97 protein-coding genes (2 of these 97 only partly in view) are annotated in these 115,343 nt (G+C 60.2%); 41 read left to right on the top strand and 56 right to left on the bottom strand.

Features of this window, described 5'->3' with window-relative positions; genetic code table 11:
- Positions 1-963, top strand: the end of a protein-coding gene (locus IEX36_RS08370) for a sensor histidine kinase (protein ID WP_188758895.1). It extends 978 nt beyond the left edge of the window; the window shows 963 of its 1,941 coding nt (coding positions 979-1,941); its start codon lies off the left edge, out of view; its stop codon occupies positions 961-963.
- Positions 964-977: 14 nt separating this feature from the next.
- Positions 978-1,517: a hypothetical protein gene (locus IEX36_RS08365; RefSeq protein WP_188758894.1), complete on the top strand. Its 540-nt coding sequence runs from the start codon at positions 978-980 to the stop codon at positions 1,515-1,517.
- Between the two features lie 104 nt (positions 1,518-1,621).
- Here the strand turns inward: IEX36_RS08365 and secA are convergent, their stop codons facing one another.
- The 5 genes from secA to IEX36_RS08340 all read right to left on the bottom strand — a co-directional run bounded on the left by secA (position 1,622) and on the right by IEX36_RS08340 (position 7,383).
- Complete coding sequence (gene secA / locus IEX36_RS08360; protein WP_229668971.1) at positions 1,622-4,564, bottom strand: preprotein translocase subunit SecA; 2,943 nt, start codon at positions 4,562-4,564, stop codon at positions 1,622-1,624.
- Between the two features lie 218 nt (positions 4,565-4,782).
- Positions 4,783-5,616, bottom strand: coding sequence for a rhamnogalacturonan acetylesterase (locus IEX36_RS08355; protein WP_188758892.1), 834 nt, complete (start codon positions 5,614-5,616; stop codon positions 4,783-4,785).
- Positions 5,617-5,693: 77 nt separating this feature from the next.
- Entirely contained in the window at positions 5,694-6,455 is a 762-nt protein-coding gene (locus IEX36_RS08350) for a hypothetical protein (RefSeq protein ID WP_229668804.1), read from the bottom strand.
- An 80-nt stretch (positions 6,456-6,535) separates the two neighbouring features.
- A complete protein-coding gene (locus IEX36_RS08345; RefSeq protein ID WP_188758891.1) occupies positions 6,536-6,904 on the bottom strand; it encodes a DUF488 domain-containing protein in 369 nt (122 codons plus the stop codon).
- A gap of 71 nt (positions 6,905-6,975) precedes the next feature.
- Entirely contained in the window at positions 6,976-7,383 is a 408-nt protein-coding gene (locus tag IEX36_RS08340) for a cupin domain-containing protein (RefSeq protein WP_188758890.1), read from the bottom strand.
- A gap of 180 nt (positions 7,384-7,563) precedes the next feature.
- On the opposite strand from IEX36_RS08340, the gene IEX36_RS08335 reads away from it, so the two are divergent.
- From IEX36_RS08335 to IEX36_RS08300, 8 genes are all read left to right on the top strand, one after another.
- On the top strand, positions 7,564-8,973 hold the full coding sequence (locus IEX36_RS08335; protein WP_188759899.1) for a dipeptidase: 1,410 nt from the start codon (positions 7,564-7,566) through the stop codon (positions 8,971-8,973).
- The gene (gene mobA / locus IEX36_RS08330; protein ID WP_188758889.1) at positions 8,973-9,575 is read left to right on the top strand and encodes a molybdenum cofactor guanylyltransferase; all 603 of its coding nucleotides are present in this window, start codon (positions 8,973-8,975) and stop codon (positions 9,573-9,575) included. The genes IEX36_RS08335 and mobA overlap by 1 nt, the downstream gene beginning before the upstream one ends.
- A 19-nt stretch (positions 9,576-9,594) precedes the next feature.
- On the top strand, positions 9,595-10,509 hold the full coding sequence (locus IEX36_RS08325) for an ABC transporter ATP-binding protein (RefSeq protein ID WP_188758888.1): 915 nt from the start codon (positions 9,595-9,597) through the stop codon (positions 10,507-10,509).
- A gap of 309 nt (positions 10,510-10,818) precedes the next feature.
- On the top strand, positions 10,819-12,333 hold the full coding sequence (locus IEX36_RS08320) for a sugar transferase (RefSeq protein ID WP_188758887.1): 1,515 nt from the start codon (positions 10,819-10,821) through the stop codon (positions 12,331-12,333).
- Between the two features lie 16 nt (positions 12,334-12,349).
- Positions 12,350-14,029 carry an NAD+ synthase gene (locus IEX36_RS08315; RefSeq protein WP_188758886.1) on the top strand — a complete coding sequence of 560 codons (1,680 nt, stop codon included), beginning with the start codon at positions 12,350-12,352 and terminating at the stop codon, positions 14,027-14,029.
- Between the two features lie 61 nt (positions 14,030-14,090).
- Positions 14,091-15,119, top strand: coding sequence for a thioredoxin domain-containing protein (locus IEX36_RS08310; protein WP_229668803.1), 1,029 nt, complete (start codon positions 14,091-14,093; stop codon positions 15,117-15,119).
- 6 nt (positions 15,120-15,125) lie between these two features.
- Positions 15,126-16,409 carry an SH3 domain-containing protein gene (locus IEX36_RS08305; protein WP_229668802.1) on the top strand — a complete coding sequence of 428 codons (1,284 nt, stop codon included), beginning with the start codon at positions 15,126-15,128 and terminating at the stop codon, positions 16,407-16,409.
- Between the two features lie 23 nt (positions 16,410-16,432).
- Positions 16,433-17,107 (top strand): MgtC/SapB family protein, encoded by a 675-nt coding sequence (locus IEX36_RS08300; RefSeq protein ID WP_188758884.1) that lies wholly within the window; start codon positions 16,433-16,435, stop codon positions 17,105-17,107.
- A 274-nt stretch (positions 17,108-17,381) separates the two neighbouring features.
- Here IEX36_RS08300 and IEX36_RS08295 read toward each other — a convergent pair whose 3' ends face one another.
- Together IEX36_RS08295 and pgeF are read right to left on the bottom strand one after the other, a co-directional pair.
- Positions 17,382-18,578 (bottom strand): glycoside hydrolase family 27 protein, encoded by a 1,197-nt coding sequence (locus IEX36_RS08295; RefSeq protein WP_188758883.1) that lies wholly within the window; start codon positions 18,576-18,578, stop codon positions 17,382-17,384.
- A 138-nt stretch (positions 18,579-18,716) separates the two neighbouring features.
- Positions 18,717-19,526 carry a peptidoglycan editing factor PgeF gene (pgeF, locus tag IEX36_RS08290; protein ID WP_188758882.1) on the bottom strand — a complete coding sequence of 270 codons (810 nt, stop codon included), beginning with the start codon at positions 19,524-19,526 and terminating at the stop codon, positions 18,717-18,719.
- A gap of 199 nt (positions 19,527-19,725) precedes the next feature.
- Here pgeF and aroE point away from each other — a divergent pair, with 199 nt between their 5' ends.
- Positions 19,726-21,483: a shikimate dehydrogenase gene (gene aroE / locus IEX36_RS08285; RefSeq protein WP_229668801.1), complete on the top strand. Its 1,758-nt coding sequence runs from the start codon at positions 19,726-19,728 to the stop codon at positions 21,481-21,483.
- A gap of 312 nt (positions 21,484-21,795) precedes the next feature.
- Here the strand turns inward: aroE and IEX36_RS08280 are convergent, their stop codons facing one another.
- Complete coding sequence (locus IEX36_RS08280; protein WP_188758880.1) at positions 21,796-22,686, bottom strand: hypothetical protein; 891 nt, start codon at positions 22,684-22,686, stop codon at positions 21,796-21,798.
- Between the two features lie 284 nt (positions 22,687-22,970).
- Here IEX36_RS08280 and IEX36_RS08275 point away from each other — a divergent pair, with 284 nt between their 5' ends.
- Both IEX36_RS08275 and IEX36_RS08270 read left to right on the top strand, forming a co-directional pair.
- Positions 22,971-23,792, top strand: coding sequence for a 3-keto-disaccharide hydrolase (locus tag IEX36_RS08275; protein ID WP_188758879.1), 822 nt, complete (start codon positions 22,971-22,973; stop codon positions 23,790-23,792).
- Positions 23,793-23,978: 186 nt separating this feature from the next.
- Positions 23,979-24,401, top strand: a complete 423-nt coding sequence (locus IEX36_RS08270; protein WP_229668800.1) for a VOC family protein — start codon at positions 23,979-23,981, stop codon at positions 24,399-24,401.
- A 389-nt stretch (positions 24,402-24,790) separates the two neighbouring features.
- On the opposite strand, the gene atpC is transcribed toward IEX36_RS08270, so the two are convergent.
- From atpC to hfq, 9 genes are all read right to left on the bottom strand, one after another.
- Entirely contained in the window at positions 24,791-25,225 is a 435-nt protein-coding gene (gene atpC / locus IEX36_RS08265; protein ID WP_188758878.1) for an ATP synthase F1 subunit epsilon, read from the bottom strand.
- Positions 25,226-25,227: 2 nt separating this feature from the next.
- On the bottom strand, positions 25,228-26,670 hold the full coding sequence (atpD, locus tag IEX36_RS08260) for a F0F1 ATP synthase subunit beta (protein WP_188758877.1): 1,443 nt from the start codon (positions 26,668-26,670) through the stop codon (positions 25,228-25,230).
- A gap of 15 nt (positions 26,671-26,685) precedes the next feature.
- Entirely contained in the window at positions 26,686-27,777 is a 1,092-nt protein-coding gene (locus IEX36_RS08255) for a F0F1 ATP synthase subunit gamma (RefSeq protein ID WP_188758876.1), read from the bottom strand.
- Positions 27,778-27,780: 3 nt separating this feature from the next.
- Positions 27,781-29,325: a F0F1 ATP synthase subunit alpha gene (atpA, locus tag IEX36_RS08250; RefSeq protein WP_188758875.1), complete on the bottom strand. Its 1,545-nt coding sequence runs from the start codon at positions 29,323-29,325 to the stop codon at positions 27,781-27,783.
- Between the two features lie 59 nt (positions 29,326-29,384).
- On the bottom strand, positions 29,385-29,924 hold the full coding sequence (atpH, locus tag IEX36_RS08245; protein ID WP_188758874.1) for an ATP synthase F1 subunit delta: 540 nt from the start codon (positions 29,922-29,924) through the stop codon (positions 29,385-29,387).
- Entirely contained in the window at positions 29,924-30,646 is a 723-nt protein-coding gene (locus IEX36_RS08240) for a F0F1 ATP synthase subunit B (RefSeq protein WP_188758873.1), read from the bottom strand. Before IEX36_RS08240 ends, atpH begins: the two co-directional genes overlap by 1 nt.
- On the bottom strand, positions 30,643-31,110 hold the full coding sequence (locus IEX36_RS08235; protein ID WP_188758872.1) for a F0F1 ATP synthase subunit B: 468 nt from the start codon (positions 31,108-31,110) through the stop codon (positions 30,643-30,645). Before IEX36_RS08235 ends, IEX36_RS08240 begins: the two co-directional genes overlap by 4 nt.
- A gap of 339 nt (positions 31,111-31,449) precedes the next feature.
- The gene (gene hflX, locus IEX36_RS08230; protein ID WP_229668799.1) at positions 31,450-32,829 is read right to left on the bottom strand and encodes a GTPase HflX; all 1,380 of its coding nucleotides are present in this window, start codon (positions 32,827-32,829) and stop codon (positions 31,450-31,452) included.
- An 88-nt stretch (positions 32,830-32,917) separates the two neighbouring features.
- Positions 32,918-33,238 (bottom strand): RNA chaperone Hfq, encoded by a 321-nt coding sequence (gene hfq / locus IEX36_RS08225; RefSeq protein ID WP_188758869.1) that lies wholly within the window; start codon positions 33,236-33,238, stop codon positions 32,918-32,920.
- Between the two features lie 266 nt (positions 33,239-33,504).
- Between hfq and IEX36_RS08220 the strand changes: the two genes are divergently transcribed.
- The 14 genes from IEX36_RS08220 (at position 33,505) to murG (ending at position 51,163) form a co-directional block, all read left to right on the top strand.
- Entirely contained in the window at positions 33,505-34,674 is a 1,170-nt protein-coding gene (locus IEX36_RS08220; protein WP_229668798.1) for a DegT/DnrJ/EryC1/StrS family aminotransferase, read from the top strand.
- A 159-nt stretch (positions 34,675-34,833) separates the two neighbouring features.
- The gene (dxs, locus tag IEX36_RS08215; RefSeq protein ID WP_188758867.1) at positions 34,834-36,726 is read left to right on the top strand and encodes a 1-deoxy-D-xylulose-5-phosphate synthase; all 1,893 of its coding nucleotides are present in this window, start codon (positions 34,834-34,836) and stop codon (positions 36,724-36,726) included.
- A 92-nt stretch (positions 36,727-36,818) separates the two neighbouring features.
- Entirely contained in the window at positions 36,819-37,346 is a 528-nt protein-coding gene (locus tag IEX36_RS08210) for a DUF2127 domain-containing protein (protein WP_188758865.1), read from the top strand.
- A 635-nt stretch (positions 37,347-37,981) separates the two neighbouring features.
- Positions 37,982-38,461 (top strand): PEP-CTERM sorting domain-containing protein, encoded by a 480-nt coding sequence (locus IEX36_RS08205; protein WP_188758863.1) that lies wholly within the window; start codon positions 37,982-37,984, stop codon positions 38,459-38,461.
- A 436-nt stretch (positions 38,462-38,897) separates the two neighbouring features.
- The gene (locus IEX36_RS08200) at positions 38,898-39,353 is read left to right on the top strand and encodes a division/cell wall cluster transcriptional repressor MraZ (RefSeq protein WP_188758861.1); all 456 of its coding nucleotides are present in this window, start codon (positions 38,898-38,900) and stop codon (positions 39,351-39,353) included.
- A 46-nt stretch (positions 39,354-39,399) separates the two neighbouring features.
- A complete protein-coding gene (rsmH, locus tag IEX36_RS08195; protein WP_188758859.1) occupies positions 39,400-40,293 on the top strand; it encodes a 16S rRNA (cytosine(1402)-N(4))-methyltransferase RsmH in 894 nt (297 codons plus the stop codon).
- A gap of 204 nt (positions 40,294-40,497) precedes the next feature.
- Positions 40,498-41,019 (top strand): septum formation initiator family protein, encoded by a 522-nt coding sequence (locus IEX36_RS08190; protein ID WP_188759895.1) that lies wholly within the window; start codon positions 40,498-40,500, stop codon positions 41,017-41,019.
- Positions 41,020-41,067: 48 nt separating this feature from the next.
- Positions 41,068-43,383 (top strand): penicillin-binding transpeptidase domain-containing protein, encoded by a 2,316-nt coding sequence (locus IEX36_RS08185; RefSeq protein ID WP_188758856.1) that lies wholly within the window; start codon positions 41,068-41,070, stop codon positions 43,381-43,383.
- Between the two features lie 47 nt (positions 43,384-43,430).
- Positions 43,431-44,933, top strand: coding sequence for a UDP-N-acetylmuramoyl-L-alanyl-D-glutamate--2,6-diaminopimelate ligase (locus IEX36_RS08180; protein WP_188758854.1), 1,503 nt, complete (start codon positions 43,431-43,433; stop codon positions 44,931-44,933).
- Positions 44,924-46,303: a UDP-N-acetylmuramoyl-tripeptide--D-alanyl-D-alanine ligase gene (locus IEX36_RS08175; protein WP_188758852.1), complete on the top strand. Its 1,380-nt coding sequence runs from the start codon at positions 44,924-44,926 to the stop codon at positions 46,301-46,303. The genes IEX36_RS08180 and IEX36_RS08175 overlap by 10 nt, the downstream gene beginning before the upstream one ends.
- Positions 46,304-46,468: 165 nt before the next feature.
- The gene (gene mraY / locus IEX36_RS08170) at positions 46,469-47,605 is read left to right on the top strand and encodes a phospho-N-acetylmuramoyl-pentapeptide-transferase (RefSeq protein WP_188758851.1); all 1,137 of its coding nucleotides are present in this window, start codon (positions 46,469-46,471) and stop codon (positions 47,603-47,605) included.
- 25 nt (positions 47,606-47,630) lie between these two features.
- Positions 47,631-48,992, top strand: a complete 1,362-nt coding sequence (gene murD, locus IEX36_RS08165; RefSeq protein ID WP_188759894.1) for a UDP-N-acetylmuramoyl-L-alanine--D-glutamate ligase — start codon at positions 47,631-47,633, stop codon at positions 48,990-48,992.
- Positions 48,993-49,001: 9 nt separating this feature from the next.
- Positions 49,002-50,093, top strand: coding sequence for a putative lipid II flippase FtsW (gene ftsW / locus IEX36_RS08160; RefSeq protein WP_188758849.1), 1,092 nt, complete (start codon positions 49,002-49,004; stop codon positions 50,091-50,093).
- Positions 50,093-51,163, top strand: coding sequence for an undecaprenyldiphospho-muramoylpentapeptide beta-N-acetylglucosaminyltransferase (gene murG, locus IEX36_RS08155; RefSeq protein WP_188758847.1), 1,071 nt, complete (start codon positions 50,093-50,095; stop codon positions 51,161-51,163). The genes ftsW and murG overlap by 1 nt, the downstream gene beginning before the upstream one ends.
- A 348-nt stretch (positions 51,164-51,511) precedes the next feature.
- Here the strand turns inward: murG and IEX36_RS08150 are convergent, their stop codons facing one another.
- From IEX36_RS08150 to IEX36_RS08130, 5 genes are all read right to left on the bottom strand, one after another.
- Complete coding sequence (locus IEX36_RS08150; RefSeq protein ID WP_188758845.1) at positions 51,512-52,099, bottom strand: PEP-CTERM sorting domain-containing protein; 588 nt, start codon at positions 52,097-52,099, stop codon at positions 51,512-51,514.
- A 734-nt stretch (positions 52,100-52,833) separates the two neighbouring features.
- The gene (locus tag IEX36_RS08145; protein ID WP_188758843.1) at positions 52,834-53,460 is read right to left on the bottom strand and encodes an SPOR domain-containing protein; all 627 of its coding nucleotides are present in this window, start codon (positions 53,458-53,460) and stop codon (positions 52,834-52,836) included.
- A gap of 41 nt (positions 53,461-53,501) precedes the next feature.
- Positions 53,502-54,290, bottom strand: a complete 789-nt coding sequence (locus IEX36_RS08140) for a slipin family protein (protein ID WP_188758842.1) — start codon at positions 54,288-54,290, stop codon at positions 53,502-53,504.
- A 352-nt stretch (positions 54,291-54,642) separates the two neighbouring features.
- Entirely contained in the window at positions 54,643-55,323 is a 681-nt protein-coding gene (phoU, locus tag IEX36_RS08135) for a phosphate signaling complex protein PhoU (protein ID WP_188758840.1), read from the bottom strand.
- A 278-nt stretch (positions 55,324-55,601) separates the two neighbouring features.
- A complete protein-coding gene (locus tag IEX36_RS08130) occupies positions 55,602-59,888 on the bottom strand; it encodes a sodium:solute symporter family transporter (RefSeq protein ID WP_188758839.1) in 4,287 nt (1,428 codons plus the stop codon).
- Between the two features lie 66 nt (positions 59,889-59,954).
- Between IEX36_RS08130 and IEX36_RS08125 the strand changes: the two genes are divergently transcribed.
- On the top strand, positions 59,955-60,875 hold the full coding sequence (locus IEX36_RS08125) for an N-acetylglucosamine kinase (protein WP_188758837.1): 921 nt from the start codon (positions 59,955-59,957) through the stop codon (positions 60,873-60,875).
- A gap of 126 nt (positions 60,876-61,001) precedes the next feature.
- Here IEX36_RS08125 and IEX36_RS08120 read toward each other — a convergent pair whose 3' ends face one another.
- Positions 61,002-64,712: a carboxypeptidase-like regulatory domain-containing protein gene (locus IEX36_RS08120; protein ID WP_188758836.1), complete on the bottom strand. Its 3,711-nt coding sequence runs from the start codon at positions 64,710-64,712 to the stop codon at positions 61,002-61,004.
- A 438-nt stretch (positions 64,713-65,150) separates the two neighbouring features.
- Between IEX36_RS08120 and IEX36_RS08115 the strand changes: the two genes are divergently transcribed.
- From IEX36_RS08115 to IEX36_RS08105, 3 genes are all read left to right on the top strand, one after another.
- Positions 65,151-66,203 carry a LacI family DNA-binding transcriptional regulator gene (locus IEX36_RS08115; RefSeq protein ID WP_188758835.1) on the top strand — a complete coding sequence of 351 codons (1,053 nt, stop codon included), beginning with the start codon at positions 65,151-65,153 and terminating at the stop codon, positions 66,201-66,203.
- 270 nt (positions 66,204-66,473) lie between these two features.
- Entirely contained in the window at positions 66,474-68,252 is a 1,779-nt protein-coding gene (locus IEX36_RS08110; RefSeq protein WP_188758834.1) for a 2-oxoacid:acceptor oxidoreductase subunit alpha, read from the top strand.
- 18 nt (positions 68,253-68,270) lie between these two features.
- Positions 68,271-69,167 (top strand): 2-oxoacid:ferredoxin oxidoreductase subunit beta, encoded by an 897-nt coding sequence (locus tag IEX36_RS08105; protein WP_188758833.1) that lies wholly within the window; start codon positions 68,271-68,273, stop codon positions 69,165-69,167.
- Between the two features lie 110 nt (positions 69,168-69,277).
- On the opposite strand, the gene IEX36_RS08100 is transcribed toward IEX36_RS08105, so the two are convergent.
- The 12 genes from IEX36_RS08100 to IEX36_RS08045 form a co-directional block, all read right to left on the bottom strand.
- Complete coding sequence (locus tag IEX36_RS08100; protein ID WP_188758832.1) at positions 69,278-70,747, bottom strand: NADH-quinone oxidoreductase subunit N; 1,470 nt, start codon at positions 70,745-70,747, stop codon at positions 69,278-69,280.
- A complete protein-coding gene (locus IEX36_RS08095; protein ID WP_188758831.1) occupies positions 70,744-72,255 on the bottom strand; it encodes a complex I subunit 4 family protein in 1,512 nt (503 codons plus the stop codon). The genes IEX36_RS08100 and IEX36_RS08095 overlap by 4 nt, the downstream gene beginning before the upstream one ends.
- 15 nt (positions 72,256-72,270) lie before the next feature.
- A complete protein-coding gene (locus IEX36_RS08090) occupies positions 72,271-73,821 on the bottom strand; it encodes a complex I subunit 4 family protein (RefSeq protein WP_188758830.1) in 1,551 nt (516 codons plus the stop codon).
- Positions 73,818-75,896, bottom strand: coding sequence for an NADH-quinone oxidoreductase subunit L (gene nuoL / locus IEX36_RS08085; RefSeq protein WP_188758828.1), 2,079 nt, complete (start codon positions 75,894-75,896; stop codon positions 73,818-73,820). Before nuoL ends, IEX36_RS08090 begins: the two co-directional genes overlap by 4 nt.
- A gap of 64 nt (positions 75,897-75,960) precedes the next feature.
- Positions 75,961-76,272: an NADH-quinone oxidoreductase subunit NuoK gene (nuoK, locus tag IEX36_RS08080; RefSeq protein ID WP_188758827.1), complete on the bottom strand. Its 312-nt coding sequence runs from the start codon at positions 76,270-76,272 to the stop codon at positions 75,961-75,963.
- Positions 76,269-76,763 (bottom strand): NADH-quinone oxidoreductase subunit J family protein, encoded by a 495-nt coding sequence (locus IEX36_RS08075; protein WP_188758825.1) that lies wholly within the window; start codon positions 76,761-76,763, stop codon positions 76,269-76,271. The genes nuoK and IEX36_RS08075 overlap by 4 nt, the downstream gene beginning before the upstream one ends.
- 47 nt (positions 76,764-76,810) lie before the next feature.
- Positions 76,811-78,010, bottom strand: coding sequence for an NADH-quinone oxidoreductase subunit NuoH (gene nuoH / locus IEX36_RS08070; protein ID WP_188758823.1), 1,200 nt, complete (start codon positions 78,008-78,010; stop codon positions 76,811-76,813).
- Positions 78,007-78,624 carry a 4Fe-4S dicluster domain-containing protein gene (locus IEX36_RS08065; protein ID WP_188759893.1) on the bottom strand — a complete coding sequence of 206 codons (618 nt, stop codon included), beginning with the start codon at positions 78,622-78,624 and terminating at the stop codon, positions 78,007-78,009. The genes nuoH and IEX36_RS08065 overlap by 4 nt, the downstream gene beginning before the upstream one ends.
- Before the next feature lie 81 nt (positions 78,625-78,705).
- Positions 78,706-79,866, bottom strand: coding sequence for an NADH-quinone oxidoreductase subunit D (locus IEX36_RS08060; RefSeq protein ID WP_188758821.1), 1,161 nt, complete (start codon positions 79,864-79,866; stop codon positions 78,706-78,708).
- A gap of 2 nt (positions 79,867-79,868) precedes the next feature.
- Entirely contained in the window at positions 79,869-80,498 is a 630-nt protein-coding gene (locus tag IEX36_RS08055; RefSeq protein ID WP_188758820.1) for an NADH-quinone oxidoreductase subunit C, read from the bottom strand.
- Entirely contained in the window at positions 80,479-81,132 is a 654-nt protein-coding gene (locus IEX36_RS08050; protein WP_229668797.1) for an NADH-quinone oxidoreductase subunit B, read from the bottom strand. The genes IEX36_RS08055 and IEX36_RS08050 overlap by 20 nt, the downstream gene beginning before the upstream one ends.
- A 69-nt stretch (positions 81,133-81,201) precedes the next feature.
- On the bottom strand, positions 81,202-81,582 hold the full coding sequence (locus IEX36_RS08045; RefSeq protein ID WP_188758818.1) for an NADH-quinone oxidoreductase subunit A: 381 nt from the start codon (positions 81,580-81,582) through the stop codon (positions 81,202-81,204).
- Between the two features lie 142 nt (positions 81,583-81,724).
- On the opposite strand from IEX36_RS08045, the gene IEX36_RS08040 reads away from it, so the two are divergent.
- The 5 genes from IEX36_RS08040 (at position 81,725) to IEX36_RS08020 (ending at position 90,128) form a co-directional block, all read left to right on the top strand.
- A complete protein-coding gene (locus IEX36_RS08040; protein ID WP_188758817.1) occupies positions 81,725-81,934 on the top strand; it encodes a hypothetical protein in 210 nt (69 codons plus the stop codon).
- Between the two features lie 245 nt (positions 81,935-82,179).
- A complete protein-coding gene (locus tag IEX36_RS08035; RefSeq protein WP_188758815.1) occupies positions 82,180-85,635 on the top strand; it encodes a CRTAC1 family protein in 3,456 nt (1,151 codons plus the stop codon).
- Positions 85,632-87,425: a CRTAC1 family protein gene (locus IEX36_RS08030; protein WP_188758813.1), complete on the top strand. Its 1,794-nt coding sequence runs from the start codon at positions 85,632-85,634 to the stop codon at positions 87,423-87,425. Before IEX36_RS08035 ends, IEX36_RS08030 begins: the two co-directional genes overlap by 4 nt.
- Positions 87,422-88,291 carry a hypothetical protein gene (locus IEX36_RS08025; protein WP_229668796.1) on the top strand — a complete coding sequence of 290 codons (870 nt, stop codon included), beginning with the start codon at positions 87,422-87,424 and terminating at the stop codon, positions 88,289-88,291. The genes IEX36_RS08030 and IEX36_RS08025 overlap by 4 nt, the downstream gene beginning before the upstream one ends.
- A 28-nt stretch (positions 88,292-88,319) precedes the next feature.
- Complete coding sequence (locus tag IEX36_RS08020) at positions 88,320-90,128, top strand: CRTAC1 family protein (RefSeq protein ID WP_229668795.1); 1,809 nt, start codon at positions 88,320-88,322, stop codon at positions 90,126-90,128.
- Between the two features lie 71 nt (positions 90,129-90,199).
- Here the strand turns inward: IEX36_RS08020 and IEX36_RS08015 are convergent, their stop codons facing one another.
- The 3 genes from IEX36_RS08015 to IEX36_RS08005 are packed head-to-tail and all read right to left on the bottom strand — an operon-like array spanning position 90,200 to position 91,905.
- Positions 90,200-90,487, bottom strand: a complete 288-nt coding sequence (locus IEX36_RS08015; protein ID WP_188758811.1) for a MoaD/ThiS family protein — start codon at positions 90,485-90,487, stop codon at positions 90,200-90,202.
- 3 nt (positions 90,488-90,490) lie between these two features.
- Complete coding sequence (locus IEX36_RS08010; RefSeq protein ID WP_188758809.1) at positions 90,491-90,964, bottom strand: M67 family metallopeptidase; 474 nt, start codon at positions 90,962-90,964, stop codon at positions 90,491-90,493.
- A complete protein-coding gene (locus IEX36_RS08005; RefSeq protein ID WP_188758807.1) occupies positions 90,964-91,905 on the bottom strand; it encodes a PLP-dependent cysteine synthase family protein in 942 nt (313 codons plus the stop codon). The genes IEX36_RS08010 and IEX36_RS08005 overlap by 1 nt, the downstream gene beginning before the upstream one ends.
- A gap of 89 nt (positions 91,906-91,994) precedes the next feature.
- Between IEX36_RS08005 and IEX36_RS08000 the strand changes: the two genes are divergently transcribed.
- Positions 91,995-92,417 (top strand): hypothetical protein, encoded by a 423-nt coding sequence (locus IEX36_RS08000; protein WP_308422287.1) that lies wholly within the window; start codon positions 91,995-91,997, stop codon positions 92,415-92,417.
- Positions 92,418-92,421: 4 nt separating this feature from the next.
- On the opposite strand, the gene IEX36_RS07995 is transcribed toward IEX36_RS08000, so the two are convergent.
- The 3 genes from IEX36_RS07995 to IEX36_RS07985 all read right to left on the bottom strand — a co-directional run bounded on the left by IEX36_RS07995 (position 92,422) and on the right by IEX36_RS07985 (position 95,035).
- Complete coding sequence (locus IEX36_RS07995; protein ID WP_188758805.1) at positions 92,422-92,982, bottom strand: TlpA family protein disulfide reductase; 561 nt, start codon at positions 92,980-92,982, stop codon at positions 92,422-92,424.
- A gap of 62 nt (positions 92,983-93,044) precedes the next feature.
- Entirely contained in the window at positions 93,045-93,932 is an 888-nt protein-coding gene (gene rsmI, locus IEX36_RS07990) for a 16S rRNA (cytidine(1402)-2'-O)-methyltransferase (protein ID WP_188758803.1), read from the bottom strand.
- Entirely contained in the window at positions 93,932-95,035 is a 1,104-nt protein-coding gene (locus tag IEX36_RS07985) for a CBS domain-containing protein (RefSeq protein WP_188758802.1), read from the bottom strand. Before IEX36_RS07985 ends, rsmI begins: the two co-directional genes overlap by 1 nt.
- A gap of 104 nt (positions 95,036-95,139) precedes the next feature.
- Here IEX36_RS07985 and rsmD point away from each other — a divergent pair, with 104 nt between their 5' ends.
- Positions 95,140-95,634, top strand: a complete 495-nt coding sequence (gene rsmD / locus IEX36_RS07980; protein ID WP_229668794.1) for a 16S rRNA (guanine(966)-N(2))-methyltransferase RsmD — start codon at positions 95,140-95,142, stop codon at positions 95,632-95,634.
- Here the strand turns inward: rsmD and IEX36_RS07975 are convergent.
- The 10 genes from IEX36_RS07975 to IEX36_RS07930 all read right to left on the bottom strand — a co-directional run bounded on the left by IEX36_RS07975 (position 95,609) and on the right by IEX36_RS07930 (position 105,363).
- On the bottom strand, positions 95,609-96,196 hold the full coding sequence (locus IEX36_RS07975) for a hypothetical protein (protein WP_188758794.1): 588 nt from the start codon (positions 96,194-96,196) through the stop codon (positions 95,609-95,611). The genes rsmD and IEX36_RS07975 overlap by 26 nt on opposite strands.
- Complete coding sequence (locus IEX36_RS07970) at positions 96,193-97,299, bottom strand: cystathionine gamma-lyase (RefSeq protein WP_188758791.1); 1,107 nt, start codon at positions 97,297-97,299, stop codon at positions 96,193-96,195. Before IEX36_RS07970 ends, IEX36_RS07975 begins: the two co-directional genes overlap by 4 nt.
- Positions 97,300-97,874: 575 nt before the next feature.
- Positions 97,875-98,591, bottom strand: a complete 717-nt coding sequence (locus IEX36_RS07965; RefSeq protein WP_188758789.1) for a cysteine hydrolase family protein — start codon at positions 98,589-98,591, stop codon at positions 97,875-97,877.
- A gap of 575 nt (positions 98,592-99,166) precedes the next feature.
- Positions 99,167-99,634 carry a single-stranded DNA-binding protein gene (locus IEX36_RS07960; RefSeq protein ID WP_188758787.1) on the bottom strand — a complete coding sequence of 156 codons (468 nt, stop codon included), beginning with the start codon at positions 99,632-99,634 and terminating at the stop codon, positions 99,167-99,169.
- Between the two features lie 742 nt (positions 99,635-100,376).
- Positions 100,377-100,601 carry a hypothetical protein gene (locus tag IEX36_RS07955; RefSeq protein WP_188758785.1) on the bottom strand — a complete coding sequence of 75 codons (225 nt, stop codon included), beginning with the start codon at positions 100,599-100,601 and terminating at the stop codon, positions 100,377-100,379.
- Positions 100,602-100,648: 47 nt separating this feature from the next.
- A complete protein-coding gene (locus tag IEX36_RS07950; protein WP_188758783.1) occupies positions 100,649-101,206 on the bottom strand; it encodes a DUF420 domain-containing protein in 558 nt (185 codons plus the stop codon).
- Entirely contained in the window at positions 101,206-102,189 is a 984-nt protein-coding gene (gene cyoE, locus IEX36_RS07945) for a heme o synthase (protein ID WP_188758781.1), read from the bottom strand. Before cyoE ends, IEX36_RS07950 begins: the two co-directional genes overlap by 1 nt.
- A gap of 180 nt (positions 102,190-102,369) precedes the next feature.
- Positions 102,370-104,127, bottom strand: a complete 1,758-nt coding sequence (gene polX, locus IEX36_RS07940; RefSeq protein WP_188758779.1) for a DNA polymerase/3'-5' exonuclease PolX — start codon at positions 104,125-104,127, stop codon at positions 102,370-102,372.
- A gap of 102 nt (positions 104,128-104,229) precedes the next feature.
- Positions 104,230-104,448, bottom strand: coding sequence for a cold shock domain-containing protein (locus IEX36_RS07935; protein WP_188758777.1), 219 nt, complete (start codon positions 104,446-104,448; stop codon positions 104,230-104,232).
- A gap of 291 nt (positions 104,449-104,739) precedes the next feature.
- Positions 104,740-105,363, bottom strand: a complete 624-nt coding sequence (locus tag IEX36_RS07930) for an NUDIX hydrolase (protein ID WP_188758776.1) — start codon at positions 105,361-105,363, stop codon at positions 104,740-104,742.
- 230 nt (positions 105,364-105,593) lie between these two features.
- On the opposite strand from IEX36_RS07930, the gene bshC reads away from it, so the two are divergent.
- Together bshC and IEX36_RS07920 are read left to right on the top strand one after the other, a co-directional pair.
- Positions 105,594-107,216, top strand: a complete 1,623-nt coding sequence (gene bshC, locus IEX36_RS07925) for a bacillithiol biosynthesis cysteine-adding enzyme BshC (RefSeq protein WP_188758774.1) — start codon at positions 105,594-105,596, stop codon at positions 107,214-107,216.
- A gap of 234 nt (positions 107,217-107,450) precedes the next feature.
- Entirely contained in the window at positions 107,451-107,759 is a 309-nt protein-coding gene (locus tag IEX36_RS07920; protein ID WP_188758772.1) for a hypothetical protein, read from the top strand.
- A 314-nt stretch (positions 107,760-108,073) separates the two neighbouring features.
- Here IEX36_RS07920 and IEX36_RS07915 read toward each other — a convergent pair whose 3' ends face one another.
- Positions 108,074-109,456: a glycoside hydrolase family 28 protein gene (locus IEX36_RS07915; protein WP_188758770.1), complete on the bottom strand. Its 1,383-nt coding sequence runs from the start codon at positions 109,454-109,456 to the stop codon at positions 108,074-108,076.
- A 67-nt stretch (positions 109,457-109,523) separates the two neighbouring features.
- Positions 109,524-110,639 (bottom strand): glycoside hydrolase family 130 protein, encoded by a 1,116-nt coding sequence (locus IEX36_RS07910; RefSeq protein ID WP_188758769.1) that lies wholly within the window; start codon positions 110,637-110,639, stop codon positions 109,524-109,526.
- Between the two features lie 77 nt (positions 110,640-110,716).
- Here IEX36_RS07910 and IEX36_RS07905 point away from each other — a divergent pair, with 77 nt between their 5' ends.
- Positions 110,717-111,769, top strand: a complete 1,053-nt coding sequence (locus IEX36_RS07905; RefSeq protein ID WP_188758767.1) for a T6SS phospholipase effector Tle1-like catalytic domain-containing protein — start codon at positions 110,717-110,719, stop codon at positions 111,767-111,769.
- A 27-nt stretch (positions 111,770-111,796) separates the two neighbouring features.
- Here IEX36_RS07905 and holA read toward each other — a convergent pair whose 3' ends face one another.
- The 3 genes from holA to ftsH all read right to left on the bottom strand — a co-directional run.
- Positions 111,797-112,939 carry a DNA polymerase III subunit delta gene (gene holA / locus IEX36_RS07900; RefSeq protein WP_188758765.1) on the bottom strand — a complete coding sequence of 381 codons (1,143 nt, stop codon included), beginning with the start codon at positions 112,937-112,939 and terminating at the stop codon, positions 111,797-111,799.
- The gene (lptE, locus tag IEX36_RS07895; RefSeq protein ID WP_188758764.1) at positions 112,939-113,454 is read right to left on the bottom strand and encodes an LPS assembly lipoprotein LptE; all 516 of its coding nucleotides are present in this window, start codon (positions 113,452-113,454) and stop codon (positions 112,939-112,941) included. The genes holA and lptE overlap by 1 nt, the downstream gene beginning before the upstream one ends.
- Before the next feature lie 369 nt (positions 113,455-113,823).
- On the bottom strand, positions 113,824-115,343 hold the 3' portion of the coding sequence (ftsH, locus tag IEX36_RS07890; RefSeq protein ID WP_188758762.1) for an ATP-dependent zinc metalloprotease FtsH. It continues 391 nt past the right edge of the window; 1,520 of the gene's 1,911 nt are visible here — the last part of the coding sequence; its start codon lies off the right edge, out of view — the gene reads right to left on this strand; it ends in the stop codon at positions 113,824-113,826.

Here is a 115,343-nt window from a genome sequence, read left to right as displayed (position 1 = left end):
GAGATATTTCTGCCGGGCAGCGCGCTGGGCGAGGCCGTGCTGGCGGTTTTCGACAGCGGCGAGCAGGCGAGTGTCTCGGAGGTGACGCTTGAAGACGGACGGCAGGTGCAGGTTTCGGTCGACCGTATCGAAGACGAGCGCGGCGGCGGAAGCATGGGCACGCTGCTGACGCTGCGCGATACCGAGTCCGCTGCGCAGCTTGGGCAGGAGCTGGAAATCTCACGGAGACTGGCTGCGATTGGCCGTCTGACAGCAGGCGTTGGCCACGAGGTGAAGAACCCGATCAACGCGATGGTGGTACATCTGGAGCTGCTGCGCGGCAAACTGGCAGGCGTTCACGGCGAGGCTGCCGTGGGAGCGCAGAGGCACGTGGAAATTCTTGCCGGAGAGATGCAGCGGCTGGACCGCGTCGTGCAGACGCTCGCCGACTTCTCGCGTCCGATGGAGCTGCATCTGCGCGACCGCGACCTGCGGCATGTGGTCGGCGTGGTGGTCGAGCTGACGGCAGCGGAGATGCAGGAGAATGGCGTCCGCGTACAGGTGGATGAGCCTCGGGACCCGCTCATGGTGCGGGTGGACGGCGAGCTGATTCAGCAGGCGCTGCTGAACCTGGTGCTCAACGCGATGCAGGCGATGAAGCACGGCGGCAACATTGAAGTGAGAGTCCGGCGCGATCATCAGTTTGCCGTTGTGGAAGTCGCTGACGATGGCGAGGGTATACCGCCTGAGGTGTTGCCGCGTATCTTCGAGTTGTACTTCACCACCAAGCCGAAGGGCAGCGGGATTGGACTGGCAATGACGTACCGGATTCTGCAGATGCATGGCGGGACGCTCGATGTGCGCTCGAATACGGATGCAGCGGCGGGTGAGCGAGGCACGGTGTTTACATTCCGGTTGCCTGTGGCGGGCGGCACGGTGGCGGGGACAGCGGCGAATCGTAAAGTAATGGGAGAGCGGGTTTGAGCTTTGAGAATTCCATGACGCGATGGGGATCGGCGCTGGCATGCGCCGGCCTGATGCTGGGCGCGAGCGGATGCAGGCACAAGGTGCGGGCGGCGCCGCCCTTGCCTCCTGTGCTGGTGCCGATGGCGCTGGTGGATGTGCCGCGTCCGGCGGACACTCCGATGCTGACTCCTCAGCCGGTGAAGATGCCTCCTATGCCGGTGGCGTCGAAGATGGCCAAGCTTCCTCGCGAGCATCGCAGAACGATCGTCAAGGCGGAAGAGCCCGCAGTTGTCACGCCCTCGCCACAAGCAGAGGCTGCGGCGATTGGCTCGCTGACAGCAGGCGGGGCCTCGAACCCGCAGGCCAGGCAGGAGGCGACGAATCTGATCGCATCGAATGAGCGACGGCTGGCCGCTCTGCCAACCCAGCGCGCTGAAGAGCAGAAGGGCGAGATCGGCACAGTACGCAACTTTCAGAAGCAGGCGCAGGACGCGTTGAACTCAGGCGATGCCGAGGGTGCGATGACTCTGGCAACCAAGGCGAAGCTGCTGCTCGACGATCTGGAGAAATAGTTCTCTTGATTCCATCACGCACGATTCTGCACGGAAAGCAAAGAAAGAGGCGCAGACTCCTGCGCCTCTTCACTTATATAAAAATCAATAAAGAGCAGTGACGCCTAAGCTTCAGCGCCGTGGCACTGCTTGTATTTTTTGCCTGAGCCGCAGGGGCACTTGTCGTTGCGGCCGACTTTTTCTCCGGCACGGCGAGGAGTGTTGGCTTTGGGCTCGGCGTTGGTACTGGCGGCGCGGGCAAGTTCCAGCTCGCGCTCCTTTTTACGATGGAACTCGCGCTCAAGAGCATCAATGGTGGTTGAGGGAGCACGGTTCGATACAGGCGGAGCTTGCGTGGCAACTGCGGAGCTTGCATGGCCCGATGCTGCGGCCTCCTGCAGCGCGCGCTGCGCCTGCGAGTGCGCCTGGGCAACGGCAAGCTGCTCGGCAGACTCGATAGGCTGGCCGTCGGGGCCGATGATCTGCATCCGGAAGAGGTGGCGCACGGTGTCTTCCTGGAAGCGCATCATCATGTCCTCGAACATGTCGAAGGACTCCCTCTTGTAGGCGACGAGTGGGTCCTGCTGCGCATAGCCGCGCAGGCCGATGCCTTCCTTGAGGTGGTCCATGTTGAGGAGATGGTCTTTCCAGAGGCCGTCGAGGACTGAGAGCATCACGACGCGCTCGTGGTAGCGCATCGTAGTTGCGCCGAGGATTTGCTCCTTGATCTCGTAACGCGCCCGAAGTTTCTCGAAGATCTCTTCGCCGAGCTCGTGGCGGCTGATCTTCGAGGTGTCGATCTCCTTTTCAAGATGCACGCCGGTGAGGTCAAAGACGTCGGAGAAGAGCTTTTCGAGCTTCCACTCGTCTGGGTGGGCCTTTTCAGGCACGCTCTCGTCGATGGGGTTGGAGATGACGGTGGAGAGATAGTCGTCGGTGATGAGCTGCTTCTGGTCGACGCCCTCCATGAGCTGGTTGCGCAGGCTATACACAGCTTCGCGCTGCTTGTTCATCACGTCGTCGTACTCGAGGACGTGTTTGCGCGACTCGAAGTTCTGCATTTCGACGGCCTTTTGCGCGCCCTCGATGCGCTTCGAGATCATCTTGCTCTCGATCGGCACGCCCTCTTCCATGCCGAGGCGCTGGAGCAGCGTCGAAACCCACTCGCGCGCGAAGATACGCATCAGGTCGTCTTCGAGCGAGAGGAAGAAGCGCGAGCTTCCGGGGTCGCCCTGACGGCCCGCGCGTCCGCGAAGCTGGTTATCGACGCGCCGCGACTCGTGGCGCTCGGTGCCGAGGATGTGCAGGCCGCCTGCCTCGATCACCTCGTCGCGCTCTCTCTTTGCGGCGGTCTCATGCGCGTTGATGGTGGTGTCCCACTGTGCCTGCGAGGTCTCAAACTCCTGGCCGGTGTAGTAGAAACGCACCATGCCGGGCCCGGCGACGGGCGAGATCGCGCCTTCAGCGGCAGAGACCGCACGGGCCTGCGCCTTCTTCACCAGCTCCTGGCGGGCCATGAACTCCGAGTTGCCGCCGAGCAGAATGTCGGTACCGCGGCCTGCCATGTTGGTCGCAATGGTGACCATGCCGAGACGCCCTGCCTGCGCGACGATCTCGGCTTCTTTCTCGTGGAACTTCGCGTTCAGCACAACGTGGCGGACGCCCTTGCGCTTGAGAATCTCCGAGAGCAGCTCGGATTTTTCGATACTCGTGGTACCGACCAGTACCGGCTGCTTCTGGGCATGGTACTTTGCGATCTCGTCGGCCACCGCGAAGTACTTTTCCTTGGAGGTGCGGTAGACGACATCGGCGTTTTCGATACGCAGCAGCTTGCGGTTGGTCGGGATGACGACGATGTCGAGCCTGTAGATGCTTCCAAACTCGGCGGCTTCAGTCTCGGCTGTACCGGTCATGCCGCTGAGTTTTTTGTACATGCGGAAGTAGTTCTGGAAGGTGATCGTCGCCAGCGTCTGGTCTTCCTTGCGGATCGTGACGCCTTCCTTGGCTTCAACGGCCTGGTGAAGGCCATCAGACCAGCGGCGGCCCGGCATCAGGCGGCCCGTGAACTCGTCGACGATGATGACCTCGCCGTCTTTGACCACGTACTCGACGTCGCGCTTGTAGAGTGCATGCGCCTTGACGGCGACTTCGACGTGGTGCTTCAGGTCCCAGTTCTCGGGGTCGGCGACGTTGCCGATGCCGAGCAGCTTTTCGACCTTCTCCCATCCCTCGTCGGTGATGGTAATGGCGCGGGCCTTCTCGTCGACGACATAGTCGCCGGACCAGGTCTTGGTGTCGATGGTCTCGATCAGTTCGCCGGCTTCGAGGTTCGGAATGATGACGTTGACGCGCGAGTATTTGTCGGTCGTCTGGTCTGTCGGGCCGGAGATGATGAGCGGTGTGCGGGCTTCGTCGATGAGGATGGAGTCGACTTCGTCAACGATGCAGAAGTAGTGTCCGCGCTGGACTTGGTCCTTGATCTCGAACTTCATGTTGTCGCGCAGATAATCGAAGCCGAACTCGTTGTTCGTGCCGTAGGTGATGTCGGAGCCGTAGGCCTCGCGGCGCTGCTCGTCGGAGAGGTCGTGCACGATGACGCCGACGGTAAGGCCGAGGAAGCCGTGGATCTTGCCCATCCACTCAGCGTCGCGCTTGGCCAGATAGTCGTTGACCGTGACGACGTGGACGCCGCGCCCGGCGAGCGCGTTGAGGTAGCAGGGAAGCGTGGCGACGAGCGTTTTGCCTTCGCCGGTCTTCATCTCGGCGATGCGGCCGCCGTGCAGGACGATGCCGCCGATCATCTGCACGTCGAAGTGCCTCATGCCGACGGTGCGCCGTCCTGCCTCGCGCACGACCGCGAAGGCCTCGGGCAGGATGGCATCGAGCGCGGCCTTTTCCGCGTCGATACGGATCTGCGCGGCATTCTCTTCTTCGGGATTGATGTTCTCGCGGGCGACGGCGTCGGCAATGCGCTGGCGGAACTCGGCCGTCTTGGCGCGGAGCTCGTCGTCAGAAAGCGCCTGCATCGCAGGCTCAAGATCGTTGATCTTCTTGACGGTCGGCAGCATCCGCTTGACGAGGCGGTCGTTGGGGGTGCCGAAGATTTTGTGGAAGGGGTTCTTTATCAAAACTGGTTTCCTTGACGCCAGGCGCGATGAATTCCGCTTTCAGCAATAAAGCCCTCGGCTCGGCCTCCACCGCTGGATGTGGACGGCGTACTGCCGGGGCTCAATATCACGATTATATCGCAAGCGAACGCAGCCTTATGCGGCTCAGAGCGAAGAGCTTACGGGCGCTTCAGATACGCCGCAAGTGGAGAGTGGGCGTTGCGCAGGGCAATGGCTACGGACTCCGCGTTCAGCTCCGCGCCCTCGGCGCTGGTGTGGGTGTGGTCGATCGGGAAGAGCAGCGCGGTCTTCTCTGGACCTGCCGCTTCAAGGCGGTCTGCCTCAACCGTGGCCATGTCGACGAAGGCGACGTGCTCGTCTGTGGCGAGTTGTTTGAGGTCCGCGTCGTAGCCCATGTCGCGCTCGATGTGCTGCTTGCCGTCTGCGCCGGTCTTCCAGATATTGCGGATAGTCAGCGAGAGCAGGATCGGCGTAGCTCCCTTTGCGCGCGTGTCGGCGATGTACTTGCGGATGTACCAGCCATAGGTGTGGACGGTTTCGGTGCGGCCGTCGGGCAGAGTGACGTCTTTGGTCTCGTCGCCGAGACCTTTGAGCGAGCCGCGTGCCTTCGGGCCATCGAGCGCGCCGCCGTCGTTGTGGCCCATCTGGATCAGAACGTAGTCGCCGCGCTTCATCTCGGCCAGCACGCGGTCCCACGAGCCTTCGGTGATGAAGGTGCGGCTGGAGCGGCCGGCGCGTGCGCGGTTGGCGACGTTGATGCGTGTGGTGTCGAAGTAGTGGCTGAAGTGGTCGCCCCAACCAAGGTCAGCCTGGTTGCGCGCCGTAGAGTCGCCGACGACAAAGACGGTGGGCAGCGCAGGGTTGAGCGGCACAGATGGTGCAACCGAGGTCTGGCGCGGAGTAGGCGGCGGCGCAAGAGAGCTTTGCGCAAGCGCGGAGGCAGCAAGAGAAGCGGCGATCAGGATGAAGAGTGAGAGATGCAGGCGGCGCATGGCGGTAGGGTAGCACCGTATGTTTCTGTTGGGAAACTATTTTCTGATTGGCGAGTTCTCTCGCTGCCCAACAACTCCTAATATTTCTGGTGGAAGAATTTGCGATTAATGTCGGGCCAGAACTCTTTAAACATGAAGGTCCCCGCATCGATGCCGACGCTGGTGCCCCACAGGGTGGCGGTGTTGCCGAAGCTGCGCTCTTTCGATGGATAGTACAGGCTCGACAGGCCCGCGGCAGCCCCGGCGCCGATGACTTCGCTCGCGTTGAACGTGGAGCCGCCCGAGTCTGTTCTGGTGATGACGGCGCGGCTGAGCGAGTAGCCCGCCCGCTTCAGAAAGCCGCCGCGGCCAAGCGTGTAATAGCGCGAATCTTGATGGGTCAGCGCGGGGCCAATGAATTCTACGAAGTAGTTTTCGCTGGTCTGATCAACGAAGGAGTGCCAGTAGTAGCGGCCATAACCCGCGGCCCCCTGGTGAAACTCCGGCGTCGAATTTCTGGCCTGCCCGTAAGCTGACAGCACAGCAGGAAGAAAGAGCGAGGAGTAGTCGAAGCTGTCTTGTGAAGCGGTGACGAACTTGTCTTTCACCGATTGCGGCGGAAGCTTCTCATCCGTGCTGACTGCGCGAAAGTTCGGGACGATACCCAGAATGCGTTTCGTCTGCTTCATCTGATCGGCAGGCGCAGTTGAGTCGGTATTCGCAGCCGCGTTCTGGCCTCTCGACGCAGCCGATTGCGGCGCATCGGGCAACGAGGAACTTTGCGCGTGCAACAGTCCACAGAAGATAAAGGACAAGAGCGATAAAGATGCGGAGTAAAGAGCTGCAGCTCTTAAGTTCATAGGGGTCTCTGGTGCTTGCTATGGGACGTAGAAATAGATGCTTCGATAGCGCGGCGGATTCGATTCCTTGAACGATCAGTTCAATCGGCTGCGTTTGGCAGGCCATTGCGGGTCAGGAATTCATACAGGACAACAGCCTGATTATGTTGTTCATCCTTCGCGCCATAAACGAGCGTGGCCGGGCCTTTGCCAATTGCCTGGCGCAGCAGCGCGATCTGTGCAGGGTTCTTTTTGATCTCGGCGCGGTAGCGGGCGCGGAACTCAGGCCAGCGAGCGGGCTCGTGCCCGAACCATTTGCGAAGCTCGTCGCTCGGGGCCACGTCTTTGAGCCAGAGATCGACGTGCGCGTTCTCTTTACTGAGTCCGCGCGGCCAGAGCCGGTCGACAAGGATACGTGTACCGTCAGACTTCGCGGGCTCATCGTAGACGCGCTTGATGTGTAGAGACATGTCCATTCCTCTTCGGCAAACATTAGATGCATTTGCGCGAAGAGATGGAGATAACTTCAGTCAGGCCATCATTAGCTGCCGTAGCCCCGGTGCTTCATGACAGCGAGCTCCTGGTCACTCGGCCATGAGATTGTCAGCAAAAATGACGAATCGCCAATGGCGTCCACATTGTGTCGGATGGACGAGCCGAGCGTGAAGAGGCTGCCAACAGGAAGCTCATGCGGCTTACCGTTCACCGAGACGCGCAGCTTGCCTTTAAGTACCTGGATGGAGATGGTGCCGTCGGCGTGGTGCTCCTTCATGTGCGCCGAGTTCTGCATGGAGATAAGCACGACGCGAAAGTCATGCTTTTTAAACAGCGTCTTGGAATAAAGTCCGGCAGGCCACGGTTGATGGCGTTCCGCTTCGGCCATTTCATCGTTCAGGTCGAATTGCGCCAGCTTGTCGACCATGGTGCCGTCCTGGAGAAAGGTGCTCATCGGCTTGCCCTCCGTGCGGCAGAAGTGTACTCCTTATACGTTTTAGATGCGACTTCCAAATGATAGAAGCGAATGATTTTTCTCAGGGCAAATTTCCCATTGTGGGCTTCGCCAGAGAGGTTGCTTATACTTGTGGTTTCCTCGCATGAGGAGAGCGAATGGGGGTAGGCGGTGGCAGATGTGGTCCAGGCGGCGGTTGGGTTTGCTCAGAAGAACCGGGCGAGGTTTGTCGACGAACTGAAGTCGCTGCTGCGGATACCCTCCGTCTCGACCCTGCCCGAGCATGCTGGCGATGTGCGCCGCGCGGCGGAGTTTGTCGCGGCGGAGCTGCGCCGTATCGGGATGGAGAACGTCCGTCTCATAGAGACCGAGACGAAGGAGCATCCCGACGGACATCCGCTGGTCTATGCGGACTGGCTTCACGCAGCGCCCGCGGCTGATGGAAAGCCAAAGCCGACGGTGCTCTGCTACGGCCACTACGATGTGCAGCCGCCCGATCCGCTCGACGAGTGGAAGTCGCCGCCATTCGAGCCCGAGGAGCGCGACGGCAATCTCTACGCGCGCGGCGCAGTCGACGACAAAGGCCAGATGTGGATGCACGTGAAGGCGCTGGAGTCGTTGATGTCCGCTGGCGGCGGAAAGCTGCCGGTCAACGTCAGGGTAATCGTCGAAGGCGAGGAAGAGGTTGGCGGCGAGGGCATCGCCCAATTCGTGCGCGAGCACGGCGACCAGTTGAAGGCCGACGTGGCGCTGGTCTCAGACACGGAGATGTTCGCGCCAGAGCTGCCGACACTCTGCGTAGGCCTGCGCGGCATGATCTACACGGAGATCGAAGCTCGCGGAGCGCGCACCGATCTGCACTCCGGCATGTACGGCGGCGCCGCGCCGAACCCATTCGTCGCGCTGGCGCAGATCATTGCGAAGCTCAAAGACGCCGACGGAAAAATCTTGATCCCAGGCTTCTACGACAAGGTGCAGAAGCCCACCGACGCCGAGCTGAAGGCGTGGAAGGCGCTGCCGTTTGACGAGGAGCACTACCGCGAGACAGAGGTAGGCTCGTCCTCACTGACAGGCGAGCCGGGCTACAGCGTGCTCGAACGCACCTGGGCGCGGCCCACGCTCGACGTGCACGGAATGCCCGGCGGCTTCACCGGCGCGGGCGCAAAGACGGTGATTCCTGCGCGCGCTTTGGCCAAGGCAAGCATGAGACTGGTGCCCGACATGACGCCCGCTGAAGCCTTCGCGCAGTTCAAGGCATACGTGGAGTCGATCTGCCCGAAGGGAATCGTGCTCGACGTGCGGCTGATCCACTCGGGCGACCCGATTGTCGTAAGCACTGATAACGCCTTCATTCGCGCGGCGACCGAGGCCATGCGCGAGGTCTTCGGCAAAGAGACCGTCTTCGTGCGCGGCGGCGGATCAATCCCGATCGTCGGCGACTTCGAGCGCGAGCTGAAGGTGCCGACCGTGATGATGGGCTTTGGTCTGCCGGACGACAACCTCCACGCCCCCAACGAAAAATTCCATCTGGCGAACTTCCACCGCGGCATCGAGTCAATCGTGCGGTTCTTCGGCGCCGTGGGGGCCTGATGACTGTGGAAGCCAACCCTCCGGTGAAGGCCGCGGGCTTTGTCCTGGCAGGCGGCCGCAGCACGCGCATGGGACAGGACAAGGCCATCTTGCAGCTCGGCGGACTGACCCTGGTGGAGCGGTGTCTTGGCAAGCTGCGCACAGTCTGTGACGAGGTCGCCATCGCTGGCGGCAAGCCCGAACTTGAGCGCTATGGACGCGTCATCCCCGATGAAGCGCCGGGGTGCGGGCCACTTGGCGGGATCGTCGCTGCATTGGAGCAGAGCGCGCACGAGTGGAACCTGTTCCTGCCAGTGGACGCGCCGTTCGTACCGGATAAGTGTCTGCGCGAGCTACTTCAAGTCGCAGCGGTAGGCGATTGGGCCGCAGTGATTGCGCGCGCCGACGGGCGGCTGCAGCCGCTGTGTGGAGTCTACTCGCGCACAATGCTTCCGGCACTGCGGCGCGAATTGGCCGAGGGGCGGTGGAAGGTAGCGCCCGCACTCGAGCTTGCCGGAAGAGTGCATGTGATGGATTTTGCAAATGTGAAGTGGTTTGCGAATCTAAACACACCGGCAGAGTTTGCCGAGGCAGCGGAGCACGCCGACGCACTCGACGCATAAGTTGGTTTAGGCTGTGGCTATGGCTGAGTCGCAGAACAACGGCGAAGGCGCGCTCCCCGACGAGAACGAACCTCTGATGGAAGAGGTCTCTCCCGACGTCGCGCCGGTTGTTGAAGAGTTCATGGAGCAAGCCGCGCAGCAGAATGAAGCTGCTGTCGAGGCTGTGCCGGACGTTCGTAACAAGCCTGGTTCTTATATCTCCTTCGACCACGTCTCGAAGTCGTTTGGCGGCTTCGTGGTTCTCGAAGATGTCAGCTTCTGCGTCAACCCCGGCGAGACGCTCTGCATCCTGGGCCGCAGCGGCGTGGGCAAGTCCGTTTCGTTGCAGATGATCATGGGCTTTCTGAAGCCGGATAGCGGCGTAATCCGCGTCGCAGGTGAAAACATTTGCGGCTACACCGAGAAAGAGCTGCAAGAGGTGCGCCGCAAGGTCACAATGGTCTTCCAGAACGGCGCGCTGTTCGACTCGATCACGGTGGGCGAGAACGTAGCCTTTCCCATGCGCGAGCGGGGCGATATGGAGGAAGACCAGATCCTCAAGGTAGTCAAGGGTTTGCTGGAGATGGTTGGCGTGGCGGGCATGGATCACCTGCTGCCATCGGACCTTTCCACCGGCATGAAGCGCTCAGTCGCCATCGCGCGAGCATTGGCGGCCCAGCCCGAAGCCGTGCTCTACGACGAGCCGACGACGATGGTCGATCCACTGATGGCGCATCTGCTGGGCAACCTGATTGAGCGGCTGAAGCAGCAGCTTCACCTGACCAGCATCGTCGTCACCCACGATATGCGGCTGGCGAAGAAGCTGGCCGATCGCGTCGTCTTCTTGAGCGGAGGCAAGGCAGTCTTTTTCGGCACCATGGAGGAGATGGAGCGGTCGGACGACCCGACCGTCCAGGAGTTTCTCACGCTCGACGAGCTGGTCATGCCTGCCTGACCCGCATCACCCAAAAGTGGAACGAGTCTTGCAGCCGGGATTAGTAGTTTGGTACGCCGTTTGCCTCATCGTGAACGCGCAGTTGTCATGGTAAAGTTGTGATGCGTATTCTTTCTTGCAGTTAATAGAAACGGTTTCTGAAGACACCGCCTCCCCGAGTCAAAAGAGAACTTCGGAAACTAAATTCCCCAAAGCGTGTCCAGTAATTGCAGCAATGTAAATTTTGAATGGATAGGGTCAGCTTTGCAGACTTCCTGCATCCTACCGTCTGTGATGCCAATGGAATTTGTGTAGAGAGGCCGTTCGCTCATGGCGACACCAGATTACTTGCAACAAGTAATCGTTTCAGGACGAGCGCATACCGCTGCCGGAAGGCGTACAGCCAGCCGTAGCGATGGGCTGTTTCGTCGGCCCTCGGTTACCAGCCTGGTATGGGCGTCGCTGGATATTCTCACTGTCGTTGTTGCCGCCATCCTGGCCCTGCGGCTTCGCACGGTCCTTCCTGCTGAAGTCCCCACGATCTACGTCGTCCCCCATCTGATCCAGTCAACGCCGCACCTGCTCTTTTTCTACGTAGCCTGGTTTGCGGTGTGCCTCATCTTCTTTACTCGTTCCTATGGCCTCTACGGGCCTATTCAGAATCGCAGCGGTCTGCACGAGCAGCGCATGACCATTCAGGCGGCGCTTACCTCGGGCTTGCTGCTATGTGGGACTCTTTATCTTTCAAGCGGCGAGTTTGTCTCGCGCGTGGTCGTCATTCTGGTCGTCGTGCTTTCGACGCTTCTGCTCTGCATGCGTCGCGCACTGTGGCGGTCGTTGGCGTACCGTCGCTTCCGCGCAGGCATGGAGACGCGCAATGTGCTCATCGTCGGCGCGGGCCGCGTGGGCTACGCTCTCAGGAACCACCTTGAGTCGCTCCAGCATCTCGGGTTCCGCTTCAAGGGCTTTGTCGCGCTGACGGAGCGCGAGGCGGAGTCGGGCGATGCCGACGTCGTCGGTGATGTGCGCAACTGCCTCTCGCTGGCCCGCTCACTCTTCGTCGATGAGATCTTTTTCTCCGTCCCGGCAGAAAAGAAGCTGGTGATCAAGATGGTGGAGGAGGCGCGCACCGCTGGAATTGACGTGCGTGTGGTGCCGGACATGTACGACGGTCTGGCCTGGAACGCGCCCGTCGAATACATCGGCCAGTTCCCGACGATTCCGCTCCACCGCAAGGATTTTCCGATAGGTGCATTCCTGCTGAAGCGCACGCTGGATACCACGCTCTCGGCGCTTGCGCTTGCGGTGCTCTCACCGGTGATGGTGGCCATTGCGATTGCCGTGAAGTTCGACTCCGACGGGCCGATCTTCTACAGGGCGCAACGCATCGGCCGCAAAGGACGTAACTTCACCTGCTATAAATTCCGCACGATGGTGCAGGACGCGGACCGGCGCAAGGCCGAACTCGAGCACATGAACGAGCGTGACGGCATTCTCTTCAAGATCGCCAACGACCCCCGTATCACGCGGTTGGGCCGCTTTCTGCGCAAGTACTCGCTCGATGAATTGCCGCAGTTCTACAACGTCCTGCGCGGCGACATGAGCCTTGTCGGACCGCGGCCTCCCATGGCCAACGAGGTGGAACAGTACGACTTGGCGCATCTGCGGCGGCTCGATGTGCTACCCGGCATCACCGGCTTGTGGCAGGTGGAAGCGCGGCAGGACCCATCGTTCGACAGCTACATCTCACTCGACACAGCGTACGTCGAGAACTGGAGCCTGCTCATGGACCTCCGGATTCTGGCGCGCACGGTGAGCGTGGTGGTAAGCGGCACCGGCTCCTAGGCGGTAAACTGAAAGCGTGAAGATCGCGCTCGCCCAGATTAATCCAACCGTTGGAGACTTCTCCGGCAATACAAAGAAGATTCTGGAATATGCATCGCGCGCAGCAGCGCTGGGCGTCAATCTGGTCGTGTTTCCAGAGCTCGCCGCGTGCGGGTATCCGCCTGCCGACCTGCTTGAAAGAGACGCATTCGTGGTGCGTGCAGGGCAGGTGGTCGACGAGATCGCCTGCTGGACAGCAGAGCCCGGGCGGCCAGCCGTCCTATGCGGCACCGTGATGCCAGCCAACTCGCACGTAGGCAAGCGCGTACGCAACGCGGCTGTGATGCTCTCCGCAGGCAAGGTCATCTTCACGCAGCAGAAGATGCTGCTTCCGTTCTACGACGTCTTCGACGAGCAGCGATACTTCGAGCCGGCAGAGCACCAGACACTGACCTGCGTTGCCGGGGAGCCGCTCGCCATCACAATCTGCGAGGACGCCTGGAACGACAAGGGCTTCTGGCCGCGCCAGATGTACCAGATCGATCCCGTCGATGTGTTGATGAAGCAGTGGAGCGAGCAGCCCGAGAGGCTCGCCTCGCGCCGGCGCATCATCCTGAACATCTCGGCCTCGCCCTATTGGCAAGGCAAGCAGCAGGTGCGCGAGCGCATGCTGTCTGCGCTGGCCGTACGTCACGGTGCGATCGTCGCGATGCTCAACCAGGTCGGCGGCAACGACAGTCTCGTCTTCGACGGCGCATCGCTCGTGCTCAGGCCCGATGGGCGCGTCATGGCGCGCGGCGCGGCCTTCGCCGAAGATCTCGTGGTCTTCGACACGGAAGACGGCGCCGAGGTCGTGGCAGACGCGCCTGTCGACGAGGTCGAGGCGACCTGGAAGGCGCTCGTGCTCGGCACCCGCGACTACGTGCGCAAATGCGGATTCACCAAGGCGCTGATCGGTTTGAGCGGCGGCATCGACTCCGCGCTGGTCGCGGCGATTGCGGTCGAGGCGCTGGGCGCAGAGAACGTCGTCGGCGTCGGCATGCCCAGCGAGTACTCCTCGCTCGGCTCCATCGACGACGCGCGCGATCTCGCGAAGAACCTCGGCATCCGCTTCGAGATGCTGCCCATCCACGATGTCTTCGCGCAGTACCGCAAGGTGCTGGACACGCTGTTCGCTGGAACGCCATTCGGTCTGGCCGAAGAAAATCTGCAATCGAGAATCCGCGGCGCGCTGCTGATGGCGCTCTCGAACAAGTTTGGCGCGCTGGTCCTGACGACAGGCAACAAGAGCGAGATGTCCACCGGCTACTGCACGCTCTACGGCGACATGGTCGGCGCACTGGCCGTCATCGGCGATGTCATGAAGACGCGCGTCTACGCGCTCAGCCGCTACGTCAACCGCTCCGGCGAAGTCATCCCATGGGCGACCATCGAGAAGCCCCCTTCGGCAGAGCTGCGGCCCGAGCAGCGCGACACCGACTCGCTGCCCCCCTACGAGGTCCTTGACCCGATTCTGGAGGCGTACGTCGAGCGGTACATGTCCGCCGAGCAGATCGCCGAAGAGCAGGGAGTTGACGTTACGCTGGTCCGATCGGTCATACAGTTGGTTGAGCGCAGCGAGTACAAGCGCCAGCAAGCCGCCCTGGTGTTGAAGGTCACGGCAAAGTCGTTCGGGATGGGACGTCGGTTTCCCATTGCTGTCAAAGTTCAGGTTTAATGGATGATGCAGGTTTATTAATAGAGAAGGCGGCCCGAACAAGGGCTCGGAGGCGTATTCGTTGAAGAATTCTAAGTGGATGATGGCAAGCCTAGCAGTAGTGCTGGGTGTGGCAACAGTGGCCGGGGCGCAGACCCAGGCGGGTACAGGCGCAGCGGCAAAGCAGGCGACGCCACCTTTGCAGTTGCAGAACCTTGAGCCGAGTACCGTGCCGAAGGACCCGTTTCCTCCCGTAAACCAGAAGTACTTCACGGCCACGTCTCCCACGGTGGACACCGTCAACACCTTCCTCAAATCTCTGTGGGGCTACGACCAGAACCGCATCTGGCGCGTGGAGGCGATCCAGAAGACGCAGGCCCCCGACGTAGCCAAGGTGATCGTGTTCGTCTCCGACAAGTCCGCCAACGCGAAGGTGCAGTCGACGGCGTTCTTCGTCACTCCTGACGGCAAGCACGCGATTGCGGGCGACACCGTGATCCCGTTTGGCGCGACTCCGTTCGCCGATGCCCGTCAGACGCTGGAGCAGCATGCCGACGGCGCATGGCGCGGCGCTCCGGGCAAGAGCCTCCTGCTCGTCGAGTTCGCCGATCTCGAGTGCCCGCACTGCAAGGACGCGCAGGGCACCATGAACCAGTTGGCGAAGGACTTCCCGAACGCGCACATCGTCTTCCAGCCCTTCCCGCTGACGGAGATCCATCCCTACGCCTTCAAGGCGGCGGCCTACGGCTACTGCGTCGAGAAGCAGAACAACGACGCGTTCTTCTCCTACGCCGACGGCGTCTTCAACACGCAGAGCGGCCTCGCAGAAGGCACCGCCGACGACACACTCAACAACGCCGTCAAGCAGGCTGGCCTCGATCCAACAGCGATCGGCGCATGCGCGAACTCGCAGGCAACCAAGGACCAGGTGAACGCCTCGATCAAGCTGGCGCAGGACCTCGGCGTAGACCAGACGCCGATGCTGGCGGTCAACGGACACCTCCTGCCCATCTCGGCCGTCCCATACGAGACGCTGAAGACCATCATCACCTATCAGGCGCAGCAGGACGGCGTAAGCACCGGAGCAACCGCGCCGACGCTGGGCAAGTAGCGAACCATGGGCCTGCCTGCGAAGCCGCCGGATGCTTCGCAGACAGGCCACGGTTGCAGGATTCAAACGCATCGCCGTTACTCCGGTTGCGTGACGCGCGATGCAGAGTGGAGTTTTCGGGCCATCATCTCTTCTTCAGCAAAAACCGCTCCCCACAATCCAGCGCGTAGCCCTCTTCTGCTGCGCGGTGCCACAGCGCTCCTCTTCTCGATGGCGCTCTCCGGCTGCTCCCGCCTCCACAAGCCCCCCACCGAATACGTCTACGTCACCGCAAAGGAGACCTTCCTCCGCGACCGCGTCGCCGCCGTCTCCAACCGCACCGCGACCGTCGAAAACGGTGAGAAGCTGACGGTGCTCGAGCACGGACGCCGCTTCATCCGCGTCCAGACGCCCACCGGCGAGCAGGGCTGGATCGACGAAAAGATCGTCGCCACGCAGGACGCCTACGAAAAATTCCTCGTCCTCGGCGAGAAACACAAAGACGACCCCGCCGTCGCCACCGGCGTCGTCAGCGACGACGTCTACCTCCACATCACACCGGGCCGCGAAGCCGAACACTTCTACCTGCTCCAGGAAAACGACAAGCTCCAACTCCTCCAGAGAGCCACGCTACCCAAGCCCATCCCCTCGTGGATGCAAGCCACCGAAGCCGCGAAAACCGCCTCCAAAACCGCTGAGCCGCCCAAGTCCGTCATGGAAGACTGGTGGCTCGTGCGCGACCAGAAGGGCGACACCGGCTGGATGCTCAGCCGCATGATGAACGTCGACACGCCCGACGCCATCGTCCGCTACTCCGAAGGCCAGCGCATCGTCGGCGCCTACGTCCTCACCACGGTCAACGACCCCGACGCGCCCACCGACAACAAAAATATCCCCGAGTACCTCACCGTCACCTCGCCCTACACCGCCGGCCTCACCTACGACTTCGACCAGGCGCGCGTCTTCATCTGGAACATCAAGAAGCATCGCTACGAGACCTCATACCGCGACCGCAACATCGAAGGCTACCTTCCCGTCACGGTCAAGATGGCCTCCGACCCCAACGGCAAAACGCCCGACCAGAGCGGCCCCGCGCCCACCTACAGCTATCGCGTCCTCTCCGCCGACTCCGCGCCCGTCGTCCCCGATCCCACCACCGGCTACATCGTCCCCGGCAAGACCATCGTGAAGATCTACCGCCTCGAAGGCAATCTCGTCCGCCGCGTCCTCCCGCCAGGCACGACTGCACCCGATGAAGCGCATCCTGTACCGCCCGTGAAAAAAGCGGTCAAAGCACGCAGAAGGCGTTAAGCTGTCACAGGAGATTCTGCCTCTTGCTGCCTCTGCATGAAATCATCCAGCGTCTTGTCGTAGCCACGGTCCTTACCGGCCTGATCGGCCTCGACCGCGAGCGCCACGAAAGCTCCGCTGGCCTGCGCACGCACGCGCTCGTCGGCATGGCGTCCTGCCTGTTCATGCTCGCCTCGGCCTTCGGCTTCCACGACATCCTCGGCACGCCCAACGTCTCGCTCGACCCCTCGCGTATCGCCGCGCAGATCGTCACCGGCATCGGCTTTCTCGGCGCAGGCACCATCATCGCCACCGGCAGCACCGTCCGTGGCCTGACAACCGCCGCCAGCATCTGGACCGTCGCCGCCATCGGTCTCGCCGTCGGCGGAGGCATGTACTGGCCCGCCGTCGTCGCCACTGCAATCTCACTCATCCTGCTCGTCGTGCTGCGCCCGTGGGAACGCCGCCTCGATCAGCATTGGCGCAAGCAGACGGTCAACGCGGTCTTCGACCCGGAAATTTGCTCGCTCGAACAGATGCTGACCTGTCTCCGCGACGCCAACCTGCATGTCTGTCGAGTCACCGTCGATAAGAACGAGCAGGGAAGCGGCCAGGTCGCGCAGTTCGCCGTCGATGAGCACGGCGAAGCCGCCCTCCAGACCGCAATCCAGGCAATCACCCGCGTCCAGGGCGTCACCAGCGCCTCCGCCGCCGAGTGACAGCAACCGACGCAACTGGGTGGGGACGCAATCCACTCCTTGTTCCAACAAAGCGGCTGCCCACGTCTCGCTTTTGAGACGTGGGTTCATTTGCCGAAGCCTTCAGGGCCAAAGGCCCGTTTCATACCAGCCTAGGGCGAAGCCCTAGGGATCCTGGGCGATGGTGAGTGAGCGCTGAAAGCGCGACTTATAGATGCAACCAAACCAAATAAAGAAAATGCTCTAAGCGGGTGCCCCACGTCTCGCAGTTGAGACGTGGGTTTACCGGCCGAGACTACTGCGCCCTGCTCAACCGCAGCATCACCACTCCATGTCGCGGAACCGCAACCGTGTAACTCCCGCGCAGCACGCCAATATCTTTATGCGTCCACAGATCACGCGCCGCCGCCGCTCCCTTCCATCCAACATCCGGCAAACGCAGCGTAATCCTCACCGTCCCATTCAGCCGGTTGAACATCGCCACCGCCATATCGCCGCCTGCTAAAGGCCGCGCCCACACCTCCAGCGGACCTTCGGCATAGGCGCGATCTCCCGCCTTGCCCAGCGGGTCCTGGTCCACCGCAATCACTTCCTTGTTCAGCAGAATGCTCCGCGTCTCCTCGCTCATCTGGGTCAGATCATTGCCCGCAATCAACGGCGCAGCCAGCATCGCCCACAAACTGAAGTGCGTGCGCTCCTCATCCGGACTCATCCCGCCATTGCCCACCTCTAGAAAGTCTGGATCGTTCCAATGGTTCGGCCCGGCGTACTTCGACAACCCCGCCTCACGAAATCCAATCGACGTCATCCGCCCATACGAATCGCTGATGTCGCCGCTCGTCCTCCACAGATTGCCGCCCACCCCGGGCCCCCACTCCCACACCGACCCCAGCCCGTACTGGCACATGCTGAAGACGATCGGCCGCCCCGTCGCCAACAGTGCCCGATGCATCTTCTCGTAGGCCGCCTTCATCAGATCATCCGACTTCGCAATATCCCCGCCCGACTGCGCCTTCATGATCTCGCGATAGCTGCACAGGTCGTACTTCAGAAAATCCACGCCCCACGACGCGAACATCTTCGCATCCTGCTCCTCGTGCCCATAGCTGGCTACAGCACCCGCGCACGTCCGCGGCCCCGGCCCCGTGTACAAGCCAAACTTCAGCCCCTTCGAGTGGATGTAGTCTCCCAGCGCCTTCATGTCCGGAAACGCGCTCGTCGGATGCAGCACGCCATTCGCATCGCGCTCACCCTCCCACCCGCCATCGATGTTCACATACACATATCCGGCATCCTTCATGCCGCTCGACACCATCGCATCCGTCTGCGCCCGCACCAGCGCATCCGAGATCGCATGATGAAAGTGGTTCCACGTGCTCCATCCCATCGGCGGAGTCGGCGCCAGCATCTTCTCCTGCCCAAAGCCCGACACTCCAGAGACAGTGAGATACAACGCAAGCAACAGCGTGAGAGCCGCAGACAGCCTCTTCATCACCCACATTCCTCCCAATTGAATTCGCAGAACGTCGTGCGCCCGAACCGACAGACAGAGCCATCCATCAGGGTCATTCACAAGTAAGCCAACAATCTATTTCAATCGGTTGCTCTTTGCCAAGCGTCGCGCAGCAAGCTACGACACCACCCCAACCAGACTCAGCATCCGCCCCGCAACTCCACGTTCCCCACGATGCGAAAAGTATCTGAGCCCCTCAGCATCCCGCGCACAAGCCGTACACTCGCCCACCACGCTGATCTGCGCATCCGTCAACCCAGCTCCCAGCAACTGCCGTCGGTTCGCCTCCCACAGGTTCACGTAAAGCTGCGAATCCCTCACCTCGAACAACTCCTCCGCATACGCAAACCGAGCCCGAAACTTCTCCCGCACCTCCTCACCCACCGCATAGCAACAAGCCCCAATCGAGGGCCCCACCGCAGCCACCATATCCTCGACCCGCGAGCCGTACTCCTCGCGCATCTGCGCCACACCGGCTTCCGTGATCCCCGCCGCCGTCCCGCGCCATCCCGCATGAAGCGCAGCCACCACCCGCAGCCGCGTATCCACCACCAGCACCGGAACACAGTCCGCCGTCCCCACCGCCAGCATCAAACCCGGGACAGCAGTCATCAACCCGTCACCCTCCAGCACAGCCTTCCCCTCAGGCGTCTCAAGCGGCGACTCGTCCCCCCGCAACACCCGCACCGTAGCCGAGTGCACCTGCCGCACCGTCACCATCTGCCCGGCAGCATTCGTGCCGCAAACCGACTCAAAGAACCTTCGCCGATTCTCCGCCACCAGCGCCGGATCATCCTCCTTCGTCCAGCCCAGGTTCAAGTCGCCCGGCCGCTCATAAATCGTTGAAACGCCACCCCTTCGCGTCGAAAACCCATGCCGCAGCCACGGCCACTGCTTCCAACCCTCAATCTGCACCAGCTCCACCATAATCTCCTCATTCTAAAGCCCGAACCGATAACATTTCCTCGTCCCAACCGTCTACAATCAGGCTGTAAGTGAAGCACAAGGCAGGCAGAAAATCAGATTTGGCGGCACACGTCTCCGCAGAAATCTTTTATTTTCAACAAAATTTGCATCATACTCCATACGCCTGTAAGATACCCCGATTGTAGACATGAGAGAGAACGTGCCCGCTATTACTCAACAACTTCTCCGCTCCCGCATCGGCAAGATCTGCGTCGCCATCACCGGCTCGACCCCCGCCGAAATGCTTGAAAAAGCAGCACTTGCCGTCAAAGAGAACCCGTTTATCGAGTTCCGCCTCGACTACCTCGAAAACCCGCTCGCGGCGCTGTCCAAAATCAAGCACTTCTTCGAGGAAAACACCGCCGCCACCGGCATCGCAACCTGTCGACGCAAAGCCAACGGAGGCAAGTTCGCCGGCTCGATCCCCGCCGAGCTCGAAATTCTCATCAAGGCGGCCACCTCCGGCTTCCATCTCGTCGACCTCGAGCTCGAGTCCGCCGAGTCTCTCAAGAAAGCCGACATCCAGAAGCTCCGCGACACCGGCATCGCCATCATCATCAGCCACCACGACTTCAACGCGACCAAAGACCTCGACGGCATCTACAAGCGCATGGCCGTCTACCAGCCCGACTTCTACAAGATCGTTCCCACGGCCAAGTCACTCTCCGACAACGTCACCCTCATGCGCTTCATCGAGCGCATGGAAGACCACTCGAAGATCGTCGGCATCTGCATGGGCGACATGGGCATCATCTCGCGCGTACTCGGCCTGCGCGCCGGCAGCGCCTTCACCTTCGCCGCCGCCACCGCCGGCGAAGAGACCGGCCCCGGCCAGATCGCCGCCCGCACCCTCATCGAAACCTACCGCATCGACCAGGTTGACGCGGCCACCAAGGTCTACGGCGTCGTCGGCAACCCCATCCGCAGCTCGCTCTCGCCCGTCATGATGAACACAGCCTTCCGCCGCGAGACCGTCAACGCCGTCTACCTCGCGCTCCAGGCCACCAAGGTCTCCGACCTCATCAAGCTCGTCCATGAGATCCCCATCCAGGGCCTCAGCGTCACCATGCCCTTCAAGCAGGAGATCATGGAGCACCTCGAGCGCACCGACCCGCTCTCGGCCAAGATCGGCGCCTGCAACACCGTCCTCCGCGCGCAGGACGGCAACCTCTACGGCTTCAACACGGACGTCGCCGGCATCATCGGCCCGCTCGAAAAGCGCATGTCCCTGCGCGACGCGAAGGTGCTCGTCCTCGGCGCCGGTGGAGCAGGCCGCGCCGCCGTCTTCGGCCTGCGCGACAAAGGCGCGGACGTCTTCATCTACAACCGCACGCCCGAGACCGCGCACAAGCTCGCCCGCCAGTCCGGCTCGCATTCCATCAAAAAAGACGCCATCGCCAAGACCAACTTCGACGTCATCATCAACTCGACCCCAGTCGGCATGGCAGGCCAGAAGCACGCGCCGATCCTCGAAGCCAAGGACCTCAACACCCGCCTGGTCTTCGACCTCGTCTACAACCCGCTGGACACCCCACTCATCCGCATGGCCCGCCAGATGAACATCCCCATCATCACCGGTGTCGAGATGTTCGTGCAGCAGGGCGCCCGCCAATTCGAAATCTGGACCGGCAAGCCCGCACCAGAAGAGGAGATGCTGCGCGTAGTCATCCACTCTCTCCGCCAGGCCGCCGAAGCCGCCGCCCAGGAACAGCACGAAGCCCCACCAGCAAAAGCCGCAACAAAATCCACCCCGGCAAAGCCAGCGCCGAAAGCACCACCAGCAAAGCCCGCAGCGAAAGCTCCAGCTGCGAAACCCGCACCAAAGCCAGCAGCAAAGACTCCCGCGAAAACTGTCGCTAAACCCGCAGCCAAACCCGCCGCGAAAAAATCCGCAGCCAAGCCAAAGAAGAAATCCTAACCAGTCTGGAACAAATCCGGGTGCTCTGTCACTGACACGAAACTTCACAAAGCCGCTGCTTTTGCATTTCCATTCCGTAGCGAAGCGAAGGAATCTGCTGTTTGTCCATGTACCCACAGACTTGTCATTTCGACCGGAGCAATGGACAGCTTCACCGTCCATTGCGCAGCGGAGAAACCCGCTTCTCTACCAATTCTCAACGCTCGCTGAAAACTCCATCTTGCTTAAGGGCAGGGGCTTTGCCCTGATTGGACCAATTTCACGTGGGATCATTCGCGGATTTCTGCTGTCGAAGAAGTGTCGGGGTGAAAGTCAATTGCAGCTTCGCTTCTTGCCGTTCAGATCTGTGTACGTCGCGCCAGAAGGTGCGAGAGTGCAATATTTCACTCTCCAGTATTCCCAATTTGCACTTAGCTGATCGCTAGTAAGAGCCGCAGCAATCACATCTTTATTGTGCTGATGCATGTAGTCCCATCTCCACTGCTTCAGTGCCCAAGTCGCCCACTTTAGGTTTGGAGAACTTGGGGGCGTAACACAGTTAACCATGTGCTTTCCAAATCCGATACCTTTACCGGGATTATCAGCACAAAACGCATCGATCTGCTCCTGTTCCCAACTGTTGAAGGTGGATTTCGGACAATCTATATGTATGCCGTCAGAGGTGAGATAGGTTGCAGTTGGATTTGCCTTGCAAAACGAATTGATCCGATGATTCGCGACAGCACCGGCGATATCATTGCCGATAGCTTGCCCAACTGTAGCACCAGCCTCGTAGTTTTGCTGTCGTCTTAGTTGCTGTTGTTCGAGATTTTGCTGTTGTTCCTGGGCGGAAGGGCTTGTCGATGTGAGGACGTTGCCATTCTTATCATAAGAACCAGTTGTGATGCTTCCATCACTATTGTTTAGAAAGATATTTCCATTCTGGATTGTGCCAGTGGTGATCCCTTTTGGGTCTGTCAAAAACACATTCCCGTCCCTGATTGTGCCAAATGTGATTTCACCTTTGTCAGTGCTTAGAAAGACTCTTTCGCCCCTGATTGTTCCGTACGCGCTGTTGCCCTTGCTGTCGTGGAAGTACAAATTCCCATTGCTGATCGTTCCGGTTGTTTGGTTGCCGTTGGTGTCGTGGATGAGCACAGTCGCATTTTGGGCAAGCAGCGAGCCACAAAACAAAAATAGGACGGACAATAGCTTTGCTGCCATGGGCTTCCTTTCGACTCGCTGGTGTCTTACCGCACTTCTTCTCTGCCTGCCACTTCACTGCCTACCAATGGTACTCGATGGTGGATGGCGCACCGTGAATCCTTTTCTTCCCTAGGCCAACCCTTTGGGTGGGGAAGGCGGGTGGCCGACCCCATGAATCCTTTTCACTTCCCCAACCCAAAACCTTCGGGTGCCCCATCCGTACGGGCACTTTGCGGACGGGTGGGGGAAGTAGGATATCCACCCGCCACGAACCAAAATCACCATCCATGTATGCTAATCGGATGAATCGGGCACTGTCTCTCATAGCGCTTCTGGCAGTTGCATCCATCACGGGCGCACAGTCCCTCGCTCAAGCTCCCGGAGCCACCAAACCGAAGCCCGAAGCCACCGAGTTCTACCAACCAGTCCCTCCCGTAGTCACTCCAGCAGCAACCGTCGGCAACCCACCCTCCGACGCAATCATCCTCTTCGACGGCACAGACACGCATCAATGGGTCGCCGCCAAAGACGGCACGACTCCCGCCGACTGGGAGGTCCACGACGGCGTCATGACCGTAAAGAAGGGCGGCGTCGGCAACATCGAGACCCGACAGAAATTCAAGGACTACCAGCTTCATCTGGAGTGGAAGATTCCCGCCAGCATCGAAGGCAAAGGCCAGGCCCGCGGCAACAGCGGCGTCTTCCTCGCCTCCACCGGCCCCGGCGACGCAGGATACGAGCTACAGATCCTGGACAGCTACAACAACGAGACCTACACCAACGGCATGTTAGGCAGCCTCTACAAGCAGTCCACCCCGCTGGCCAACGCCGCCCGCAAGCCCGGCGAGTGGTCGAGCTACGACATCATCTGGACCGCGCCCCGCTTCAACCCCGACGGCACCCTGAAGACTCCCGCCTACGCCACCGTCTTCGAAAACGGCGTATTGGTCGACGACCACTTCCAACTCAAAGGCCAGACACTCTACATCGGCCAACCGTTCTACAAAGCCTACGACACCGCGCCCATCAAACTACAAGCCCACGGCGACAAGAGCGAACCCATCAGCTTCCGCAACATCTGGGTCCGCGAAGTAAACCACTGGAACGCCGAACCCCACAACTGATTCCGTGCATTGAACAAACTACGCTGGGTGCCCCACTCATGCCGCGGTTTCATCGCGGCATGAGTGGGCTATTCGAGCGAAGCTCGAACCGGGCCCCTGAGGTACGGCTTTCGCTTCGCCATTGCCAAGCGTCCGTTGTTGCATCCAGGCGCCATCTTGTACAGTCAACGCATGGCGCTCAAACGGATGGATAACGTAGGAATCGTCGTCGATAACCTCGAAGAGACGATTGATTTCTTCCGCGAGCTCGGCCTTGATCTCGAAGGCCGAACCACAATCGAAGGAGAATGGGCAGGCCGTGTCACCGGACTTGCCGGCCAGCGCGTCGAGATCGCAATGATGCGCACACCCGACGGCCACAGCCGCCTCGAACTCTCCCGCTTCCTCACCCCGCCTATCGTCGCGGACCACCGCAACGCCCCAGTAAATGCCCTGGGCTACCTCCGCGTCATGTTCGCCGTGGACGACATCGACGAGACGCTTGGCAGGCTGTGCAAGCGCGGCGCACAGCTCGTAGGCGAAGTCGTCCGGTATCAGGACTCCTATCGGCTTTGCTACATCCGCGGACCCGAAGGGCTTCTCATCGGACTCGCCCAGGAACTCAACTGAGCGAGATGTGACGGATATTTCGAAAGTTGAAGGATCGGCTTGGATAAATGGGTCTCTCTGGTTCCGTACACGCTCAACCGCCAGAGGGGGGACATCTCAGGCCGGGTCAAAATCTTGTCAAGTCTCCAAATCCCATAAACTATTCCAATCAAACAACTTCCTCGTGGCGGTTTAGTTTTCCCAAACTGCTACAATTAAATCAGCATAGAAAAAGACCAAAGCCCCAAAGAGACCATCTTTGGGGCTTTACTCATTTGAAATGAAGACTTTCCCAGCATTACCTACGAGGAGACAAATAAAATCAACAACTTACGCCAATCCGACAGGTCAAAGTCCAAGCCTAAACCAAATCGAATGAAGACTTTGCGCAAAAAAAACGGGGGGATGCCCTACGTACTCTTCCCCGTAGCCGAGGCGATCTTCTCCTCCGCCTGCCGCGTCACCGCGTTCGCCTCGTCGTACTTGTCCCCGTCGTCCCCAGCCTCCCGCCAGAGCCGCTCGCCCTCCTGCAACTCCCCCTGCGCCTCCCCGAGGTCGATCTCCTCCGGATGGAGGGCCGTCTCCGCCAGGATCGTCACCCGCTCTGGCAGCACCTCGACGAACCCCCACGCAACGAAGAACTTCTGGTCGCCCGAGGTCCCGCCGTGCAGCCGCACCTCACCCGCGCCGAGTTCCGCGAGCAGGGGCGCGTGCCCGTAGAGCGCCTCGATGTACCCCGACATCGCCGGCAACTCCACCGCCGTCGCCGTCGCATCCAGCAGCACCCGGTCCGGCGTCACCAGCCGCACCGCCAACACCTCCGAGCCTGTCGCCGTCTCTGCCATCGTCACACCGTCTGCTTCATCTTCTCTGCCGCGGCCAGCACGTCCTCGATGCCGCCCTTCAGGTAGAAGGCCTGCTCAGGGATGTCGTCGTGCTTACCCTCGATGATCTCCTTGAAGCTCCGCACGGTGTCCTCTACCTTCACGTAAGCCCCCTTGATTCCGGTGAAGATCTCAGCCACGTGGAACGGCTGCGAGAGGAACCGCTGCACCTTACGGGCACGCGCCACGGTCACCTTGTCCTCTTCCGAGAGCTCGTCGATACCGAGGATCGCGATGATGTCCTGCAGGTCCTTGTACCGCTGCAAGATCTTCTTCACTCCCTGCGCGACATCGTAATGCTCCTGCCCAACGACGCGCGGAGTCAGGATGCGTGAGGTTGAAGCCAGAGGATCGACCGCCGGGTAGATTCCGAGCTCCGACAGCGGACGCGAGAGCACAGTCGTTGCGTCCAGGTGAGCGAAGGTCGTCGCCGGCGCTGGGTCTGTCAGGTCGTCGGCCGGAACGTACACGGCCTGTACCGAGGTGATCGAGCCCTTCTTGGTCGAGGTGATGCGCTCCTGCAACTCACCCATCTCGGTTGCCAGGTTCGGCTGGTAGCCGACAGCCGAAGGCATACGCCCGAGCAGCGTCGAGACCTCGGAACCCGCCTGCGTGAAGCGGAAGATGTTGTCGATGAACAGCAGCGTGTCGGCGCCTTCCTCGTCGCGGAAGTACTCAGCGACGGTCAGGCCGGTCAGGGCCACGCGCAGGCGCGCTCCTGGCGGCTCGGTCATCTGACCGTAGATCAGCGCGGCCTTCGATTTCTTATAGTCGTGCGGATCGATGACGCCCGACTCCTGGAACTCGTGCCACAGGTCGTTGCCCTCGCGAGTACGCTCGCCGACGCCGGCGAACACCGAGAAGCCGCCGTGCTTCGAGGCAACGTTGTTGATCAGCTCCTGAATGACGACGGTCTTGCCGACGCCTGCTCCGCCGAACAGACCGATTTTTCCGCCTTTCAAAAAGGGCTGGATCAGGTCGATGACCTTGATGCCCGTCTCGAACATCTCTTCGGAGGTGGACTGCTCGTCGAACGCGGGAGCCTGGCGGTGAATAGGCATCCGCACTTTGGCTTCCACCGGGCCGAGCTCGTCGACCGGATTGCCGAGCACGTTGAGCACACGGCCCAGCGTCTCGCGGCCCACAGGGACTGAGATACCTGCTCCGGTATCAATGGCCTTCATGCCCCGTACAAGACCTTCGGTGGCGACCATTGCGATGCAGCGCACGCGGCCCTCGCCCAGGTGTTGCTGCACTTCGACGACCACGTCCATAGGCTCTGGCGTATCGAAGCCGTCGCTGACGATTCGCAGCGCCTGGTAAATCGGAGGCATCTTCGCCTCTTCAAATTGCACGTCAACGGCCGGCCCGCTGATCGAAATTACTTTTCCAATGTTCTCTGCCATAGGTCTCTTTCGTAATTACAGTGCGGCTGCGCCGCTCACAATTTCGATAATTTCCTTCGTAATCGCAGCCTGTCTCACACGGTTCATCGTGAGCGAGAGCGCGTCGATCATTTCTCCAGCATTGTTCGTGGCCGAATCCATTGCTGTCATACGCGCTGCGTGCTCTGCGGCCACGCTCTCCAGCAGCGCATGGAAGATCTGCGTCGTAACGTAGCGCGGCATCAGGTGACGGAACAGCCGCTCCGGTTGCGCGCCGAAGATGTAGTCAACCTCAGCCGTGCCGAACTTTCGTGCTTCGGCATCGAGTGCGGACTCTTCTGGCGCCGTGACGCTTACGCCAGAGGTCTGCGCCGCACGGGCTGCAGCTTCTTTCTGCTCCTCAGTCATTTCTTCGGCTGCAGTAATTTCATGCGAGCCGAGCTTGCGGATGGGAAGTAGCTTTTCGACTACGACGCGCTGCGATATGACGGATTTGAATTCGTTATAGACCAAGTAAACAGCGTCGATCTCCGAGTCTGTGTAGCGCTCAACAATAGAGCGGCTGACCTCAGCGACCTCGTCGAACTCGATCTTCTGGAGCAGTCCTGGGTGGTCGCCTGTCACTTCAATCGGTTCAGCGCGGTGGCGAATGTGCTCAATGTGCGTTGCCAGATCGTTGTCGTAGTGCTCTTCCTTGCGCTCGTAGACGGCAGCAGGATAGCGCTTGCGGAAGGTTTCGCGCGCCTTGCGCCCAATGGGTTCGATGTCGATGCTCTGGCCAAGTTTTCGCCGTTCATCTATGAAACCCTGAGCCGCCTTCACGATGTTTGAGTTGAACGCGCCTGCAAAGCCTTTATCGCCAGCGATCACTACGACGAGCACGTTCTTCTCTTCTCGTTCGACCAGTAGAGGATGCATCACGTCGCCGGTAGCATCGTTGAAGAGATCAGTCCGGCGCACAAGTGACTCAAGTACACTGGTCAGCATCTGCGCGTATGGACGCGCCTGCATGGCGCGCTCCTGAGCGCGGCGCAGCTTGGCCGCCGATACCATCTTCATGGCCTTCGTGATCTGCCGCGTGTTTTTCACGCTGCGGATGCGTCGCCGTAGATCGAGTACGTTTGCCATGGTTTACTTTGCAGCCGCCTCTTTCTTGTCCTTGCGCTCAGCCAGGAAGCCAGCCTTGTAGTCCTTGATCGCAGTCGTCAGACGGGCCTTGATGTCGTCGTCCAGGGCTTTCTTTGTAGCGATGTCCGTGAGCACAGTGGGCGCAGCCGATTCGAGATAGGGATAGAAGCCATCCTCGAAAGCGCGGAGATCTGAAACTTCAACATCATCGAGGAGACCTTGCGTACCGGCGAAGATGATTGCCACTTGCTTTTCGGCTGTCAGCGGCTGGAACTGTGGCTGCTTGAGCAACTCAGTGAGGCGCTTGCCGCGATTCAACTGCCGCTGTGTTACTGGGTCGAGGTCTGAACCGAACTGCGCGAATGCAGCCAACTCGCGATATTGTGCAAGGTCGAGCTTCAGGGTCGAGCCGACCTGTTTGGTCGCCTTGATTGCAGCGGAGAAACCGACGCGAGACACTGAGAGGCCGACGTTTACAGCCGGACGTACGCCTGAGTTGAACAGGTCAGTTTCGAGGAATATCTGGCCGTCTGTGATCGAGATCACATTCGTCGGAATGTATGCCGAGACGTCGCCCGCCTGGGTCTCGATGATCGGGAGTGCAGTCAGAGAACCGCCGCCGAGATTATCGGAGAGTTTTGAGGAGCGTTCCAGCAGGCGCGAGTGCAGATAGAAAACGTCGCCTGGATAAGCCTCGCGTCCTGGGGGACGGCGGAGCAGCAGCGAGATCTCGCGGTAGCTGGCTGCGTGCTTCGACAGATCGTCGTAGATCACGAGCGCGTGCTTGCCGTTGTCGCGGAAATACTCGCCCATTGCCGTTGCGGCAAAGGGTGCGAGGTACTGCATTGGCGCGGGCTCGGAGGCCGTCGCGGCGACGACGATGGTATAAGCCAGTGCGCCGTGCTCTTCAAGGGTCTGAACGACTTGTGCAACCGATGACCGCTTCTGGCCGACGGCGCAGTAGATGCAGATCAGGTTGTTTTTGGCCGAGTTGATGATAGTGTCGAGCGCAATTGCGGTCTTGCCGGTTTGACGATCTCCGATGAGCAACTCGCGCTGACCTCGGCCGATTGGAATCATTGTGTCGATGGCCTTGATGCCGGTCGCCATCGGCTCACGTACCGACTGACGGTCAATGACGCCGGGAGCGAGTCGCTCAACTGGCAGGTAGGTGTCCGTATTGATCGGACCCTTGTCGTCGATGGGCTGACCGAGCGCGTTGACCACGCGGCCAATCAGGGCTTCGCCGACAGGGACAGACATGATGCGGCCCGTACGCTTTACCTGGTCGCCCTCGCGGATCTCGGTGTAGTCACCGAGGAGCACGGCGCCAACCTGCTCTTCTTCAAGGTTCATTGCAAGTCCGGCGACGCCGTGAGGAAACTCGATGAGTTCGCCGGCCATGACCTTGTCCAAACCGTGCACGCGTGCGATGCCGTCGCCAAGCGAGATGACTGTGCCGACTTCATCCACCTGAATCCGCTGCTCGTAGTTCTCAATCTCTTCGCGTAGCAGCGCTGTTATCTCATCTGCCTTGATCTGTGCCATGTCTTCCTTCTACCTAATTCTCTTTATCTCGAAATTTGCCGCGACGTTCCGGGGGAACTTTACGCGCTCACAAGCCTTTGTTTCAACTGCTGCAACTGTGCGCGGATTGAGCCGTCGTACACCGTCGATCCGATGCGCACTACCGCGCCACCCAGCAGTGCTGCGTCCTGGCGGTAGGTCGTACGAACGCGACCGCCAGCCAATCTCTCCACCTGGGACTCCAACTCCGCTTTATCAGCGGGGCTCAGATTGCGGGCACTTGTAATTTCTGCCTCGACTGTGCCGGACTGCTCATCGGCAATCCTGTGATATTCGGTGAGAATGTCGCCAAGGTCTGACAGTCGCTGGTGATCGATAATGACCGCAAGGAAGTTCCGTGTCTCGGAGGCCATTCCTAGCCGCTTGGCAATAGCATCCAGCACCTTCAGTTTCTGCGTCCTCGCAATGGATGGATCCATCAGGACTTCACGCAGATCCTGGCTTCCGGCTAGCGTGTCCTTGAAATCATTCAGTTGCTGCTCGATCGCCGGGATATCCAACTGGCGCGATTTGGTTACGTCAGCAAACGCATGGGCATACCGCAAAGCAACGACAGACATTAGTTTTGCCCTTCCTTTGCGTTACCTGTCAGGCGCCGGGCGAAGTTTTGCACCAGCAGGCGGTCTGTTTCCGCTGTGACGACGAGCTTTTTCGCTGCCTGATCGATAGCGAGGTCGGCTGCATACTGCTGAAGTTCGCGCCTAGCCTGCGATGTTGCCGAGGTGATCTCCTGCTCGGCGGCTTCAAGAATCTTCTTCTTCTCGTCCTCGACTGCCGCCTTGATGCGTTGCTCGTCAAGTGCGGAGTCTTTTTCGGCCTGCGTGCGCATTTCTGCAATTTGACTGTCAAGTTTAGCGAGCCGCGCCTCGACACTCGTCAGTCTTGCGCTTGCTTCAGCTGTTGCCGTGCGCGCGTCAGTCAGGTGCTTCTGGATTGCCTTGCTGCGGTCGCGGAAGAGCTTGGGCAAGGTCTTCAGTAGCACCCAGCCTACGCCGATTACCAGCAGTGCGAAGTTTATCAGCGTAAAGGCAGTCGCGGCCTGTTCTGCGTTCAAGCCGAGTTTCGCGCCGAGAGCGCGTACTGCAGCTGAGTGCCGGTACGCCTCATTCTCATTTTCTTCCTGCTGGTTCTTGTCCGGAGATTGAGCCTCTGGAGAACTTTGGTCGCTACTGGTCACGCTAGAGAGCTGCGCCGACTGCGCCCATGTTACTCGTACCGGCGCGAATAAAACCGTGACCACTACCAGCACCGGGAAGATGCGCTTGATCGTCTTTAGGGTCACTGCGCCACCTCCGTCGCTACGGGCTCAACCGGAAGCACGGCATTCAACACAAGCGTGCTTAGCTCGCCAGTGGCGCTTTCAATTCTGGAGCGTGCGTCGGCGGTTGAGCGTTCGATATCCTGTCGGGCAGTCTGGATACGCTGCTGCGCCTGTGTGCGCACCTCGGCGAGCGCGGCCTCTCGCTCATCACTCCACTGCTTCCTGCGCCGCTCACGCGACTCGAATATCTCGCGCTTGGCGTTGCGGAGTTTCTCCTCGTAGGCTGAAGTTTCAGCCTCGGCGGTTGCCATGGCTCCACGAGCCTGTTCGACTGCACCAAGCGTCCGTGCGCGCCGTTCGGCAAGCACACGATCGAGAGGCCGTCGAACTAGCACGCTATACGCTGCTGTCAGCAGCACAAAAAGAACTATTGTCGGCACGGAGCCGAGCACAAGTTCGCCGAGTTGATGCAGTATCTCGTCCATGAATGGGGTGGCCGAAGCCGTTCAGATAGTCCTGTCGCCAGCGTCTCACACCATCTTAATGCTTCGTGAAACGTCCGCGCGTGCGATCTGGCTTGAAGTCTGCGGTACGTCTAGTTCTAGCAAAGCGTTTGCGGGAGTGTCAAACAAAGGCGCTTCGATAATCGGACGATGGTGGCCGATCTCCGAACACATCGCAGGAGGCTCTTCTAAGCCGTTTTTCTTTGACTTTTCGGGGATTTTCGCTATAATCCAACTACCACCCGGACCCTAATTTCTGGGTCACATAGGTCGCGTGAATGGGGACACCACCTCCGCTCCCCTTCAGGCGGCCTATGCTAGTTAAGAGCTGGTTTGTTCCGTCTGTCCCCGGTCCCGGAACCGCCGATAGCGGCCCAGTAGCGATGCAGGTCCCCGTACCTGCACAAATGCCAGGTTGCCTTCAAACCGTTTCTCTTCAATGACTGCTCCGGCTTCGAGGGCAGCCATCACGCGTCCTTCAGACTGCGGCAGTCGAAAGGTTTCCTCGACTAATGGATCGGCGACTAGGGCATGGTCAATGACTGCGAGTAATTCTCCGAGTCCAGTCTGCTTCAGTGCCGAAACTGCAGCGCCTCCTTCGGGCACAACCACCTCTCCTTGCACCAGATCAATCTTGTTTAGCACCTCGATCGCGGGTTTGGTTGCAACATCCAATTCGCTCAACACGCGCTCGACCTGGGCCTTCTGCTCGGCCAGCATCAGACTCGATGCGTCGCGCACGTGCAACAGCAATTCGGCGCGTTCGACTTCTTCAAGGGTCGCGCGAAAGCTCGTCACGAGAGTGTGCGGCAGGTTGCGAATGAAGCCTACGGTATCGGAGAGCAGCACTTTGCGGCGCGAAGGCAGATGAAGCAGACGAAGCTTCGGGTCGAGCGTAGCGAACATCCGGGATGATTCGAGTACTCCAGCCGCAGTGAGCGCGTTAAATAGCGTGCTTTTACCTGCATTGGTGTAACCGACGAGGGCAATGACAGGTACCGGGACGGCTTCTCGCCTCTGACGTTGCTGTCGCCGGATACGCCGAACAGACTCCAATTGCCGCTTCACGTGATCGATACGCAGATGTATCTTTCTACGGTCGGTTTCGAGTTTGGTTTCCCCAGGACCACGCGTGCCGATACCGCCGCCCAATTGGCTCATCGCCTTTCCTCGGCCCGCGAGTCGCGGCAACTGATACTCCAGTTGTGCCAGTTCGACCTGCAAGTGACCTTCGCGGGTACGAGCGTGCCGAGCAAAGATATCCAGAATCAGTTGCGTGCGGTCGATGACGCGACAGGGAAGCCTAGCCTCAAGGTTGCGAAGCTGCGATGGGGTTAGGTCGTGATCGAAGAGGACTAGGTCAGCATTGGCAGATGCCGCCACACCATGTATCTCGTCGAGTTTGCCTTGACCAACCAGTGTGGCTGCATCGGGCCTGGCACGCTTCTGTACAAGCGTGGCGGCGACTTCGGCGCCTGCACTGCGTGCTAACTCCTCAAACTCCGCAATGGAAGCCGAGAAGTCCAGATCGAGGTCAGGCTGCGAAGAAACAGCTTCGTCATTCGGCGCACTCTCAGATAACTTCGCAGAATTTCGTGCCTGCTTTGCGATCGCGGTCAGCTTGCGCCGCTCGCCAGTGAACTCGACGGCGACCAATACTGCCCGTTCGGCGTGCGCTCGCAGTGCTTTCGCTTTCTGCACAGACACTACATCTGTTGTCTGCGCAGAAAGCAGACTTAGTTTGCGTCCGGGCGCCTGCACTGATTTTTTTTGATCACCGACCAAGCGCTTAGCGGCCTTGCGTCCCCGTAGCTTCCTGAGGCGCCGAGGCATTCGCAGAAGTCGCTATCGGATGAGAGACATTTACGCGCGTATCCGGGCGGGCATCCACGTGCATTGCTCCACGTCCACTCACTACGGTCGAGATCGCATGTTTGAAGATGAGTTGCTCTTGGCTGTTGTTCTCGAGCAGTACCGAATACTTATCGAACGACCGGATCTTTCCAGTCAGCTTGACTCCACTGACGAGGTAGATCGTGATCGGACTCTTATCTTTTCTAACGGTGTTGAGAAAAGTGTCCTGAATGTTCTGTGCCGGCTTTGAATCCATGGTGCCGATCTCCTTAGCTAATAAAGTCCTTCAAAATAAAAGGTCTTGCCGTAATCCATCTACTTCAGTTGCAGCTCCAGTCCGCGACAGAGAGCGCGATTTGAAGCCAAGACTCCAACAATACGACCATTCGTTCGATTTATCAACCTGAGCTCAGGTTGGAAGGCTACCGAAGAGCCATCTTTCATATTAGACGCTTCGATTAAGTCTTAGACGCAGCTTTCCATCTAAAAGCAGCACTCCGCTCTGGCCTTTCACGATATACCATGCAAGACGTGCCTGTCCGTAGCGCAGCCCCGATTCCGATGCTGGACTTCAGTCGCCAGTTTGCTTCGATCCGCGACGAGGTGCTTGCGGCCATTGAATCTGTGTGTGATTCGCAGCAGTTCATTCTGGGACCGCAGGTTGAAAGCTTTGAAGCCGCAGCCGCGACAGCGTGCAATGCCCCTCATGCCATCGGTTGCGCCAGCGGTACCGATGCTCTTTGGCTTGCGTTGTTTGCCGCGAATATCGGGCCGGGCGATGCGGTTATAACGACGCCGTTCAGTTTTTTTGCCACCGTTAGCGCCATCCTCCGGGTAGGAGCTCAGCCCATCCTTGCCGATATTGACCCTAGGACATTCAACCTATCGGTGGAGGCGGTTGAAGATATTTTGCAGAAAGCGCCTGTTACCCAGAAAGTAAAGGCGGTTTTGCCTGTCCATCTCTACGGCCAATGTGCAGACTGGAATGCTTTCACTGAATTGAAATATCGCCATCATCTTCTGTTGATTGAGGATGCTGCGCAGGCGTTTGGCGCGACCTGGAACGACACGCCTGCAGGGGCATTAGGTGATGCAGCGGCCTTCAGCTTCTACCCGACCAAGAACCTAAGTGCGATGGGCGATGCAGGGCTAGTCACAACGCTCTCAGGTGCAATTGATGAGCGTGCTCGAGTTCTTCGTTCCCATGGCATGAGGAGACGGTATTATCACGACGAGGTCGGATGGAACTCACGCCTAGACTCAATCCAGGCGGCCATTCTTGAAGTGAAGCTGCGCTATCTTCCGCATTGGAACCAGCAACGCCGTAACCTCGCTGTGCGCTATGACGATCTCTTCAGTCGGGCAGGACTGGCTGCCGCAAATGTGGCAGAAGGGGTGGTCTTGCCATACACAGATCGGCGCGCTACTCATGTCTTCCATCAATACGTCATCCGCGCTCCACGCCGTGACGCTCTGCGCAAGTACCTCACAGATCGGCGTATTGGCAGCGAGATCTACTATCCGGTCCCACTGCATCTGCAAACAAGCCTTGTTGATCTTGGGTATAAGCGAGGGGACTTCCCGAAGAGCGAAGCTGCCGCAGACGAGGTGCTCGCTCTGCCGATGTATCCAGAGCTTAGAGAGGACGAGCAGGAAGCTGTCGTCGATGCGGTGGCATCCTTCTATGCCTGATCCGATGTGATGTCGGTTGCATGTTCTCTCCGTCACGCAACTGCCGTCTCGTTGCCGGGTTGGTATACTTATCAATGCCGCATTGTGGATATTTTTCGTTGCGGTTGGTGTTCGTGCAGACGTCCGGAATGTAATCGGCGGTCTGCGGAATAGGCCTGGATGAGCAAGATTCTTGAGACAATCAACTCCCCCGCTGATGTAAAAAACCTGACCATCGCCGAACTGACTGCGTTGGCCGAAGAGATACGGGAGCGTCTGATCGTTGGCGTAGCGAAGACTGGCGGGCATATTGGGCCAAATCTGGGCGTTGTGGAATTAACACTTGCCATGCACTATGTCTTCGATACTCCAAAGGACAGTTTTGTCTTCGATGTGAGTCATCAGGCATATGTGCATAAGTTGCTCACAGGGCGCGAAAAGCTTTTTCACACTATTCGCCAGCCCGGGGGACTGAACGGCTTCATGCTCCGCACTGAAAGCCAGCACGATAGCTATGGCGCAGGGCATGCAGGTACTGCGTTGAGTGCTGCGCTGGGCATGGCCGTTGCTCGTGATCTGGCAGGTGGTAGCGAGAACATTATCGCGCTCGCTGGAGATGCGGCGTTTACTAACGGCATCTCGTTTGAGGCGCTCAATAACATCGCTGCACAGACGCGTCGCATGATCATTGTGCTCAACGATAATGCATGGTCGATCGATAAGAACGTAGGTGCAATAGCCGAGTACTTCCACAAGGTCGTTACTAACCAGACGGTTTCTAGCCTGCATGATAAGGCTGCCGGACTACTGGAAAAGTTCGGTGGCAAAGCTGTGCGGCACGTTGCGCGCAAAGCTGAAGAAGCAGCCAAAGGCCTGATTGGCCCGGGCATGCTGTTTGAGGAGTTTGGCCTCAGCTACTTTGGCCCTATTGATGGCCACAATTTGCCTCTTCTGATTGAAACTTTCAAGTTCCTGAAAACGCAAAACAAGCCTGTCATCTTGCACGCAATTACGCAGAAGGGACGCGGCTTCCAGCCGGCAATAGAAAAGCAGAAGAAGTTCCACGGATTGGGACCGTATGATGCTGAAACAGGCGAGACGAAATCAGCCGGGCAGAAGACTTACTCGGAGGTCTTCGCCGAGAGTCTGACCAAGCTTGCGGATTCAAACGAGAAGGTTGTCGCGATTACGGCGGCCATGCCCAATGGAACGGCGCTTGATCTCTTCCGCCCGCACCACCCCACTCGTTATTTCGATGTGGGCATCGCCGAGGAGCACGCAGTCATCTTCGCTGCAGGTATGGCGACCAAAGGCTACAAGCCTTTCTGTGCCATTTATTCGACGTTCCTCCAGCGTGCGTTCGACCCCATTGTGCATGATGTATGTCTGCAGAATCTACCGGTCGTCTTCTGCATGGACCGCGGCGGCTTGAGTGGGGACGACGGACCGACACACCATGGCCTGTTCGACATCAGCTACCTGCGTGGAGTGCCGAATATCATCCATATGGTTCCGAAGGATGAGGATGAATTGGCCGACATGATGTACACGGCAATGCTGCATGAGGGACCAAGCGCTATCCGCTATCCGCGGGGTACGGGGCCAGGCGTGAAGCTAAAGGACAAGCTAGTTGCGCTCGAGATCGGCAAGGCCGAAGTCGTCGTCGACGGCCACGACATTGCTATCTTCGGCCTTGGCGCGATGCTGCCTGAGGCCATTCGACTGGCCGAGATGCTTCGTTTGGAAGGCTTCTCGACTGCCGTGGTAAATCCGCGTTTTGCCAAACCGATTGACCGCGCCTGCGTTGCGGACTTCGGTGGGCGCTGCCGCCTGCTGATTACATTAGAAGATCATGTGCTGGCAGGAGGGTTCGGCTCAGCGGTGCTGGAGACTCTGAATTCGCTCGACTTGCAGACGCCTGTGGTGCGTATCGGCTGGCCTGATGCTTTCATAGAACACGGCAAGGTGGATTTTTTGCGTGCGAAGTATGGCCTAACTGCAGAAGCTGCGCTCGAAAAAGCCAAACCACATCTGGCACGGATGATGGAGCAAGTGCTGGCTAGGCATTTTTAGTTCCCCCACTCTTACGGAATGACAATCCTGGCCTGCCACCTTTGCGCCGTTGACATTCCCCTGCTCTGCTCGTCAACTGAAGACTGGATTCGATGCAGAACGGGACTATCAGCGAAGCGAGACTGGCCGGAGCAAGGGTCAAAGCATACAGGAAGCATCATGCGCACGACCGAGGGCTTCTACTGATTGGCCTGTTCAAGCTAGGCAAGTCGATCCTCTTCTTCCTCATCGGAGTGGGTGTTGTGCACCTGCTGCACAAAGACATCAGCGATGAGATTATGCGTTTGGCGGTCGCGCTCAAGTTTGACCCTGAGAGCCGATTTGTGGCAATCCTGTTGAATAAGGCCGACCTGATCGACGCGCACCGGCTGAAGCAGATTGGCGTGGCGACGTTTGGCTACTCGGCGGTTGCGCTGACCGAGGGGATTGGCCTGGTGCTGGAAAAGGTCTGGGCCGAGTACCTGACGCTCAGCCTGACGATGATGTTTCTGCCGTGGGAGCTGTATGAGCTGGTGCGGCATCCGACGGCGTTTCGGGTGGGGCTGCTGCTGATTAATCTTGCCGTCCTGGCTTACCTGCTCTGGCTGCTGCGGCGGACGAAGGCTGAGAGCCTGGATTAAGGTGTTTCCAGTGGGTACCCCCTCCCCCATACTTAAGTACTAAAGTCTTCCATTCATTGGGCTTATGGTAGGGGGTACTTTGCTAAAGTCTTGATTCTATTGGAGTGGGGTACCTTGGTGTCCCGTAAAATCTTCATAAATATAGATTAATGCCAGAATTGGCATCGGTTTTAGCGCTTCCGGCCTGATCGGATCCCTGATTTAAGTGTAGCAGATGCCGGAAACTTAACCGCCACGTGGAAGTTGTCTGTTTTGTTTGGGTTGGATGGTTTGGGGGCTTGACAGGGTAGTGGCTGGGCTGAGGAACAGCAGATTCCTCCGCCTGCGGTTATGGAATGGAAATGCAACCGCAACAGCAGACGCGGATTCCCTTCGGGAATGACAAGCAAGAAGCAACTGCAAAAGCAACTGCCCGGGGTTCTTCGCTCAGATATAACCGTGTCTTGAGGCACCAGTTACCGCAATAGTTAAATTCCTCAAAATGTACCCTCGTCCATGCAATTTCTTGCATGAAAGCGCTTTTTGGGCCGAGGAGGAGGACGTTTTGTTGGGGGTTTCTGCGCCAATCGGTTTGGCTATCTGCTTGCTTGGATGAGTTTGCAACCTGCACATTACTCACACTTAAGGGAAGGTTCATGAAACGTATCTCTCTGCTGCTCGCATCCGCTTTGATAGCTTCAGCAAGCCTGGTCGCCCATGCGGACACATTTCAGTACAACGTTGTGTTCAATAACGGGCAGACTACGACGGACGCAACTTTTGATTCTCCATCCATTCTCACCAGCACAACCACCTATATACCGGCGACCGGAACGGGCAGCCAGGGGTCGATTTTGTCGGTCAGCGCATATCCGATACTCAATGGTTGCTATAACGGGTTTGACGCCTGCTTCATCACCAACTCACAGGCTGGCGGGGACGTTCTCTATTTCCATACCAACGTCGAGAGCGTAGGAACCTATTTCGACGTCTTTGGGAATGGCATGCTCACGATCTCGAAGCTTTCGTCGCCGGCTCCGACTCCGGAGCCTTCGAGCCTTCTGCTGCTGGGTAGCGGATTGCTGGGAATGGGCGGGGTGTTGAAGCGGAAGTGGCAGATATCAGCGGCGGAGTGAAGGTCGCTCGGCAGGATGAATCGCGCTATCGGGCTGGGGCTGTCGAAAAGACGCTCCGGCCCTCAGACTTTAAAGAGGGATGCGACAGCGCGTGAGATCAGACATATCTTGCGGCCCGTTTTCGCTTTTTTTTCGCGTACCAGATGACTTGGGGCTCCGCAAGTGTCACCCGAGGTATGAACCAAATACGCAAACACAAGATGTAGTGGGTACCTACTTGTAGTCCACCAGAGGCTGAGTTTTCCACATTTCATTCCGGGAAATGCACAGATTTGCGCAATTTAGTGCTTTACAGCGAGGGGGTGTTGCGTGAGGATGGTGGAGCGAAGTGGTTAGAAATGGTCTAAAGGGGACCAGCTCTGGTACATCTTGAGTAGATTTTATCCCCGGAGGGTCTGGTTTGAAGAGCTGAGCGGCAAGAGGTATCGAGGTTGTCATGTTTCGCGGAAATCACCCAACGCGCGTGGACGAGAAAGGCAGGCTGAAGCTGCCGGCCGACTTCAAGCGTCGTGTTGATGAGGTGTACGGGCCGCAGTTCTACATCACCAGCCTTGATGGCAAGCGCGCACAGATACATCCGCTCAAGGAGTGGGAAAAGATCGAGGCGCAGGTAGCGAAGCTTTCCTCGATGGACCCGGTCCGCAAAAAGTTTCTGGACGTGACGAACTATTACGGACAGATGGCAGAGATGGACGCGCAGGGCAGGCTGTTGATTCCTCAACTGCTGCGCGAGACGGCCAAAGTGGTTGGCGAAGTGAACGTTCTTGGATCCCAGACGTTTCTTGAGGTCGTCAACGCTGAGATGTTCAAGGCTGAGGTGCAGGGCACCGGCGGCGCAGTGGAGTTGACGGCAAGCGATCTGGCTGCGTTTGCCGAGAAGACGAACAGCTAGTGGTTTTGGAAGTTTGGCCCTCAGGGGCAGCACAAGGCGCGACGAGATGGCTAGACCCGAGCATGTGCCGGTTCTTTTAGAAGAAGCTTTGAAGTATCTGAATGTGCGGCCTGGCTGCGTCGTAGCAGATTTGACGATGGGGCTTGCAGGGCACTCTTCGGAGATTGCAAAGAAGCTGGGCGCGAGGGGCAGGCTGATCTGCTTCGACCGCGACCCGAAGGCGATGCAGTTGGGCAGGGCGAGGCTCGACGAGGTTCGTGCCGAACTTGCCACCGAGATGCCAGAGGTGCTGTTTGAGCCGAGGGCATTTTCCGAAGCGGCGCAGGTGATCGCGCCCGGAAGCCTGGACGGTTTGCTTGCGGACTTTGGCGTAAGCAGCCTGCAACTGGACGAGGCGCACAGAGGATTCAGTTTTCGGTCGGAAGGCCCCTTAGACATGCGGATGAATCCGCTAATTGGGGAGACGGCCGAGCAAGTGGTAAATCAGGCGGACGAAGAAGAGCTCGCCAACCTGATTTACGAATTCGGAGAGGAAAGGAGGTCGCGGAGAATCGCCAGAGCCATTGTGAGGGCCCGGCCGATTACGACGACGGCAGAGTTAGCCAGAGTAGTATCGGCCGCGGCCCCTTCAATGAAAGGCGACAAGATTCATCCTGCGACCAGGACCTTTCAGGCACTCCGGATTCGAGTGAATAACGAGTTGGGAGAGATTCAATCGCTGCTCAAGAGCGCGGGATTTCTTCTGAAGCCGGGTGGGAGGCTGGTGCTTATCAGCTTCCACTCGTTGGAAGACCGGTTGGTGAAGGATGCGTTTCGTGAGGCTGCCCGGAACGGTGAGTTTGAGGTGTTGACGAAGAAGCCGGTGGTTGCCGGCGAAGAGGAAGAGAGAAAGAATCCGCGATCGCGCAGCGCGAAGCTAAGAGCGGCGGAGAAGCGGTAAGAAAAAGTTTGGTAGCAAGTTTGGTTGCATGTGTTTTGAAGGCACATGCAGCGACAAGTGATCGGGCCGGGGTTGTCCCACCTTCTTTCTGGCGAAAGACAACTCAGTAACACAAAGTCCCTTCCTTCAAATAGCGATCCCGGCCCGGTTCGTATTTTTGAGGAGCGGCAAAGAGATAAGGATTCGGAAATAACGAGGTGGTCCATGGCAGCTTCGGCGATGGCAGGACAGCAACTGGAAATGATGAGCGCACGGGCGAAGGGGCGTACCCAGACCGTGGCCGAGCGCAATCGCGCTCTCTTTGATGCGCAGCGCCGCGCGCGCCGTGGGCCGACGCCTGAAGTTTTCTTTGCTAAGTACATCGATAACAGCCGTATCGTGAAGGCCGATGATCCGGTGCGTCGCCGTGAGATGCGCCAGTTCAGTGTTGTAATGAGTGTGCTCTTCATGCTCGTGATGGTCTATGTCTGGCAGCACTTCTCCGCGATTGAAGTTGGCTACCATGTCGAAGTGCAGAAGCAGCAAGTGGAGCAACTGCGTGAGCAGAACCGACAACTCCGACTGACTGAGGCACAACTGACTGATCCTGAACGGATCGACACACTGGCAAAGCAGCTTGGTTTGGCTGCTCCTCAACCAGGCCAGGTTGTGAGGCCCAATGGTAGCGACATGAACGCTCCGATATTGGCGCAGGCGCACGTGCCAGGGATTCAATTGGCGCAATAGCCACGCTCGGAGAGTGTGCCGTATTCTAAATAGACAAGCAGGACCAAGATGAACAAAGCGCCCCGGCAGACCCTGACCGCTCCTATCCGGAGAATACGGTTTGCGTATGTGGCGCTCTTCTTTTGCTTCTGGATGGGCATGATTGCCGTCCGGCTGGTGTGGTTGCAGGTCTTTGAGCACCATCACTACATTGAGCGCGCGGCGCAGCAGCAGCAACGCACCTTCGAGGTCGCTCCCCGGCGCGGCGTGCTCTATGATCGCAATCTGCGTGCGCTTGCTGTCACGGTGCAAACGGACAGCGTCTATGCCGTACCGTCCGAACTGGGCGATAACCGCGAGAGCGCGGCTGAGATCCTTTCAGAGATTGTCCATAAGGATCCAGACGATAGGTTTACCTCGAAGCAGCAGATGCTGGCCCGCTTCAACGCATCGCGCAACTTCGCTTGGGTAGCGCGCAAGCTTGACCCCGAAACTGCTGAGCGTGTGCGCGAGCTCAACCTCAAGGGCGTCTATTTTCAGAAGGAGTTCAAGCGCTTCTACCCGAATAACGATCTGGCAGCTGAGGTACTTGGCTATGTAGGTACAGACGATGTTGGCCTTGGTGGATTGGAGCGCGAGTATGATGACGACCTGCATGGAGTTCCGGGGCATGTGCTGACTGCCGTGGATGCGCGCCGTCATGTACTCGATAGCGAGGAGAGTCAGCCGATGCCGGGTGAGAACCTCGTGCTCTCCATCGACGCCAATATTCAGTACATGGCCGAGCGGGCGCTCGATGCACAGATGCAGAAGATGAAGGCGCTGCATGGCGTGGTCGTGGTGCAGGACCCGCACACGGGGCAGATTCTCGCGCTGGCTATTTCGCCGAGGTTCAACCCGAACGACTCGCGACATATGCAGCCGGGCTCACTGACTGATCTTGCGGTGAGTGATGTCTACGAGCCGGGATCGACCTTCAAGCTCGTTACATATTCTGCGGCCATCGACGGTGCCGGTGTAGAGCCCACGGACATGGTCGATTGCCAGGGCGGGCAGATGACGATGTACGGGCGAACGTTGCACGATGATCGTTCCGACCGCGGCCTGGGAGTGGTGACGGTTCAGAAGGCGCTAGAGCGGTCGAGCGATGTGGGGGCCGCGAAAATGGCCCTGAAACTCGGTGCGGACAAGTTTTACCACTATATGAAAGCGTACGGATTTGGCGAGCGCAGCGGGATCGAATTGCCCAGTGAGACGCGCGGGCTGCTGCGGCCTCCACGTCGATGGGGATCGACCAGCATTCTTTCGCTAGCCATTGGGCAGGAGGTTGGTGTCACGCCGATCCAACTGATCTCCATGGTGAGCACAATCGCTAATGGCGGCGTCTATCTTCCGCCGCACATCTTGCTCAAATCGACAGACGAGATGAAGGGCGATCCCCGGCTGAAGCCCGCTGCCTTCCATCCTGAGAACGAATTGCCCGACAAGCTACCCGATGGTGCGCACCGTGTGATCTCCGAGCTGACTTCGGCGAAGATGCGGAAGATGATGCAAGGCATCGTGACCGAGGGGACTGGAAAAAACGCACAGTTGAATGGCTACAGTTCGGCGGGCAAAACTGGAACGGCACAGAAGATTGATCCCGAAACCCATACCTATTCGCACACAAAGTTGGTGGCCAGCTTTGCGGGATTCGCGCCCGTGAGCAATCCAGCGATTTCAGTTGTGGTGGTGATCGATAATCCAACGGTCGGCACCAGGTATGGGGCAGAGACCAGCGCTCCGGTCTTCGCCGAGGTGGCACAGGAGGTGCTGGAATATCTTGGCGTTCCGCATGATCAGCCATTGAAAACGAAGAAAGAGATGAAGATGCTGACCGCGAAGGACCTGGTGGACGATTCGCCGGACAACAGCACGGCAGACCTGAATGCGATGTTCGATGATGTGAACAATCTGCCGCCAGATGATCCACTACGGACGGGGGCAAACAATGCATCGAAAGAAAATCAGACCGCAACCGCGCCTCCTGCTCCAGTGCCTGACGAGCCGAAAAAGGGCAATGCTGTGTTGAATCTGCTTCCCTCAAAGGCGGTAACGGAATTTCACTCGAACGCCAGCAAGATTGCAGCTGGCGACGCAGCAAACACTGCACCTGTGCCTGTCGTTTCCGAAAGCGCGCAGCGAAAGGGTGTGGTGGTGGATTCTGGTGCGAAGGTCGCCGTCCCATCGTTTGATGGAGCTGGCCTGCGCACCGTAGTGGAGCGCGCCGACGCAGTGGGGCTGCGCGTGCAGGCGGTAGGTGATGGTATGGCCCGGCAGCAAGTTCCGGCCGCAGGGACGATGGTGCCCGTGGGGACTGAAGTAATTGTTAGGTTTACCCGTTAGAGACCTAGACTGTCGGATTGGACAACTCGCGGTAGCATCACACTGAGATGAACTGGAACGATGCATGTGCAGAACTGACCACGCTTGCGAGTGCGAACGCAGCAGTGGACGTCAACGGGGTCGAGTACGACTCGCGCCGGGTGCAACGAGGCGACGTGTTCGTAGCGATGCGTGGCGGGAACGCCGACGGAAACCGATATATTGACGCAGCCCTGACACAAGGAGCGGTCGCGATCATAACCGATTCGCGTGACGCCTTCGACCGTGTGCGGCGCGAGCATCCCGCTGTGGGAGCAGCGCTCGTGCAACATGGACGCCGTGCGCTTGCTGAGATCAGTGCATCCGTGATGGGGCATCCTGAGCGCAGATTGGCGCTCAGCGCGGTGACGGGAACGAACGGCAAGACGACCACGGCCTTTTTGCTGGAGTCCATGCTTCGAAGCGCAGGCCGCACTTGTGTGCTCATCGGAACGGTCGAGACGCACGTGGGCGACGAGGTTCGTGGATCACCCCACACTACGCCAGAGTCGCGCGATGTGCTGGAGATATTCGGCGATGGCGTCAAGGCGGGCGCGACAGAAGCCGTCATGGAAATGTCGAGCCATGCGCTCGACCAGGAGCGCGTCTGGAGGTTGCCTGTGGACGTGGCTATTTTCACCAACCTCACTCAGGATCACCTCGACTATCACGGCACAATGGAGAATTACTTCGCGGCCAAGGCAAAACTATTTGCCGGGGTGGGTACACCGCCTCCGCGAATAGCTGTGCTTAATGCAGACGATTTCCATTTTGCAGACTTCAGTGAGGCGGCTCGCGATTCCCGACTGATGACGTATGCAGTATCGAACCACGTCGCAGAATATCGAGTTGAGGATGTACAGATTCTTCCAGAGGAGACACGATTTCGTTGGGTAACGCCCGGAGGCTCAGTCCCCATACGGTCTCCGCTGACTGGCCGGGTAAATGTGTATAACCTGTTGGCTGCTTCCTGCGCAGCGTTGGCTCGTGGTTTGACAATGGAGGAGATTGCTGTTGCTGCCGAGGGGCTAAAGCAAGTTCCTGGGCGCTTTCAGGTAGTTCCTGCCGGCGAAACGGGTATCACGGTTGTGGTCGATTACGCTCATACTGACGATGCGCTACGCAATCTAATAGCGCTTGCCCGTGAACTTGTAAGAGATCGCGGAGGTCGTGTCATTACGCTCTTCGGCTGTGGTGGCGACCGCGATCGCACGAAGCGCTCCAAGATGGGGCGTGCCGCCAGCGAAGGTAGCGACCTAGTGGTATTGACCAGCGACAATCCGCGTAGCGAAGATCCAGATGCGATCATCACAGAGGTGCTGACTGGCGCTCGTGAAACAAGCACGGATTGCATCGTCGAAGCAGACCGCGCTGCTGCGATCAGTCGTGCAATTCATTCCGCCAAGCGTGGTGATATTGTTTTGCTCGCAGGAAAAGGACACGAAAAGGTTCAAATATTAAGAGAGAAAACTGTACCGTTTGACGATGTAGTTGTGGCTGCCGGGGTTCTCAAGGAGATGGCATGCGGCTGACGTTGGGGCAGATTGCGGACTGGATTCATGCCGACGGCGAGTTTGATACCGCGGCCGAAGCATTGGGCTACAGCATCGACTCGCGCACTATCGGTGCAGGCGAGCTGTTTTTTGCCGTCAAGGGCGAGCGACTCGACGGCCACGACTTCGTGGCATCTGCGATTGCTAACGGAGCAGTCGCCGCTGTCGTGAGCAATCGATGGCTAGTTCCAGCAGAGATCGATGAGGCGCGGTTGCTGAAGGTCGCCGACTGCGAAGACTGCGTACTCCATGCATTACAGGCGCTGGCACATGCCGTGCGACGCGACTGGGGTGGGCGCGTTATCGGTGTGACAGGTTCAGCAGGAAAAACGACGACGAAGGAGGCGATCGCACAAGTTCTCTCTACACAATTCAGAGTGCTGAAGTCCGCGGGCAATCTGAATAACGCCTTTGGAGTACCGTTGCAGATGCTTCGCCTCGAACCCGAACACGAGGTTGCGGTGCTTGAAATGGGCATGAACCATGCAGGAGAGATTACTGCATTGGCGAAGATCGCAGAACCAAATTGGGCAGTGGTCTCGAACGTCGGTCCGGTTCATCTGGAATTCTTCCCCGATGGCATTGCCGGAATTGCGCGCGCCAAGTACGAACTAGTCCGGGCACTGCCTCCGGACGGTATCGCTGTACTGAATTTCGACGACAAATACGTGGCGTCCTTCGCGCGGGGTATGGGTTCGCGTGCCGTGCTTTACGGACTGCATGTAAGCGCGGAGGTGAGAGCAGTGGAGGTTCAGGACCTGGGAAGCGAAGGGGTCGCATTCACCGTCGAAGCTCACAACGAGCGAGCGGAAGTGCGACTTCATCTGTTGGGGCGACACAACGTTCCGAATGCATTGGCGGCGATTGCAGTAGGGCTCCGCAGCGGAATGAGACTGGCAGAATGCGCGGAAGCTATAGGCAGTCTGCGCGCCGGTGACAAGCGTGGAGAAGTAATTCACTGGCACGGAGCCACGTTAATAAACGACTGCTACAACTCGAATCCACGTGCGCTGGATGCCATGGTAGATGCTTTGGTGACGATGCCAGGCAAGCGACATATCGTTGTCGCAGGTGAAATGCTCGAACTTGGCCCCGAAGCTGAGCCGCTCCATGCTCTCTGTGGGGGTAGCATGAAGCAGCATGGCGTGAACACTCTGATTGGTGTTCGCGGAATGGCCAGGGCGATGGTACAGGCCGCGCATGCAAGCGGCCTCGAGGCTCATTTCCTGGAGACCCCGCAGGCCGCCGGTGAATGGATGAGAGAGCATTTGCAACCTGGCGATGTCGTGTTGCTTAAGGCATCACGTGGTGTGAAATTGGAAAAGGCATTGGCCGAGCTTCCCGAGTGAAGGTGGTGGAATGCGACTTGGTTCACTGTGGAAATGCAATAACCACGCGCATTGCGGCCTGTTAAGATAGCTGAAGTTTGTGACGTTCCTGGCGGTTTCTAGTTTGGACTTCTTGCTTTGGATAACTCATTTACCAGTTCACTCTGAATCGAAGGCGGAGACGTTTTGCTCTATTGGCTGCTGTACCAGAAGTTATTTCCTTACTTCCGGCTCTTTCGCATCTTTCGCTACATCACGTTTCGCACTGTGTTTGCGAGCCTGACAGCGCTGCTAATCGGCCTGCTGATCGGCCCTTACGTGATTGAGAAGCTGCGAGAGTTCCAGATCGGCCAGTACATCCGCGAAGAAGGACCCCAGTCACACCAGAAGAAGAGCGGCACTCCAACCATGGGTGGGGTCCTCATCTGCATCTCCATTTTTGTTCCTACGCTGCTGTGGTCCGATCTGTCGAACCCGCTGGTATGGCTGGTTATGCTGTCTACGTTGGCCTTTGGCGCAATTGGCTTCGCTGACGACTACATCAAGGTGGTTCATCGCCGCAACCTTGGCTTGACGGCGCGTGCCAAGCTCGGCCTGCAACTGCTAGCCAGCTTTTGCGTGGCTCTGGTACTCATAAGAATGGAATTGCACGGCATGTATTCGACAAAATTGATTGTGCCGTTTGCGAAGAACTTCCGTCCGAACCTCATCATCGATCACCTGCTGCATGTGCCACACCTCTGGTGGCTGGCGTTCCTGCCATTTGTCATTTTTGTAATGCTAGTCATCTCGTTTTCTAGCAACGCCGTCAACTTGACCGACGGGCTGGACGGCCTTGCCATTGGCTGCACCATCATTGCGGCTGGCGCACTCACGGTACTTACCTACGTTAGCGGGCATGCCGTCTTCAGCGACTATCTTGAGTTGCAACGTATGCCGCTGGTCAGCGAACTGACAGTCTTCTGCGGCGCGATGGTCGGAGCCAGCATTGGTTTTCTTTGGTACAACGCCCATCCGGCAGAAGTCTTTATGGGTGACGTCGGCAGCCTTGCGTTAGGCGGTGCGATCGGCACGCTGGCTGTGGTGATCAAGCAAGAATTGCTGCTGCCGTTCATCGGAGGAGTGTTTATTCTTGAGGCCCTCAGCGTCATGCTGCAGGTTGGCAGTTACAAGCTGCGCAATGGCAAGCGTATCTTCAAGATGGCTCCATTGCACCATCACTTCGAATTGATGGGATGGTCGGAGTCGAAGGTGATTGCGCGTTTTTGGATCATGGCTCTGGTCTTTGCACTGTTCGCCTTGACCACGCTGAAGCTGCGGTAGCTTGAAGAGGAAAGATTCAGTCATGATGGATTTGAAGAACAAACGAGTACTGGTTGTTGGATTGGGCAAATCCGGGCTTTCAGCAGCGATGTTTCTACGCAAGTTGGGCGCGCGTGTCACAGTCAGCGATACGCGCAGCGCAACTGCTTTGGCTAAGGAGACACCTGCACTGCTCGATGCCGGGATCATGGTCGAAGCGGGCGGTCACGGGCTGCTGACCTTTCGCCGTCAAGATTTGATCGTCGTCTCGCCTGGAGTTCCTATGGACACGCCAGAGGTGAAGCAGTCACTCGACTATGGCATGAAGGTGATCGGCGAGTTGGAGCTGGCTTCATGTTTCCTCAAAGGACGTATAGTGGCAATCACTGGCTCAAACGGCAAGACAACCACTACTACATTAGTTGGCAAGATATTTGCCGATGCAGGCGGACCCACACAGGTTGGCGGCAACATCGGCGTGCCGGTCATTGAGCTGGTTGAGAACAGCACGCCCGAGACCACCAACGTTCTCGAAGTCTCCAGCTTCCAGTTGGAGACGATCGAAGAGTTTCATCCGCATATTGCCGTGGTCCTCAACATCACGCCGGACCATCTCGACCGACATGGCAGCTTCGAAGCCTATGCAGCTGCTAAGGCGCGTATTACCGAGCGGCAGGAGGCGGATGACTTTCTCGTACTCAACGGTGAAGATAAGGCTACACAGATGGTCGCCGCCAAAACTCGCGCGCAGGTCTTCTGGTTTAGCGGACGAAGGCCCATCAAGCAGGGTGCGTTCGTACATGGCGACAGTATTTTGTTCATTCCTCGTGAGAGCGCCAAAGCTGAGCCGGTGATGCCTGTCTCGGAGATTCATCTGAAGGGATCGCACAATGTTGAAAATGTGCTTGCGGCGGTGTGCGCGGCGCGATTGGCAGGCATTCCGGCAGAGAAGATTCGTGCCTCAGTGGCTTCGTTCAAAGCGGTAGAGCACCGGCTGGAATTTGTTCGAACGGTAAACGGAATTGAGTTTTATAACGACTCGAAGGCGACCAATGTGGACGCTGCGATGAAGGCGCTCGCGTCCTTCCCTAAAGGAATCCACCTAATCCTCGGGGGTAAGGACAAGGACTCCGATTACACCACGATGTCCGACATGTTGCGCGAGCGGGTGAAGGCTGTTTATTCGATTGGTTCTGCAGCGGAAAAGATTGAACGCCAGTTGCAGGGAGTCGTGAAGATGGTTTCAGCAGGAACGTTGCAGGCCGCAGTCAATGAAGCTGCGAAGGCCGCGACCGCTGGTGAAGTCGTGCTGCTGTCGCCCGCCTGCTCGAGCTTCGATCAGTTTGATAACTATGAACACCGCGGGCGGATGTTCCGGCAGTTCGTCAACGATTTGGCGTTGACATAGAAGGATGGCATGGCGAAGAGGGTAGGGGTGGACAAATGGCTCTTCGGAGTTGTGCTGCTGCTGGTGCTGTTCGGGCTGGTGCAGGTCTTTTCGGCATCGGCAGTCGTCGCGCAGGCTAACCTGGGATCGCCATACTCGTATGTATTGCGCCAGGCCATCTGGGCTTTCTTCGGGTTGCTTGTGATGGTCGGATTGATGCGGGTAGACTACCGCGTCTACAACAATCCTCGCGTGGTTTTTCCGGCAGTCACCATCACCATGTTGCTGCTGGTTGGCGTTTTTGCTATGAGCGGTATGAATGGCGCGCACCGCTGGATTCGCATTGCAGGCACGACGCTTGAGCCTTCCGAGCTTGCCAAGCCGGTATTGGTGCTCTTCCTTGCTTACTTTCTTCAGACGCGGATCCACCAGATGGACGACCTGAAAGGGACGATCCTTCGGGCTGTCGCCGTGCCGCTCCTCTTTACCGCGCTCATCTTGTTGGAACCGGACCTGGGTACGGCGGTCGTCTGCGTCGCCGTGACGGCACTGATGCTATATCTGGCTGGGCTACGGGTGCGGTACTTTGCGGTTGCGGCGATGTTTGCCGCTCCGGTGCTCTACTACATGCTCTTCCATGTGGCGTTCCGGCGGGCGCGGATGCTGGCTTTTATCAATCCTGAAGCCGACCCGCGCGGGACCGGATTCCACATCCTGCAGTCGCTGATTGCGGTGGGGACGGGGGGTGTCTTTGGGCGAGGGTTGATGGAGGGAGTGCAGAAGCTCTTCTATCTGCCGGAGGTGCAGACGGACTTCATCTTTGCGAACATCTGCGAGGAGTTGGGGCTGCTGGGTGCGATTCTAGTGCTGGGGCTCTTCGTGGCGCTGGGCTATCGGGGGTTGCGGGCGGCGTTTCTGTCGACTGACCCGTTCGCGCGGTTCCTGGCGTTCGGGTTGACGACAGCGATCCTGATCCAGGCCTTCTTCAACATGAGTGTGGTGCTGGCGCTGCTGCCGACGAAGGGGATTCCGCTGCCGTTTATCTCTTCGGGTGGGACGTCGATCTTCATCACGCTGGCGTGCATGGGCGTCCTGCTGAACGTGACGCGCGAGATCGAGTGATGCGGGTTTTGATTGCGGGCGGCGGTACGGGGGGACACGTCGTTCCGGCGCTGGCGATTGCACGGGAGTTGCGGGACTCGGCTGGGGCCGAGGTGCGGTTTGTGGGGACGGCGCGGGGGTTGGAGACTCGGCTGGTGCCGGAGGCGGGGTTTCCGCTGGAGTTGATTCGGGTCGGGCAGTTGAAGAACGTCTCCGCCGTGACGCGGGTGCGGACGTTGGCGGATCTTCCGCTGGGGGTCTTGCGGTGCGTGGGGTTGCTGCGGCGGTTCCGGCCGGATGTCGTGGTCGGGGTTGGGGGGTATGCCTCGGGACCGGCGATGATGGCGGCGGTGCTGCTGGGGGTGCCGACGCTGGCGTTCGAGCCGAACGCGGTGCCGGGGCTGGCGAACCGGATGGTGGGGCGGATGGTCTCGGCGGCGGCGGTGAACTTCGAGGAGTCGCGGCGGTACTTCCGGAATGCCCAGGTGACCGGGACTCCGGTGCGGCCGGAGTTCTTTGGGATTGCGCCGAAGGAGGCTGGTGGGCGGAGGCGGCTTCTGGTGTTCGGGGCGAGCCAGGGGGCTAGGGTGTTCAATGAGCTGGTGCCGAGGATTGCGGAGCGGCTGCTGGGGGAGTTTCCGGACCTCGACGTGGTGCACCAGACGGGGGCGCGGCATGGGGAGTCGACGGCGGAGGCGTACCGTGCGGTGGGTGGGCCGTTCGAGCGGGTGCGGGTGACTCCGTACCTGGACGACATGGCGGGGGAGTTCGCGGCGGCGGACCTGGTGGTGTGCCGGAGCGGGGCGAGTACGATGGCGGAGCTGGCGGCGGCGGGGAGGGCGGCGGTGCTGGTGCCGTTCCCGCAGGCGGCGGACGACCACCAGAGGAAGAATGCGTACGCCTTCGTGGCGCGGGGTGCGGCGGAGATGGTTGTGGAGCGGGAGCTGACGGAGGAGCGGCTGCTGGGGGTGCTCCGGGGGCTTCTCGGGGATGATGCGCGGCGGGCTGCGATGGGAGAGGCGGCTCGGGGGTTGGCGCATCCGGATGCGCTCGGGCGGATTGCGGGGATGGTGCGGGAGCTGGCTCGGTGAGTACCCCCCCTACCCCGTACTTTGTTGGGTAAAGTCTTCAATTGGCTGGCTTTATCGCGTGGCCGATTTGTAAAGTCTTCATTTGGCATGGGTTGTTCGTAAAGTCTTGATTTTGCTTTGGTTGCAAATGCAAAAGGCTCCGGAAAATCCGGAGCCCTGGTCTTTTCTTGTCTATTTCTATTGTCGCAGAATTGGAAAAACTAAACCGCCACGTTTGCGAGAGAAATATCTCCTTTGCTATCTGGCGGTTTGAGAGTTTTCAGCAGGTTTGGGGGCTTGACAGAGTTTTCCCCCATTCATGCGGCGATTCGCATGAGTGGGGGAAATGTTTCGTATCGACGATAGCGATTATCGGCTGCGTCTGCGACGGACGAGGTCGCCAAGAGCGGCACAGCCTGCGCTCATGAGCCAGACTGTGCCCGGTTCAGGAACAGTGCTGGGACTGGACCAGCCACCTGTGAAGTTGACGGTATCGCCCTCGCTTCCGCTGAAAAGTATGTTCAGAAAGTAGCTTTGGCCGGGACCCAGCGTGACGCCTGGAAGCGCGTCGAACGTAATCGTGTCTCCGCCGTTGCTGATGGTAGAGGTCCATAGGTAGGGTAAATATGCCCCGGTAGTTCCCGTGCAAAGCACAGTGCCGCCATACGCGCCGCCGCCGCAGATGGTCCCGAGGTCGTCGATGACGACGCCTTGCGGAAGCCCGGTAAAGGTGATGCTCAGGTCTGTGATGTTGCTTACAGAGCCGGACCAGGCAAGGACTCCTTGATTGAGGCCGGGCGATCCCCAGGAAGTCGTGCCGCCACCGTTGGCGACCCACGGTTCGCCGGGAGCGATGGTTCCGCTGGACCCTGAGCCGCTGAAGGGGATCACGATAGAATCCGCCTTCGCAAGAGCCGCGAAGGAACAGAGAACGAGAGCCACGAGTAACTTGTTCATGGAGTGCTCCTTTACCTAGTTAGAGAAATATCGAGGAGATGTAAATGGATGGTTCACTATGCAATGGAGCAACTGTGTGGCCATAGGTATCGGGCTTGTGGTGTATGGCAAGAGAAGGGGTTACAGCGAGGGCGTTCACCTGCTCCACACTCCGTGTGCAGCGCTTTGCGCTGGGATAAGAACTGGGTTCCTCATTTTGCCTGCGAGGCTGGGGATGCTGCTGTGGAATGGAAATGTGGCGTAGTGGAGGGTTTGCAGACGGCAGAGTTATTCGACCCCACCCATGTCGCGGTGAGGCTGCGGCTTCCAGCGAAAGACACAGTCGGCGAGTTTTTAGCAGAACCGTACCTGGGGCTTTGTCCAGGCTGGTATGAAGCGGGCCTTTGGCCCTTGGTCCCAGGGGCTGAAGCCCCTTTTTTTTGCGGCTGGTTGTTGCCCGGACTGAAGTCCGGGCCTATCTCAGGAGCAACGGCAAAGGCAACGACAAGGGCAAACGACAGGAGCAACGACAAGCGGTTCGCGCGGAGCGCGAATGAACCCAGGCTTCAAAGACGAGACCCTTCGACAAGCTCAGGGCAGGCTCTGGGGCACCCGTACCCGCGCCCGCAAGAAAGAAATGCAAAGCAGGTCCTCCCGCTTCCCACCCCAGCGAACAAGCTCGCCGGAGACCCCGGATCGCGGAAGGATGACAATTGTTTGGTCAGGGTCTGCTCTCTGCGCTGCATTTGGCATGGCTATTTGATGATGGCGTTGTAGCCGTCGGCGGCGAGGCGGTTGCGCATGGTGGTGGCGTCGGCTTTGGTGGCGTAGGGGCCTAGTTGGACGTGGAGGAGCTTGTCCTGCGGGGTCTGGCGGATGGTGGCGTTGTAGCCGCGCTTTTTGAGGGCCTGTAGGAGGAATTCGGCGTCCTGCTTGTGGGAGACGGCTGCGACCTGGACTACGGTGGTGCCGGTCTTGTCTACCGCGACAGGGGCGGGAGCGGATGCACGGGCCAGCGAGACGGGCTTGAGCGTGGGAGCCGGTTGGTTCTCGATGGGTGCGGCGGCCTGGGGCTGCGGGGCTTCGGACTGTGTGGGCTGGCTGGCCGGCTGGGTTTCGGTGGCTGTGGTGTCCGGTGTCTGCGCGGGTTCGGCGCTGGCGGGTGAGGGTTTGGCCTGGCCGTCGCCTTCGAGCGTTGAGGATGGAGTGGTGGCTACGGGTGCGGGTGTCTGGCGTCCGCGCATGGCGTAGCCGAAGCCGAAGCAGGCGGCGCAGATGAGCGCGAGCAGAAAGAAGATGCCGATGATGGAGGTGGCGCCGAGGGATATCTCGCGGTCTTCTTCGGGGGCGTCTTCGAGTTCGTCGTCGTAGCGGCGGGGCATGGGCGGGTCCTTCTGATTTCAATTCAGACGGCCCCGATCATCTACGCTTTGTTTTCTTCCGCGGGTTTATCGCCTGTGGAAGGGGCCAAAGATTTGTTTAGCAGGTTCATCAGCTCCATTGGAAGGGGAAATACGATGGTCGTATTCTTCTCGACACCTATCTCGGTGAGGGTCTGGAGGTAGCGGAGCTGGAGGGTCATGGGTTGGGTGGCCATGGCTTTGGCGGCATCAACGAGTTTGGCGGCGGCGTCGAATTCGCCTTCGGCGTGGATGATCTTGGCGCGGCGCTCGCGCTCGGATTCGGCCTGCTTGGCCATGGCGCGGAGCATGGACTCGGGCAGATCGACCTGCTTGACCTCGACGGAGACTACTTTGACGCCGAAGGGCGAGGTGTGGCCGTCGATGATGGTCTGGATGCGGGAGTTGAGCTGGTCGCGGTGGGAGAGGAGCTGGTCGAGCTCGACTTCGCCGAGGACGGAGCGCAGGGTGGTCTGCGAGAACTGCGAGGTCTGGTAGATGTAGTTGGCGACTTCGATGACGGCTTTGGTGGGGTCGACGACGCGGAGGGTGATGACGGCGTTGACCTTGAGGGTGACGTTGTCGCGGGTGATGATGTCCTGCGGGGGGACCTCCATGGCCTCCTGGCGGAGGGAGACGCGGACGATCTGGTCGAGCGGGCGGAAGACCCAGATGACGCCGGGGCCTTTGGCTGCTTCGCGCACGCGGCCGAGGCGGAAGATGACGCCACGCTCGTACTCCTTGAGGATGTTGATGGAGTTGAGGAGGTAGAGCAGGATGATGGCGATGACGATCAGTTCGGGGATGGGCATGATTTTCGGTGGGCCTCGGCGCGCGGGTTTGTCCGCCGATTGATTGTAACGCGGTGGCGGTGGTGATTCGCTATGCGGTGGATTTGTGCGCGGAACAGCGGATTCCTCTCGCTTCGACTTCGCTCAGGTGCGGAATGAAATGCGAAAGGCTGTGGCTGAAAGGGTTTGAAGATATGGGCGGTATTGGCGGTGTCGGGGTCCTTCGACTCCGCTCCCTGCGGTCGCTTCGCTCAGGATGACGGCTTTTTTCTTACGATTGCAATCTTCGCTCAGGATGACGGCCTTTTCCTTACGATGGCAAGCTTCGCTCAGGATGGCACTGTTATTTGTGCGCGAACTTCAGGGACAAGGGTCAGTCGGCTTCGGCGAGGGAGAACTTGTGGCGGACGTCAGAGCCGCGGACCCAGAAGATGACGTCTTCGGCGATGTTGGTGGCGTGGTCGGCGGAGCGCTCGAGGTTGCGCGAGACGATGATGGCTGCGAGCGCCTGGCTGCTGATGGATGGATGGTTCTGCATGAGGCCGACGAGGTCGGTCTGGACGATGCGGTTGAGCTCGTCGACTTCGTCGTCCTGGGTGAGGACGGATTCGGCGAGGCGCGCGTCGGCTTCGACGAGTGCCTGGACGGCGGTGCGGATCATGATGCCGACTCGCTCGCCCATGTCGCGGAGGTTGGTCATGTCGATGGGCAGGTCGGAGGTGGGCTCGTTGAGCGGCTGGGCGCGGGCGGCGATGTTGCTGGCCTGGTCGCCGATGCGCTCGAGGTCGCTGTTGATCTTGATGATGGAGAGGATGAAGCGGAGGTCGATCGCCATGGGCTGCTCGGTGGCGAGGAGGTCGTAGGCCATCTCGTCGACTTCGCGCTCGGCGGTGTTGATGGCATCTTCGATCTCGCGGACATGCTCGCTGAGGGCGGTGTCGCCGGTGAGGCAGGCTTCGACGGAGAGAGCGAGAGCCTGCTGCGAGAGCGCGGCCATGGCGAGCAGCCTGTCTTTGAGGATGACGAGTTGTTGTTGAAAGTAGATGCGAGGCATCGGGGAGTTTCCTCGTTGTCTATTGTGACGCAGGGACGGTAAAGGGAGGATGTATTTTTGCGGGGGTGTCTGGGGAGGAACAGGGTTTGGCTGCATTGCGGGGCGCCTGGGCTGCGCCTTCGACCCGCGGCGATGCTTCGTGGCCGAAATGGGTGACCTGTATGGGTGACCGATGCGGTCTCGGGGTCCTTCGACTTCGGCGGCAAAAGCGCCGCCTTCGCTCAGGATGACGGCTTGGGTGATCGTTGCGGGAGCACGGCGCTGCGGAGAGAACGGTCCTAATACAAAAGGTATTGGGTGCGCTTTTGGCTGAAGGTAGTGAGGGCGTCGGTCCAGGCAGCGGCGATCATGCGGGGATCTTCGTCGTTGGTGAGGGCTTGCATGGTTTGGGCGTTGGCTACGAGGTGGGAGGCTTTTTCGAGGGGGAACTGCGGGTAGAGGTGGTGGAGGGCGCTGAGGACTTCGATGCCGAGCTCGGGGGAGTCGAGTGCGGAGCGGTCGGTGATGGTGAAGGAGATGCCGGAGATGGTTTTGCCGTGGCCGGGGTAGTGGTTGGAGTTTTCTTCGACGTGGAAGGTGGTGGGGGCGAAGGTGACGCCGGGGATGTGGCGGGCGGTGAGGTAGGCGGCGAGCTGGGTGCCGTCGATGTAGGTGGCGCCGATCTGCTCGAAGGGCTTGTCGGTGCCGCGGCCGACGGAGACGTTGGTGGCGTCGAGGAAGCCAAGGCCGGGGTAGAGGATGGAGGCGTCGAGAGTGCGGAGGTTGGGGCTGGGGTTGGTCCAGGGGAGGTGGGTTGCGTCGAAGTAGTCGGCGCGGTGCCAGTTCTGCATCTCGACGACGGTGAGCGGGGCTTTGATGGTGGTGTGGACGTTGGAGTTTGCGGTGGTGGGGATGAGGCGCTCGGAGTTGAAGTAGCGGGCGAGCTCGCCGATGGTGAGGCCGGGGCGGACGGGGATGGGCATGTAGTTGATGTAGGACTCGGAGCCGGGGTCGGAGACGGGGCCCTGGACTTCGGTGCCGCCGATGATGTCGGGGCGGTCGAGGACGATGATTTCAAGGTTATGCCCGAGGGCGCGCTGGTGTGCGGCGGCTTCGAGGAAGTAGCCCATGCAGGTGTCGTAGGTGTAGAAGCGGACGCCTGCGTCTTGCAGGTCGACGACGACGGCGTCGAGGTTGCTAAGGTCTTCTGGGCGCGGGTGGCGCTGCTCGGGCTTGGCTCCGTAGAGGCTGATGATGGGGAGGTGGGTGGTGGGGTCGGTGTCGTTGGGGATGTTGGTGGAGTCTTTGGCGCCGAAGAGTCCGTGCTCAGGCGAGAAGAGTGTGGTGAGTTCGACGCCTGGGACGGCTTTGGCTGCGTCGTTGTAGAGGATGTCTACGGTGCGATGGCCGTGTGAGTCGAGGCCGGATTGGTTGGTGAGCAGACCGAGGCGGAGATGGCCTCCGTGGCGGGCTTCGGCTTCGCGGAGTGCGCTGAAGTGGGTGGATTCGAGGACGTCGATGCCGGTTTGGGTGGGACCTGCTTGATTTGAATTGCTGAGGCCGAGGGCCTGGGCGGCGGCGGTGGCGACGGCTCCGCGTAGGGCTGAGATGGAGGTGTGGCCGTGTGGGTGGACTGCGTTGGCGAGGATGATGACGGCGGTGTCGCTTGCGGGGTCCATCCAGAGTGAGGTGCCGGTGAAGCCGGTGTGGCCGAACGAGCCGATGGGGAAGATGGAGCCGCGTGGGCGCGAGAAGGCGGTGTTGATGTCCCAGCCATAGCCGTGTACGGCGACGCCTTTGGTGACCTGGCCGTCGGGCGTGAAGATGGTGGCGGTGTCTTCGGCAGTGGCGGGCTGCTCAGGTGAGGTCATGAGCTTGAGGGTGGATTGCTTGAGCGGAAATGGGCCGGTGTTGTCGAGGAGTTTTTCAAGCAGCGCGTTGGCGTAGAGCGAGACGTCGTGCGCGGTGGAGAAGACTCCGGCGTGGCCTGCGACTCCGCCCATGCGGCGGGTGGTTGGGTCGTGGACGGTGCCGCGGGTGAGCATGTTGAAGTGTGGGTTGGTTTCGGCGTTGCCCTCGTCGTCGTGCGTGGTGGGGGCGACGTTGGGGACCCAGTCGAGTGCGTTCCATTGGTCGCCGTGGCAGGGGCCGCCTTCGTCCGTGGGGATTTGCGCGGGCAGCGTAATGGCCGCGCCGACGATGGTGTAGGGGCCGCAGGCTTTAGCGATCGGCAGGTAGCGTGTGTGCGACATGCCGAGGGGTTTGAAGATGTGTTGCTCGGCGTAGACGTCGAGTGGTTCGCCGCTGAGTTTTTCGACGAGCGCGCCGAGGGTGATGAAGTTGATGTCGGAGTAGACGAACTTTGTTCCGGGAGGATTGGCGAGTGGGGATTCCATCGCGCGCTTGATGCCTTCGGCTTTGTCTGGCTTGCTGAGGCCCCAGGGGTCTTTGAGTGAGATGTCGGGCGGCAGGCCGGAGTAGTGCGTGAGCAGCTCGCGGATGGTGACGTGCTCCTTGCCGTTTTGAGCGAAGGCTGGGAGGTATTTTGCGACGGGGTCGTCGAACTGGAGCTTGCCCTGTTCGTAGAGCTGCATGATGGCTGTGGCGGTGGAGAGGCATTTGCTGAGCGAGGCCATGTCGAAGATGGTGTCTTCGGTCATGGGCTCGGCTGCGGTGCTGCCGTTGGGGCTGAGTTCGCTGGCGACCTTGCGGTCGCCGTAGGCCTGCTCGAAGACCTGGTGGCCGTCGTGGTCGATGAGGACGACTGCGCCGGGGAGACGGTGCTCGGCGATGCCTTGATTGATGAGGGTGGTGATTTGGGAGAAGTCGGGTTTGGCGGCTGTGGCTGAAAGGGGTTGAGCGGTTTGGGCTGGACTGGCACTCTCGGGGTCCTTCGACTGCGCCCCGTTCGACTCGCCTACGGCTCGCTCAGGGGCTCCGCTCAGGATGACAGGCTGATGAATGGCGAGCTGATGAGTGGCGAGCTGGGGAGAAGCAGATTCCTGCCCCTTCGACAAGCTCAGGGCACGGAATGGAAATGCAGAGAGACAGAAGAGGATGACTGCGGCGGTGGCTGCTGTTTTCGTCCGTGGCTTTGTGCGGAAGATGAGGCTGGCGAGTGAGCCGATGGTGAAGGTCACGATTGCTCCTATGAGGACGTACCAGGTGTAGGCGATGTGCGGGATGGTGATGAGGCCGAGGTGCGCGGGGAAGTCTCCTTGCCAGAGCCAGACGTTGAGAGCGAAGCCAACGATCATGCCGATGATAGCTCCGGTTTGCGTGGCGTAGCGGGCGATGGTGCCGAGGAGAAAGACTCCGAGCAGTGCGCCATAGGCTACCGAGGCGATGGAGAGGCCGATCTCGACGACGTGGCCTTTGCCTCCGGCGTAGAAGCAGTAGACGGCGATGGCGCAGAGGACCAGGGCCCAGATGACGGTGGAGGAACGGGAGATCAACATGCGCTCGCGCTCGTCTGCGTTGGGCCTGAGGTGCATGTAGAAGTCGACGACTGTGGTGCTGGAGAGCGAGTTGTATGCTGCGCTGAGGTTGGACATGGCCGCCGCGAGGATGGCGGCGACGAGAAGACCGGCGATGCCGATGGGCATCTCCTGGACGATGAAGGTGGGGAAGATACGGTCGGCACTACTAAAGGTGGCGGGGTGCAGGCCGTAGAAGACGTAGAGGCCGGCACCGATCAGAAGGAAGATGGCGAACTGGACGAAGATGACCAGGCCGGATGAGATCAGGGCGAGTTGCGACTGGCGCAGGTTGCGGGCGGCGAGCATGCGTTGCACCATGAGTTGATCGGTGCCGTGCGAGGCCATCGTGAGAAACGTGCCGCCGAGGACGCCGGCCCAGAAGGTGTAAGTCTCGGTGAGATTCATGGCGAAGTGGAAGAGATGGAAGCGGCCTGCGGCTCCGGCGACGGCGTGGATGGTGTGCCAGCCTCCGGGGACGTGGGAGCTGAGGGTGAAGATGGCGACGAGCGTGCCGCCGAAGTAGATGATCATCTGGACGACGTCGGTCCAGATGACGGCTGCCATGCCGCCTTCGAAGGTGTAGAGCAGCGTGAGGGCAGAGATGAGCAGGATGGAGATGAGGTCTCCGGTGCCGATGGCGATGGCGACGACGATGGAGACGGCGAAGACGCGGACGCCTTCGGCAGCGGCGCGGGTGGCGAGGAAGAGTCCGGCGGTGACTTTGTGCAGCGCGGGGCCGAAGCGATGGTCGATGAGCTGGTAGGCGGTGTACATCTCGCCCTTGAAGTATTTGGGCAGAAAGAGGAAGGCGACGATGGTGCGGCCGATGACGTAGCCGATGACGAGTTGCAGGAAGCCGAAGTCGCTCATGAAGGCGAGGCCGGGGATGGAGATGATGGTGAGGGTGCTGGTCTCGGCCGAGACGATGGAGAGCATGATGGCCCACCATGGGATGGTCTGGTCGGCGAGGAAGTAGTTGCGCAGCGAGCGGGAGCCTTTGTCTTTGCCGCGGAAGCGTAGGCCGAAGAGCGTGATGCCGATGAGGTAGACGGCAATGAGGGCGAGGTCCACGGTGTGGAGTCGCGTGGGAAGCGCGGCTGCAAGCATAGACGAGAGTGTATCGGGTTGGCGGGGGTTCTGGCAGTGAGGGGCGGTCACTTATGATGGAAGGCTATGGCTCTTTTTCTGGCGATTGATTCGGGTGGGACGAAGACGCGGTGCGCGGTGGCGGATGAGACGCGCGTGCTGGCGAAGACGACGACAGGCAGCGTGAAGCTGACGCGCGTGGGTGAAGAAGAAGCGACGAAGCGGCTGCGGGCGATGCTCAGCGAGGTTGCGAGTTCCGCGGGTGTGGATTTGCGTGATGTGACGCGGACGTGCGCGGGGCTTGGCGGGTTTGGGATTGACGCTGTGCGCGAATGGGCGGAGCGCGAGTTGAAGAAGGCTGCGGGCGGCGATCTGGTGTTGTGCGGCGATGAAGAGATTGCGCTTGATGGGGCGTTCAATGGCGGCACGGGGATTTTGGTGGTCGCGGGGACGGGCACGATTGTGATGGGGCGCGCTGTTGAGCGGGCGACGGGTGAGATTCACAAGTTCATCTCGGGCGGCTGGGGACACGTGCTGGGCGATGAGGGCAGCGGCTACTGGATTGGGTTGGAGGCTCTGCGCGCGGGATTTTGGGCGAAGGATCGCGGAGTGCCGACGACGCTGTTGGAGAAAATTGGCGAGTTCTGGGGCGGGATTTCGCTGGGCGAGATTGTGGGCAAGGCAAATGGGATTCCTGCTCCGGACTTTGCGACGCTGGCGCCGGTGGTGTCGAAGTGCGCGCAGGATGGTGATGATCTGGCGCTATCGCTGCTGCAGCGTGGTGGCGAGGAGTTGGGTGATGTGGTGTCGATTGTTGCGGTGAAGATGCGCGAGTTTACGGGCGGCGGCGAGGTGGGTGTCGCTTATACGGGAAGCGTGCTGGAACATATCGCTCCGGTGCGAGAGGCGATGGCGAGGACGCTGAAAGGGGTCGCTCCTGAGGTGCGGGTGCTGGAGTGTGCGGCGGATGCTTTGGAGGGTGCGATTTGGCGGGCGCGCAATGGCTAGGCGTTGAGGTAGAGGAGCCGCCCTCTATTTCGCTACGCTCCGGTTGAAACGATCATCATGATGGTTCTTAAAAGCAGACGCCCCAACCGCAAAGTTGGGGCGTCTGTGTTTCGTTGATGGTTGCGTTTAGAAGTAGTACTTGAGGGCGACTTCGATGACTCGACGTCCGATCTCGTAGTACGGCTTGCCGGTGGTGGTGATGTTGGTGTTGGACCCGCCGCCTGGGCAACCTGCAGTCGCGCCATTTGTCGCGCAGCTCATTTGCAGGTTGATGTCGTTGGCAAGACCAAACTGCGACAAGGGATGGTTGATGAAGTTGAAGGCCGAGGCGCGGAACTGTACGTGCTGGCTTTCGGTGATCTTCAGGTCCTTGAACATCGCGATGTCTGTGTTGAAGTAGGCCGGTCCCTTGATGTAGGGCCAGACGGCGGGGCCGTTCTTGCCGAGCGTGGTTGGCGTCTCGAAGCAGGACGGGTTGAAGTATTTGCCTCCGCCCGTGCCGTTGCGCGGATCGCAGGTGAGGTATGGCGAAAGAACCAGCGAATCGGTGCCGAGCAGGTAGGCATTGCTGACGCCGTTCCAGGTGACGTTCATAGTCCCGCCGGTGTTGGGCTGGAGTGGAGCGCCGGTCTGGAATTGGAGATCGCCGGAGAGCTGCCAGCCGTTGACGACGGTGCGCTCGAGCAGGTTGGCGTTGTTGATGCCCGGCAACTGCACGTAGTAGGTGCCGTTGATGATGTGGGTGTGGTCGTAGGACAGAGGGCCGTAGTTGTTGCGCAGAACGAAGGCGTCGATGGAGGTGCCGTCGCCGTTGCCGTTGTCGCTCTGGCCGTCACGGATGCCCATGACCTTGCTGAAGGTGTAGTTGATGAGGAAGGTCGCTTTGCCGGTCTGCTTCTGCAGGGCGGCAACGAGGCCGTTGTAGTTGGAGTAGCTGCCGTGCTGGATGAGGTTGAGTACGCCGTAGTTTGCGTACGGACGGTAGCCGCCATAGTAGTTGCTGGCAGGCGTGGCGCAGGTGCCGGTAGCGCAGGACTGCTGCCAGTAGTTGACGCCGGTGAGGGCATCGGTGCCGTAGAGTCCACCGATGGGGATCTTGTTGATGTTGGCGTAGAAGGACGGTGTGGTGCCGTTGCCGGTGAGCAGGGCATTGGCGGTGTGGTTGCCGATGTACTGAGTCTCAAAGACCATGCGGCCTGGGAGTGTCTTATCGATCATGAAGTCCCAGTTCATGGTGTAGGGGCTGGCGTCGTCGCCCTGTTTGATGAGATCGACACCGGAAGGGCAGGAGGAGTTGGTAGCGCACCAGGATCCTGCTGAAGGAGCGAAGGTCGCCAACTGGGCAATCGAGGTAGTGGACGGGGTGCTGATGCTGTTCACGTTCAGCGCCGGGTTGAGCGCTGCATCGATGTCGCCTTCGGAGAACTGCCAGCGATAGATGCCAAAGCCTCCGCGAAGGACGGTTGAGCCGTCGCCCCACATGTCGTAGGCGCCGCCGAAGCGAACGTCAGGATAGAGAAGCTTCGAGGTGAAGCCGGACTGCGGCACGGAGCTGTCGATCTGATGCCAGACGGCGCCTGTCCAGGTGGGTGCGTTGGCGGTGTTGTCGTACTTGGACGGATCGAAGATGGCAAGGCCGGGGCCCGAGGTTGGATACCAGTTGCCTTCGTGCTCGAGGCGGATGCCGTAGTTGAACGTCAGCTTGCGGGCAACGTGCCACTGGTCCTGTATGTAGGCGGCCCACTCGTGGAAGGCCATGTTGTGCACGGGAGCGTCAGAGTACTGGCTGATGCCGTCGGTGTGGCCGATGAGGAGGTCAGCGAGTGGATTGTTGGTGGTGTAGGTGCTGTAGTTATCAAAGTCAATCGCGCCCTGGGTCCAGTTGCCGTAGCCGGTGGTCTGGGTCTGGAAGTTCTCGTCCCAGAAGACGCCTGCCTTGAGGCTGTGGCGGCCGAGGACGCGGGTGAAGTTGTCCTGCAGCGACCAGATCTTCTTGATGTTGCCGTAGGCGTTGCCGAATGCCTTGATCGATGGCGGAGCGTAGAGGCCAGGGAAGCAGCCGTTGTCGTTTCCGGTGTTGCAACCCCAGCTGACGAGATTGGGGATCTGGTCGAAGGAGTTGACCTTGGAGGTGTCGAACGGAGCTGCCGTGGTGTATCCCGCGGTGGAGGCCGTCATTGCCGATGGGTTGGTGAAGGCGGGCGGGAAGGTGAAGTAAGTGTAGGCGAAGCTGGCTTCGTTAGTAGTTTCTGCACCGAAGACGTGGACGTAGTTTGCTGTCCAGAGGTTGGCCTTGGTGGTCGCGTTCATCTGCGAGGGAAGAGGCGAGGCAAAGCCGGGGTCCCACCAGATGCCGAAGTTGTTGATGTCAGCTTCATTCTGCTGGGTGTAGACGACGGAGAGCTTGTCATTGACGGTGGGATCGTAATCGCCACGGAGGCGCAGCTCCCAGCGGTTGACTGGAGGAGCATCAAGGAAGCGGAAGTTATAGCCATTGTGCGTGGCTGGGTCGATGTTGGGCGGGTTGATCTTGTTGAGGTAGGTCATGAGCGCGCGGCCGTCTGCGTCCCAGTAGGAGGAGGGAATCTGGCCATTGGCGAACATGTTCTGATTCGCGCCGCCGCTGGGGCAGAACGAGGTCCAGTTTGCTGCGTTGGCGCAGGGTACCTGAGCTGTAGGCCACCAGGATGAGCCTGCGGTTTGCGCACCGGGGAGCGTGGCCGCGCTGAAGTCGCCGTTGATCATGTTGGTGGTGGGCGTTACCAGATAATGCAGCGTTGGGAAGGGGTTCTGGAGCATCTTCTCGAAGCCTGCGAAGAAGAAGAGCTTGTCGCGGTTGCGGTTGAAGCTGGTGCCGGGGATCAGCACGGGGCCGCCGAAGGTTGCGCCAGGATAGATCTGGTGGTCCATGGGGCGGATGTTCGAGCCGGAAGATGCCTTGTAGTAGGCGTCGTTGGCGTTGGCCTGCCAGTTGCGGAGGTAGGTGTAGATGTCGCCGTGGTAGCCCTGGCCGCCGGATTTGCTGGTGATTTGAATGATGGTGGGGCCGCGTGGAGTGTCAGCGCCGAAGGCCGCGTTGAGGTAGGTGAACTCGGCGGTGGTGTCCTGGTTGACGTTGGCGATCTGCGTGCCCTGGTTGCCGACGTCGACGAGGCTGGCGCCGTCGAGGGTCATCTGCATGCCGCCGTAGGGCTGGGTGCCGCTGGCGGAGAAGGCGCCGATGGGGCCGCTGTTTGTCTGAGTGGTGAGGCTGCTGAACTGTGTCTGGGTGAGGCCGGTGTTCATTGCCATGCCGGGCATGAATTTGACGAGCTCGGCGGCGTCGCGACCCTGGATCGAGAGGTTCTGCACGAGCTTGCTGCTGAGGGTCATCGAGCTTTCGCCGGTGTCCAGAGGAATGACCGCGGCCTGTGAGGAGACGACCTCAACGACGGCATTGGAAGAGGAGACCTTGAGGGCGATCGAGGGAAGATTGTGGTTCTCGCCCAGGTGCATGATGATGTCGGTTGCAACGTAGGTGCTGAAACCGCTTGCGCTGATGGTCAGTTTATAGGTGCCGGGTGAGACGGCGGCGAAGTTGAAGAAGCCGCTGCCGTTGGATACAGAGGCGCGTTTGTCGCCGGACTGGGTGTTGACGAGGACGACGCTGGCGTTGGGGACGACAGCGCCGGTCGTGTCCGCAACTGTGCCGGAGATGGTGCCGCCGGATGATTGCGCGAAGAGTGTGCCGGGGGTAAGACAGAGAACAAACATGACGCAGGCAAAGGCGAGCGCCCATGACCTGAGCCATTGGGACCCGTCCTGCGCCCAGAGGGTGAATTGGGATTGTTGCTTCATTGAGCCTCCTGAGTTAATTTGGGCAAAATGTGTGCCTGGATGCGGCCGGCAGAGCCGTTATGTGATTGTTTTTGCTTGGTTTACCGGCCAGTGTTGTGATAACGTAAACATAAAACACCGCATGTTACGCAGAGACGCGGCGATTCAGCCCGCAAATCTGTATCTGCTAGGTTTCCCTTGTAAAAATCGATTTAATAAAAGAGACGAGCTAACTTATATCGCGGAGAAACGATGATGTCAACAATTCTTTTTCACCAAAATTTAATTCGGAGTGAGAATATTAATCGATTTAGACAAGTTTTAGCTCGGTTTTAGTGAATTTTAGCAGGTGAGATTTGTACGTGAATGAAAGAGTATGAGATCGATAACATCTTTAGGCAATCGTTATTCTTGTCATTCAGGGCCTGGCTGCTTCCGTTAGATTAAGAGGACAAATATATGCCCAGGAAGAAGGAGAAAGACCCGACGATTGCCGATGTTGCCCGTGCCGCTGGAGTGGCGGGGATGACAGTCTCGCGTGTTCTGAATGGTGGAAAGTATGTGAGCGCGGATGTGGACAAGCGAGTTCGCAGCGCGATTGTGCGTCTTGGATACCACCCGAATGAGGCGGCGAGGGTGCTGCGAGGTCAGGCACCGAGGACGATTGGGTTGATTGTGCCGAATCTGGCGGACCCGTTTTTTTCAGTATGTGCGCATGCGGCGCAGCAGATGGCGATGCAACAGGGGTATGCGACGCTGTTGCTGGCTTGCGAGGCGGACCTGAACGAAGAGGATCGCGCGCTGGCGCTGCTGCGGTCGAGGAATGCGGCGACGGGCGTGTTGATCTTTCCATCGCGGCTGGATTCGGCGCAACAACTGAAGGACATGCAGGCGAGAGGCGTGCCTGTGGTCACGCTGGACCGCACGATTCCAGGTCTTGATGCTGGAGAAGTGATGGTGGAGAACGCCGAGGGCGCGTTGAAGGCGGTGAACCACCTGATTATGCATGGGCACAAACGCATTGTGTGCGTGGGGTATGACAGCCAGTTCAATTCGATTTCGCAGCGCATGGATGGGTATCGCAGGGCGATGGCGGATGCTGGACTGAAACCGCAGATGCTGATTGCAGAGAACGGGGCGGAGGTGCCGAAGATCGTGCTCAAGCGGCTGCGCGCGGGCGATGTTCCTACGGCGCTGTTCAGTTTGAATAATGTGACGACGACGCAGGTGCTGCATCTTTTGCAGCGGGAGAATCTGCGCGTGCCGGACCAGATTGCGGTGGTGGGCTTCGATGATTTTGATTTGGGTGAGTTGCTGGCGGTTCCTTTGACAGCAGTGCGGCAGCCTGCGGCAGAGTTGGGCAGGAGTGGGACACGGCTGTTGCTGGAGATGATTCGGATGGGCTCGACCGGGATGGAAGGGACGGGCGCGCGGATTGTTTTGCCGACGGAGTTGATTGTGCGGCGATCATGCGGCTGCGTGGCGCCGCCGAGGATTGCGGGTACGAAATAAACCGAACTTCAAAATTGACGTGCCGAGCGAAGAAAAGCAAGTCCTCCCGCTTCTCACCCCAGCCAGCAAGCTGGCCGGGGACCCGTGCGTGGAAGGATGACTACTAACAGGCACGGTATGCAGTCCATCTGAAGCTGCGATATGCGCGGAAAAAGATGGAGTTGCAATCAGGGCTTGCCCTCGTGAGCACGCACGCCGTAGAATCCGGTGGCTCGATATTTCTCTGGTGCCGAGGCGTTGAAACCCAAGGGCCAGTTTGGGGAGACGTCCATGAGGCAGTCTTTCAGTGTAGGTATCGGAGGCGCCGCGGGCCAGGGTGTGGCTACGCCCGGCGACATCTTCGCCAAGATCTTCAGCCGTCGCGGGTTGCATCTGAACGCCTACAACGCGTATCAGTCGATTATTCGCGGCGGTCACACGTTTCTGACGATCCGCACGGGGCCGGACAAGATTGCCACGATTGATGGGAAGATCGACCTGCTGATTCCGCTCAATCAGGACACGATGGATCGGCATCTGGGCTTGCTGGGCGTGGGTGCGGCTTGTCTTTATAATGCCGAGACGATCAAGCCGGGGACGCCTGCGGAGGGTGTGCAGATGTGTCCGATTCCGGTGTCGAAGCTGGCGGACATCAGCAAGAACAAGGTTGCGCAGAATACGCTGGCGATTGGCGCGGGCCTGAGCATGATGGGAGTTGGCTTTGCTGCGCTGGAGGAGGTGCTGACGGAGCAGTTCCGCAGGAAGGGCCAGGCAGTGATTGACGAGAACGTCAGCATTGCGCGAGCGGGTTATGACTACGCGAGCCAGAACTTCAAGCCGTTTGCGTGGCCGCTGCCGATGACGGAGAACCGCTACGCGGTGCTGAGCGGAAATGCTGCGATGGCGATGGGTGGTGCGGCGGCGGGCGTGAAGTTTTATTGCGCGTATCCGATGAGCCCTTCGACGGGAGTGTTGCACTGGATGGCGGAGCACGCGCGCAAGGCGCAGATTATGGTGCGCCAGGTGGAAGATGAGATTGGTGTCATCAACATGGCGATTGGCGCGGCCCATGCTGGTGTGCGCTCGATGTGCGCGACCTCTGGCGGCGGCTTTGCGCTGATGAGTGAAGGGTTGGGGCTTTCGGCGCAGGCGGAGATTCCGGTGGTGGTGATTGATTGCCAGCGTGCGGGGCCGTCGACTGGTGTGCCGACCAAGACGGAGCAGGGCGATCTGTGGCAGATGCTGGGCGCGGCGTTTGGCGATTATCCGCGCGTGATTGCTGCTCCGCTGGATATTGGCGACTGCTTCACGCTGATGGCGGAGATGTTCAACATTACCGATCGCTTCCAGTGTCCGGGTATTGTGCTGTGCGATCTACTGCTGTCGGAGGGACGGCTGAGTGTCGATCCGGAGGTGCTGAACTTCAATCCGACGATTGATCGCGGTGAGTTGATTACGTCGAATGGGACGGCGGACCACGAACCGTATAAGCGGTACAAGATTACTGAGAGCGGGGTTTCGCCGCGTGTGATTCCTGGTGTGCCTGGGCACACGCATACGGTTTCGAGCGATGAGCACGATGAAGATGGCGTGCTGATCAGCGATGAGTACACCAACACCACGAAGCGCCGGGCGATGATGGAGAAGCGCATGCGCAAGGTGCAGGGCATTGAGGCTTCTGTTCCTCCGCCGGAGATTGTTGGACCGGCGAATGCGGACGTGACGCTGATTGGGTGGGGTTCGACGTATGCCGTGATCGATGAGGCGTGCGAGCTGCTGCGTGAGGCGGGGATTACGGCGAACCATCTGCCGATCCGCTGGCTGGTGCCGCTTCATGGCGATGCGATTGTGAAGCTGCTGAAGAATGCCAAGAAGACGATTATTGTCGAGAACAACTTCAGCGGGCAGTTTGCGCGGTATCTGCGCAGCGAGACGAGCTTTGTCGCCGATGGCCACATCCGCAAGTATGACGGCGAGCCGCTCTTCCCGCACCATATTGTTAATGCTGTGAAGGAACAGCTTGCGGGCAACACCACGCTCTCGGTGCCTGTGCACGAGATCAACGTCTAAAGGTTAAGGAGATTGATGATGGCCACCGAAGTCGTGACTCCGAAGGCAATGGTGATGGCTGATCTGAAGGGTAAGGTCGATCCTGACTGGTGCCCTGGGTGCGGCGACTATGGCGTGCTGGCTGCCGTGCAGAAGGCGCTGGTCGAGTTGCAGATTCCGAAGCACCAGGTTGCGACGATCAGCGGGATTGGGTGCTCGTCGAACTTTCCCGGCTTCATCGATACGTATGGGATGCATACGCTGCATGGACGCTCGATTCCCGTGGCGACAGGGTTCAAGATGGCGAACCATGCGATGACCGTGCTGGTGACGGGCGGCGATGGCGATGGGTTTGGCATTGGTTGCGGGCACTTTGTTCATGCGATGCGCCGGAACGTTGACCTGCTTTATATCGTGATGGACAACCAGATTTATGGGTTGACGACAGGGCAGACTTCGCCGACGAGCCGTCTGGGCATGAAGACGAAGAGTATGCCATTCGGGAGCATTGAATCGCCGTTGAATCCTGTTTCGCTGGCGCTGTCTGCAGGCGCGACGTATGTTGCGCGTGGGTTCAGTGGAGATCAGAAGCATCTGACTGAGTTGATTAAGCGCGGGATTGAGCACAAGGGATTTTCGTTCATCGATGTCTTCAGTCCGTGCGTGACGTACAACCACGACAATACGTTCCAGTGGTTCCGGCCGCGTGTGAAGCGCCTCGAAGATAATCCTGAGCATGATGCGACGGATTGGGTCGCCGCGATGGAGAAGTCGCTTGTGTGGGGCGAAGAGATTTTTATTGGACGCTTCTTCGAGCGGAACGATCTGCCTTCGCTGAATGAGGCGGAGCCAGTGTTGAAGGCTGGGCCGCTGGTGCAGCAGGACGTTCGGATTCCTGCGGATGTTGCGAAGTCGTTTGTCGATGAGCTGATGTAGCGCCGGTTGCAGCTTGCGGAAGCACAAAAGCAGATTCCTCCCCCTTCGACTTCGCTCAGGGTGCGGAATGGAAATGCAAAGGGACTACTGTAAAGGCTAGAAGGCTTACGCTAGAGCCAGCGCAGAAGCAGGCTGGGCATGCAGCCTAGCAGGACTACGCCTAGCGCGATGACGCAGAGGATGATCTGGTGCAGGATTGAGGTCTGTGCGGGGGCTGCGTCGGCGGGTGGGTCGGCGACGTAGATACTCTTGAGGACTTTGAGGTAGTAGTAGAGCGAGACTGCGCTCATGGCGATGGCGAGGATGACCAGCCAGAGCAGGCCGAGTGATCCGGGTGTTGCGTCGAGCACCGAGGCGAAGAGATAGAACTTGCCGAAGAAGCCCGCGAGTGGTGGGATGCCTGCGAGCGATAGCAGGAAGATCAACATGCAGAAGGATGGGATGGGTGCGCGGCGGCTGAAGCCGGCGAAGTCGGTGAGTGTGTCGCCGCCGGTTTGCTTTTCTGCGATGGCGATGACGCCGAATGCGCCGAGCACGGTGAGGGCATAGGTGATGGCGTAGTAGAGCAGTGCGGTGAAGCTCTGGCTGGTGTGCGCGAGGATGGCGAGCAGCATGTATCCTGCGTGGCCGATGGCGGAGTAGGCCAGCAGGCGCCGCACGCTCGTCTGCATGATGGCGGCGAGGTTGCCAAGCAGCATGGAGAGTACGGCGATGATGGCGATGGCGGGCGCCCATCCTGAGGCGTAGCTGTGATGAGCGCTGCTGTCTGCGGCGGTGATGAGGCCGACCGCCATGACCTGATAGAGGATGAAGAAGCTGGCGACCTTGGAGCCGGAGGCGATGAGTGCGGCGCTTGGAGCGGGTGCTCCCTGGTATACGTCGGGCGCCCAGAAGTGGAATGGGGCGGCGGCAACTTTGAATCCTAGCCCGGCAAGCACCATGACGAAGGCGACGATCAGGAGCGGGTCGAGTGGCGCGGTGTGGATGCTGGAGGCGACTACGGCGAGGTCGGTTGAGTTGGACAGGCCGTAGAGCAGGCTGAAGCCGAAGAGCAGGAAGGCCGCGGAGATTCCGCCGAAGAGGAAGTATTTGAGCGCGGCCTCGGAGGAGCGTGTGCTTGATTTGTTGAATGCGGCGAGGACGTAGAGCGAGAGGCTCAGCAGTTCGAGCGCGAGGAAGAGGACGAGAAGATTTTGTGTGCTGACGAGCAGCATCATGCCGACGGTTGCGAGCAACATCAGGGACAGATACTCGCTGACGTGTTCGGTGAAGGTGGAGCCTGCGTAGAGCAGGGAGGCTAAGGCGGTGATGACGAGCAGCGCGATTTGGACATGCTGCGCTGCTGGAGTGACGACGAGCATTCCTTCAGCGAGATGGATGGATGTTGGGGTGTGCAGTATCCATGCGGCTGAGAGTGCGCAGCCGATGCAGGTGAGAAACGATGCGCTGATGGTGCGGAGGTTGAGGGATGCTTTGCGCAGGAAGGTGAGATCTGCAGAGAGTACGCAGAGCGCTGCGACGGTGATGATGATCTCCGGCAGGAGCAGGTACAGCATTTCGATGTAAGGGAATGTGGTCATCGCACGCTCCCTTTTAAGAGGCCGTCGAAGAACGGCGAGTGCAGAGCGGGGATGATGAGGCGTAGGAGAAGCTGCGGATAGAGTCCGATGACGATGGTTGCTGCGAGGAGCAGTGCGGCGCCGAGGCGTTCGGGGAGCGTAATACGCGGGCAGGATACGTGAGTGCTGACGGCGTTGTTATCGGGTGTGCCGAAGAAGGCTTTCTGCATGGCGCGCCAGGTGTAGGCGATGCCGATGACGATGCCTGCGCCTGCGATGAGGACAAAGGCGGGGAAGGAGTGCCAGGTTCCGATGAGGACTTGCAATTCGGCGACGAAGCCGCTGAAGCCGGGGAGGCCGATGGATGCCATTCCGGCGATGACGAAGGTGACGGCGGCGAAGGGGATGACTTTGCTGAGGTGCATTGTCTCGAGCGCGGCGAGGTCGCGGGTGTGGGTGCGGTCGTAGACCATGCGGCCGACGACGGCGAAGAGCAGCCCGGCGATGATGCCGTGCGAGAACATCTGCAGGACCGCGCCGTCGAGGCCGATCTGCTGGAGGGTCATCAGGCCGAGGAGCACGAAGCCCATGTGACTGATGCTGGAGTAGCCGATGACGAATTTGAAGTCCTTCTGGACGAGCGCGACCATTGCGCCGTAGACGATGCCGATGAGCGCGAGCAGTGCGAAGACTTCGCGCCAGGAGCCGAAGCCGAGGACGTGGAAGCCCCAGGGGTCGAGTCCACGCGGGAAGAGCGCCATGGCTACGCGGAGGCAGCCGTAGGCTCCGAGCTTCATGATGACTCCTGCAAGCATCATGGAGGCTGCGGTGGGTGCGGCGACGTGGCCGGTGGGCGCCCAGGTGTGGAAGGGCCAGAGGCCGGCGAGGATCGCAAAGCCGATGAAGACGAGCGGGAAGGCCCACATCTGGAAGTGGACGGAGAACGGATACTGCGCGAGTTGCGCGAGGTCCATCGTGTGCGCGCCGGAGACGACGTAGGCGGCGATGATTCCGATGAGCACCATGGCGCTGCCGACGAAGGAGTAGAGCGCGAGCTTCATGGCGGCGTACTCGCGGCGCGTGGAGCCCCAGATGGCGATGAGGAAGTACTTCGGGATGATGGCGATCTCGTAGAAGATGAAGAGCAGCAGGAGATCGAAGCTGAGGAAGACGCCGTAGACGCCGCCGATTAGCGCGAGGTAGAAGGCGAAGAATTCGTTGGCGCGGCGCTCGACGTTCCAGGAGAAGAGCACGCCCGCGACGGCGACGATGCCGGTGAGCAGCACGAGCGTGAGGCTGATGCCGTCGGCGGCGAGATGGTATTCGAGGCCGAGTGATGGGACCCACGCGGTGCGGGTGATCGTGATGAGTTCGCCGGAGGGATGGGCCGCGAACGTTGCCAGCGTGAGGGCGAGGCCTGCGAGCGCTGTGAGCAGCGTGATGATGCGTGCTGCGCGCGCGGCTTGCTTTGGCAGCAGCATCAGCACGGCGGCGCCGATGAACGAGATGTAGATGGTCCAGGCCAGCATGGTCAGGTTGCTGCTCTAAAATTTCTGCAAAAACTGCATTACGGTGCTGTTGGTGAAGCCAAGAATGAGTTGCGGCCAGAGGCCGAGGATGAGCATGAGGATGAGCGGAGGCGCGAGCGAGAGCTTCTCCGCGAGGGTGAGGTCGGGCATGGTGGTCCACTTCTGCCGGACGGGGCCGGAGAAGACGCGTTGCAGGATCGTCAGCAGGAAGATCGCTGTGAGCAGCAGGCCGAGGACTGAGATTGAGGTCGGCCAGATCGACAGCGGGAATGAGCCTTTGAAGATGAGGAACTCGCCGACGAAGCCGTTGAGGCCGGGCAGGCCCAGCGACGAGAAGATTGCGATGCCCATCATGCCGCAGAAGACGGGCGCGACTTTGCGCAGGCCGCCGAAGTCGTCGAGGCCGCGGAGACCGCCGCTGCGTTTTTCGAGCAGAGCTACGAACCAGAAGAGCGTTGCGGCGGTGAGGCCGTGGTTGAACATCTGCAGGAATACGCCGTTGAGGGCTGCGGCTTTTTCTGTGGCGAGGGCGGGGCTGTTGCCTGTGAACTGCAGCACGGAGAAGATGCCCAACATGCAGTAGCCGAGGTGATTGATGGAGGAGTAGGCGAAGATGCGCTTCAGGTCTTTTTGCGCCAGCGCTGCGTAGGCGGAGAGGACGATGGTGGCGACGGCGAGCCATAGCAGCGGCGTTCGCACTTCGCGCAATTGGATGAAGAAGATGGGGAGCAGGATGCGGAGGAAGCCGTAGACGCCCATCTTCGACATGGTGCCGGTGAGTAGCATGGTGACGCCGGTTGGGGCTTCGGCGTAGGTGCTGGGTAGCCAGGTGTGGAATGGCTCGATGGGGACCTTGACGGCAAAGCCGAGGAACGCGCAGAACGCGAGCAGCAGCGCGGCTTTGCCTGCGGTGAAGCTGTGCCAGGCGAGTCCAGAGGCGATGGCTGGGAGCAGCTCGTCGTTGTGCGCCATGGCGGCGAGGCTGATGAAGTCGAATTGGCCGGTGGTGAGGAAGATGGCGAGGAAGGCGAGCAGCAGGGCGACGCTGCCGACCATGGTGTAGATGAAGAATTGGGTGGCTGCGGTGGCGCGCTGGGGGCCTCCCCAGAGGCGGACGAGGAAGAATGCGGGGATGAGGCTGAGCTCCCAGAAGAGAAACCAGTGGAAGAAGTTGAGCGCGGTGAAGGTGCCGAAGAGTCCGGCCTGGAGCATGAGGATGAGCGCGAAGTAAAGCGATGCGCGCTCTTTGATGTGCCATGACGCTGCAATGGACATGGGGACGACGATGGCGGAGAGCAGCAGCATGAGCAGGCCGAGTCCGTCGATGCCAACGTGGTACTCGACGCCGAGCGAGGGGATCCAGGGGCGGAGTTCTTCGAACTGAAGCGTGCCTAATGCTGGGTTGAACCAGTGCCACAGGATGAGTGTGACGAGGAGCGCGAGGAAGGCGAAGGCGAGTGCGAGTCCGCGTGAGAGCTTGTTGCTCTTTGCGCCGAGCGTCAACACGGCGGCTGCGCCTACGAGTGGCAGGGCCGTGAGGAGGGTGATGGGTGAAAGCAGCGTCATCGCACCCCGCTCCAGATGAGGAAGATGACGAGCAGGGCGAAGGCGGCGCCGAGCAGGCGGAGATAGGTTTGCGAGCGGCCGTTTTGGATGCGTGAGAGCAGCCGGCCGCCCAGGGTGACGGTGTGGCAGCCTTCGTCAAAGCCGGCGTTGACGATGTAGTTGTCGGTGGAGCGGGCGAGCCACGAGAGGCTGAGTACGGCGTGGGAGACGGTCCATACGGCCCCGCTCCAGATGCGCCGGTCGAGCCAGTTGCTGAGGCGTGAGAGCCAGGTGTTCCAGCGGATGAAGGTGACGCTGTAGAGCTCGTCGACGTAGAGTTTTCTGCGCAGCGCGTGGAAGAGCAGGGGCTGCATTTGTTCGAGGGCGTCGGGTGAGTCGGGGGTGGTTGCGGGCTTGCGTCCGTAGAGCCACCAGCCTAGCCCGAGGCCGATGAAGACGATGATCGAGGAAGAGAGCATCACGGTGAGGATGCCGCTTTCCATGAATCCGGAGAGATGCCAGGTCGTATGGCCTCCGTTGATGAATGCGTCGAACCATGGCCATGCCGGTGTGCCGATTGCTCCGAGGAGAATTGCGAATGTCGCCAGGAGGATGAGCGGGACGGTCATCATGGAGGGGCTTTCGTGCGGGGTAGCGTGATGCGTGTGCTCTGGCTCTGCGTGTTCTGGTTCTGCGTGTTCTTCGTGGTTGGCTGAACGGTAGGCGCCGAAGAAGACGTAGCAGACCTGGCGGGTCATGTAGAAGGCGGTGAGGAGCGCGCCGAAGGCTCCGAGGTAGAAGGGAATGTGTGAGGGGCTCCAGCTGTGCGCGGCGTGGAGGATGGCGTCTTTGCTCCAGAAGCCGGAGAAGAAGAGTGGGAAGCCGCAGAGCGCGAGCATGCCGACAGCGTAGGTGGCGAAGGTGACGGGCATGAAGCGGCGGAGTCCGCCCATGCGGCGGATGTCCTGCTCGTCGTTGCAGCCGTGGATGACGGAGCCTGCGCCGAGGAAGAGTAATGATTTGAAGAAGGCGTGTGTGATGAGGTGGAACATGCCCACGGCGACACCGCCGACGCCGAGGCCGATCATCATGTAGCCGAGCTGGGAGATGGTGGAGTAGGCGAGGATGCGCTTGATGTCGTCCTGCGCGACGGCGATGAGCGCGGCGAAGACGGCGGTGATGGCGCCGATCCAGGTGACGACTGCAAGGGCTGTGGTGGCGTGCGCCGCGAGAGTGTCGGACATCAGGGGATAGACGCGGGCGACGAGGAAGACGCCTGCGGCGACCATAGTTGCGGCGTGGATGAGCGCGCTGACCGGGGTGGGGCCTTCCATCGCGTCGGGGAGCCAGACGTGCAGCGGGACTTGTCCGGATTTGCCGATTGCGCCGCAGAAGATGAGCAGCGCGATGCCGGTGGAGGCGGCCATGCCGATGGTGGTGATCTCGGCGGCCATTTTGATGAGGGCTGCGTGTTCCATGCAGCCGGCGCCGCTGTCATAGAAGAGCAGCGTGCCGGCCTGCGAGTAGAGCCAGACCATGCCGATCAGGAAGGCCAGGTCGCCGATACGCGTGGTGATGAATGCCTTTTTGGCCGCGGCTGCGGCGGTGGGTTTGTGATACCAGAAGCCAATGAGCAGGTAGGAGGTGAGGCCGACGAGCTCCCAGCACATGAAGAGCAGGAGGAGGCTGTTGGCGATGACGACGCCGAGCATGGCTGCGGCGAACAGCGACAGAAAGCAGAAGAAGCGGGTGAAGTTTTCGTCGTGCGCCATGTAGCCGGTGCTGAAGATGAAGACCATCAGGCCGACGAAGGAGACCATGACGAGCATTACGGCGGTGAGCGGGTCGAGCATCCAGCCGAGGCGCAGTGATTCGGATCCGAACTGGAGCCACTGGAAGTTGAAGACCTCGACGCCTGCGCTGGCGTGAAGCACATGCACGAAGGCGCAGAGAGAGAGCAGCAGGGAGATGGAGAGTGCGCCGATGGCAAGAGTGGCCGCGTACTTGCGCTGGCGTTGTCTGGCGATCGCCGTCAGCCCCGCGCCGAGTGCGGGGATTGCGGGGATGAGCCAGAGATTTTTTAGTATCCAGGTCATAGTGTCGTCAGCGTTGTCATCGTGTCTTCAGGTGGTGCAGGTGCAGGGTGCGGCTTTGGGCGAGTTATCCGTGCATGGAGGTGACCTCGTCGATGTTGGCGCTCTTGAGGTGGCGGTAGAGCGAGATGATGAGGGCGAGTCCGACGGCGGCTTCGGCTGCTGCGACGCCGATGGAGAAGATGGCGAAGAGAACGCCGGTGAGGGCTTCGGGATGCGGGCCGTAGCGCCAGAAGGCGATGAAGTTCAGGTTGGCTGCGTTGAGCATCAGCTCGATGCCGATGAGTACCATGATGGCGTTGCGGCGCATCAGCGCTCCGGCGAGGCCGATGGTGAAGAGTAGGGCGGCGAGCAGCAGGCATCCTGCGAGTGGCGTCATCGCTGCTCCTTTTGCTCACGCACGGCGATGGTGACGGCGCCGATCAGGGCTGTGGTCAGGAGCAGGCCGACGATCTCGAGGGGCAGAGCATAGCGCAGCATGAGCGCGCTGCCGATCTGCTGCATGGTTGCTTCGGGTTGCGTGGGTGTATGGATGCGGGAGGCGGGGCTTTGATGGATGGCCCATGCCATGACGGCGAAGACGGCCAGTGCGATGGCTCCGCTGGCGAGCCAGGAGCTGCTGAGGATTGGGCCTGCTGGAGTGCTGGAGTTTTTTGTGAGCAGCACGGCGAAGACGATGAGGATGACGACTGCGCCGACGTAGACGAGAATTTGCGCCAGGCCGATGAACTGTGCGCCTAGCAGAAGATACACAACTGCGAGACCTGCGAAGGCCACGGTGATCGCCAATACGGAGTGGATGAGGTTGCGGAGGCTGAAGGCCGCCACCGCTCCCGCAACTGTCAGTATGGCGAAGATCGTGAACAGCAAGATGGTCCTTTCGCGTTCAGTACGGCGTTGGCAGCAGTATCGCTGCGTTATTCGGCGAATCGATAGGTTCGCTTTTCCAGCTTCCAGCCCTTGGCCATTCCTCGGCCAAGCAAAACGTACGGTACAACAACCATGAGTGCGCAGATGAGCCAGCGGAGGGCGATGTTCGGGACGAAGCGCCAGACGCCTGCGGTGACGAGGTTAATCAGCGCGAGCGGCAGCATAAACTTCCAGGCAAAGTTCATCAGCTGGTCCATGCGGAGGCGCGGCAGTGTGCCGCGTATCCAGATGAACATGGCGATGAGGAAGAGTAGTTTGGCGAAGAACCAGATGTAGGACGGCACCCAGGTGAGGAATGAGAGGGGTGCTCCCCAGCCGCCCAGGAACAGCGTGATGCCTAGTCCGCTCATGGCGAACATGCCGATATATTCGCCGAGGAAGAATAGGGCGAACTTGAAGCCTGAGTATTCGGTGAAGTACCCGGAGATGATCTCGGATTCGCCTTCGGGCAGGTCGAAGGGTGAGCGATTGGATTCGGCGGTCGCGGCGATCATGAAGAGGACGAATCCCGCGAAGCCCCACGGCGTGAGGATGAACCAGTGAGGGAGGATGCCGGTGAAGCCGGATTGCTTCTCGATGATGGTGACGGTGGAGAGCGAGCCCGCTGCCATGACGACGGTGACTGCAGCGAGAATCAGCGGCACTTCGTAGCTGATCATCTGCGCGATGGCGCGCATGGCTCCGAGTAACGAATATTTATTGTTGCTCGACCAGCCGGCCATGAAGATGCACATCTCCATGACGGAGCTGGCGGCGAAGAAGAAGAGGATGCCGGCGTCGAGATTGGCGAGCACCATGTTGCGGCCGATGGGCAGCACGGCGTACATCGTGAATGCGGCGACGACGAGCACGATGGGCGCGAGGAAGTGGACGGTCTTGTCTGCCGCCAGCGGGACGATGTCTTCCTTGGTCAGCGATTTGATTCCGTCGGCCAGCGGTTGCAGGATGCCGAATGGGCCGACGCGGTTTGGGCCGTAGCGATTCTGGATGCGGCCCAGCCCTTTGCGTTCGAGAACGGTGGTGATGGCGAACAGGGATGCGAAGACGACGAGCAGTGCGGCGGCTGAGATGATATCGGCGACGAGGGGTTCCACTGCGGCGGGTGTGTGGGAGACGAGCCAGCGTTCGGCTGAGACGAAGAGCTGGTCGGCCGCCTGCGCTGTCGTGATCGTGGACGAGAGGATCATTCGGCGGACGATGCTCCGTGGCTCGTTTGTTGAGCTGCGCCTGTGGCTGCCGCGACTGGTTTTGTCTCCGCTGCTTTGGCCTTTGCGTCTGCCTTTGCTTTTTCCTCTGCGAGGCGTGCGTCGACTTCGGTGGCCTCGGTGGGGTGAATCTCGTGGTAGTAGGTGTTGGATTTGGCGAGTTGCTGCCGGTCCCACAGGAGACCGCCGAAGCGGTCGTCGGTGCTCAACTCGAAGTCGGTGTCCATTTTGATGGCTTCGAATGGGCAGACCTCGACGCAGATCTGGCAACTCATGCAGACTGAGACGTCGATGTTGAAGACGGTGGGATAGAACTGCGGCTTGCCGACCGCGTCGGGCTTTTTGTCCTTGCTCTTCTCAATGAAGATGCACTTCGGGGGACATTCTTTTTCGCAGATCTGGCAGGCGACGCAGCGCAGGCCGGACTTCCAGTCGTCGCCGTCGTAGACGAGGAAAGGGAAGTTGCGCGCGGCTTCGGCTTGCGGCAGGCGCTCTTCCGGGTATTCGACGGTGGTGAGGCGGTCGCGGCTGACGTAGCTGCCAAAGAAATTTCTTGCCGTCTCTACCAGACCCTTCGCGATGCCTGTCCCCAGCATTGATTCCAAAGCCCTCTTCCGAAACGGTTTGCTACATCACTTCGATATCACGAACGGCCGCGTAACTTCCGCACCGGAAGTCTACCGGTCAACCTCGCCCAGCACAATATCAATCGTGCCGAAGATTACGATCAGGTCCGCGACCGAATAGCCGCGGCACATGTCCTCCAGGAGTGTGAGATTGATGAAGCTCGGCGGGCGCACACGGTAGCGGTATGGATTGCCGGTGCCGTCGCTGATTAAGTAGAAGCCGAGTTCGCCTTTGGCGGATTCGATGCGTCCGTAGGCCTCGCCGGGCTTTGGACGGAAGCCGCGAATCTTTGTCTTTGGATCGATGATGGGGCCGGCGGGGATATCGCGCAGGGCTTGTTCGAGGATTTTGATGGACTCGCGCATCTCGAGCATGCGGACCATGTAGCGGTCGTAGACGTCGCCGTGCTCGCCGAGCGGGATTTTGAAGTTGAAGCGGTCGTAGATGCCGTACTTGTCGACCTTGCGGATGTCGTAGTTGACGCCGGAGGCGCGCAGCACAGGACCGGTGACGCCACCCTGGATGGCGAGTTCTTTTGAAAGCGTGCCAATGCCTTGTGTTCGCGCGAGCAGGATTTCGTTGGAGGTCAGCAGGTTTTCGAATTCGTCGAGGAAACGTGGGAATTCGGTGACGGTTTTCTTCACGCGGTCGAGCCAACCGGAGGGAAGCTCGACGCGGCAGCCGCCGAAGCGCATGTAGTTGCACATCATGCGCGAGCCGGTGAGGGCTTCGAAGAGGTCGAGGATAGTTTCGCGCTCGCGGAAGCCGTACATCAGCGGCGAGCCGCTGGCGCCCATCTCCTGCAGGAGAAAGCCGATGGTGGTTGCGTGGTTTTGCAGGCGGGTCAGTTCGGCTGTGATGACGCGGATGTATTCGGCGCGCTCGGGCACCTGGATGCCTGCGAGTTTTTCGACGGCGAGTGCGTAGGCCCAGTTGTTGGTGAGCGAACCGAAGTAGTCGAGCCGGTCGGTGTAGGGCATCGAGGCGAGGTAGGAGGCGGACTCGGCGATCTTCTCGTGGTTGCGGTGCAGGTAGCCGACGACTGGTTTCAGCTTGACGACGCGCTCGCCGTCGAGCACTGCGTCCATGCGGAAGACGCCGTGGGTCGAGGGATGGTGCGGGCCGAGCGAGATCTCAAGCAGGCCCTCGTCGCCGCTGCTGGTTGCGAGGGGTTCGAGCAGTGTGTGCTCTGTTGGCGCAGTTGTCTGCATCCTTATGCCCCCTCCATTGCGCGCGCCTGCTTCGCTTTTTCGAGCACGGAGTCGTGCGCGGTTGGCTCGTACTCGTAGTCGTTGGGTTCGACGTAGTCCTTGCGCATGGGATGGTCTTCGAAGCCGTCCCACATGAGGATGCGGCGCAGGTCCGGGTGGCCTTCGAAGATGATGCCGAAGAGGTCGAAGATCTCGCGCTCCTGAAACTCGGCGCTTCTCCACACGGGCGTGAGCGAGGGCAGTGTGACCTGATCGGAGCGGTTGCCGGTCCTCATGCGGATGATGACCGGACCGTGCTTCTTCTCCATCGAGTAGATGTGGTACACGGCTTCGAGATAGCCCGGGGTGTGCGTTTTGCGGACTTCTTCGACTTCCTGCTCTATGCCATCGACGAGCTTCTTTACTTTCACTTTTTCGGAGGTCTCGGTGTCGAGCCAGTCGACGCCGGTTGCGTTCGAGCAGAAGTCGAGATGTAGTTCGGGATCGTCGCGCAGAAACTCGGCGATGGCTTGCGCTTGTTCGGGACGGAGCAGAAGCGAGTGCTGCGCAGACGGGCTTGGGTTGAGAACGAGCTCAACGTGCGCGCCGGGGACGGCTTTTTCAATCGCGGATTTAATCTCTTCGATGTTCATCGGCATCCGTCGTGGAGCTTTCGCTGGCAGCGGTGGGCAGAGTGATGTGCCAGAGTTTTGTGTTTCTGGGCGGCTCCAGATCGTGCGGTCCAAACTCGGGGATGGGGAACTCGCTTGGGGCGTCTGCCTGGAGGTGGCGCGGGCGGTCTTCGCCTGTGAGCGATTGTGCGTCGATCTTCTTTTGCAGCGTGATGAAAGCGTCCATCAGGGCTTCGGGGCGCGGAGGGCAGCCGGGGATGTGGACGTCGACGGGAATGTAGCGGTCGATGCCTTTGAGTACGTTGTAGCCCTGCTTGAATGGGCCGCCAGAGATGGCGCATGCGCCCATCGCGATGACGTACTTTGGCTCCGGCATCTGGTTGTAGAGCCGCACTACTTGAGGGGCCATCTTCTTGGTCACAGTGCCGGCGACAATCATCAGATCAGCTTGACGCGGTGATGGGCGAAAGACCTCTGCGCCAAAGCGGGCCAGGTCGTAACGGGCCATCGTCGTGGCAATCATTTCGATGGCGCAACAGGCGAGACCGAACGTCAGCGGCCAGACAGAGCTCTTCCGGCCCCAGTTGTAGAGTTCCTCCATCGTCGTGGTGAAGATGCCCTGGCGGCTCAGTTCCGATTTCAGTTGCTGGTCCATCAAACCCCGCTTCAATGCTCCTCTAGTAGTTAGATGCCTTTGCCTTACTTTCGTCCGGCGTCTGGCCGATTACACCCAGGTTAAGACTCCTTTGCTCCACGCCCAGACCAGCCCTTCGGCCAGCAGGAGCAGAAAGACCAGCATAGCGACGGTTGCGCCCACCGTGAGGCCGGAGAATGCCACCGCAAACGGCAGCAGGAAAACAACTTCTACATCGAAGACGAGGAAGATGATGGCGTAGATGTAGTACTCGGGGCGGAAGGGAAGCTGGGTGTCAGGCTTGGTGGCAAGGCCGCACTCGTAGGTTGCGTCTTTGAGGGGGCCGGGTTTGGCCGGGGAGAACTTCTTCGCCCAGAGCCGGGCCAGCGCCAGCGGAGCGACGGCAAATCCAACGGCTGCAATCATCAGGACTACAACGGGCCCGTAGATGTCGAAGAAATGTGAAGCCATACAGAACGTGTTTCGCTCGCCTCTTTGTCTGGCAAACAGAGTACGCCAGAATTCGGTCGTTGACACGTGAAAATGCCCGGCGCATAATCCAGCCCATACGTGCTCGAATCCAGCCGGTTACTCCCCTGGACAGGAGGGCCCTATGCCCAGCCCGCAGATGCGTCGCCCCGATGAAGGAATGAGCAAAGGCGCAGTGGAAGAGGACACGTTCGACCCCCGCCTCCGCTTGCGCCCACAACATGGCTCGATGGCACTGCAACTCGGCCATCGCGACCAGGATGAGATGCTCAAGGACAACGATACGGATTTTCCCGGCCTTGATGCCGATGCCGAACATACCGGCTGGCACTGAACTGCATTGGGCAATATCAAAGTCACCCCGCACAGGCGGTCGCTCGACTGCCATAGCAAAGGTGTGGGCTCCAGCAGCCGTCTCCACCAAAAGGTGGAGGCCAGTGTGCGCCTCGTGGCACTATCCTTAGAGGGTTCACCTGTAATGAAAGGCTGGAGATGGTTCCCGGTTCACGCCCCGTTGTGTCCAGAGGGCAGGCGATAGCATCATCCGCGCGGAGGCCGCGCACATTTCGGCGGGCAGGCGTGGCTGCGCTGCTGGGCGCGCTTTCGCTGGCCGTCTCCGGTTGCCATCGCGGACTGCCGTCGGCTTCGTCGAAGACGTATAGCGAGTTCGTGTCGGCTTTTTATACCGGGCTTGGTGCGCTTCAGGTGGGCAATGATGCGCTGGCTGACCCGGAGCTTGCGCGTGCGACGCAGCTTGCGCCGGGTGAGCCGGCGGCGTGGGCGAACTGGGGCATTCTTGCGCTGCGGCAGCGTAACTTCGACCCTGCCGGGGACCGACTTCAGCATGCGCAGTCGCTGGCTAAGGATAGCGATGCCATCTACTACTTGCTGGGGCTGGTGGAAGATGGCAGAGGAAACTCTGCGCAGGCAATTGCTGACCTTCGAAAGGCCGTCGGGCTGAACCCGAAGAATCTCATCGCTACGTATGAGCTGGCGGAGGAGATCGAGCGGCAGGGTGATCCGGATAGCGGCGCGCAGTTTCAGAAGCTGATCGAGCAGATCGTCGCAGCGCAGCCGGACAATCTGGCTGCTCTGGTGGAGTTGGCGCGTGCTTCGGCCAGACAGGGCGATGCGGCTACGCTGCGCCAGACGGTTGCTCGCATTCGTAGCCATGCCGAGGGTTGGCCGGCGCCGGTGATGCAGCAGCTCGCGGCCGTGGAGACAGCTGCGGCGGGGGCTGACCCGCAGGCTGCTGCTCTGAAGACGACGTTCCTGCGCAATGAGCTGATGCAGCTGCCGCGCTTTCGTCAGGACCTCGCTGCGATCAAGCCTGCTCCTGGAGATGAGGCTCGGCCCTTCACACGATTTTTACGGCTTGCTACGCCTTCGTTTACGCCTGCTCCTGCGGACACGGCGATGACCTTCGACGCGCAAGCTTTGCCGGATGCGGACAAGACGCAGTGGACGTGGATTGGGGCTGTCTCGCTCAGCGATAAGGGTGCGCCTGTTGTGGTTGAAGCGAATGCGACGACAGTGCGGCTTGCTACGGGCGTGACGATGACGTTTCCTGGCGGGACGGCGAAGACCGCTCCCTCGCCTGAAGGGGTTGTTCCGCTTGATTTCAACTACGACTTCAAGATGGACTTTGTGCTTGCCGGGGCTGGCGGTGTCCGGTTCTTTCGTCAGGATTCGCCGCAGACTTTTACGGATGTGACGGCGCAGACGAAGTTGCCGAAGGCGATTGTCGATGGCAACTATACGGGTGCATGGGCAGTGGACATTGAGGCCGATGGCGATCTCGATGTGGTGCTTGGTTCTGCGAGCGGCGTGCCGGTTGTGCTGCGCAATAATGGCGATGGTACGTTCACGCCGATCAAACCGTTTGCTGGAATCGACGGGGTGCGCGGATTCGAGTGGGCCGATTTGCATGGCGCGGGAAATCCTGATGCCAGCATGATTGATGCGGCGGGGCATTTGCATGTCTTTCGCAACGAGCGTTTGGGGCACTTTGTTGAGGAGCCGGTGCCTGCGAGTGTTGGTGCGGTGAAGGCGATCACTGCGGCAGATGTTAGTCACGACGGCGTGCTCGATCTGCTTGCGGTTCGTGATGATGGGGCTGTTCTTCGCCTGGCGCTGAAGGGCGATGGCGCGGGTTGGGATGTGGCGCAGCTTGCTCAGGTGCCGGATGCGGCGAATTATCTTGCGGGTGAAGTGCGTCTTCGTGCAGAGGACATCGACAACAACGGCGCGGTTGATTTGTTGCTTGGTCGAGTTACGCCGCTGAGCGGACAACCGGGAGCGCTGCTCTGGCTTGGTGGTGCCGATAGCAATTTCACTTCTGCGGAGAAGATTGCAGCGACGCCAGTCGTTTTTGATGCTGCCGACTTAAGTTCGAATGGCAGGCTCGATTTGCTTGGGATTTCTACTGACGGGCAGCCAATCCGCGCGATCAATCACGGTACGAAGGGCTATCACTGGCAGATTGTGCGTCCGCGTGCTGCGCAGGCTACCGGCGACCAGCGCATCAACTCGTTCGGTGTTGGCGGCGCGATCGAGATTCGCTCTGGCCTGCTGGTGCAGATGCAGCCGATTACCGGGCCTGAGATGCACTTTGGACTTGGCACGCAGACGGGTGTGGATGTTGCGCGTATCTTGTGGCCGAATGGCACGGCGCGCGCTGAGTTTGCGATGAAGGCGGACCAGGAGGTTGTTACCGAGCAGCGCCTCAAAGGCTCGTGTCCGTTTCTGTTCGCATACAACGGGCACAGCATGGAGTTTGTTAAGGACGCTGTGCCGTGGGGCTCGGCCATTGGCCTGCGCATCAACAATCTTGGCACGGCCAGCATTGCGGCGACTGAGGAGTGGTACAAGATTCCGCGTGCCGATCTCGCTCCGCGCGATGGTTATTATGACCTGCGCATCACAGGCGAGCTTTGGGAGACCTACTACTACGACTATCTCGGCCTGATGGTTGTGGATCATCCTGCGGGCACGAACATCTTTACCGATGAGCGGTTTGCCGTGCCCGCGGTGAAGCCTGCAATCACGACGGTTGGCCCGCTGCATAAGATTGTTCGTGCGGTGGATGATCGTGGCAATGATGTGACTGCTGTTGTGCGCGATCTTGATAATCGCTATCTCGATACGTTTGGGCGCGGGCAGTATCAGGGTGTCACGCGCGACCATTATGTTGAAGTGGATTTGGGCGATGACATTCCGAAGGGGCCGCTGTATCTGGTGGCGCAGGGCTGGCTGCATCCTTCTGATTCGTCGATCAATGTTGCTATCAGTCAGGGCAGTCATGAACAGCCGAAGCCTCTCAGTCTGGAGGTGCCTGATGGACATGGCGGCTGGGTTGTTGCGCAGCCGAACCTCGGATTTCCGGCGGGACGGAAGAAGATTTGTTTGTTCAATCTGACTGGATTGTTCCGTTCCGGTGTGCCGCATCGGGTGCGTTTGAGGACGAACCTCGAAGTTTATTGGGACTCGATTGAGTGGGCGCAGGGACTGCCTGATACTCCGTTGAAGATTACGCGGCTTGCTCCGGCGAGCGCTGACCTGCACTATCGCGGCTACTCGGTGATCGATCAGGCCAACCAGTCTTCGCCGGAGATTCCGGACTATAACCACCTGACGGGAGCGCGTCATCCGTGGCGCGATCTTGAAGGTTACTACACGCGCTATGGCGATGTGCGTGAGCTGCTGGCGAAGACCGATGATCGCTACGTCATCATGAACGCGGGAGATGAGATGTCGTTTCGATTTGCCGTGTCTCCACCTCCGCCTGCGGGCTGGGTGCGTGATTTTGTGATTGCGGGTGATGGTTGGATCAAGGATGGCGATTTCAATACGACGTACTCGGAGACAAATTTGCCACTGCCGCACCACAGCAGGACTGTATATGACACCGCGCCGTTGCCTTTGCGGCAAGAGTGGGCCTATCGGCATCATCCTGAGGATTGGCAGACATACCAGACTCGCTACGTCACGCCGCAGCCGTTTGAAGATGAGTTGAGAGGCGGAGCAGGAAGATGAAACGTGGACCCGTTGCGCACACGCTGCTCGCGATCTTCTTTGTTGGATTGCTGCTGGTACCGTCGATCTTCCGGAGGGTTTCGGCGGATCGGCAGTCGGCGAAGACTGCGCTCGACATGAAGGCATCGCTGGCGCGGCATGGCTTCTATCTGCAGGAGGTATCGAAGGCTGCGGGCGTGAACTTCGTTCACGAGGCGCCGACGCTCGATCCTAAGCTGAAGGGCATTATGCCTGAGGTCGCGTCGATGGGGGCTTCGGTTTCGATTGTGGACTTCGACCGCGACGGCTGGCCTGATATTTATGTGACGAACAGCAAGATTGGCAGCAAGAACGCGCTCTATCGCAACATGCATGATGGCACGTTCAAAGACGTTGCCCCTGAGATGGGCATCGCGGATGTGAATACGCCGGGGACGGGCGTTTCGATGGCGGCGATCTGGGGTGACTATGACAATGATGGCTACGAAGATCTGCTGCTGATCAAGTGGGGCCAGACGGAGCTGTTTCATAACGACCATGGCCATGGTTTTACGCGCGTCGATGTGGCTGGCTTGCCGAAGTGGATGAATGCGAATACTGGGGTCTGGTTTGACTATGACGGCGACGGGCTACTCGACTTCTTTATTGGCGGCTACTATCCCGAGGATGTGAATCTGTGGCATCTCGATACAACCAAGATCATGCCCAACAGTTTTGAGTACGCCAATAATGGTGGACGCAAATATCTGTTTCATAACCTGGGGAATGGGAAGTTTGAAGAGGTCAGTGCGAAGGTGGGGATCGATAGCCGCCGCTGGGCGCTGGCTTGCGGTGCGGCGGACCTGCGTGGGACGGGGCATCAGGACTTGTTTGTTGCGAACGACTATGGTGTCAGCGAGCTCTACCTGAATGATGGGAAGCGGTTCCATGAAGTTGGCTCGGAGTCGGGTATCGGTTTTGCTCCGAAGAGCGGCATGAATGTTGCGTTTGGCGACATTATGGACCAAGGGAAGTATTCGGTGTATGTGTCGAACATCTCCGAGCCGGGTGTGTTGATTCAAGGAAATAATCTTTGGGTGCCTCAGCAGAATGGGACGGCCGGTTCGATCAAGTTCGATAACCTTGCGCGCGATATGGGCGTTGAGTTGGGTGGGTGGAGCTTCGGTGCGCAGTTTGGTGATTTGAACAACGATGGAAATCTTGACCTGTTCCTGACGAATGGCTATGTTTCGCTCAATCGCAATGAGAGCTACTGGTACGACTTTTCGAAGGTGGCCGGGGGTAACAGCACGATCATTGGTGATGCGAAGAACTGGCCGGCGATGGATGGGCGCAGTCTGTCCGGGTATCAGAAGAAGAAGGTTTGGATGAATGATGGCGCGGGTCAGTTTATTGATGTGGCGCAGGCGGTGGGTGTGACCGACACGTATGACGGGCGCGCCGTCGCGATGGCTGATCTTTGGAACACCGGCGCGCTTGATGTAATCGTGGCGACACAGCGTGGGCCGCTGCTGATCTACAAGAACACCGTGGATCCTAACAACAAGTGGGTTGAGTTTCAGCTTGAGGGAACGAAGAGCAACCGCAGCGCGATTGGAGCAGAGGTCACGGTCTACTGGAACGGCAAGGAGCAGGTGCAGGAGGTCTCTGGCGGGAGTGGTTTTGCTGCGCAGAATCAACGACGGCTACACTTCGGCCTGGGGAAGAATCCGCAGATTGAAAAGGCCGTGGTTCGCTGGCCTTCGGGAGCGATCCAGACTCTCAACGATGTTGTGCCGGACACGATGTACAACGTGAAGGAGACGAAGTGAGCGAGCAGATCGCCGAGCAAAACTCGACGCCAAATACGACGCAGGGCACGGCGAAGCCTGCGAGTCGCGGACTGCTTGCAATTCTCGACAGCCGGTTCACGCCTCCCGTCTTTATCACGCTGATCCTGCTCGCCGGGCATCTCTCGTTCGGGATGCTTGAGAGCTATCAGAAGACCTTGCTTGCTATCGCGGCCAGTATTGTGACGGAGCTGGTGCTGGGGCGCTTCTTTATGGGCAAGTGGCCGCATCTTGCCAGCGCGTACATCACCGGCATCAGCGTGGGGATTCTTGTACGCTCGCCGGCGTACTGGCCGTTTGCGCTGGGCGCGATGATCTCGATTACGTCGAAGTATCTGCTGCGCTATAAGGGACGGCATCTCTGGAATCCGTCGAACCTGGGCATCTCGGCGCTGCTGTTTCTTGCGGGCGATATTGTTGCCAGCCTCAGTATTCAGTGGGGAAATTTTCTGCTGCCCATCTTTGTCATCTGGGCGCTGGGGTCGGTCATTATCTGGAGGCTTCGCCGGTTCCACATCACGGCGACGTATGCCTTCTTCTTTCTTGCGTTCGCGTTTCTCCGCAGCTACATGCTGGGGGTTCCGTGGCAGTCGGAGATCGCGCCTATCACCAGTCCTGAGTATCAGCTCTTCATGTTTTTTATGATTACGGACCCGAAGACGACGGTGAAGAGCAAACGCGGACAGTGCATTGTGGTGTTCATGGTGGCGCTGGTTGAGATGTTGATGCGGCTGGATCGTGTGATCTATGCGCCGTTCTATGCGCTGTTCTTTGTGGGGCCTGCGGCGTTGCTGATTGAGATGTGGTGGCAATCGCGGCGTGTTCAGATGGCTGGCACTCCTGCATAATCTGTTAATAGGACGGATGAGAGCGAAGATGACGATGCGCCGGATGCAGTTTGCCTGTTGCTTCTTGTTGCTGGTTGCCTGTGCTGGGTGCAGGAAGAAGAGCGCTTCGCGTCCGAATGCTGCGGCTACAACTGCGCAGCATCCCGCGGCGCCGATTGCTTCAGCGCAAACACCCGTGGATGTGCGGCCATCCGGCCCGGTCACGTTTACCGATATTACCGAGCAGGCAGGAATTCGCTTTCGCCACAATAGCGGCGCGTTTGGAAAGAAATATCTGCCGGAGACGATGGGCAGCGGTGTCTGTTTTATCGACTATGACAAGGATGGTTATCAGGACATCCTGCTGGTCAACTCGACGGACTGGCCGGATCACAAGACGCGCCACTCCTACCCGGCGCTTTACCACAACAACGGCGATGGCACCTTTACCGATGTGACCCGTCAGGCTGGGCTCGGCGTTGAGATGTATGGCATGGGCTGCGCCGTCGGGGACTTCGACAATGACGGCTATGACGATATCTACATCACGGCGGTAGGCCGGAACCATCTATTCCGCAACCTGGGCAACGGCAAGTTTGCCGATGTGACGGCGAAGGCGAAGGTGAGCGACCCTGGGTTTTCGACCAGCGCGATCTGGTTTGATTACGACAACGATGGCAAGCTCGATCTGTTTGTCTCGCACTATGTGAATTGGTCGGAGGCGACGGACCAGTTCTGCTCGCTGGATGGGAAGAGCAAATCGTACTGCACGCCGAATGCTTACAAGGGCCAGAGCGTGACGCTCTTTCACAACCTTGGCCACGGTGTCTTTGAAGACGTAACGAAGAAGGCTGGGCTATACGACCCGACGAGCAAGTCGCTTGGCATTGCGATGCTGGACTTTGACAATGACGGCTGGATGGATCTGTTCGTTGCTAATGATACCCAGCCCGACAAGCTCTATCGCAATAACCATGACGGCACGTTTACCGATATGGGTGTGGCGGCGGGTGTGGCGTATGGTGAGTCTGGCGCGACGCGCGCCGGCATGGGCGTGGATGCTGGAGACTACGACCACTCAGGACGGCAGGGGCTGCTGGTTGGCAACTTCACCAACGAAGGCATGGCGCTGTACCACAACGAAGGCGGCGGGTTGTTCCGCGATGCTTCGCTGACCTCTGGTATTGCGACGGCTTCGTTGCGGTCGCTGACGTTCGGCACGTTCTTCTTCGACTATGACCTCGATGGCCTGCTCGATATCTTCGCTGCGAACGGCCATGTGGCGGATGACATCAGTGTGACGCAGCCTTCGCTTAGCTATGCTGAGCAGCCGCTGTTGTTTCACAATCTTGGGCATGGACGGTTTGAGGATGTTACTGGCCGCGTTGGGCCGGACTTGCGCCGGCGCATGGTGGCTCGTGGTGCGGCCTATGCGGACATTGATCTCGATGGCGATCTCGATGTGATCGTGACCTCAAGCAACGGTCCGGCACACTTGTTTCGCAATGACAACGGCAACAAGAACGACATGTTGCGCGTGAAGCTGGTGGGCACGCGGTCGAACCGCGATGGCATCGGCGCGAAGGTGACGCTGACGACCAGCAAGGGCCTTCGCCAGTTTGCGCTGGTGAAGAGCGGGTCGAGTTATCTATCGCAGAGTGAGCTGCCGCTGACCTTCGGGTTGGGCAAGCCCGAAGATGGAACGACGGCGCGGCTGGACATCGTGTGGCCCAGCGGCCATCGCGATTCGATTGCGAACATCAAGCCGGACCAGTTTCTGACGGTTGAAGAAGGCAAGGGAATTGTGTCGGCGCAGCCGATCGTCTTCACGCCGCACAAGGCCGCAAGCCATCCGTAGAAGACGGCTAGGCGTGTCTGCTCTGCAGCGATGATGGCGCAGGCGCTCGAGTCAAGTTTTATCAGGGGGAGTTAGCAACAACAGGCGGAGCCGCCGGCGATGGAGGGGATGATGGTGAGCTCGTCGGAGTCCTTGACGGGTGAGGCTTCCTTGTCTGCGAGGTAGCGGATGTCGTCGTCGTTGAGGTAGACGTTGACGAAGGAGCGCAGCTTGCCGTCGGCGGTGAAGAGATGCTGCTTCAGGTCGGGGTACTTCTGGGTGAGCCCCTCGAAGACAGCGGTGACAGTCGCGCCGGGAACGCTGACGGTCTCAAGGCCGCCGGTGTAGGTGCGCAACGGTGTAGGGATGTGGATGTTCATGCCTTACCTTTCTGTGGATGTGCCGCTGGCCGCGCCTGCGGGCATGTCGATCTGGATTGCTTCATCTTCAAAGTTCTTGTTGTCCTCTTCCGTGCCGGTGAGCAGGAACGAGTTGGTGACGGCGGCTTTGCCCTTTTCTACCGCGGTGATGATGTACGAGCAGCCGAGCCAGTGCGCTTCGGCGAAGTCGGTCTTTGACCACTGCGCAGGATGGTCCGGGTGCGAGTGGTAGAAGCCTACGATGTCGAGGCCAAGTCCGCGTGCCTGGCGTTGAATCTTCACCAACTCCTGCGGGGCGATGTTATAGCGGTTGTGCGCTGAGTCGGTGCGGGTGTTGCCCGCGCGGACAATCTGTTTTACGTGATTGCCTTCGCCGGGTACGCTCTTGCCGAGCAGGACGCCGCAGCACTCGTAGGGGTAGGTCTCTTCGCCGTGCGCGCGCAGGGCTTCGTAGTCCGCGTAGCTGATGCGCAGCATTATGCCTGCTCCTCCTGCCAGAATCGTTCGCTCATGTACTTCTCCGCGGAGTCGCACAGAATGGTGACGATGACGGCTTCGCGCCCTGCGGCTGCTTCGCGCTCGGCGACTTGCAGCGATGTGGCGACAGCAGCGGCAGCCGAGATGCCGACCAGCAGCCCTTGATTGCGTGCGAGGCTCTTGACCGTTTTGTATGCGAGCTCGGTGGACATCTCAATGTTTTCGTCGGCAAGCGAGGCATCGTAGATGCGCGGCACGATAGCCGTCGGCATGTGCTTCAGGCCTTCAAGGCCGTTGAAGGGCGAGTCGGGCTGCATGGAGATGCAACGGATGTTGGGGTTCAGCTCGCGGAGCCGCCGCGTGGTGCCAATGAAGGTGCCGCTGGTGCCCAGGCCAGCGACGAAGTGCGTAATCTGGCCTTCGGTCTGTTCCCAGATCTCATTGGCGGTGGTGCGGTAGTGGGCGCGCCAGTTTTCTTCGTTGGAGTACTGGTCGGCGTAGAAGTAGCGATCGGGTTGCTCGGCGATCATCGCGCGCGCTTTGCGGATGGCGCCGTCGGAACCGTCTGCGGGGTCGGTCCAGATGATCTCCGCCCCATAGGCTGCGAGATAGCGCTTGCGCTCCGGCGAGACATTCGATGGCATGCAGAGAGTGACTGGGAATCCCAGCGCGGCTCCCAGCATGGCGTAGGCGATGCCGGTGTTGCCGCTGGTCGCGTCGAGCAGGCCGCGCGTTTTGCTGAGCAGGCCGCGCTTCTGCGCATCGGTGACGATGGCCGAGGCGGCGCGGTCTTTGACGGAGCCGCCTGGGTTCGCCCACTCCGCCTTGCCGAGAATCTGGATGCCGGGCAGGTGAGAGGCGAGCCGCTCGATGCGCACCAAGGGCGTGTTGCCGATGCGTTCGAGAATACTGGTGCCGAGCGTTTTGGCGGATGTAATCATTCGGTTTTGGTTCTCGCTGATGCGGTGTCCGGCCACGCCGGATTGAAGCCTTGCGGCCAATATGCGACAGTTATTAATAAGTCTAACGTATGGCACTCATGGCTAAAAAGTCTTCTCATCGCACATTCAACGATGTCCTTTCGCTTCTTGGCAGTCAACGATTCGATGTTGCACCGGCGCAGGAGGGTGCAAAGCGCACGCCGAATGCCTTTCAGGTGCGCAAATACGGCTGCGCGGCGGAGATTGCGGCGGCTCCTGACGGCACGGTTGTGATGCTGGTGCGGCCGGGCTTTGTGCTCGGTGGCGAGATTTCAAGGTTGCTCGACCGGGGCTATCAGAAGTTTCTGAAGACCAGCAAGGTGGAGATTCCTGCCACGGCGGATCATCTGCGGGCCCTGCACGAATTCTCGGAAGAGCTGAATGAAGCCGCCGGGGCGACGAGCTTGTACAACCAGGCACTCGGCACGACCAGCGACGTGTACAACTACGACCGCGTGAAAGGCCGCGAGTAGGCCATCATTGGTCTTTTAGTTGGTCGATAAACCTGAACACTGAGGGATCAGACCAGTCGGCAGCGCCAGCGTGCTTTGAAACCAAGGTTCCGTCTTTCGCATAGATGAATGTGGACGGGTATTGGTTGAGTCGCATGGATTGGGGAATATCTTCGTCCTCCGTGACGTAGAACGGAAGATGAAGATGATTGCGGCGGGCGTAGGAGCGCACGGCAAAAGGCGAATCCATCCGAGAGACGATGAGAAACTTTACCTGTGGATCGTCCTTGTAATGGTCATAGAGCTTCTGAACCGTGGGCATTTCTGCGACGCACTGAATGCACCATGTTCCCCAAAGGTCGAGAAAGACCACCTGCCCTTTTGTTGCGGCAAGATGCTGCTGTTCTCCGTCGAGCGTGCGATAGATAAGATCGCTGGCGGCTTCCGGCTGTCGTTGGAGATTGGGAGGCCTCATATTGACGGCGATTCGGTGCTGAACTAATTTGAAAAAAATCAAGCCACCACAAACTGCCAGGACCGCCAGCGAAATGAGGCCAACCGCTATGAGCTTCAGAGCTTTTCGCACTGTCGTGTAACCTCGGGCGCTTATAAGCTTATATAAAACAGACTGCCAACGGTCCGATTGGCTTAGCGGAGGCGATTTTGTTCACGTTGTAGCTCGCGGTAGGCTTCGCTTTTGCCGATGCCGCGCTCGCGGGCGATCCGCTTGAGCGCGTCCTTTTCGTCGATGCCTTCGGAGTGCATGAGCGCTGACACTTCTGCGGTGATGCTTTGTTTGTGAGTCTTCTCTCCAGGGCTCGGAGAAAACAGCAGGACCATCTCTCCGCGAATTGCTGGGCGGGCGTTGAGTTCTGCACGCAACTTGCTGACTTGGCCGCGCAGGAACTCTTCATGTAGCTTGGTCAGTTCGCGCGCGAGGACGACGTGCTGGTCTGCTCCAAAGACCGCTTCGATATCGCTGAGCGTCTCAGCGATGCGATGTGGTGCTTCGTAGAAGATGTGCGTTGCGCCATTGCGAGGAAACTGTTCGAGCGCGGTCTTTCGCTGGCCTGCTTTTGCGGGAAGAAAGCCGTGGAAGATGAAGCGTTCGGTGGAGAGGCCGCTGGCTATGAGGGCGCTGATGGCCGCGTTTGCTCCTGGAATGGGAAAGACAGCGATACCTGCGGCGACGGCTGCTGCGACCAGTTCGACACCGGGATCTGAGATGCCCGGTGTTCCTGCGTCGCTGACCAGCGCGATGCGCGCGCCTTGCTTCAGCTCTGCAGTTAGTTCTTCCGCGCGCGGGCCTTCGTTGTGCATGTGGTAGCTGATGGTGGGCGTTGCGATGCTGAAGTGGTTGAGCAGCTTCTGGGTCTGGCGCGTGTCCTCGCAGGCGATGCGGTCCACGCTTTCGAGCACACGTAGCGCGCGAAGTGTGATGTCCTCCAGGTTGCCGATGGGAGTGGCTACCAGATACAGGCCAGGCGCGAGTGGCTGCGCTTCGCGCTTGCGGATGGTGGCTGGTTCGCTGGGCATTATTCCTGCGGCCGTATCCGGCGGCGCTGGTTGAGCATGCCCATGGAGTGGGCCAGGTTTTGTGGAGTGATGATGCCGACGATGCGATCGCCTTCGAGCACGGGCACCATCTGCGCGCCTTGCCCGCCCATGATGCGACGCAATGTCTTGACGAGCGAGTCATCGGGCCCGGCTGTCTGGAACGAGCGCGTCATCACGCCCTGAATGTAGCCATTGCCCTCCGCATGCAGCGCTTCGACGATGCCTTGCCGCGAGACGGCGCCGACGAGGTTCGCGCCGCGCACGACGGGGAAGACGTCCTGCAGGGTGTGGACGGAGCGCTGGAGTGCCTCTTCGAGTGTGTCGGAGGCAGAGAGCGTGGTGAACTGCGTCAGCATCACGTCGCGCATCCGCACGGTGTCGGCATCTGCCTGAAGGAGAAGCCCCTGGTCTTCGAGGTGCGCGCCGATCATGACGAAGGCGCCGAGCATCACCAGCCACATGTTCGGCAGGAGCAGGCCGGCGATGATCATGGCGATGGAGATGAGCTGGCCGAGCCCGGTGGCAGCGCGCAGGCCTTTGATTGCGCCGTGCGCCTTAGCAAACTCGCCGCGAAAGACGCGACCGCCGTCGAGTGGCGAAGCGGGCAAGAGGTTTACTGCGCCGAGCAAAAGGTTCATCCAGATGGCAGAGCGGAGCAGATGAGCAGGCGTGATCCAAGGCTTTTCGAGCGGGTTAATCCCGGGCGAGATGGTCAGGACAAGCGCGGCCAGCAGCAGACCGGCGACGAAGTTTGCGATGGGGCCGACGAGCGCCATGCGCTTCTGCATTTCTGGTGTTGCAGCCCGCTCAGTGGATTCCGGAGAGTAGGTGAACAGGCCGCCTGTTGGGAGCAGCAGGACGCTGCGGAGCTCAAGTCCGTTCCAGAGAGTTGCAACGGCGCGGGCGACCTCGCGGATGATGACGGCGGCGAGCAGAGTGAGCCAGAGCACGAAGCCGCGTCCTCCGGTTGAGCCGAAGGCCGAGCCGTAGCTGATGGCTACGAGCAGCAAAAGAAGAAAGAAGGTGTGGATGCGGACATCCACGCCGAAGAACTTACCTAACGGAAACGACCACCCACGCATGGGCTTTATTGTATGCGCTCGGGCCATCCGGCATCGCTTACCATCGAAGGATGCGTGTGATTGCGGGGACTTTTCGATCGCGGCAACTCGCTGCTCCGCGAGGGATGGCGACGCGGCCGACCAGCGATAAGCTGCGCGGGACATTGTTCAACATCCTCGCTCCGCGGATTGAGGGGTGCAGGTTCGTTGATCTGTATGCGGGCACGGGCGCGGTTGGGATTGAGGCGCTGAGCCGCGGGGCGGGGCACGTCTGGTTTGCCGAGAAGGCTGCTCCTGCGGTGGCGACAATCAGGGCAAATCTTGCGGCGCTTAAGGTGGAGCGGGGCTTTACGCTGGAGGCGCGTGGCGTGCGGGTGCTGCTGGAGCGGTTGAGTGGGCCAGTGGATGTGGTCTTTCTCGATCCGCCGTATGAGGCGGCGGCGGAGTATGCGGGGACGCTGGAGTTTCTGGGTTCGCGCGACTTGCTCGCTCCGGGTGGGGTGGTGGTTGCGGAGCATGGGAGCAAGGTTCGGCTGGCGGAGCGGTACGGGGCGCTGGTGCAGACGCGGGTGGTGAAGCAGGGCGATGCGGCGCTTAGCTTCTTTGCGCTGGGGGAGTGAAGCCGCCGCCCTCGTGTGTGCCGGTGCGGAGGTCGAGGGTGAATGGGACTTCCTTGTCGGTGAACATGTTCCAGCCGAGGCCGTGGAGGGTGTCGGCTTCGATGGTGGTGATGCGGAGGCCTTCCCAGGTGAGGCGGGCGGAGTGCCAGGCCTGGTCGTGGTCTCCCCAGGCGACGATGGTGTGGAATCCGATGAAGAGGAGCAGGCCGTGTGTGGGTAGCGGGCGGACCTCGACGACTGGCTTCTGCGGGATGTGGGTGGAGCGGTCGGGGTGCGCGGTGTCGAGGATGTAGGCGTAGCCCCCGGCGACGGCGCAGAGCTCGTGCGGGTTGGGGCAGGCGTGGATGCCGGTGGGGACGTTCGGGTCAGTGAAGCCGAGGGCGCAGGTGGCGAGGAACGTCCCCCCGGCTGCGGGGTGCACGAGGAGTTGGAGGGCGCCTCGGGCGAGGGCGTCTTCTTCTCCGGCGATCTGGTGCGGGTAGGTGAAGTGGCGGGCGGGAGCGATGAGGGGTGGTTTGGTGAGGATCTCGGCGGTCCAGCTTTGGGGGAAGGCCTCCGTCATCGGGTGGCCTCGAGGGCGTGGGTGATGTCGGCGAGGAGGTCGTGGATGTCTTCGCAGCCGGCGGAGAGGCGGATGAAGCCTTCGGGGATGGCGTCGCCTCCCCAACGGGCGCGGCGCTCGGCGGTGGTGGTGATGCCGCCGAAGCTGGTGGCGTCGGTGATGAGTTGGGCGGTGCGGAGGAAGGTTTCGGCGGCGGGTTTGTCGCGGAGGGTGAAGCTGACGACTGGGCCGAAGTAGCGCATCTGCTTGCGGGCGACCTCGTGGCCGGGGTGCGTGGGCAGGCCGGGGTAGAGGACTTCGGTGACTTCGGGGCGGGTGGTGAGGAACTCGGCGATGCGCTGGGCGTTGGAGCAGGCGCGCTCGAGGCGCAGGGGCAGGGTGGCGATGGAGCGGTGGGCGAGCCAGGCCTCCATGGGGCCGAGGACGGCTCCGGTGAGGGTGCGCCAGTGGTCGAGCTGGGCGTGGAGCTCGGGGCTGCGGGTGGCGACGTGGCCGAGGAGGAGGTCGCTGTGGCCGGTCATGGCCTTGGTGTCGGAGGCGACGGAGAGGTCGGCGCCGAGGGCGAGGGGGAGCTGGCCGAGCGGGGTGGGGGTGGTGTTGTCGACGGCGACCAGGGCTCCGGCGCGGTGGGCGTCTTCGGCGAGCTGGGCGATGTCGGCGATCTCCATGGTGGGGTTGCTGGGGGTCTCGATCCAGAGGAGGCGTGCGCCTTCGAGGAGGGCCCGCTGGGCGTTGCCGGCGGTGGGGGCGGTGCGGATGGTGACGCCCATCTTCGAGAAGTAGTCCTGGGCGAGGACGCGGGCGGCGTAGTAGGCGTTGGCGGGGAGGACGGCGACGTCGCCGGGGCGGAGGATGGAGCCGAAGACGGCGGTGCAGGCGGCCATGCCGGAGGCGAAGACGAGGGCGGAGCCGGTTTCGAGGTCGGAGATGGTGCGCTCGAGGTCGGTCCAGGTGGGGTTGTGGGAGCGGGCGTAGGTGTAGGGGATGCCGGTGGGGTCGCCGGGAGCGTGGTAGGGGGCGGCGAAGACGGGGCCGGAGTGGAGGGGCTTGCCGGGCTCGGCTGCGGTGAGTGTGGAGCGGACGATTCGGGTGGTTTCGTTCATGGACCCCCTCCCCCTACTTTTTTCGCTAAGTCTATTTTTATCAGTGGTGTAGCGTGTGATTTAAATGCAAAGTCTTGATTTTGGGTGCTTTATGGGTAAAGTATTCGTTTGATTGATGTTGTGTTCTCTGTTTTTTGTACCTTCTTCTATGATAGCGGGTTTGGGGAAACTCAACCGCCAATTGGAAGTTGTTTCAGATCAGTGGTTTATGGGGTTTGGGGGCTTGACATGTGATTTTGCTGGTGTTTTTGTGGGTTAATTCTGTAAGTGTTTGGGTTGAAGTGGTTTGTTGTGGTGGTGGGAGCATCTATGAGTCGGGCTTTCAGCCCTCTGGGTTTTCCTGGCTGGGGACCTGGGGCTTCCTGCCCCAAAGAGCAAAAATGCTCTTTGGGGACCCCGTTCGCCCGGCTGGTATGAGTCGGGCCTTTGGCCTTGGGGACTTGTTTGTGCGAGGGTCTTGGCAAGAGGTTGTTTCGCGGTGGTTCGAAAAAATGCGGGGGTTCTTCCCCTTCGGTTCACTCAGGGTCAGAATGACGGCTGTTTGTCTCAGTGCTGAAGTTGTGCCATGCAGCGGCTTACGATGCATGGAGGTTAGCGATGAGATGTTTGGCGGTCAACACCTCGCCGAAGGTGCTACGCATGTTGGCAATTGCGGCATTGTGCTCTGCGGGTGTCCGCGCTGCCGTGGCGTCCTCAATAAAGATGACGCGGTAGTTCATCTGCATGGCGTCACGGGCGGTGGACTCGCAACATACGTTCGTGAGGGTGCCGGTGATGATGAGTGTGTTCAGGCCCCGCCTCTTGAGGAGTTCGTTGAGGTCTGAGGCGCCGGGGATGAAGGCGCTGAAGCGCGATTTCTCGACCTTCAAATCTGCAGGCATCACGGCGAGGTCGGGCCAAAGCTGGTGGTAGTGGCTGCCGCGCTCCAGGAAGCGCTCCTGTTGCGGCCGTTGGCTTTCCGGCATCCGGGCAAACCAGTTGGACCAGCTCTGAACGTCGGGGGACCCAAGGGTGAACTGCACGAAGATGTTAATCGCCTCGCTCTTCCGAATGGCGGTGCTGATGGCATTGACTGTGGGGATGATGTCTCGTGCCGCTGGAACTTCGACAGGAGCCCCTTTCTCCACGAAGCCATTCTGCAGGTCGATGCATAGATGGGCGGTGCGGCGAAGGTCGATCGGACGAGTCAACGGTGCGCTCGTTGAAGCGCCAACTTCGCTCGCGTTGACGGGGCGACTCGCTGCTGTCATGGCGGTTGCAATACCTGAGTACAGCAATGTGCGGCGATTCATGAGATCTCCTGGAGGCTTCTGTGGGGAGTGGGAGGAAGTGTACGCTATGGCTGATTTCCCGGCAAAGAACAGGTGAGACTGTGGGTGATTTGTAGTCCGTGCTGGCACAGGCAAAATGCGGGGGTTCTTCGCTTCCACCCCAGCCAGCAAGCTGGCCGGGGACCCCGATGCGCTCAGAATGACGGCGAGATGTGGTGCGAAAGCGATCCCTTGAGGGTGGCAAGTAAAAAGCGGTTCGCGCAGAGCGCGAATTAACCCAGGTCTCAAAAGCGAGACCTGGGGCACACGTGTCCGGCTTTGGTTGAGAAAAGGCGTATCCCGGAGGCTGAAGCCCCTGCGTTTTGTGGCTGGTTGTTGCCCGGACTGAAGTCCGGGCCTATCTCAGGAACAACGACAACGACAAAGACAACAGCGACCAGCAACGACAAGAGCAAAGGCAACTCTTCACTCTGGCACTCCGCGGCGGGGGTAAGGTTTTTGGATTTTCGCTGGCGCGAAAATGAACCCACCTTAGGCGCTTCGCGCCGAAGATGGGGCACCCGACTTTGCGCGAATTACCCCGGAGTGTTGTGTGGTTAGAAGGGGATGTCGTCGTCGGTGATGCCGGGGTCGGCGTAGGTCGTTGCTGCTTCGCTGGCGGGGGTGCGCTGGTCGAAGCTGGCCGTGTTGGATTTGGAGTAGCCGCCGCCACTGCTGCCGCCTTCGCTGGGTTTGCCGAGGAGGGTGAGCTCGTTGATGAGGATCTCGGTGCGGTATTTTTTCTGACCGGATTCTTTGTCGTCCCAGGAGCGGGTCTGGATCTTGCCCTCGATGTAGAGCTGCGAACCCTTCTTGACGTAGTCGCGGATGATCTCGGCGGTGCGGCTGAAGGCGACGAGATTGTGCCACTCGGTCTTGTCCTGCCAGTTGCCCTGCTGGTCCTTCTGGCGGTCGGCGGTGGCGAGGGAGAAGCTGGCGACGAGGGTGCCGCCGGGGGTCGAGCGGACTTCGGGGTCTTTGCCTACGTTGCCGAGAAGAAGGACTTTGTTGACGCCTTTTGCCATGTGGATGCTCCAGTGTGGTGGTGAAGGATGAGGATAGCAGATGGAGGGATGTGGAGATGTGGGACATTGAGAACGGCAATCGATTCTGTGGCGAGTTCGTTTGGGATTGCCATTGCGGTTGGGTTAGTGGCGGCTTGAGCGGTGGTGGAAAGCCTCCTAAAACCGTGCCTTCGGCAGAGCGGTGACGCCTGTCGGCGTGGCGTTTTATCGACACGCGTAAACGCGTGTCCTTCCGCTGGTATTGCCCGGACTGAAGTCCGGGCCTATCTCAGAAGCAACGACAAGAGCAACCACGGCAGCGATGTACATTCCCACCCATCGCATGAAACCGCGATGGATGGGGCACCCGGCAAAATACAGGGGTCTCTCCACTGCGCCGCTGCGCGGCTTCGGTCGAGATGACGTGGCTGGAGAGTTACTTTAATCCCACCCATCGCAAAAGCGCGATGGATGGGCACCCGGAGATTAGTGGCCGGCACCCGGCATAGGATTTTCGCTGGCGCGAAAATGAACCCACCTTAGGCGCTTCACGCCGAAGATGGGGCACCCGGCTGCGGTGTGGAATGGAGATGCAAGAGGAGTGAGTGGCTGAAAGGGTTGGACGGTATGGGCGAGTGAGTCGGTCGCGGGGTCCTTCGACTTCGCCCCATTCGACTCGCCTGCGGCTCGCTCAGGGGCTTCGCTCAGGATGACGGCTCATGGGGAGGTCGATGCATTTGTGCCCAACGTGTATGAACGCGGCCTAGCGGCGGGAGTCGCCGATGAGTTTCCAGATGGCGAGGAGCAGGGTGAGGAAGCCTGTGGGTAAGCAACCTAGTGCGAGCATGAGGGCCAGCCAGCCGGAGTTGGTGTGGGGGCCCTGATGGCTGACTCCGCCGAAGAGCGTGAGGGTGAGGACTGCGGCGAGGATGCCTGTGCCGAAGATGGCGATGCCGGTGCGGAGTAGGGTGCGGGTGTCTGGTCGCATAGGGGGCGTGCTGGTCGATCGGGTCAATGAATCACTGAATCAACGAATCAATGGATGGCTGCCTGCATGATGTAGACGATGACTCCTGTGAGTGAGACGTAGAGCCAGATGGGGAAGGTGTAGCGGGCCAGCTTTTTGTGCGCGGGGAAGCGGCCGGTGAGCGAGAGGAAGAAGGTGATGAGGATCATCGGCAGGGCGAAGACCGAGAGGATGATGTGCGAGGCGAGCAGCTTCCAGTAGAAGGGCCACCAGGCGCTGAGGCGATTGAAGTGGGTTTCGCCGTGCAGGGCGTCGTTGGTGAGGTAGGACGCGAGGAAGATGCTGGAGAAGATGAAGGCCGTGAACATGGCTCGGCGATGCTGCTGGATGCGGCCGGTGCGGATGAAGCGGTAGCCGAAGAGGAGCGCGGTGGTGCAGCAGGCGTTGAGGATTGCGTTGACGAGTGGAAGCGAGCGCAGATGCGTGCCGGAGACGTCGGTGGGGGCGTGGAAGTAGACGAGGTAGCAGATGAGCGCGCTGGCGGCGATGCTGAAGAGGATGATTCCGGCGATGACGGATGCGGGCGTGCGGACGGGCTTCGATGCTTGCGGTGAGAGCGTGGTCATTATCGGAAGAGCAGCCGTCCTTTGGCGTCGAGCATGAGGGCGGCCATGAGTAGCGGCAGGTAGATGACGGAGGCGCGGAGCAGGTCGCGGGCGACGAGGCGCGATGCGGGCGAGATGGGGTCGCGGGTGATGCGGGCGAAGCGGATGGTGTACCAGAGGTAGCCTGCGCCGAGGATGGTCGCGGCGATGGCGTAGGGGTATCCGGTGGTGCCGAGGGCGAAGGGCCAGAGGCTGACGGGGATCATGAGGGCGGCGTAGAAGAGCGACTGGATGACGGTGCTCTGCGCGGCGTAGGGCGTGTTGGTGAGGGTGGGGGTGAGGCGGATGCCGGCGCGGGAGTAGTCGTCGCGGTACATCCAGCCGATGGCCATGAAGTGGGGGAACTGCCAGACGAAGAGGATGGCGAAGAGGGCGACGCCGGGCCACTCGATGAGGCCGCGAGCGGCGGTCCAGCCGATGAGTGGAGGGAGCGCTCCGGGGAATGCTCCGATGAAAGTGTTGACGGTGGTGACACGCTTGAGCGGCGTGTAGATGGCGACGTAGCCGATGGCGGTGAGCAGCGTGAGCGTGCCGGTGAGCAGGTTGACCGCGAGCGCGAGGTAGAGCGAGCCGAGGAAGACGGCGGCGAATCCGAGCAGGAGGCCGTGGGTGAGCGAGATGCGTCCGGCGGCCATGGGACGGTGGCTGGTGCGGCGCATCAGGCTGTCCGTGCGGCGTTCGAGGGCCTGGTTGAGGGCGGCGCTGCCGCAGGTGACGACGGCGATGCCTCCGAGGGCTTCGATCAAACCGAGGTGGAAGGGGCTGATGCCGCTGCGGAGGCTGCCGAGATAGAAGCCGGCTCCGGCGGTGATGATGACCATCGCGGAGACGCGGAGCTTGAAGAGCGTGGCGTAGTCGGCGAGCAGCGAGTGCTGCCGGGCCTGCGTCTCTGAACGCGGGTCGGCCTGGGCCAGCGCGTGATCGGTTGTTGTGGAGGTGGCCACGGTTTAAGGATAACGCTTTTGCGGGTCGGGTGTGGGTTTGGTGGGGTTATGTTGAGGGTAAGGAGGGTCTTGTGGTCGAAAGGGAGCGAGGGTATGGGTGGTTTGCGGAGTCGTCGGGGTCCTTCGACTGCGCTCCCTGCGGTCGCTTCGCTCAGGATGACGGCTTGGGGCGATGGTTTGTTATGGGCGGGGGCGGAGGTTGGTGAGTAGTGCTTTTGCTGTGGGGCAGGTGTTGAGGATGTCGGCGGGGGTGAGCCAGGCGCGGCGGAGCTGGGTGATGCCGTAGCTGATTTGGGCGAGCTCGGCGGTGGTGTGGGCGTCGGTGTTGACGACGATCTTGCAGCCGTGCTGTTTGGCGAGGCGGAGGTTGAGGTCGTTCAGGTCGGAGCGAGCGGGTGCGGCGTTGTGCTCGACGGCTACTCCGAGTTCGGATGCGCGCTTGAGGATTTGTTCGATGTGGACGGCGATGGCTTCGCGGCCCAGGACCTTGCGGCCGGTGGGATGGCCGAGGATGCGGACGTAGGGGTTTTCGATGGCGCGGAGGACGCGCTGGGTCATCTCTTCGATGGGCTGGGCGAAGTGCGAGTGGACGCTGGCGACGACGATGTCCATTTGGGCGAGGGTTTCGTCGGCGAGGTCGAGTGAGCCGTCGGCGAGGATGTCGACCTCGATGCCGGGGAGGACGCGGATTTTTCCTTTGTGCTCGGATTGCAACTCGGCGTCGACTGCGCGGATGCGCTGGATGTGGGCGAGGGCGCGGGTGTCGTCGAGGCCGTTGGTCATTGCGAGATTTTTGCTGTGGTCGGTGATGGCGATGTAGCTGAGGCCGCGGGCGAGGGCGGCTTCGGCCATCTCGCGGATGGTGTTGCGGCCGTCGGTGGCGTCGGTGTGCATGTGCAGGTCGCCACGGATGTCGGTGAGGGTGATGAGCTGCGGGAGGGTGTGGTTGGCGGCGGCTTCAAGCTCGCCGGAGTTTTCGCGCAGCTCGGGCGGGATGTAGTCGAGGTCGAGGGCGCGATAAATATCTTCCTCGGTCCGGGCGGCGACGATGGTGTTGTCGTCGAGGCGGGCGAGTGCGTACTCGTTGAGCGTGAGGCCGCGCTTGATGGCGCGCTGGCGGAGGGCGACGTTGTGCATCTTCGAGCCGGTGAAGTACTGGAGCGCGGCGCCGTAGCTGGCGCGGGGGAGCAGGCGCACGTCGACTTGAAGATTGTTGCGCAGGGTGAAGCTGACTTTGTTCTGGCCTTTGGCGAGGAGCTTGTCGATGAGCGGGAGCGCGGCGACGTGCTCGACGGCTGCGGAGACGACGTTGGGCTCGCAGGCGGGGCCGGTGACGAGCAGGTCGAGGTCGCCGACGGTCTCGCGGCCGCGGCGGAGACTGCCGGCGGGGGTGATCTCGTCGATGCCGGGGAAGGTCTGGATGAGTGCGGAGATGCGGTCGGCGTGCTCGCGTGCGTCGTCGATGCGGAAGCGGCTGGAGTTGCGGCGGTAGTCTTCGATGCCTTTGAGGAGCTTGTCGGTGAACTTCTGGCCCATGCGCGGGAGCTCGAGGAGCTTGCCTTCTTTGGCGGCGGTTTCGAGGGCGTCGATGTCCGAGACGCTGAGCGCGGACCAGAGGAGCGCGACGGTCTTGGGACCCATGCCGGGGAGACGCAGCAGTTCGAGCATGGTGGGTTTGTATTTCTGCAGGAGCTCTTCGCGCAGTGGCATCGTGCCGGTCGAGACCAGCTCGACGATATTGGCGGCCATGCCTTTGCCGATGCCGGCGATGGCGAGGAGCTGTTTGGGTTCGGCGACGAGTGTGGAGAGCTGCGTGGTTTGCTGCTCGACTGCCTCGGCGGCGCGACGGTAGGAGCGGATGCGGAAGGGATCGCCTGCGTCGATTTCGAGTAGAGATGCGGTTTCGTCGAGCAGGCGGGCGATGGTGATGTTGTCCATAAAGGCTGTTCAACGCGCAGCTGGTACCGCTGGCGTACTGAGCCAGTATGCACTATGAGAGATGTTCAAGGCAGGGAGGATTTGAATTGGCTGCGCGTGGCGCTAGGCAATCTCCTTAAGGCGCATGACCTGATCGGCCTGGGGACCTTTGGTGCCCTCGATAATGTCGAACTCGACCTGATCGCCTTCCTTGAGGCTCTTATATCCTTCGCGCAGGATGGAGCTGTAGTGGACGAATACGTCTGCCCCGCCGTCACGGCCGAGGAAGCCATAACCTTTTGCGTTGTTGAACCATTTGACGATGCCTTTGTACTGTGCCAATGGAACGAACTCCCTTATCTATCGGATTACGAACAGCGAGAAAAAACGCTGGATGGATTCTGCTGTTCAACCCGTTCTGACGCGGGAGATAGAGCGGCGGGTTGCAGGAAGAATGAAGGATTTTTTTGCACAACTTTTTTCTTAAATCGGGTTGGGGGACAAGTGCAGCTATTCGAGATTCTTCGGGAATAAATTCTCATGGAAGAGAAAGATTTTCTGATCGAAGAGGATGAATGCCCGGCACTTGTCACGCGGACTCTATATTGATCCTGATGCTGATTTGAGTCTGCTTTAAAACTTGCCGCTGCGTCGGCCAGCGTCGTAGAAGAGGACGCCGATGAGGGTTTTGCCGTCGTGGACTTTGTCGGCGGCGATCATCTTGAGCAGCTCGGAGAGCTTGATGCGAACGACTTCGATCTGCTCGTCGGCTTCGGGCTGCGCTTTGCCTGCGCTGATGTCGCGGGCGAGATAGATGCTCATCGATTCGCCGAGGAAGCCGGGGCTGGCGAAGTATTTGGTGAGGTGCGTCCAGCGCTTAGCGCGGTAGCCGGTCTCTTCGATCATCTCGCGCTTGGCCGCGGCGAGCGGTGCTTCGCCGGGTTCGATGCGACCGGCGGGAAGTTCGAGCAGGATTTGTCCGGCGGCGTGGCGGTACTGGCGCTCCATGATGACTTCGGGGTCGCGGGGGTCCTTTGATTCGTCGACAGCGAGGATGACGATGGAGCCATTGTGACGGATGACGTCGCGGGTGTTGATGTGATCACCTGGCTCTTCTACTTTGTCGGAGTAGACGGAGAAGACTCTGCCTTTCCAGGCGAGCTTCGAGGAGATTAATCTAGCTTTGCGTGCGGGCTTTTTGCTGGTAGCGGAGGGCTTTGGCATCGGTGTGGAAGAGTTCTTTTTCTTGACGGCCATAAAGCTACGGTAACATCCTGCATCGCGGCTTGTGTGAGAGACATCCAACGAATGCATAAGTGTGTAAGGTTAAAGCTGATGTACCTCAGGGGCTAAAGCCCCTTCATGCTGATTGGCGTTTACGGCACGGTTGAAGCCATGCCCTTAAGCAAAGCTCATGTTTCGATATGGGTCGAAGTTTTCGAGTGCATTTTTTTGTAGGTTCGATGTGATGAAGGAAGCGAGCGGCGATGAGCGTTGAGTGTTATCCGATGACCGTTGTTCCGGGCGTTTCGGCGCTGTTCCGCGATTATCTTGCGATGGGCACGGGCGCTGGGGATGCGGCGGTGCGGCAGTGGTTCGGCGCGGAGCCGTTTTCGAAGACGTGGATGGGGTCGGCTTCGGCGGTGGGTCACGCGGACGAACTTGCTGACTTGCTGGAGCGGCAGAACACGGCGTTTGGCGCGGGTGTGGCTGCGTTCGACAACATCAGGAAGCTGCGTGCGGGTGCTCAGGCTGTGGTGACGGGGCAGCAGGTGGTGTTGTTTGGCGGGCCTCTGATGGTGTTGCTGAAGGCTGCGACCGCGATTGCGCGCGCGAAGACGGCTACGGCTGAGACGGGCGTGAATCATGTGCCGGTGTTCTGGATGGCGACGGAAGATCACGATCTCGATGAGGTCGATCAGGTTGCGTTGCTGACGAAGACTTCGGTGGAGACGCTGCGCGCGGGGCTGAAGGCGAACAATGCTCCAGTGGGCGGAGTGGTTCCGGGCGCGGAGATGGATGCGGTGCTGGAGCAGGCGGCGGAGTTGTTGGGTCATGCTCCGGTGAGCGAGTGGCTGCGCGAGTGTTATGGCGAGGCGGGTGGTGCGCGGCCTTCGCTGGCGCTAGCCTTTGGTCGCTTGATGGCGCGCATTTTTGCGGAGCAGGGACTGGTGGTGATGGATGCCTCGACGCGTGAGTTTCATGCGCTGGGTGCGAAGACGCTGCGCTATGCGATTGAGCACGCGGAGGAGTTGCAGCAGGCGTTGATTGGGCGCAGCGATGAGCTTGTGCTGGCTGGCTATCATGCGCAGGTGATGGTGGGCGAAGGAGCTTCGCTGCTGTTTCTGGTGGATGATGCGACGGGTGAGCGGCAGGCGCTGAAGCGTGCGGCGGATGGTGCGTGGAAGGCGAATGGGCGCAGCTATTCGACTGCGGAGTTGCTTGCGATTCTTGACGCTGCTCCTGAGCGGATTAGTCCGAATGCGCTGCTGCGGCCGGTGTTTCAGGATACGTTGTTGCCGACGGCGGCTTATGTAGGCGGGCCGGCGGAGGTCGCTTACTTTGCGCAGAACCAGGTGGTGTATCGCGCCGTGCTGGGGCGCGTGACTGCGGTGCTGCCGCGGTTGAGCGCGACGCTGCTGGAACCTGCGGTGGCGAGCGTGATGGATAAGGATGAAGTGCAGCTTCCGGATGCGATGACAACGGCGGAGGAGTTGGCGCTGCGGCTGGGCGCGCGGGCGATGCCGATTGAGTTGAAGCGCAGGATTTCGGCGGCGGGGAGTGCGCTCGACGAGGAGCTGTCCGCTCTGGTTGAGTATCTGAAGTCGATGGATGCTTCGCTGGGGCAGTCGGCTGAGGTGGCGGGGTCGAAGATGCTGTATCAGATGAATCGCGTGCGGCGGATGGCGGCTACGCATGAGGTGCAGAAGAGCGCGAGTCTGAAGAAGCATGCGGATGCGATGACGCTGAATGTTTATCCGGATGGGCATTTGCAGGAGCGCGTGGTGGCGGGCGTGTGGTTTCTGGCGCGGTATGGTGAGGGATTGGTGGAGCGGCTGGTGGGTGTGGCGGCGAATCAGTGTCCCAGCCATGTGGCTGTGCGGCTGTGATTGCTCCGATTGTGCACTAGCCGGAGACAACCGCAAGACCTTCGACTCCGCGCACTGCGGGCACGGGCGCAAACAAAGGAACGGGTTTGTGGCAGAAAAGAGTCGAAGGAATGGGCGACTCAAACTGTATCGGGGTCCTTCGGCTTCGCGCTGCGCGCTGCGCTCAGGATGACACCTCTATTCGGGATGCGAACTCGCGGGCCTGAGCACTAAAATGGTGGTGAGGGGTGCGCCATGGGATTGAGCGATCAGCCGTTTGAGGTGATGTGTCCGGATTGCGGTGGGATGCTGAAGATCGATCCGGTGTCGCGCGCGATTATTTCGCATAAGTCTGCGCCGAAGAAGAAGATGTTTGAGGACTTCGGCGAGGCGGCGAAGGCGCTGCGCGAGGCGGATGCGCGGCGGGATTCAATCTTTCAGCAGAGTGTTGAGGCGCAGAAGAACAAGGAAGATGTGCTGGCGAAGAAGTTTGCCGAGGCGGTGAAGAAGGCGAAGGAGACTCCGCTGGGGGAGCGGCCGCTTAGGGATTTTGATCTGGATTGATGCTGCTTTCGCGGATGAATTTATAAGGCGGGCTTTCAGCCCTTCCTCTTCAATTGGACTGATACCTGGGGCTTCCTGCCCCAAAGAGCAAAAACGCTCTTTGGGGACCCCGTTCGCCCCAGGCTGGTATGAGACGGGCCTTTGGCCCTTTGGTGTTTCGGCTGTCACACCGTTTCGCTCGGGGCAGGCTGCTGCGCTCAGAATGACAAGCGAAGACGACTGCAAAAGCAGGTCCTCCCGCCGTTGGCGGAAGGATGACAATTCATAGGGACATCAGTGCAACTCACAGATACATCCATGCAAAGCGGTTTGTGTTAGTCCTCGGGGAAGGGGACGAATTTTTCTTTGCAGGATTCGGGTTTGCCGTTGGTGGGCTTGCCGGTGAGGGTGGAGTCTGTGCCTGTGGGGATTGCTAGGTTCACGGGGCCGGGGCCGAGGGTGATGTCGGCGTGGTTGATGGTGTAGGTGTATTTGGCGGAGGCGGCGTCGGTGAGGAGGACGTTGTCGAGGCGGACGGCGACGCGATGGGCTTGGTCGTAGCCGTTGAAGAGGATGCGGCCGCCGCCGGTGACGCGGACGTTGTGGAGTGTGATGTCTTCGAATGTTGGCGGCGAGTTGCCTTCGACGGGGCCGTTGGCCGCGTAGGCGGCGGAGAGATCGATGGGGCGGGGTGAGTCGCGGATGCAGATGTCGTCGTAGACGATGTCGTGGACGAGGCCGCCGCGTGAGCCCATGGACTTGATGCGGATGCCGGAGTCGGGGCCGTCGAGCGAGAGGTCGGTGACGCGGAGCTTGCTGACGCCGCCGTAGGTCTCGGAGCCGATGGACATGCCGTGGCCCCAGTAGAAGTGGTTGTGGGCGACGGTCATGTTGGTGACGCCGCCGGCGCTGCCTTTGATGGCGACGTTGTCGTCGCCGGTGCGGATGTAGCTGTGGGTGATGGTGATGTTGCGCGAGCCTGCGCCGGGGTCGATGCCGTCGGTGTTGCGGGCGAGGCGCTTGGGCGTGTTGATGCGGATGCCCCAGACGGTGAAGCCGTCGCCGTGGTTGTAGACGACGTGGAAGTTGGGTGAGTTCTTGAGCGTGATGCGGTAGAGGGTGAAGTTGTCGGCGTGGTTGGCGACGATGAGGCGCGGGCATTTCTGACCGCCGACGCCGGGTGTGCGGGCCTGCTCGGCGAGGTCCCACCAGGAGACGTTTTGGCCGAGGAGTTTTGAGCCGCCGCGGCCGTCGATTGTGCCTTCGCCCATGATGGCTGCGCCGTTGACATTGTCTACCGCGATGAGTGGCTTGCAGCCGCCGCGATCTTTGCTGACGATGCCGCAGCTTCCGGGTGATATTTCATAGAGCTTTGGGTCGCGCGAGGCGTAGAGGGTGACGCCTTTGTCGATGAGGAGCGTGACGGCTTCGCGCAGATTGATCGGACCTGTGAGGAATGCGTTGTTGGAGCCGTCTGGCGCGAGCACGACGGAGTGGCCTGGACCGCAATGGTCGAGCGCGTTCTGGATGCGGGCGGTGTCGAGCTTCTGCTCGTCGGCTTCGGCGAGGCCGGATTTGCCTGCTGCAAGGCTTGCTTTGAGCGTGACGCAAGGGGGCTGCGCAACTGGCTCGGTGACGATGCGGGTGTCCTGTGCTGAAAGGGGCGCGATGAGCGGGGTGGCTGCGAAGCAGAGGAGGACGGCGAGGACGTGGCGCATGAGACTCCTTGGTGGTCATACCAATTATGCATCATGCGGTTTGGGTGGGTTTCGCGGAGCGGAATGCTCAAGGGGCGATGACGACGCCTACGTCGGAGTCGGCGCAGCCGTAGTAGAGGAACCATTGGTTGTGGAAGCGGACGAGGCCTTCGGCGAAGGTGGTGCCGGCGACGTATTGGCCGGTCTTTTCGTAGGGGCGCTCGGGTTTGAGGACGGGGGCTTCGGTGCGGGCGAGCATGTGGGCGGGGTTCTGTGCGTCGAAGAGGGCTTCGCCGGCGGCGTAGGCGTTCGCGCCTAAGGCGGGGTCGCCGTGCGTGGGGTCGTTTTTGCCGTTGTAGATGACGACGATGCCGCGGTCGGTGAGGACTGGTGGCGGGCCGGTTTCGGGGAAGCCGGAGTCGAAGTGGCCGGGGCGTTTGGTGAGGACTTCGAGGGGCTTGCCGTGGGCGTCTTCGATGGGTGTCCAGCGGATGAGGTCGGGTGAGGTGGCGAGGTGGATGGCGCCCTCGCCCCAGTACATCCAGTAGAGGCCGTTGATCTTTGCGGCAACGAGGTGGTCGGGCTTTCCTGCATCGGACTGGAGTTGGGTGACGATGCCTCCGGATTTGTATTTGAGGGTGTCGTATTTGCCGTGCGCGGAGCCGAAGAAGGCTGGGCCGTGCTTTGTCCAATGCGTGAGGTCGGGCGAGGTGGCGATGCCGATGGAGTAGGTTGTGCGGTTCCACTGGGTGTAGGTGAGGACGTAAGTGCCATCGGGGGATTGGACGATGCGTGGGTCTTCGACGCCGCCGGGCCACTCGCGGGATTTCTGCGAATCATTCGCGGGGTAAAAAATGGGGTTGGGCTGGCGGGTGAAGTGGATGCCGTCATCGCTGACCGCGAGGCCGAGGCGTGAGGTGTGTTCGCCTATTTGCATGCGGCCGGTGTCGTCTTCGGCGCGGTAGAGGACATTGATTTTGCCGTCGCGGACGATGGCGGCGGGGTTGAAGGTGTGGAGGGCCTCCCAGTGGATGGGCTTTTGCGCGATGGGGTCGAGGAAGACGGCGGATTTGTCGGGCGTGATGACGGGGCCGTCGGTGGGGCGCGTGAAGGGAGCAATCTGCCAGCCGGGTTTGGCGGCGGCGATGAGGATGGCGAGCGCGAGGACTCCGCTGGTCGCGAGTAGTTTTTGACGGCGTTTCATTGTGCAGCCAATGTACCGCAATCCACTGCGCGGCGAAGTAAGATTGACATGCCATATCCCGGAGGTGCTGAGCTTATATGGGCAAGAAGATTGTGATCTGCGCGGATGGAACGTGGAATACGCCGCATGGCGTGAGTGTGGCGGCGAACGATACGAATGTGCGCAAGCTGTTTCTGGCGCTGGATGATGTGCCGGGGCAGATGCGCTACTACGACAGCGGTGTAGGCACGAATGGCACGCCGATTGACCACCTGGTTGGCGGCGCGATGGGTGAGGGACTGTTTCAAAAAGTGCAGGATGGGTATGAGTTTCTGGCCTATGTGTGGGACCCGGGAGACGAGATCTATCTGCTGGGCTTCAGCCGGGGCGCTTATACGGCGCGCAGCCTGGGTGGGATGATTGCGGCGTTTGGTGTGCCGACGAAGAACTTCGACAATATGACGGTCGAGAATATCTTTGCCGCGTATCGGCAGACGGATGCGGCGCGGCGGGCGGAGATGAAGACGGCGCTGGGTGCGGAATATGGGCTGTGCGATGCAAAGGTGCGGATGATTGGGGTGTGGGATACGGTGGGCGCGCTGGGGATTCCGGGGGAGCTGTTCAATGTGCTGCACCAGCAGCGGTATGGATTTCTGGACACCGAACTGCACCCTTCGGTTGAGAGTGCGTATCACGCGGTGTCGATTGATGAACGGCGCGCTTCATTTATGCCGACGCTGTGGACCAATCCGGATGGCTCGCCGCGCGCCAATGATAAGCAGGTGACGCAGGTGTGGTTTGTGGGCGTGCATAGCGATGTGGGCGGCGGATATGCGCAGAGCCAGCTCTCGGACATTACGCTGGGCTGGATGATGAAGAATGCGATTGCGTGTGGGCTGGATTTTTCGGCGGAGGCGAAGGCGGCTTACCTGAAGCTGGATCCTGCGGATGCGCTGGGCCAGGCGCATGATGAGTGGAAGCTGATTCCGTGGGGGATTCCGGAGCATAGGGTGGTTCCGGCGAATGCGGTGATGGCGAATACGGTGCAGTTGCGGCTTTCGGATAAGACGGCGGCGTATCGGCCGGAGAATTTGAGCCTGACCGCGGCAGGGAAGTTGAAGGGGTATGCGGTGGTGGATGTGCTGGCTTGAGCCTTCACATGCTCCGTCACAGTTCCATCACAGCTCCATGGCGAACTGGAGGGTGGGGTCGTAGGTGTTGGGTTTGGGTTCGGTGGCCAAGTCTAGGATGAGGCGTTCGAGGACTAGTAGCTTGTTGGCGGGGCTTGAACGCAGCTCGAGGTCGGCGCGGGCTACGAGGCGGAGGGCGCGGGTGAGTTCGCGGCGGGATTTGTAGCGGCGGGCCTGGCGGATGAGGTCGTCGGCGGCGAAGGGGGGCATGCGGAAGCCTTGCCAGAGCGCCTGCCAGATGGCGCGCGAGTCGCGCACGTTTTTTTCGAGGATGATGAGCATCTGGCGGAAGGTGCGGGCCAGCATGTAGAGATGCCCGATGGCTGCGTCTTCGCCGCCGTCGGAGGCGTTGAGCAGGCCGTGCAGAAGGGCGAGCGCGCGGGGGCGGTCTTTGGCGCTGATGGCGTCGGTGAGCTCGTAGAGGGAGCGCTGTTTGGCGGCGAGGACCATGGTTTCTACGTCGCCGAGGGTGACGCGGCCTTTGCCTTCGGCGTAGAGGAGGAGCTTTTCGAATTCGGCGGCGATGAGCATCATGTCGGCACCGAGGGCGTCGACTAATTCGCGGGCGGCGTCGGGGTCGAAGCGGACGTTGCGGGATTCAGCGGTCGTCGTCACCCATTTGATGGCGTCGTTTTCGTCGACGCGAGCGAGTTCGACGAGGCCGCACCAGTCGCCGAGGGTTTCGCGGATCTTCTCGTAGCGCTCTTTGTCCTGGTAGTCCATCTTGCGGAGGTCGGTGGGGATGCGGAGGTGGTCGGCTACGAAGAGGATGACGGCTTGCGGGTTGGGTGAGCGGAAGTAGGCATCGATTGCGGCAAATTCTTCTTTTTTGCTGCCGCGGCCGTAGAGGGTTTTGAGGTTGCGGAGGAAGAGGACCTGGAACGGGGCCATCAGGGATGGGGTCTGGGCGCGGTCGAGCGCTTCGAAGATGCTGGTTTCGGCGAGGTCGAGGTCGTGGAGCGAGAAGTCGCGCGTGTCGGGCGGGGTGAGCGTGCTGAGGACGGCTTTGCGGCAGCGGTCGTAGAGGAAGATCTCGTCGCCAAGGAGGACGTAGCCGGGACGGATTGCGGGGGTGGCAATCTCGGCGATGAAGCGGTCGGCTGCGGCGAAGGACTTGAGGGGCGCGGGCATCAGAACGACTCCAGCATATCGCTTACGACGGCCTGGGCGAAGTCTTTTGCGATGCGGTTGACGGCGGCGTTATCTTCCTGGATGAAGCCGTTGAGGTCTTGCGTGGACTGGTACTGCTCGCGGTAGAGGATGCGGTCGTTGCGGTAGAGGACGTGGCCGTCGTGCGCGGTGAGGACGACGCGGGCGGTGATGCTGAGGAGGTAGCTGGAGGACTGGCCGGTGGAGGCGTCGTAGGTGAGCGGAGCGACGGTTTGGGAGAGGATGGTGCCGGTGAGGGTGGCGTCGGCGTCAGGATTGGCCGAGTTGATGATGTGGTAGCGGGTGCGGGTGTTGAGCTCGCGGATGACGGCCTGGGTGAAGGCCATCTCGGTGTGGAAGGCCTGCGTTTGCGTGGTGAAGATGGGCACGGCGAGAGTGCGGACGTTGGCCGGGATGTGCGTCGCGGAGCCGGCCTGGTGGTAGCCGCAGCCGGTGAGTAGCGTGAGCAGAAAGAGGGTGAGCAGGCGGGGCTTCATGCGTCGTGCTTTTATTGTCGCATTGCGCGGGGAGTGGGTAGCCGCAAAGATCGAAATACAGGGGCCTCTCCACTTCGGCGGCAAAAAGCGCCGCCTTCGGTCGAGATGACGTGGTGTGGTGGGAGGTGACAGGTTGGCATCGTACTTTCCCACCCATGACGATGAAGCTGTCATGGATGGGGCACCCGAGTGGAAGTCATCTCCTATAGAAGACAAAAGAGGTAAGCGAATATAGCTGCGGATGTTTTGTGCAGCCTCAGGCAAAATGCGGGGGCTCTTCGCTTCGCTCAGAATGACGACGTTATTTTTGGATCAGATATAAAAAAGGCGGCCTGTTGGCCGCCTTCCTGTTTGCGATTCGATGATGTTTTATGCCGGTGAGGGCTGGCTGTCGCCGAAGCCGGGTTTGCGGACTTCGGGCTTGATGACCTTTTGCGGCTCGTTCGGGTCTGCGAAGGCTAGCGGAGACTTGAACGGCGGAAGCTCCTTGCCCGCGATGAGCAGGTCGATCTCGTTCTTGTCGAGGGTCTCGCGATCGATCAAAGCATGGGCCATGCGGTGCATGACATCGGCGTTCTGCTCAAGAATCTCGTAGGCGGATTTGTAGGCCATGTCTACGAAGGCGCGGACGGCAACGTCAATCTGCTTGGCGGTGTCGTCGGAGTAGTCGCGGGGCTGGGCGAGATCGCGGCCGAGGAAGACCTCCTGCTCCTTCTTGCCGTAGGTGAGCGGACCGAGGTCGCTCATGCCGAATTCGCAGACCATCTTGCGGGCCAGCTCGGTGGCGCGGACGATGTCGTTGCCTGCGCCGGTGGTCTTGCGGCCCATGAAGATCTCCTCGGCGCAGCGGCCGCCCATGAGGATGGCGAGCTGGGTTTCGAGGTAGTCCTTGGTGACGGTGTGCTTATCCTCTTCGGGCAGGTGCATGGTGACGCCGAGTGCCATGCCGCGCGGGATGATGGTGACCTTGTGGAGCGGGTCGGAGTGCTTGCGCTTGGCGGCGACGAGGACGTGGCCCGCTTCGTGGTAGGCCGTGTCTTTCTTGTCGTCGTCGGAGAGCAGCATGGACTTGCGCTCGGCTCCCATCATGACCTTGTCTTTGGCCACTTCAAAGTCGTACATGTGGACCGACTTGCGGTTGAAGCGGGCGGCGGTGAGGGCGGCCTCGTTGACCATGTTGGCGAGGTCGGCGCCGCTGAAGCCTGGGGTGCCGCGGGCGAGGATCGGCAGATCGACGTCTTCGGCCAGCGGGACTTTCTTGGCGTGGACGCGCAGGACCTCTTCGCGGCCCTTGATATCGGGGCGATCGACGATGACGCGGCGGTCGAAGCGGCCGGGACGGAGCAGGGCCGGGTCGAGCACGTCGGCGCGGTTGGTGGCGGCGATGAGAATGACGCCGTCGTTGGATTCGAAGCCGTCCATCTCGACGAGGAGCTGATTCAGGGTCTGCTCGCGCTCGTCGTGTCCGCCGCCGAGGCCAGCGCCACGGTGACGGCCGACGGCGTCGATCTCGTCGATGAAGATGATGCAGGGAGCGTTTTTCTTGCCCTGTTCGAAGAGGTCGCGGACGCGCGATGCGCCGACGCCGACGAACATCTCGACGAAGTCCGAGCCGGAGATGGAGAAGAAGGGAACGTTGGCTTCGCCGGCGACTGCGCGGGCGAGCAGGGTCTTGCCGGTTCCCGGAGGCCCGACGAGCAGAACGCCCTTGGGGATGCGGCCGCCGAGGCGCTGGAACTTCTGCGCTTCACGGAGAAATTCGATGATCTCCTTGAGCTCTTCTTTGGCCTCGTCTACACCGGCCACGTCTTTGAACGTAATCTTCTTCTGCTGCATGGAGAGCAGACGGGCGCGGGACTTGCCGAAGCTCATGGCCTTGTTGCCGCCGG

The organism is Edaphobacter acidisoli, assembly GCF_014642855.1.
Classification (GTDB): Bacteria; Acidobacteriota; Terriglobia; order Terriglobales; family Acidobacteriaceae; genus Edaphobacter; species Edaphobacter acidisoli.
This window is presented reverse-complemented; position numbering and strand designations above follow the sequence as displayed.

Excerpts from the sequence above, each read along its gene's own strand:
- IEX36_RS08365 (WP_188758894.1), top strand. The coding sequence starts at position 978 with ATGACGCGATGGGGATCGGCGCTGGCATGCGCCGGCCTGATGCTGGGC.
- IEX36_RS07930 (WP_188758776.1), bottom strand. The coding sequence starts at position 105,363 with ATGGCCGTCAAGAAAAAGAACTCTTCCACACCGATGCCAAAGCCCTCC.
- IEX36_RS08340 (WP_188758890.1), bottom strand. The coding sequence starts at position 7,383 with ATGAGCACCTTTCTCCAGGACGGCACCATGGTCGACAAGCTGGCGCAA.
- holA (WP_188758765.1), bottom strand. The coding sequence starts at position 112,939 with ATGCCCGCGCCCCTCAAGTCCTTCGCCGCAGCCGACCGCTTCATCGCC.
- IEX36_RS08030 (WP_188758813.1), top strand. The coding sequence starts at position 85,632 with ATGAAACGTGGACCCGTTGCGCACACGCTGCTCGCGATCTTCTTTGTT.
- IEX36_RS08190 (WP_188759895.1), top strand. The coding sequence starts at position 40,498 with ATGGCAGCTTCGGCGATGGCAGGACAGCAACTGGAAATGATGAGCGCA.
- IEX36_RS08100 (WP_188758832.1), bottom strand. The coding sequence starts at position 70,747 with ATGACCACATTCCCTTACATCGAAATGCTGTACCTGCTCCTGCCGGAG.
- IEX36_RS08305 (WP_229668802.1), top strand. The coding sequence starts at position 15,126 with ATGGGCCTGCCTGCGAAGCCGCCGGATGCTTCGCAGACAGGCCACGGT.
- IEX36_RS07950 (WP_188758783.1), bottom strand. The coding sequence starts at position 101,206 with ATGACCACGCTCTCACCGCAAGCATCGAAGCCCGTCCGCACGCCCGCA.
- polX (WP_188758779.1), bottom strand. The coding sequence starts at position 104,127 with ATGGACAACATCACCATCGCCCGCCTGCTCGACGAAACCGCATCTCTA.
- IEX36_RS08010 (WP_188758809.1), bottom strand. The coding sequence starts at position 90,964 with ATGCTGCGCATCAGCTACGCGGACTACGAAGCCCTGCGCGCGCACGGC.
- IEX36_RS08150 (WP_188758845.1), bottom strand. The coding sequence starts at position 52,099 with ATGAACAAGTTACTCGTGGCTCTCGTTCTCTGTTCCTTCGCGGCTCTT.
- atpH (WP_188758874.1), bottom strand. The coding sequence starts at position 29,924 with ATGTCTGTCGTTGCTTTGCGGTATGCCCATGCGTTTGCTGACGTAACC.
- IEX36_RS07955 (WP_188758785.1), bottom strand. The coding sequence starts at position 100,601 with ATGCGACCAGACACCCGCACCCTACTCCGCACCGGCATCGCCATCTTC.
- IEX36_RS08105 (WP_188758833.1), top strand. The coding sequence starts at position 68,271 with ATGGCCACCGAAGTCGTGACTCCGAAGGCAATGGTGATGGCTGATCTG.
- bshC (WP_188758774.1), top strand. The coding sequence starts at position 105,594 with ATGAGCGTTGAGTGTTATCCGATGACCGTTGTTCCGGGCGTTTCGGCG.
- IEX36_RS08200 (WP_188758861.1), top strand. The coding sequence starts at position 38,898 with ATGTTTCGCGGAAATCACCCAACGCGCGTGGACGAGAAAGGCAGGCTG.
- rsmH (WP_188758859.1), top strand. The coding sequence starts at position 39,400 with ATGGCTAGACCCGAGCATGTGCCGGTTCTTTTAGAAGAAGCTTTGAAG.
- ftsW (WP_188758849.1), top strand. The coding sequence starts at position 49,002 with ATGGCGAAGAGGGTAGGGGTGGACAAATGGCTCTTCGGAGTTGTGCTG.
- atpA (WP_188758875.1), bottom strand. The coding sequence starts at position 29,325 with ATGGCACAGATCAAGGCAGATGAGATAACAGCGCTGCTACGCGAAGAG.
- IEX36_RS07985 (WP_188758802.1), bottom strand. The coding sequence starts at position 95,035 with ATGCGTGGGTGGTCGTTTCCGTTAGGTAAGTTCTTCGGCGTGGATGTC.
- lptE (WP_188758764.1), bottom strand. The coding sequence starts at position 113,454 with ATGAAGCCCCGCCTGCTCACCCTCTTTCTGCTCACGCTACTCACCGGC.
- IEX36_RS08180 (WP_188758854.1), top strand. The coding sequence starts at position 43,431 with ATGAACTGGAACGATGCATGTGCAGAACTGACCACGCTTGCGAGTGCG.
- atpC (WP_188758878.1), bottom strand. The coding sequence starts at position 25,225 with ATGGCAGAGACGGCGACAGGCTCGGAGGTGTTGGCGGTGCGGCTGGTG.
- IEX36_RS08015 (WP_188758811.1), bottom strand. The coding sequence starts at position 90,487 with ATGAACATCCACATCCCTACACCGTTGCGCACCTACACCGGCGGCCTT.
- IEX36_RS08185 (WP_188758856.1), top strand. The coding sequence starts at position 41,068 with ATGAACAAAGCGCCCCGGCAGACCCTGACCGCTCCTATCCGGAGAATA.
- hfq (WP_188758869.1), bottom strand. The coding sequence starts at position 33,238 with ATGGATTCAAAGCCGGCACAGAACATTCAGGACACTTTTCTCAACACC.
- phoU (WP_188758840.1), bottom strand. The coding sequence starts at position 55,323 with ATGCCTCGCATCTACTTTCAACAACAACTCGTCATCCTCAAAGACAGG.
- IEX36_RS08325 (WP_188758888.1), top strand. The coding sequence starts at position 9,595 with ATGGCTGAGTCGCAGAACAACGGCGAAGGCGCGCTCCCCGACGAGAAC.
- IEX36_RS08090 (WP_188758830.1), bottom strand. The coding sequence starts at position 73,821 with ATGACGCTGCTTTCACCCATCACCCTCCTCACGGCCCTGCCACTCGTA.
- nuoH (WP_188758823.1), bottom strand. The coding sequence starts at position 78,010 with ATGATCCTCTCGTCCACGATCACGACAGCGCAGGCGGCCGACCAGCTC.
- IEX36_RS08255 (WP_188758876.1), bottom strand. The coding sequence starts at position 27,777 with ATGGCAAACGTACTCGATCTACGGCGACGCATCCGCAGCGTGAAAAAC.
- IEX36_RS08095 (WP_188758831.1), bottom strand. The coding sequence starts at position 72,255 with ATGCTGGCCTGGACCATCTACATCTCGTTCATCGGCGCCGCCGTGCTG.
- IEX36_RS08295 (WP_188758883.1), bottom strand. The coding sequence starts at position 18,578 with ATGAAGAGGCTGTCTGCGGCTCTCACGCTGTTGCTTGCGTTGTATCTC.
- IEX36_RS08045 (WP_188758818.1), bottom strand. The coding sequence starts at position 81,582 with ATGGCTTCACATTTCTTCGACATCTACGGGCCCGTTGTAGTCCTGATG.
- IEX36_RS08235 (WP_188758872.1), bottom strand. The coding sequence starts at position 31,110 with ATGGACGAGATACTGCATCAACTCGGCGAACTTGTGCTCGGCTCCGTG.
- secA (WP_229668971.1), bottom strand. The coding sequence starts at position 4,564 with ATGCTGCCGACCGTCAAGAAGATCAACGATCTTGAGCCTGCGATGCAG.
- IEX36_RS08120 (WP_188758836.1), bottom strand. The coding sequence starts at position 64,712 with ATGAAGCAACAATCCCAATTCACCCTCTGGGCGCAGGACGGGTCCCAA.
- rsmD (WP_229668794.1), top strand. The coding sequence starts at position 95,140 with ATGGCGACGCGGCCGACCAGCGATAAGCTGCGCGGGACATTGTTCAAC.
- IEX36_RS08140 (WP_188758842.1), bottom strand. The coding sequence starts at position 54,290 with ATGCCCATCCCCGAACTGATCGTCATCGCCATCATCCTGCTCTACCTC.
- IEX36_RS07915 (WP_188758770.1), bottom strand. The coding sequence starts at position 109,456 with ATGCGCCACGTCCTCGCCGTCCTCCTCTGCTTCGCAGCCACCCCGCTC.
- IEX36_RS08145 (WP_188758843.1), bottom strand. The coding sequence starts at position 53,460 with ATGCCCCGCCGCTACGACGACGAACTCGAAGACGCCCCCGAAGAAGAC.
- IEX36_RS08005 (WP_188758807.1), bottom strand. The coding sequence starts at position 91,905 with ATGATTACATCCGCCAAAACGCTCGGCACCAGTATTCTCGAACGCATC.
- IEX36_RS08220 (WP_229668798.1), top strand. The coding sequence starts at position 33,505 with ATGCAAGACGTGCCTGTCCGTAGCGCAGCCCCGATTCCGATGCTGGAC.
- IEX36_RS08040 (WP_188758817.1), top strand. The coding sequence starts at position 81,725 with ATGCCCAGCCCGCAGATGCGTCGCCCCGATGAAGGAATGAGCAAAGGC.
- rsmI (WP_188758803.1), bottom strand. The coding sequence starts at position 93,932 with ATGCCCAGCGAACCAGCCACCATCCGCAAGCGCGAAGCGCAGCCACTC.
- atpD (WP_188758877.1), bottom strand. The coding sequence starts at position 26,670 with ATGGCAGAGAACATTGGAAAAGTAATTTCGATCAGCGGGCCGGCCGTT.
- IEX36_RS08110 (WP_188758834.1), top strand. The coding sequence starts at position 66,474 with ATGAGGCAGTCTTTCAGTGTAGGTATCGGAGGCGCCGCGGGCCAGGGT.
- IEX36_RS08175 (WP_188758852.1), top strand. The coding sequence starts at position 44,924 with ATGCGGCTGACGTTGGGGCAGATTGCGGACTGGATTCATGCCGACGGC.
- IEX36_RS08355 (WP_188758892.1), bottom strand. The coding sequence starts at position 5,616 with ATGCGCCGCCTGCATCTCTCACTCTTCATCCTGATCGCCGCTTCTCTT.
- IEX36_RS07965 (WP_188758789.1), bottom strand. The coding sequence starts at position 98,591 with ATGAATCGCCGCACATTGCTGTACTCAGGTATTGCAACCGCCATGACA.
- nuoL (WP_188758828.1), bottom strand. The coding sequence starts at position 75,896 with ATGACCTGGATACTAAAAAATCTCTGGCTCATCCCCGCAATCCCCGCA.
- IEX36_RS08345 (WP_188758891.1), bottom strand. The coding sequence starts at position 6,904 with ATGTCTCTACACATCAAGCGCGTCTACGATGAGCCCGCGAAGTCTGAC.
- IEX36_RS08020 (WP_229668795.1), top strand. The coding sequence starts at position 88,320 with ATGACGATGCGCCGGATGCAGTTTGCCTGTTGCTTCTTGTTGCTGGTT.
- IEX36_RS07905 (WP_188758767.1), top strand. The coding sequence starts at position 110,717 with ATGGGCAAGAAGATTGTGATCTGCGCGGATGGAACGTGGAATACGCCG.
- IEX36_RS07910 (WP_188758769.1), bottom strand. The coding sequence starts at position 110,639 with ATGAAACGCCGTCAAAAACTACTCGCGACCAGCGGAGTCCTCGCGCTC.
- IEX36_RS08205 (WP_188758863.1), top strand. The coding sequence starts at position 37,982 with ATGAAACGTATCTCTCTGCTGCTCGCATCCGCTTTGATAGCTTCAGCA.
- IEX36_RS07975 (WP_188758794.1), bottom strand. The coding sequence starts at position 96,196 with ATGACGGAGGCCTTCCCCCAAAGCTGGACCGCCGAGATCCTCACCAAA.
- IEX36_RS08125 (WP_188758837.1), top strand. The coding sequence starts at position 59,955 with ATGGCTCTTTTTCTGGCGATTGATTCGGGTGGGACGAAGACGCGGTGC.
- IEX36_RS07960 (WP_188758787.1), bottom strand. The coding sequence starts at position 99,634 with ATGGCAAAAGGCGTCAACAAAGTCCTTCTTCTCGGCAACGTAGGCAAA.
- dxs (WP_188758867.1), top strand. The coding sequence starts at position 34,834 with ATGAGCAAGATTCTTGAGACAATCAACTCCCCCGCTGATGTAAAAAAC.
- IEX36_RS08115 (WP_188758835.1), top strand. The coding sequence starts at position 65,151 with ATGCCCAGGAAGAAGGAGAAAGACCCGACGATTGCCGATGTTGCCCGT.
- IEX36_RS08065 (WP_188759893.1), bottom strand. The coding sequence starts at position 78,624 with ATGCTGGGGACAGGCATCGCGAAGGGTCTGGTAGAGACGGCAAGAAAT.
- IEX36_RS08280 (WP_188758880.1), bottom strand. The coding sequence starts at position 22,686 with ATGGCAGCAAAGCTATTGTCCGTCCTATTTTTGTTTTGTGGCTCGCTG.
- IEX36_RS07970 (WP_188758791.1), bottom strand. The coding sequence starts at position 97,299 with ATGAACGAAACCACCCGAATCGTCCGCTCCACACTCACCGCAGCCGAG.
- IEX36_RS08000 (WP_308422287.1), top strand. The coding sequence starts at position 91,995 with ATGGCACTCATGGCTAAAAAGTCTTCTCATCGCACATTCAACGATGTC.
- IEX36_RS08130 (WP_188758839.1), bottom strand. The coding sequence starts at position 59,888 with ATGCTTGCAGCCGCGCTTCCCACGCGACTCCACACCGTGGACCTCGCC.
- IEX36_RS08320 (WP_188758887.1), top strand. The coding sequence starts at position 10,819 with ATGGCGACACCAGATTACTTGCAACAAGTAATCGTTTCAGGACGAGCG.
- IEX36_RS08275 (WP_188758879.1), top strand. The coding sequence starts at position 22,971 with ATGAATCGGGCACTGTCTCTCATAGCGCTTCTGGCAGTTGCATCCATC.
- mobA (WP_188758889.1), top strand. The coding sequence starts at position 8,973 with ATGACTGTGGAAGCCAACCCTCCGGTGAAGGCCGCGGGCTTTGTCCTG.
- IEX36_RS08350 (WP_229668804.1), bottom strand. The coding sequence starts at position 6,455 with ATGAACTTAAGAGCTGCAGCTCTTTACTCCGCATCTTTATCGCTCTTG.
- pgeF (WP_188758882.1), bottom strand. The coding sequence starts at position 19,526 with ATGGTGGAGCTGGTGCAGATTGAGGGTTGGAAGCAGTGGCCGTGGCTG.
- IEX36_RS08060 (WP_188758821.1), bottom strand. The coding sequence starts at position 79,866 with ATGCAGACAACTGCGCCAACAGAGCACACACTGCTCGAACCCCTCGCA.
- IEX36_RS08050 (WP_229668797.1), bottom strand. The coding sequence starts at position 81,132 with ATGGACCAGCAACTGAAATCGGAACTGAGCCGCCAGGGCATCTTCACC.
- murD (WP_188759894.1), top strand. The coding sequence starts at position 47,631 with ATGGATTTGAAGAACAAACGAGTACTGGTTGTTGGATTGGGCAAATCC.
- IEX36_RS08210 (WP_188758865.1), top strand. The coding sequence starts at position 36,819 with ATGCAGAACGGGACTATCAGCGAAGCGAGACTGGCCGGAGCAAGGGTC.
- nuoK (WP_188758827.1), bottom strand. The coding sequence starts at position 76,272 with ATGACGCCACTCGCAGGATGCCTGCTGCTCGCCGCCCTACTCTTCACC.
- murG (WP_188758847.1), top strand. The coding sequence starts at position 50,093 with ATGCGGGTTTTGATTGCGGGCGGCGGTACGGGGGGACACGTCGTTCCG.
- IEX36_RS08270 (WP_229668800.1), top strand. The coding sequence starts at position 23,979 with ATGGATAACGTAGGAATCGTCGTCGATAACCTCGAAGAGACGATTGAT.
- IEX36_RS08055 (WP_188758820.1), bottom strand. The coding sequence starts at position 80,498 with ATGAACATCGAAGAGATTAAATCCGCGATTGAAAAAGCCGTCCCCGGC.
- IEX36_RS07920 (WP_188758772.1), top strand. The coding sequence starts at position 107,451 with ATGGGATTGAGCGATCAGCCGTTTGAGGTGATGTGTCCGGATTGCGGT.